This window comes from Streptomyces sp. NPDC030245 (genome assembly GCF_055572995.1).
In genome coordinates, this window is record NZ_JBVICF010000013.1 from 170,888 (window position 1) to 282,085 (window position 111,198).

The window sequence follows — 111,198 nt, forward strand, 5'->3', positions numbered from 1 at the left end:
GTTCGGTCAGCGCGGCGCGGTAGTACCGGTCGCGCACGAAGCTCGCCGTGGCGAGGTCGCCGAGCGCCTGGGCGGGCCCGTGGCCGGGGTCGTCGAACGCTCCGGGACGGAAGCTGAAGAGGCTCAGGGTGACGGTGAGTCCGCCACGCCTGAAAGGCAGCGTGACGCTGGAGCGGACGCCGGAGTCGAGGGCCATCGCGCGGTACTCGGGCCACCGCTCGTCCCGCAGCAGATCGTCGGCGCCGACCGGTGTGCCCCGCTCCTCGGCGGCGGGGATGGGCCCGTCGCCCGAGTTCAGCTGCACCGAGACGAGCCCGGCGAGGTCGGGGTGAGTGACCGCGGTGGGGTGCTCGTCGCCGCCGTCGGAGACCGTCGTGCTCGCACCGCAGCAGGCGGGGGTGCAGCGAACGGCCTGTTCGGCGAGTTCGGAGAGCCTGCGGCCGGGCAGGGACGACTCGGGTCGAAGCAGGTCCGGGTCGGGCATCGGCGCCATGACGTGTACCTCCTCTGTCCTTCGGCTTCCCGTCAAGCCCTCCGGGAAACTGCCGCAGCGGCTAGGTTCGACGCATGTCTCAGATGGAGGAGTTCGGTGAAGAGCTCGCGGATTTTGTGCGCCGCATAGCGGAGTTGAAGTCCGCCCGGTCCGTCCCCGCCGGCGACCTCAGCACCGTGCTCGACGCGGCGATCTTCGAACTCGAGCACGTGGCCGACCGGTTGTGGCCCACCTACCGGCGGCTCGCCGTCAACGGGCGGTGGGACGACACCTCCTCCGACCGGGACGAGCAGCGGCTGCTGCGCTCCCTGTTCCAGCGGCTGCCGCTGCCGGTCGCGCTGGTCGACCGGGAGACCGTGGTCCGCCGCATGAACTTCGCCGCGACGGGCCTGACCGGGGTGCGCGCGGGATACGCGACGGGCCGGCCGCTGACCGGGTTCCTGCTCCACGCGGACCGGGTCGCCTTCCGCTCGCAGACGGCCGCGGTCGCCCGCGGCGAGGGCGACCGCAGCCTCAACGTCCACCTCCAGCAGAGCCCCGGCGCGCCGGTCCGCGCGACCCTCACGGCGCTGCGGCCGGGCACCGAGCCGCGGATGGCGGTCCTCGTCGTGCTCCAGCCCGCGGCCGACCGCGTGCAGCGGGGGCCGAGCGCGCCGGGTCCGGCCCCCGACCTCGGCGAGGCGACGCGGCACGCGGCGCAGCTCGACCTCATGGACGCCATGACGTCGGCGCTGCTGACCGCGCCCGAAGGGGACCGTGCGGCCGTCCTCGAACGGGCGGCGGCGGTCCTGCACGGGCGGTTCGCCGACTGGGTGATCGCCGACGAGGGTGCGGCGCGGCCGCGGCGCACGACGGTGCTCGGGCCGCCGGACGGCCCGGTCGCCGACGTGCTGGCGCAGGACCCCGCCGCGTCCCCCCTCGTCATGGAGGCGGCACGCGGCGGGGCGGCGTCGCTTCAGGTGCGCCCGGAGGACCCGGACGGCTTCGGCAGGGACGCGTCCGGCGCGCACGTCCTGATCCGCGCCGAGGTCACGTCCCTGCTGTGCGTGCCGCTGACCGCACGCCCGCGGGGCCCGGTGGAGGGTGTCCTCACACTGTTCCGCAGCGGTGCGCGGCTGGCCTTCTCGATGGCGGAGGCGCGGGCGGTCGACGTGATGTCGCGGCACGTGGCGCTCGCCATGCGGCGCGGCGCCGCCGACCGCTGAGGCGTCAGGCGGCGTCCCGCATGACCTGGTCGCGGAGCCGGTCGCAGCAGCGGCTGATGAGCCGTGAGACGTGCATCTGGGAGATGCCCATCTCGTCCGCGATGCGGCTCTGCGTCATGTCGCCGAAGAAGCGCATGTAGAGGATCTCCCGCTCGCGCTCGGGCAGCTCCGCGATGCGCGGCTTGACGGCCTCGCGGTCGACGACGACGTCGAGCGCGGGGTCGGGGCCGCCGAGCGCGTCGCTCAGCGAGTAGCCGTCCTCGCTGCCGGGCAGTTCGGCGTCGAGGGAGAGCGCCGTGAAGCTGTCGAGCGCCTCCAGGCCGGCCTTCGCCTCCTCCTCGCTCATCTGCGCGTGCTCGGCGATCTCGGCGACGGTGGGGGCGCGCCCGGAGACCTGGGAGAGGTCCTGGCGGGCGAAACGTACGCGGTTGCGCAGATCCTGGACGCGGCGCGGCACGTGCAGGGTCCACATGTGGTCCCGGAAGTGCCGCTTGATCTCGCCGGTGACGGTCGGCACCGCGTAGCTCTCGAAGGCCGTGCCGCGCTGCGGGTCGTAGCGGTCGACGGCCTTCACGAGGCCGAGGGCGGCGACCTGCCGCAGGTCGTCGAGGGCCTCGCCGCGGTTGCGGAACCGGCCGGCGAGCCGCTGCGCCATGGGCAGCCAGGCCCGGACGAGCTCCTGGCGCAGGGCGTCCCGTTCGGGTCCTGGTTCCATCTCGACGAGGCGGGCGAAGCCTTCCGCCGTGTCCGGGGCGTCGTCGTGCGGGTGCCGCTTGGACCTGGTGGCCACTGCGGTGGTGTCGTGGGATCGCATGGTGCGTCGCAACTCCCTCGTGGGGTGCCTTGGGATGGACGGTCACCGTGGGAGTGCGTGACGGAATCACTGCGGGGCACACCCCGGGTCGGTACGGGGGCACACCCGGGGGGCGAGCGACGCGATCACTCCCACGGACGTGCCTCCTGTCCGAAGCACTCCCTTCCGCCTGCCCCCGGCTTCCGGGAGCAAACACCCGGAGGTTTCTCTCCGGTACGGCCGGACACCCGGACGTGACCCCCGATTCCCGATCCGTCCGGAGGGCTCCGTCATGAGCGTCAAGGTCGCCGATCACATTCTGGAGAGGCTGCGCGCCTGGGGCGTCGAGCAGGTCTTCGGCTATCCGGGTGACGGCATCAACGGTCTGCTCGCCGCGTGGGGCAGGGCCGAGGACCGGCCGCGCTTCGTGCAGGCGCGGCACGAGGAGATGGCCGCCTTCCAGGCCGTCGGGTACGCCAAGTTCGGCAGGCGGCTCGGTGTGTGCGTGGCGACGTCGGGTCCCGGGGCGGTCCATCTCCTCAACGGGCTCTACGACGCGAAGCTCGACCACGTGCCGGTCCTCGCCCTCGTCGGGCAGACGGACCGCAGCGCGATGGGCGGCTCGTACCAGCAGGAGGTCGACCTGCACACGTTGTTCAAGGACGTGGCGGGCGACTTCGTGGAGACGGTGACGGTGCCCGAGCAGCTGCCGAACGTCATCGACCGGGCGATCCGCACCGCGTACGCGCGGCGCTGCCCGACGGCCGTCATCGTCCCCGGTGACGTCCAGGAGCTGGAGTACTTCCCTCCCCCGCACGCCTTCAAGATGGTCCCCTCCAGCCTGGACCGCAGCAGCTGGACGGCGATGCCGTCGCCGACCGCACTGGAGCGCGCCGCGGAGGTCCTCAACTCCGGCGACAAGGCGGCGATCCTCATCGGCCAGGGAGCGGCGGGGGCGCGCGCCGAGGTCGAGGAGATGGCCGAGGTGCTCGGCGCGGGCGTGGCGAAGGCGCTGCTCGGCAAGGACGCGCTGAGCGACGACCTGCCGTACGTCACGGGGTCGATCGGCCTGCTCGGCACCCGCCCCAGCTACGAGCTGATGCGGGACTGCGACACCCTGCTGACGATCGGGTCGAGCTTCCCCTACTCGCAGTTCCTGCCGGAGTTCGGCTCGGCGCGGGGCGTGCAGATCGACATCGACCCGCACATGGTCGGGATGCGTTATCCGTACGAGGTGAATCTCGTCGGCGACGCGCGGGCGACGCTGCGCGAACTGATCCCGCTCATCGACAAGGACCGGCGCGAGGTCTGCCGCGAGTGGTCCGACGAGATCCGGGCGAACGTGACGCGCTGGAAGAGTGTGATGGAGAGCAGGGCGGCGCTCTCCGCCGACCCGGTCAACCCGGAGTACGTGGCGCGCGCCCTCGACCCGCTGCTGCCCGACAACGCGATCATCACCGCCGACTCCGGCTCGGTGGCGAACTGGTACGCGCGCCACCTCACGGTCCGCGGCGACATGCGGGCCTCGCTGTCGGGCACGCTGGCCACGATGGGGTGCGCCGTGCCGTACGCGATCGGGGCGAAGTTCGCGCATCCGGACCGGCCCGCGGTGGCCCTGGTGGGGGACGGCGCGATGCAGATGAACGGCATGGCGGAGCTGGTGACCGCCGCCAAGTACCGGCATCGCTGGGACGATCCGCGGCTGGTCGTCGGCGTGTGGAACAACCAGGACCTGAACCAGGTGACGTGGGAGATGCGGGCGATGGAGGGCGCCCCGTCCTTCCTGCCCTCGCAGTCCCTGCCGGACGTGCCGTACGCCGAGTTCGCCCGCTCGATCGGGCTGACCGGCATCCGGGTGGAGCGCCCCGAGGACGTCGAGGACGCCTGGCGCGCCGGTCTCGCGGCGAACGGCCCCGCGGTGCTGGAGTTCCGCACCGACCCCGCGGTCCCGCCGATCCCGCCGCACGCGACGTGGGACCAGCTGGAGTCCACGGTGACCGCCATGCTGAAGGGCGACGCGGACCGCGGTTCGATGCTCAAGCAGGGGCTGAAGGCGAAGGTGCAGGAATGGGGCCGCCACTAGGGGGCCCGCTGGAGGGCGCCGCGCGCGACAGTGCCGCCCGGCCGTTCTTGAGGGGGCCCGGCGGCACCGTGCTGCCGCGTCACGCGGTGCGGCGCCGTATGACGTCGTCCGGGTTCTTCGCGGGCGGCAGCAGCAACTCCTCGTACCGCCCGAGTGCCAGGACCACGCCCAGCATCACCAGCGGGATGAATACAGCGAGTACCGCCATGACCCCTGCCCTCCCAGTCGGTGTGGGGGGTGTCGCGGGCCGGGTCTCCCCGGCCCGGCGGCGCAAACCTCCCCGAAAGGGCATGGCCGCGGGGCTCAGGGGTACTGCGGCGACAGCACCCGACGAACGTACGAAGGACATCTGCGGGAGGGGCCCAGCCATGGCCGATTACGTGAGGGAGGTCATGACGCCGGGCGTCGTGGCCGTCCGCCCCGACGCTTCCCTCGTGGAAGCGGCACAGCTGATGCGCGCCCAGGACATCGGGGACGTCCTGGTCGCCGTGGACGGCCAGGTGCTCGGCGTGCTCACCGACCGGGACATCGCGCTGCGCGCCGTGGCGGACGGCGCCGATCCGCTGACGGTCAGCGCCCAGGCCGTCTGCACGCCCAACCCGGTGGTGGTGGGCCCCGACGACGCGGTGTCGGCCGCGGTCGGCCTGATGCGCGACCACGCGGTCCGGCGGCTGCCCGTCGTCGAGGACGGCCGGCCGGTGGGGATGGTGAGCCTCGGCGACCTCACGCCGGGCCGTCACGACGAATCCGTGTAAAAGTCCTCAAGGGCGGCAAAAGGGTAAAAGGGTCTTGTTACCACTCGCTTGGTACCACCCTCTTGGGACGACCCGTGCAGAGCATCGGATGGAGAGAAAGGACAACCCGCCATGCCGCAGCGCATCGCGTTTCTCGTGGCGCCCGAGGGCGTCGAGCAGATCGAACTCACCGACCCGTGGCAGGCCGTCAAGGACGCGGGCGACGAGCCCGTCCTGGTGTCGACGGACTCCGGCGAGGTGCAGGGCTTCAACCATCTCGACAAGGCGGACACGTTCCCCGTCCAGGAGGTCGTGGGCGAGACGCGGGCCGACGCGTTCGGCGGGCTCGTGCTGCCCGGCGGCGTCGCCAACCCGGACTTCCTGCGGATGGACGAGAAGGCCGTCGCGTTCGTCCGGGACTTCTTCGAGCAGGGCCGGCCGGTGGCGGCCATCTGCCACGCCCCGTGGACGCTCGTCGAGGCGGACGTGGTGCGCGGCCGGACGCTGACCTCCTGGCCGAGCCTGCGGACCGACATCCGCAACGCGGGCGGCACCTGGGTCGACGAGCAGGTCAAGGTCTGCGACGGCGGCCCCAACACGCTGATCACCAGCCGCAAGCCGGACGACCTCAAGGCGTTCTGCGAGGCGTTCCTCGCAGAATTCGCCAAGGGAGCCAAGGGAAAGTAGCCCGGAAGGGCCGCCGCCCCCGGGCGGTGCGGGCCGCTTCCAGGCGGCTCAGGTCGCGGTGGCCAGGCGCAGGGACGTCGGGTCGCCGTGACCACCGTCGGCGGTGCGCACGGGTTCCCCGGCCGCGGCGTGCACGTGTTCCCCGGCCCACCAGTCGGCGTCGCCGTCCTCGATGTAGCGCAGCAGGATGCCCTCGCGCAGCGCCCACGGGCAGACCGTCACCGTCTCGATCCCGGTCAGCTTCATGGCCGTGTGGGCGACGACCGCGCCGGCCACGCACTGTCCGGCGCGCGCCGCCGAGATGCCCGGCAGCTGTGCGCGCCGCTCGGCGGGCAGCCGGGCCAGTTCCCGGACCGCCCTGCCCAGTTCGGCTCGGCCCAACTGCCGCTCCATGAACGGGCCGTAGCGGCCGGGGGCCGCCCCGCACAACCTGGCCAGCTGCTGGAACGTGCGGGACGTGGCGACGGCCGTGTGCGGCATCTCCCAGCGGATCCGCGCGGCCACGTCACGCAGTTGGTGGCGCACCTGGCGCCGTACCGCCTTGAGGTCCTCCTCGCGGGGCGGGTCCTGGCCGTCGAAGAGCTCCCGTGTCAGCCGTCTCGCCCCCAGTGGCAGCGAGGCCGCGTAGTCCGGCAGGCGGCTGCGCCCGAAGGCGACCTCCAGGGAGCCGCCGCCGATGTCGAAGAGGACCAGCGGCCCCGCGCGCCAGCCCATCCACCGCCGGGCGGCGAGGAACGTCAGCTCCGCCTCGGCCTCACCGGACAGGGTGCGCAGCCGGACCCCGGTCCCCGCCGCCACCGCCTCAAGGACCTCGGACCGGTTCGGGGCGTCGCGCACGATCGACGTGACGAAGGCGAAGGGCTCGGTCACGCCCCACCTCCGCGCCTCCTCCTGCACGTCGCGCACCGCGGCGACCAGCTGCCGCACCGGCTCGTCGCCGAGCCGGCCGTCCTGGTCCAGGTGCTCCCCGAGCCGTAGCCGTCTCTTCACCGTGTGGACCGGCAACGGCACCTGCCCGTCGGCGTCCGCGACGACCAGGCGCACCGTGTTCGATCCCACATCCACCACACCGACTCTCATGGACATCAGGTTCCCTGTGTCGCGAGGGGGTCACACCCCGCGGCCCATGAGGTTCAGCAGCTTCGTCTGCGCGTCGGCGTCGGGCGGCGGCTCCACCGCGGGGGCGAAGAGTCCGCTCTTCGCCAACTCGTCGGCGTACGGGGCGACTTCACGCACCGCGAAGTCGACGAGGTCGTCGGGGAGCGTCTCGTCGGCGCCGATCGCCCGGGACAGGTCCCAGGCGTGCACCACGAGGTCGACGGTCATCTGCCCGCAGTAGAAGGTGCTCGACGCGTCCCCGGAGGAGAGGTGGACGATGCGGTGCAGGGCGCCCGGCTCGTGGAAGGCGGCCCGGGAGGCGGCGGCCGCGGTGTCCCAGGAGGCGATCCGGTCGTGGCCGAGCATGTCCCCTTCGAAGAGGTCGCCGACGGACTCCATGGTGGCGCCGTCGCGGACCAGTGGCGGCACCCACAGCTGTTCGGCCGTGAGGTGGTTCACCAGGTCGTGCACGGTCCAGTCGGTGCAGGGGGTGGGGTCGTCCCACTGGTCGGCGCGGACGGCGTGCACGCGGTCGGTGAAGAGGTCCAGTGCCGCGCCGTGCCGGTCCAGCAGGTGCGGGTCCGTCTCGCTTGCGGAACGGTCCGTCATGAGCCCGTCGTTCCCCTCTCCCGCGCGCCTTCGCGGGTCCGTCCGCCCGCCACCGACCGGTGCGGATGGCGGCGCAGATACTCGCCCTCCAGCTGGGCCATGCGTTCGTTGTGGGCCCGCAGGGCGTCGCTCGAGCCGTGCAGCAGGGTGGTGTGGCGGGTGCGGTGGATCGTCTCCAGCTCCTTGATGAGCTGCTGGTCGTCCAGCCGGCTCGGCTCGACTCCGTTCATGGCGCGCTCCCATCGCTGTGGTCGTCTCGCTCCCTGCCCTCCCGGGTACCCACTGGGCCCGTACTACCCAGGATGCACCGCACACGGTTCGCGCGCGCTCCCGATGTGTGACAGGTGTCCGCGCAAGCGGTGCGAAGGGGCCCGGGAAATGTCCTGAAACAGCGGTTCCCGCAGGGGAGGCAGGGGGCCCTGTTCCGGCGTCCATCCGGTCGGCAGAGCTTCGCCCACCGGAAGGACCACCCCTATGCCCCGCTCCGCTCCACGCCGCCGTCTCTTACCGCTCCTCGCACTCGCTGCGGCCGCCACGCTGCTCCCCGGCCTCACCGCGACACCCGCGTCGGCCGCGCCCCGGCAGGACACCGAAAGCCGCCCGCCGGCCCGGTTCACGCACCAGACCCCGCAGTGGCAGCGGTGCGGCTCCGACACACCCGCCCGGTTCCGGTGCGCCACCATCAAGGTGCCGCTGGACTACCGCGACCCCGGCGGCACCACCATCGACCTCGCGATATCCCGGATCGCGGCGCGGGACGCCGGCAAGCGCCGCGGAGTCCTGCTCTCCAACCCCGGCGGTCCCGGCGGCCCCGGCCTCGACCTGCCGCTCGCCCTGTCCAAGGACATGCCACGGTCGGTGACGGACCGCTACGACCTCATCGGGTTCGACCCCCGGGGCATCGGCAGGAGCGCGCCCGTCAACTGTGGGCTCACCCCGGCGGAGCGCGAGTGGCCGCGCCACTACCGGCCGTTCGGCGAGAGCGTCACCTGGGCGAGAACCGTCGCCGACAAGTGCCGCGCACGGGGCGGCGCCGGACTGGCGCACATGACGACCCGCAACACCGCCCGCGACATGGACGTCCTGCGGGCCGTCCTCGGCGAGCGGAAGATCTCCTACTTCGGCGTCTCGTACGGGACCGCCCTCGGGGCCGTCTACACGCAGCTGTTCCCGCACCGCGCCGACCGGTTCGTCCTCGACAGCGCCGTCGACCCGAAGCTCATGTGGCGGAAGATGTTCCAGGTCTGGGCGCCGGAGGCCGAGCCCGCGTTCGCGCGGTGGGCGCGGTGGACCGCCGAGCACGCGTCGACGTACCACCTGGGCAAGACCCCGGCCGAGGTCGCCGCGGTCTTCTGGGGCCTGGTCGAGCGGGCCGACCGCGACCCGATCGTCGTGGGCGGCGAGAAGCTCACCGGCACGGACATCCGCGCCTTCCTGCGGCGTGAGTTCTTCACCGTCCGCAGCGCCGCCGAACTCGTCGCCCTCCTCAGGGACGCCGCCGCGGGCAAGCCGGTCCCCGACTTCCCGTCCGCACCGGAGAGCCCGGACAACCTGCTGTCGGGGCTCTGGACCGTCGTGTGCGGCGACGCCGAGGCGCCGCGCGACCCGGAGACGTACCGCCGCGACTCGGTCCGTGACGCCGCCCGCTACCCGCTGTTCGGGGACTTCGCGTCCAACATCAATCCGTGCGCCTTCTGGGACCGGCCGGTGGAGCCGGTGACCAGGGTCGACAACCACGTCGGCACGCTGATTCTGCAGAACGAGTGGGACTCGCAGACCCCGCTGTCGACCGCGCGGGGCATGCACCGCGCGCTCAAGGGCTCCCGCCTCGTCACCGTCGACGAGGGCGAGGGGCACGGCGTCGCGTACGGCATGGCGGCGGGACCGGTCAACCGGTGCGCGCAGGACACCGCCACGGCCTACCTGGTCACCGGCGGGCTGCCGGCGAAGGACGTGACGTGCCGGGCCGCACCGGGCGCCGGCCGCACCCAGCAGACGTCGCCGGCCTTCGGCTGACGCCCGGCGCCGCGGCGGGTCTACCGCACCCGGTCGACCCGCCGCTCGTCCCACACCGGCTCCGGCGTCTCACGGACCCGGCCGTCGCTGCCGAAGACCAGATAGCGGTCGAAGGAGCGGGCGAACCAGCGGTCGTGGGTGACGGCGAGAACCGTCCCCCGGAACGCCTCCAGGCCGTCCTGCAACGCCTCCGCGGACTCCAGGTCGAGGTTGTCCGTGGGCTCGTCGAGGAGCAGCGCCGTGCAGCCCTGGAGTTCGAGCAGCAGGATCTGGAAGCGGGCCTGCTGGCCGCCGGAGAGCCGCTCGAACCTCTGCTCCGCCTGGCCCGTCAGCTCGTACCGCCGCAGCCGGGACATGGCGGCACCCCGGTCCTGCGCGTGCTCGCGCCACAGGATGTCCAGGAGCGTGCGGCCCAGCAGCTCGGGGTGCGCGTGGGTCTGCGCGAAGTGGCCGGGCACGACGCGCGCGCCGAGCTTGTAGAACCCGGTGTGCGCGACGGGGTTGTCGGTGTCGCCCGCGAGCAGCCGCAGGAAGTGCGACTTGCCCGAGCCGTTCGAACCGAGGACCGCGACCCGCTCGCCGTAGAAGACCTCCAGGTCGAAGGGTTTCATCAGGCCGGTGAGTTCGAGGTTCTCGCAGGTCACGGCCCGGACGCCGGTGCGCCCGCCGGAGAGCCGCATGGTGATGTCCTGCTCGCGCGGCGGCTCGGGCGGCGGCCCGGCCTCCTCGAACTTGCGGAGCCTGGTCTGCGCCGCGTGGTAGCGCGAGGCCATCTCGTGGCTGACGTCGGCGGCCTGGCGCAGGGTGCGCACCAGCTTCTTCAGCTGCTCGTGCTTCTCGTCCCAGCGGCGGCGCAGCTCCTCGAAGCGCGCGAAGCGCTCCTTGCGGGCCTCGTGGAACGTCTCGAAGCCGCCGCCGTGCACCCACGCGTCGGCGCCCCCGGGGCTCTGCTCGACGCTGACGATCTTCTCGGCGGCGCGGGCGAGCAGCTCCCGGTCGTGGGAGACGAACAGGACGGTCTTGCGGGTCTCCTTGAGCTGCCCCTCCAGCCAGCGCTTGCCCGGTACGTCGAGGTAGTTGTCCGGCTCGTCCAGGAGCAGCACCTCGTCGGTGCCGCGGAGCAGGGCCTCCAGGACGAGGCGCTTCTGCTCGCCGCCGGAGAGGGTGCGGACCTCGCGGAACTGGGCCTTGTCGTAGGGGACGCCGAGCGCGGCGGTGGTGCAGATGTCCCACAGCGTCTCCGCCTCGTACCCCTGCACCTCCGCCCAGTCGGAGAGCGCCTGCGCGTAGCTCATCTGGGCGGCCTCGTCGTCGACCGTCATGATGGCGTGCTCGGCGGCGTCGACGGCCTTGGCGGCCGCCCGGATGCGCGGCTGGGCGACGGAGACGAGCAGGTCGCGCACGGTGGTCTCGTCGCGCACGGAGCCCACGAACTGCGGCATGACGCCGAGTCCGCCGCTGACGGTGACGCTGCCGCCGTGCGGCTGGAGCTCACCGGAGATCAGCCGGAGCAGCGTCGTCTTGCCCGCGCCGTTCGCCCCGACGAGGGCGACGACCGCGCCCTCGCCGACCCGGAAGGAGACATCACCGAGCAGCGCCCGCCCGTCCGGCAAGTAGTACTCGAGGTGTGCGGCTTCCAGATGTCCCATGAGCGGGATTGTCCGTGGCCGACGGGTGCCCGGGCAAACCGATTCCCGCCCGGTCCGCTCCGCCCGTCCGGCCTGAAGGCCGGCGCGCAGGGTACGCGTGCGCCATGTGCGCTGATAACCCGGACGTCTCCGGCATCGACCTGTCCCGCCCCGCCGCCGGGCGCCATCCGTTCAAGGCCCGCATGGTCGCCCTCGACAGCCGGCTGTTCGAGGCGGTCGCCGCGCGGCACTGGCCCGGCGCCGACCCGGTGCTGCCCCGGCTCAGCCGGAGCGCCAACCACGGGGTGCTGTGGTTCGCGACGGCCGCGGGGATCGCCGCGACGCGCACCCCGCGGGCCCGGCGCGCGGCCCTGCGCGGTGTGGCGTCCCTGGCGCTGGCCTCCGCGACGATCAACACGCTGGGCAAGCGCTCGGTGCGCCGGCCGCGGCCGCTGCTCGACCCGGTTCCCTTGATCCGGCAGCTCAAGCGGCAGCCGATCACCACATCGTTCCCGTCGGGCCACTCGGCGTCCGCGGCGGCGTTCGCCACGGGGGTGGCGCTGGAGTCGCGGGCGTGGGGTGCGGCCGTCGCGCCGCTCGCGGCGGCCGTCGCGGTCTCCCGGGTGTACACCGGGGCGCACTTTCCGAGCGATGTCCTGGTGGGCTCGGCGCTGGGCGCGGGCGCGGCGTTCGCGGTGCGGGGTCTGGTGCCGACGCGGGCGCAGCTGGCGCCGCCCGGCCGCCCCCGGGTGACGGCGCCCGCGCTGCCGGGCGGTGCGGGGCTCGTCCTGGTGGCCAACGCGGGGGCCGGCACCCCGCAGCGCGTGAGGACGCTGCGGGACGCGCTGCCGGCGGCGGAGGTCGTCGTCGCCGAACCGGCCGACATAGGCGCCGAGTTGGAGAAGGCGGCGGCCCGCGCCCAGGTGCTCGGCGTGTGCGGCGGGGACGGGACGGTCAACGCGGCGGCCCGCGTCGCGCTGCACCACGGGCTGCCGCTCGCCGTGCTGCCCGGCGGCACGCTCAACCACTTCGCGTACGACCTCGGGGTCGAGGACGCCCGCGATCTGGCCTGCGCGGTGGAGGCGGGCGACGCGGTCGCCGTGGACGTCGGCCGCTTCTCCTCGGAGAACGGGTCCGGGGAGCGGGAAGAGGGCTACTTCCTCAACACGTTCAGCCTGGGCGTGTACCCGGAGCTGGTGCGGCAGCGCGAGCACTGGGCGCACCGCATCGGCGGTCATCCTGCCTCGGTGCTCGCGGCGCTGAAGGTGCTGCGCTCCGACGAGCGGCCGCTGGTCGCCAAGTTCCGGGGCAAGGAGCGGGCCATGTGGATGCTCTTCGCGGGCAACTGCACCTACCACCGGCCGGGCCTCACTCCGGGCCGCAGGCTCGACCTGGCGGACGGGCTGCTCGACGTGCGCGTCGTGCACGGCGGCCGCAGGCCGGGTGCAAGGCTCCTCGCCGCGGCGCTGACGGGACCCGATGTGCGCTCCCCCGCACAGACGGCCGCACGGCTGCCCCGGCTGCGGGTGGACGGCCTCGCGGCGGGCACGGTCGTGGCGTACGACGGTGAAGTGACGCGGGTCCATGGCTCGTTGACGGTCGACAAGCTGCCCGAGGCACTGACCGTCTACCGGCCGCTTCCGGCGGTCCACTGACCGTCCGCCGACGGAACGCGCCGACCACATATTGATACGTGGGTCTCACAATTCGGCACGGCGGCGTACGGTGCCTCGTACATTCGCACCCGAAGGAGTACCGCCATGCCGGAGGAGACCGCCGTCTACACGCACGGGCACCACGAGTCCGTGCTGCGTTCCCACACCTGGCGCACCGCCGCCAACTCGGCCGCCTACCTGGTCGGTTCGCTGAAGCCCCACATGACGGTCCTGGACATCGGCTGCGGTCCGGGGACCATCACCGCGGATCTCGCCGCGCTGGTCCCCGACGGCCGTGTCACCGGTGTGGACCGGGCCCCCGGCATCCTGGACACGGCACGCGCCACCGCGGCCGGGCGAGGCCTGGACAACGTCGAGTTCGCCGTCGCCGACGTGCACGACCTCGACTGTCCCGACGACTCGTTCTGCGTCGTCCACGCCCATCAGGTGCTCCAGCATGTGGGCGACCCGGTGCGGGCGCTGCGCGAGATGCGCCGCGTCTGCAAACCGGGCGGCATCGTGGCGGTCCGCGACGCGGACTACTCGGCGATGGCCTGGTACCCGCAGCTGCCCGCCCTGGACGACTGGCTCGACCTGTACCTGCGGGTGGCCCGCGCCAACGGCGGCGAGCCCGACGCGGGGCGCCGCCTCAAGTCCTGGGCCCTGGAGGCCGGCTTCGCCGAGGCCGGCATCACCGCGACCGCCGCCACCTGGTGCTACGGCTCGGCGGACGAGCGGGCCTGGTGGAGCGGCCTGTGGGCGGACCGCACGCTCGCCTCCACGTACGCCGAGCGCGCGGTGTCGGGCGGCCACGCGGACGCGGCGGGGCTGCGCGCCGTGTCCGCGGCGTGGCGGGAGTGGGGCGACCGGCCGGACGCGTGGTTCGCGGTGCTGCACGGGGAGGTCCTCTGCCGGAAGTGAGAGCCTGTCACGGATCACTCCCTGAGCAGCGGGTCACTCCCTGGGCAGCAGCGGGCCCAGCGGCCCGAGGTCCAGGTTCAGGTCCTCGGGCCGCAGCCCGTAGCGGTTGCGGAGCTCGGCCATCCGGTCCTCCAGGAGCATCAGCGTGAGGCCGATCCGCTCCTCCTGGTCCTCGGTCAGCTCACCGGTGTCGAAGCGGCGCACCGCCTGCCGCTCCATCAGCTGACGGAGGAGTTCGACGACGGTCAGGACCAGTTTCACCAGGTCCCGCTCCACGGTGTCGGGGTCGAGGTCCATGCGCTTGCGGTGGTCGTCGCGGCGCTCCGGCGTCTCGGGTTCCATGGTTCACTCCCTGTCCGGCCACGGCGAGGGCACTTGTTCGTTCACCGAGCTGATCAGCGCGTTCAGGTCGATGCGTACGAGATCGACGTCCGCGATCCGCAGGGTGATGTCGCCCTTGATGACGACACCGCCCGCGAGCAGCCGGTCGAGCAGGTCGACCAGGGCGATCTCGCGGCGCTCGACGACGGTCATTCGGCACGGTCCTTGTCGTCGCCGGTGCGTTCGTGGCCGTTGGCTTCGTCGCCGGTGGCTTCGTCGCCGGTGAAGGAGTACGCGGCCCAGGGCCCCGTCAGCTCCACCCGCAGGCGGCTCGTCCCCTCGTCCTCGTCCTTCGTGCGGTCCACGAGCTCGACGAACTCCTCGGAGTTCTCCCGGCTCACCAGATACGCCGCGTTGAGGACGTTGCGCCCCGGCGTGCGGGACAGCTCGGCGTTCTGCGGCGCGTGCAGCCGGGAGTCCTCGGCGCACCGCGACAGCGTCTCGTGCAGGCGCCGGGCGAAGACCTCGGCCCGCTGCCAGCCCTCCTCCTGCGCCGTGCGCTGACTGCGTCGCCTGCGCAGATAGTCGCGCCCGCTGGTCGGCCCGGTCCGCCGGGCCGGGGCGGCGGCCTGCGGCGCGGTGGACTCCTCGCTCAGCAGGTGGACCTTCACGCCCCACTCGACGCGTCCGTCGATCCTGCCGAGGACGCGGTGGAAGCGCTCCGCCCCGTCCGCCAGCATGGCGCGTACGCCGCTGTCGTCACGGAAGACGGTCGCGAGGCGCAGCGGCAGCGGGCAGGTGACGGAGGTGAGCGCGTCGATCACCCGCTGGTGCGCGCGGGCCGTGTCGGCGAGCCAGTCCAGGTCCTCCAGGTGGGCGCGGAGCGCGTCCTCCGCGAAGTCCCGCTCCGGCACCGGGCCGACCAGGGCGACCAGCCCCTCGTGCTCCAGGCGGCGGGGCGGCACGCCGCCGACCCCGGTGAGGTCGGCGGCGAGCGGTGCGCTGAAGGGGCGGCAGACCGCGTAGACGTACCGCAGGTCGTCGGGGCGCGGGCCGTCGCCGTGCGGCTCATCGTTCACGGCGTTCATGTGCCTCCTTCTCGGCCAGCTCCAGGGACATCCGCTCCTCCAGCTCCGCGAGGCGCTGCCGCAACTCGGCGTTCTCCCGCGAGAGTTCGCTGCGGCGCGCCCCCTGGGAGAGCGCCGGGTCGCCCTCCCACCAGTCGATGCCCATCTCCTTGGCCTTGTCCACGGAGGCGACGATGAGGCGGAGCTTGATGGTGAGCAGTTCGATGTCGAGCAGGTTGATCTTGATGTCACCGGCGATGACGATGCCCTTGTCCAGGACGCGTTCGAGGATGTCGGCGAGGTTGGCCCCGCCGCCGCCCCCGCCGTAGGGGCCGGGCAGTCCGCCGCCAGAGGGGGTCGTCATCGACGGGCCCGTCCGCCGCCGGCCGACTCGGCGTACTCGCGCTGCTTCTCCTCGTCGGCGTCGGCCTCGTCCTCGGCCTCGTCGTCCTCGTCGTACTCGTCCGCGGGCTCTTCCTCGGGCTCGAGCTCGTCCTCTTCGTCCAGGTCGTGCTCGTGCTCGTGCTCGCCCTGCGGTTCCTCGTCCTCCGCCTCTTCGGGCTCGTCCTCGTCCTCGTACTCCTCCGCCGGTTCGTCCTCGCGCTCGTCCTCGTCCTCGTCGTACTCGGACTCCGGCTCGTCCTGCGCGTCGTGCTCGTCCTGCGGCTCGTGCTCGTCCCGGGCCTCGTCCTCGCGCGTGTCCTGCGTGTCCTCGCGCTCGTCCTCCTCCTCGGCCACGGCGTCCTCGTGGCTGCGGACGACCTCGCCGTCGCGGATCTCGCCGCGCCAGCCGTCGCTCGCCTCGCCGCGCAGCGAGATGTGCCGGGCGAAGTGCTTGAGGTCGAGGCGGGCCCTGCGGCCCTGGGCGCGCCAGATGTTGCCCGTCTTCTCGAAGAGGCCCTTCGGGTAGTACTCGATGATCAGCAGCACCCGGGTGAGGTTCTCGGCGAGCGCGTGGAAGGTGACGACACCCTTCGTCGTCCCCTTGCCGCCCTCGGACGTCCAGGTGATGCGCTGGTCCGGCACCTGCTCGGTGGTGTGCGCCTTCCAGCTCCGGTTGGACCAGAAGACCTTCAGCTTCCAGTCGGACTCCGTGTCGTTCGCGACGGTGGCGCCCTTGACGCCCTTGGCGAAGGTGGAGAACTCCTGGTACTGCGTCCACTGGTCGTACGCCTCGCGCAGCGGCACACCGATGTCGACGTACTCCAGGATGACCGTCGGCTTCTGGCCCGCGCCGCCCTTCTTGCGCTTGCCCCCGAGGTTCTGGACGGCCCCCTTGACGGAGTCCTTCAGGTGGCTGCCGCCGAGTTCCAGCGCGCTGCGCACCGGGCCCTTGCCCTCGGCGACCTTCTTGCCGGCCTGCGCGGCCAGCTTGCCGAAGCCGGGGCTCTTGCCCTCCGCTATGTCGTTCAGCTTGACGGTGGCGTCGCCGAGCCGGTGCCCCACGCCGACGAGCATGCGCTCGACCTGGGCCATGAGGTAGGCCTGCGCCTCGTCCTTCAGGCGGTCGGCGGCCGGGCTGCGCGTGATGTTGCTCAGAGGTGACTCAGCCATGGTCGCTGCCTCCCTTCGTCCTGCCGCCGCTGCGGGCCGACGACGCCGACGACGCGGCCCTGCGGGCGGTGCCGCGCGCCGCCGCGGTGGACTTCTTCTGGGCGGTCTTGCGGGCCGGTTTCTGCGGGCTCTTCTTGGCCGGGGTCTTCTTCGCGGCCGTCTTCGGCGCGGACTTGGCGTCCGGCTTCGTGTCCGTCTTGCGCGCGGTCCGCTTCGGTGGCGCCTTCTTGCGCTGTGCCGGCCGTTCGGGCTCCGCGTCCTCGTCCGCGTCGCCGTCCCTGTCCTCGTCCTGCTCCCGGTCCCGGTCGCGGTTCTCGGCGTCCTCGTCCCTGTCGTCGTCCGCCTGTCCCGGCACCACGCCGGCGATGCGGTCCTGGACGCCGAGGGTGCGGTCGTGCAGACGGTCGGCGAGGCCTTCGAGCTGCCGGTTGAGGAGCGAGCCGGTGGCCGCCTTGCCCACGCCCCGCATGTCCTGGCGCAGCTGGTCGCCGATCTCCTTGAACTGCGGGTTGTTCTGCAACTGCTGGTTCACGAACGAGCCCAGCGCCTTGGGGCTCAGGTTGAGCCGCTTGCCGGCCACCATCGTGCCGACGGCGAACGCGAACTTCGCCTTCTTCGTGCGACCGAGGACGTATCCCGCGCCCACGGCGAGGCCCACTGCCATTCGGTTCATTCTCAGAAGTCCTGTCCTGTGCTGTGCTGCAGTCGGTCGAGGAGCTCGTCCTCGTGCCGCTCGAACTCGGCCTCGTCGATCTCTCCCGCCTCGAGGAGCTCCTCCAGGCGGGAGAGTTCACGACGGATCGCCGAGGGGTCGTAGTACTGCCGCTCCGCCTCGTCGACCACCTGCCTGAGCACCCAGAGGGAGCCGCGGGCCGGGGCGAGAGGCAGCAGGAGCAGTTCACCGATCAGCCCCATGCCGTCACACTCACTCCGCGGGCTTGGCGGGCCCCGGGTCGACGAAGCTGTACGGGGGCAGCGGACCGTGCACCCGCAGGTCCAGGTGCGGCTGGGTGGCCCGGAGCTCCTCGACGGCCGCGAGGAAGCCCTCGGCGGACTTGCGGTTCACCAGGAACGAGATGTTCGCAAGCCAGCCGCTGCTCTCGGGGCCGTCGGCGACCGACTCGGCGGCCGGCTCCAGGGCGCGCCGCACCTCGACGGCATCGCTCTGCTCGCGGGCCCGCACGTTCGAGGTCACCATCTCGCCGAGCTTCAGCTTCTGTTCGTGGGTGCCGCCGCCCTGGCGCTGGTTGGCCTCGACCATGGCGCGCAGCTCCGGGTTCTCGGCGAGGACCTGGTGCAGTACGGCCTGTTCGTGGTGGGAGGCCTTCACGTTGTACTCAACCTTGCCGTCGAGGGTGCGCAGCCGCTCCAGGTAGTGGTCGGCCCGCTCGCCGAGCACGGAGGTGACCGTCTCGTCGTCCGGGGCGAGACTGCCGAACCGCATCGGCAGCACGGAGCCGGCCGCGCCGGCCTCCGACAGGACGTTCTGGTGCGCGAGGAGGTCGCGCCGCTTGGGCTTGAGGTCCTCGGGGGAGTCGCTCACGATGGCGGCGAGCTCACCGCTCTTCAGGATGCGCACGGGGCAGGCCGGCCGGCCGATGCCCTCCATGCCCTCGGGCAGCGCCGGGTGGGAGCTGCTCGCGATGCCGTAGACGTAGGTGGTCACTCCTGCTCCTCCTTCCGGCGGGACGTGGTGGAACGGCGCTTCGGCCGGTCCTCGCTCTGACGCTGGCCTTCCTCACGGGACTGCTTGAAGGCGTCCGATATGGTCTCGGCGGCTCCGGAGAGCGCGCCCTTGGACTTGCCCTTGGCGCCGGACTCGGTGATCTCGCCCACCAGGTCGGGCAGTCCGGGGTCCTTCTTCTTGCCGGTCTCCAGGTCGAGGCGGTTGCACGCCTCGGCGAACCGGAGATAGGTGTCGACGCTCGCGACGACGACACGGACGTCGATCTTCAGGATCTCGATACCGACGAGCGAAACGCGTACGAAGGCGTCGATGACGAGTCCTCGGTCGAGGATGAGTTCCACGACGTCGTACAGGCCACTGGTGCCGCCTCCGCCGCCGGACTGTTGTGCCGGGACTACGGTCATGCCGACTGATGCCTCCTCAAGTCTGGTGCCTGATCGGGGTCTTGGCTTCCTGTCCTGGCTGTTGACCTTTCTGGGTCGACTGTTGGTCCTCCTGGCCTGTGGTCCTGGCTTGCCGGCTAGTGGCCGCCGGTGCCGCGAGGTTCGGAACGGCCGCGCTCGTAACGGCGGAGCCTGCGGTAGCCCGTCAGCTCGCCCTGCGGGTCCAGCTGCACCTCGTAACTCGCGAGGAGACTCATCGTGTCGGGGACACGGGAGAGTTCGAGGACCTCGATCTCCAACAGCCAGCCGTCCTCGGTGCGTTCGAAGGACGACACCGATTCGGGTGTCATGCCGGTCAGCTCGGCAAGCTGCTCCCTGGCGTGGCGGAGGACCGCCATGGGGCCGGGCAGCGATTCCTTCTCGTCCTTCTCGCCCGATGTCTTGCTGTCTGCGTTCTCTGTCGTCTTACGTGACGTATTGGCCATGTTCACCTCCTTCATCGGGTTACCCGAAGAGCCTTGGCCAAACGTGATCGCTACGTGTCCGGCCCGGACGCCGGGCGGCTCGTGCGGGTGCGTCAGCCGCGCAGGGCGCGGAGCTTGCGGCGGGCGGGGCCGAGCGCGCGTCCGGAGCGCGGGAGACCGGCCCACGGGTCGGTGCGGGCCTGCTCCACGGCGTTGTCGATGGTCCAGCTCCGGGCGTGCACCGCGGGGTCGTCGAGCTGCTCCCAGGCGATGGGCACGGCCACCGGCGCCCCTGGCTTGGCCCGCACGGAGAACGGCGCCACCGCCGTCTGCGCGTACGCGTTGCGCTGCACGTCGAGGTAGAGCCGGTCGCCACGGTCCTTCTTGCGGGCGGCCGTGGTGAACCGCTCGGGGTGGGCCTCGGCGAGGGTGTCGGCGACATCCTTGGCGAAGGCCCGGGCGTCGTCGAAGTCGTGGTGGCCGTTGAGCGGCACGATGACGTGCAGTCCGCGCGAGCCCGTCGTCATCAGGGCGGACGGCAGGTTCATGTGGTCGAGCAGTTCGCCGAGGAGACGGGCGGCGTCGCGCACCGCGCCGAAGTCGTCCTCGGCGGGGTCGAGGTCGAAGACGATCCGGTCGGGGTGGTCGATCCGGGCCGTGCGCGAGAGCCAGCGGTGCAGGGTGACGCAGGCCTGGTCGGCGAGGAAGAGCAGGGTCGCCGTGTCGTCGCACACGGTGTGGTGGACGGTGCCGCCCTCCTTGGCCACCTCGACGCGTGTGATCCAGTCCGGATAGTGGTCCGGGGTGTCCTTCTGCATGAACTGGGGGCCGTCCACACCGTCGGGGTGGCGCTCCAGCATCAGCGGCCGGTCGCGCAGGTGGGGCAGCATGAACGGGGCGACGGACCGGTAGTAGTCGAAGAGGTCCGCCTTCGTGTGGCCCGTGCCGCCGTGGTCCCCCGCGGTGCCTCCGCCGCCCTTGCCCTTGCCGTCGAGGCCGGGGAAGAGGACTTTCTGCGGTCGGTGCAGCTCCACGGTGCGGCGGCCGGCCCGCACCGTCCGTACGTCGTTCATGGGGGTCCCTTCGGCTCGGTTCGCCAAGTGCGACGTGACCCGGCGAGTACCCAGCGTCAGGCCCGGTAGTCGCCCACCGCCGCACCGACACGGTGGTGTTCACCCTGGTCGGGAGGGTGGCTGGCACCACCTGGGAAACGGGGGACGGCGGGCGTGCCGGACGGCGCCCCGGCCGGAAGGATCGGAGGTACCGACCAGCCGTCCCGCTCCTGTGAGGCCCGCCATGCAGCACAACTCCCCTGCGCACAGCGCCGATGTGACGCACGACTCCCCGACGCGCGGTGCCGATACGGCGTACGACTCCCCGACGCGCGAGGCCGATACGGCGTACGACTCCCCGACCCGCAACGCCGATGTGACGCACGACTCCCCGACCCGCAGGACCGATATGGCGTACGACGCCGATCCCGACCTGCGGCCCTCCGGCGCCCCCGCCCCCCGTCCCGCCCTGCCGCGCGTCCCCCGCCCCCGGCCCCGCTCCCCCGAACCCGGGCTCCTCGCCCGCATCCTGCCCGGCACCGTCGGGCCGCCCGCGCCCGCCGCCGTCACGGCGGCCTTCTCGCTCTGGCTCACCGCGGTCGCCGCGGGCGTCTTCGAGTCGGCGCTCGCGGGCGTCGGGGAGGCGTCCGGGAGCAGTGGTCCCGGCCACCGCATCGGCATGTCCGCCGACGGGCTCACCGGCGGGTTCACCGGTGAGCTCCTGCTCCGTATGGCGTTGCTCTCCGCGGCCGTCCTGGTGGCGGTGCGGATGCGCCGCGGCGCCCGCTGGGCCCGCTGGGCGCTGACCGGCGTGCTCGGGGCGCTGGGGACGCTCACGGCGCTCGGCGCGACCGTCACGGACGCGCGCGCGGTCGACGTCCTGTTCGGCGCGGGGCAGGTACTGCACCTGGCCGCCGCGCTCATGGCGACGGGGCTCATGTTCCGCCCGGCGGCGAACGCCTGGTTCAGGGCAACCCGGCACCGCTGACCGCGTTCTCGCTCAGCGGACCACGCCCTGCTCCACCAGGAGCCGCGCCGCCGCCACGATCGACTCCGCGTCGATGCCCGCGGCGCGCAGCTGCTCCGCCGGCGACGCCGAACCGGGCATCGTCCGCACCGCGAGCCGCACCAGGCGCGGCACCGGCCTGCCGTCGGTGAACGCGTCGAGGACCGCGTCGCCGAGGCCGCCCTGTTCCCGGTGGTCCTCGACGGTCATGAGGCAGCCGGTCCGTTCCGCCGCCTCGCGCAGGGCGCGGCGGTCGACGGGCTTGACGGAGTAGAGGTCGACGACGCGCACGGGGATGCCCTCGCGGTCGAGCGCGTCCGCCGCGGTCAGCGCCTCGTGGACGGTCACCCCGGCCGCCACCACGGTCAGCCGGTCCGCGTCGCCGGCGCGCAGCACCTTGGAGCCGCCGACCGGGAACTTCTCGTCGGGCCCGTAGATGACGGGCGCGTCCCCGCGCGACGTACGCAGGTAGCGGATTCCGTCGAGTGCGGCCATCTCGGCGACGAGCCGCCCGGTCTGGTGGGCGTCGCAGGGGTACAGGACGGTGGAGCCGTGCACCGCACGGAAGAGCGCCAGGTCCTCCAGGCCCATCTGGGACGGGCCGTCCTGGCCGATCGCGACGCCCGCGTGCGAGCCGACGAGGTTGATGTCGGCGCCGCTGACCGCCGCCATCCGCACGAAGTCGTGGGCGCGGGTGAGGAACGCCGCGAACGTCGAGGCGTACGGCACCCAGCCGCGCGCCGCCAACCCGACGGCCGCGGCGACGAGTTGCTGTTCGGCGATGTAGCACTCGAAGAACCGGTCGGGGTGTTCCTTGGCGAAGTACTCCGCCCGTGTCGAGTCGCCGACCTCGCCGTCCAGGGCCACGACGTCGCCGCGCGCGGTGCCGAGCGCGGTGAGCGCCTGGCCGTACGCGGTGCGGGTCGCGACGGCGTCGCCCAGCGCGTGGCGGGGCAGTTCGAGGTGGCCGCTGCGCACGGCGTGCATGGTTCGTGCGGCGGCGGGCCTGCGCACCTCCACGCGTACGTCGCGCACGCCGCCCAGTTCCTCGACGGCCGCCCCGGCGTCGGGCAGCGGCTTGCCGTGCAGGCCCTCGCGGTTCTCCACGGCGGCGACGCCCCTGCCCTTGACGGTGCGGGCGAGGATCACGGTGGGCTGCCCGAGGGTGGAGCCCGCTTCGTGGCAGGCGCGGTCGACGGCGTCGACGTCGTGCCCGTCGGTCTCGACGACGTGCCAGCCGAAGGCCTTGAACCGGTCGGCGTAGGCGCTCAGTTGCCACTCGTGGCGGGTCGGGCCGCGCTGGCCGAGGCGGTTGACGTCGACGATCGCGGTGAGGTTGTCGAGGTGCTCGTACCCGGCGTGCTCGGCGGCCTCCCACACCGAGCCCTCCGCGAGTTCGCTGTCGCCGCACAGCACCCAGACGCGGAAGGGAATCCGGTCGAGCCGCTTGCCGGAGAGGGCCATGCCGACGCCGACGGGCAGCCCCTGCCCCAGCGAGCCGGTGGCGACCTCGACCCAGGGCAGGGCGCGCGGTGTGGGGTGGCCTTCGAGGCGGCTGCCCTGTTCGCGGAAGGTGAGCAGCTCGTCGTCGGTGAGCGCCCCTGCCGCCTTGTACGCGGCGTAGAGGAGCGGTGACGCGTGGCCCTTGGAGAGGATGAAGCGGTCGTTGCCCGGGTGGTCGGGGCGGTCGAAGTCGTAGTGGAGATGGCGGCCGACGAGCACCGCCATCAGGTCGGCGGCGGACATCGACGAGGTGGGGTGTCCGGAGCCGGCGGCGGCCGCGGCCCGGACGGAGTCGACACGCAACTGCCGTGCGAGTGCGTCAAGTTGTTCGGTGCTGTTCGGCATCGGGGGTCTCCTTGGGCGTCGGGGTCGGGTCGTCCTCGGGCGGCGCGTCCCCCTTCGCCCGCTGGTGCGGCACGCGGGCCACCTCCGGCGAGGTGGACTCCAGCGGTACGGACCACGAGCGGACGAGCCCCAACTGCACGGCCTGGCGCGGCAGTACGGAGTCCAGGAGCCAGTCGGCCGCGACCCGCACGCGGTTGCCGGGCATCGCCGCCAGGTGGTAGCCGCGGGTGACGGCTCCGGCGAGCGGTCCGGACAGCGGCACGCCGAGCGGGTTGGCGGCGGCCTGGGCGCCGCCGAGGTCCACGGTGAAGCCGAGGTCGCGGTGGCGGTAGGTGCTGCGGGTGCCGTGGCCGAGCGACGCGGCGACGTTGCGCGCGGCGGTCGCGCCCTGGCGCCAGGCGTGCTGCGCGGTCATCGGGGTGAACCCGCCGGGTTTGGCCAGGTCGGGCACGGCCGCGGCGTCCCCGCAGGCGAACACCTCGGGGTGGCCCGGCACTTGCAGGAAGGTGTCGACGCGCAGCCGCCCCCGCTCCAGTGGCCGGCCGAGTCCGGCGACGAGCGGATCGGGGCGTACGCCGACGCACCAGACGAGGGTGCGTGTGTCGACGCAGTCCCCGTCGTCCAGAAGTACTCCGTCGGACGTGGCCTCTTTGACGGAGGTCCTGGTGCGGACGTCCACGCCGCGCCGCCTCAGCACGCGGTCGGCGGTGGACGACAGCCGGGGGTCGAGTTCGGGCAGGACGCGGTCGGCGATGTCGAGCAGCAGCCAGCGGGGCCGGATGCCCTGCCGCAGCGGCTGCCTGCGGACGAGGGCGTCCGTGAACAGTCGGCCGTGCGCGGCGAGTTCGACGCCGGTGTAACCGGCGCCGACGACCACGAAGGTGCAGCGGGCCCGGCAGGTCCGCGCGTCCGGCGCGGTCGCGGCGAGCTCCAGCTGGCGGGTGATGTGGTCGCGCAGGTACAGCGCCTCGGGCATGCCGCGGAAGCCGTGCGCGTGCTCGGCGACGCCCGGCACGGGGAGCAGCTTGTTGACGCTGCCCACGCTGAGGACGAGCCGGTCGTACGGCAGCTCGCCGCGCTGCCCCTCGGGGTCGGTGTACGTCACCCTGTGCCGCTCCAGGTCGACGCCGTCGGCCTCGCCGAGCGCGAGGCGTACGTGCGGCAGCGTGCCGGAGAGGGAGACGGTGACGCGCCGCGGCTCCAGGACGCCCGTGGCGACGTGCGGCAGCAGCGGCAGATAGAGGAAGTAGTCGGTGGGGTTGAGCAGGGTGATGTCGGCTTTGTGGCGGGCCGGCCGGGACAGGGTGCGGGCGGTGCGGTATCCGGCGAACCCGGCTCCGACGATGACGATGCGGGGTCGGCTCACGTGCGCCTCCGGCAGGTCGAATCCGGCGCGGTCGGACCTGCCGCGTGCCCCTGCGCGGCGGACGCCAAACTCCCGCCCCGAGCCGCGGGACTCCCCACTGCGGCTGCCGGGACCACGTCGGAGCAACGCCGGGCGAGCGCCGTTTGCCGCCCGCGACCGGGGGTTACCCGCAGCCGTATTCATCCAGCTCCGCGCCCACCGGAGGTGCAACCCCCCATGCCCGAGTACGGATATTTCCTGGCGACCGAGGAGTTCGGTCCCGCCGAACTGGTCGAGCAGGCCCGGATGGCCGAACAGGCCGGGTTCCAGGCGCTGTGGATCTCCGACCACTACCACCCGTGGAACGCGGCGCAGGGCCAGAGCCCGTTCGTCTGGTCGGTGCTCGGCGCGCTCACGGAGGCGGTGTCGCTGCCCGTCGAGACCGCGGTGACCTGCCCGACCCTGCGTATGCACCCGGCGGTCGTGGCGCAGGCCGCGGCGACGAGCGCCGTGATGACGGGCGGCCGCTTCCGGCTCGGCGTCGGCACGGGCGAGGCGCTCAACGAGCACATCGTGGGCGGGGCCTGGCCGCCCGCCCACATCCGCCTGGAGATGCTGGAGGAGGCCGTCCAGGTGATGCGGAACCTCTTCACCGGTGAGGAGGTCAACCATCACGGCCCGCACTACACCGTCGAGAACGCCCGCCTGTACACGGTGCCCGACGAGCCCGTGCCCATCGACGTGTCGGGCTTCGGCCCCAAGGCGACGGCGCTCGCCGCCCGGATCGGCGACGGGTTCATCACGATGACGCCCGACGAGACGCTGGTCTCCCGCTACCGCAAGGGCGGTGGCGGCGGCAAGCCGGTCAGCGGCGGCGTCAAGGTCTGCTACGGCTCCGACCGCGAGGCCGCCGTGCGCCGGGCGCGCGAACTGTGGGGCAATCAGCTGCTACCCGGCGAGATGGGCCAGATCCTGCCGACGCCGCGCCACTTCGAACAGCTGGACCAGCTGATCACCGACGAGATGGCCGCCTCGTCCTTCACCTGCGGCGACGACGTCGACGAACACGTCGGCGCGCTCAGGGCCTTCGCCGACGCGGGCTTCGACCGGGTGTACGTGAGCCAGATCGGCCCGGACCAGCGGGGCTTCTTCGACTTCTACCGCACGAAGGTGCTGCCGCAGCTCCAGAGCGCCCCGCCCGCCACCCCGGGGGACGGTGCCGTCCGATGACCCGCACGGCCCGGCACCTCACGGATGCCGGCCAAGGCACCCGGTACCGACGTCACGACCCAGGACAGAACCGATGAACCACGAAGTACCCCTCGAACGACCCGTCGTCTCCGCCTACACCGTGCCCGCCGACGCGCCGGAGGCCGACGGCACCTTCGCCTGGGACACCACGACCATCGTCGTCGCCGAGGTCACGGCGGGCGACGCGACGGGGACCGGCTGGACCTACGCCCCCGCGACCGTGGCCGCCCTGGTCGACGAGCAACTCACCCCGGTCATCAAGGGACTCGACGCCCTCGACATCCCCGCCGCGCACGACGCGATGACCCAGGCCGTCCGCAACACCGGCCGCCCCGGCGCCGCTGGGTGCGCGATCTCGGCGGTCGACATCGCCCTGTGGGACCTCAAGGCCCGCCTCCTGGAGCTCCCTCTCGTACGCCTCCTCGGGACGGCCCGCGACGAGGTCCCCGTCTACGGGAGCGGCGGCTTCACCACGTACCACGACACACATCTGGCGGCCCAGCTGAACGGCTGGGTGCACGGCCAGCACATCCCACGCGTCAAGATCAAGGTCGGTGAGGCCTGGGGCCGGTCGGCCGCCCGCGACGTGTCCCGGGTCCGCACCGCGCGCGACGTCATCGGCCCGCAGGCCGAGCTGTACGTCGACGCGAACGGCGGCTACACGCGCAAACAGGCGGTCCGGGTGGGCCGCGTGCTCGCCGAGCACGGCGTCGGCTGGTTCGAGGAGCCGGTCTCCTCGGACGACCTGCGGGGGCTCTCGCTGGTCAGGGACGCCCTGGTGTGCGATGTGACGGCGGGCGGCTACGGCTACGACCTGCCGTACTTCGCCCGCATGATCCCCTCCGTGGACTGCCTCCAGGTGGACGCGACGCGCTGCGGCGGCATCACGGAGTGGCTGCGCGCGGCGGCCCTGGCCCAGGCGCACGGCCTGGAGGTCTCGGGCCACTGCGCGCCGCACGCCCACGCGGCGGCCGCGGCCTGCGTGCCGAACCTGCGGCACATCGAGTGGTTCCACGACCACGTGCGGATCGAGTCGATGTTCTTCGACGGGGCGCTCGACCCGACCGGGGGCGCGGTCCGCCCCGACGGCGGCGTCGGGCACGGGCTGCAACTGCGCACGGAGGACGTGGAGGAGTTCCGGGTCGCCTGAGAAGTCACCCCTGAGAGGTCACCACTACGAGGTCACCTGGGAACCCTTTCGGGTTCAGGTGTCACGTCGAGTTCAGGTGTCACGGCTGTCACGGCGCGGCGGGGTCGTGGGGGCCGGCGGCGCGGTGGGGGGCATCGGCGGGGCGTCGGGGACGCCGAGTCCGCCGGGCGGGGCCGCGGGGGCGGCGGGTCCGCTGCCGCCCGGCTCGGGCAGCGTACCGGCGCCGGGCGCCCCGGCGTCACGGGCGTCCCGGGACGGCCGCGGCCGCGCCGCGTTGCGCAGCAGGACCGCCGCCGCGCCGAGGAGGGCCGCCACGATGAGGGCCGCAGCCCAGTCGGGCAGGCCGAGGTCGATGACGAGGCCGATGGCCAGGGCCGCCGCCGCGCCCGCGTAGAGGGCGGCGGCGCCGGACGCGGCGTACAGCGTGGCCTTGCGCCGCTGTTTTCTCGTCTGCTCGCGCAGCTCTTCCCGGAGCTCGGCGCGGATCGTCCGGACCAGTTCGTCGGTCAGACCTTTGTCGAGGCCGGTCAGGGGTTTCTCGGAGCCGGTCAGTGTTTTCTCGGGGGCAGTCAGTGGTTTATCGGGGCCAGTCATGGCGGCCGGGTACCCGCTCCGCCGAGAACATGGCCCGGCGGCCGCACGTGACGCGGGACACACCATGACCGGTTTTCCCCTAGGGTAGGCGGGGCGTGATCGTCCGGATTCGCACCCGGGAAGCACCATCGGAACCACGGAGGTACCCATGTCCTCGAAGCGACGCCGCAAGAAGAAGGCCCGCCGCAAGAACGGCGCGAACCACGGCAGCCGTCCCCAGTCCTGAGGACAGCGCACGGCGAACGGAGGGCGGCACCGCACGGTGCCGCCCTCCGACGTGTCCGGCGCGGAACGGAGTCGGGTGCTCTTCTCGCCGGAGGCGGTGGCGGCCGAACGGGCAATCATGAAATCGTTCCGACCATGGAGATCCTGGGAACCACGCTGCGGATCTGCGTCGAGGACCTGGAGTCCTCCGTCGCGTTCTACGAACGGCTCGCGGGCGGCAAGGCCATGCGCTTCGAACGCGGCGGCGTCTCCGTCGCCGCGGTCGGCTGCTTCCTGCTGATGAGCGGCCCGGAGCACGAGCTGGAGGTGCTGCGCAAGGTCGCGGCGACCATCGCGGTCGAGGACGTCGACGAGGCGTACACGATCCTGAACGCCTCCGGGGCGCGGGTCGTCGCGGGCCCGGTCCCCACCCCGGCGGGGCGCAACCTCATCGCGATGCACCCGGACGGCTCCGTCTTCGAGTACGCGGACCGCCGCGTCACCGGCGGCTGACCCGGGCGGCGCCGGAACCCACGCGCCGGCGTGGCCTACGGAGTGTGATCCGGCCGCATCCGGAAGTCGTACCGCGCCGGTACCTCCTCGCCCGTCGCCGCCGTCCACAGGTCGCCCAGCGTCTCCGCCCCCTCCCGCAGGTCCGCCGCCTCGAAGCCGGACTCGAAGACGGCGCGCACGCCCGCCAAGTCGCCCTCCGCATGCAGCAGTTGTGCCTCCAGGAGGCGGAAGCGGCCCTCGGCGCGGGTCGTCGCGTCCAGGCGGTCCCAGATTGCGCGGGCCGCTTCCGTGCGGTGCGCGGCGAGCAGCGCGGTGATCGCCTCCCTGCCGAGCGCCGTGGTGGCCGCGATCCAGGCGGGGCCGTCGTCGGGCCGCTCCCGGCACAGGTCGTCGAAGGCGGCCGCATACCGGTCGGCGGCCCGCTCGGTGTTGCCCCCTGCGTGGTCGGCGACGGCGAGGCAGCGCAGCAACGGCCAGCGGGAGGTGGCAAGTTCGAGACCGCGCTCCCAGCTGCGCACGGCCTGGGCGCGGTCGCCCGCGTGCCACTGCGCGACGCCCAGGTGGTACTCGGCGACCGGCCGCGCGGGCGCGGTCTCCAGCATGTCGCGCCAGTGCCGCGCGACCAGCGTGGCCCCTGGCGGGGCGACCTCGCGCGGCTCGGGGACGGCGCCCGAGCGCAGCAGCTCCAGCCACGGCTCCTGCTCGGGGCCGAGCGTCGACTCCGGGAAGGGCGTGCCGGGCAACTTGTGGTGGGCGCGCAGGACTTCGAGCGCGCCCCAGCCCGAGCCCACGGCGAGCACGTCGCCGGGCTCGGTGTCGGCGGCGGTCAGCCACGCCGCGTGAGCCGCGTCCACGGCTTCCCTCGGCAGCGCGTCGCCGAGCCGCGCGGCGACCTCGGCCCGCGCGCCCGCCCACTCGCCGTGCACGCGGTCGGCGGACGCGGTCAGCGGACCGTACGACTCCAGCCAGCTGAACTCGCTCTCGGCCTCCAGGCGGACGTGTTCCAGCTGGGTGCGGGCGAGGCCCGACTGGATCTCCGCGTAGCCTCCGGTGCCCGGTTCGGTGAGCCATTCCTGCCAGCGGCGCCCTCCGGTGCCCGTGCCCCAGAGGAAGAGCTTGCGGCCGCGCGGCAGGTCCGTGGAGGTCTGGACGAGCCCGTGCCCGGTCTCGTCGACCGCGGCGATCCACCGGCGCTCGCCGTCCGGCAGGTCGTAGTAGTACTCGGCGGCGTGCTCGCTGCGCAGCGGGTACGTCCGGTCGGCGCCGTCGGACTCCGGCACGGGCACGCGTCGGAAGCCGCCGGCCCGGTGGGCGAGGTGCCAGGCCTCGTCGGCGGGGGCGAGGATCCTGCGGTCCTCGGGCACCGCGATGTTCGACCACCAGTAGACGGGCGCGGGCCTCTCGTGCGGATTGCGGATCCGGACGCCGACGTGCAGGAAGTCGGACCCCTCGGGCAGCCACAGGTCCACCTGGAAGGGCAGGTCGCGCAGCCGTTCCCACTCCCACAGGCGCAGCATCTCGCCGCCGTCGGGTGCCAGGACGCGGGCCGCGTGCACGGGGGCGCAGGAGAGGGTGGTGTGGCCGGTGGCGCCGATGTTCCACTCGATGCCGCCGGATGTCCACGCGCCGTTGAGCGCGAACGCGGCGGGCTGCACCACGGGGTTGCGGTACAGCAGTTCGCGCCCGGTCGGCTTGTGCAGGAGCGAGTGGACGCGGCCGCCGTACCCGGGCAGGACGGTGGCGCGCAGCCGGTCGTTCTCGACGACGAGCACGTCGAGCGCCGTGTCGGTGCGCTCGCGGCCGTATCCGTCGAGGATCCGGGTGGGCAGCGGGGAGCTCAGCGGCTCGTATCCGAGCTGCCGTGCCATGTCGCGCGGCAGCCCTTCCTTGGCGCGCTCGTCGAGGGTGTGCGGCTGCCGCAGCGGCAGCAGGGGCGGCAGCGGGTTCTCGGGCCCCGTCCCGGCGGCGGGCAGGGTCAGTACGTCGCGTCGCACGGTGGTCTTCACGATCACCATGGAACACGGTCGGCGGGGCGGCGACCAGAGGCATCCCCGGCCAGGATCGCGGGGCGGCCGCTCAGGACGGGACGAGGGCCGACACGATCACGTCGGTGAGCAGGTCACCCGCCTTGCCGTCCGGGTCGAGGTCCGGGTCGTAGATGGTGACGTTGAGGCCGACGCAGCGCGGGGAGCGCACGAACGGCCGCAGCAGGTCGAGGAGTTCGTCGGCGAACAGGCCGCCCGGGTCGGGGCTGTCGACGGCGGGCATCACCGACGGGTCGAGGATGTCAGCGTCCAAGTGCACCCAGAAACCGTTGAGTTCAGGCACTTCCAGGGTCTGTACGACCGCGCGGGCGACGTTCTCCGCGCCCCACTTCCTGAGCTCGCCGACGGTCGCGTTGGCGATCTTCAGGGTGGTGAACTCGGCGCGGTCCTCGTCGCCGTCACGCAGCCCGAAGAGGCATACGTCCTCGTCGCGCAGGTAGGGCCGCAGCCCCTCCAGGTCGGTGAGGTCCCGCTGGCCGCGGCCCGTCGCGAGGGCGAGCTCCTCGCCGCCCGCGGCGCCGATCCGGTCGGAGTTGCCGGGGTGCCGGAAGTCGGCGGAGCCGTCCAGGGCCGCGAGCCCGTACCGCCCGATGCGGCGCAGCGCCAGCGCGGCACCCAGCTGGATCGAGCAGTCCCCGCCGAGGACGACGACGAAGTCCTCGGCACGTACGTGGTGTTCGATGCGGTCGGCGAGACGGCGGGTGTACGTGGCGATGGCGTCCGCGTGGAAGACGCCGTCGCCCTCCTGCCACTCCCCGCGGTCGTAGCGGGGCGGCACCACGACGCCGCCTTCGAGGGCCGAGAGGCGGCGCAACAGGCCGCGCTCCCGCAGGGCGCCGGCCAGTTTGTAGCAGCCGGGCACGGTGCCGGGGCCGGGCGGGCGCAGGCCCAGGTTGGAGGGGGCGTCGACGACCACGATATTCCGCATGCCGCCCATCCTCCGCGACGTACGCTGACCCTTTCAACACTGTTGTGGGGCGAACGGAAGAGCGGGGCGGAAGTATGGGCACGCAGCACACCTACCGTGTGATCGTGCGGGGCAGGTGGGACGCGTTGAGCGACGCGTCGAGGGCCGCGCTGCTCGCCGAGGCCGACCAACACGGTTTGGCGCAAATGAAGTTCACGCCGGAGGGCACGCTCGCCTACGATCGCGCGCTGCTCCACTTCTCCTGCCGCTTCGTGGTGGTCTCGGACGCCGAGGACGGCGAGGAGATGGCGGCGGCGCTCGCCGAGGAGAAGGCGGAGCTCCTCCTCACCGGTCTGGGGCACGGCTTCCGCGAGCTGAGGTCCACGGTGACGGACATGGACACCATGAAGATCAACCGCAAGCCGTCACGCCGCTGACGGCCCGCCGGGCCGCACCATGCCGGCGGTGATCGCCCAGCGTTCGTGGTCGCACCAGGCCCCGTCGATGTGGAGGAAGTCCGGCGAGAAGCCCTCCAGGCGGAAGCCGGCGCGGCGGACCAGGGCGAGGGACGCGGCGTTGCCCGGCTGGATGTTGGCCTCCAGGCGGTGCAGCCCGAAGTCCCCGAAGGCGTACGCAAGGACGAGTCCGAGTCCCTCGCTCATCAGCCCCCGTCCGGCCGCGTGCGCGAAGGCGCCGTAGCCGAGGGCGCCGCAGCGGAAGGCGCCGCGGACGATGTTGTTGATGTTGATGTACCCGGCGATGTCCCCGCTGTCGCGCTCGCAGACCAGGAGGCCGGCGCGGGCCGGGTCCTCGACGAGCGGCCGGACGTAGTCGCGGTAGGCGTCGTCCGTGCACGGCGGGAAGAGCCAGGGGTGGTGCAGCTCGCGGCTCTCGCGGGCACGCGCGGTGAACTCGGGGCCGTCGGCGGGGGTGATGTGGCGCAGGGCCACGCGGGGGCCTTCGGCGAGCGGGCCTTCGGCGAGGGGAGCGGCATGGGCGGGCATCGCCTCACGCTACCCGCGGCGCCTGCGCATGAAGTACGCCCCGCACAGGGCGCCGATGAGCCCCGTGCCGAGGAGCGCCGTCCACAGGGGCATGGTCACTTCGGGGATGAGCAGGCGGATCTTGGTGCTGCGGGTGTTCTCGAAGATGAAGACGAGGGTGAGGACGACGAGCGCGGCGACGGTCACCCTGCCGGGTGTCAGCAGCCCGCCGTCCCGGCCGCCGCCCCTGGGGCCGCCCGTGGAGGTGTTGGGGCTCATGGTGTGGACCCTTCCGTCGGAGGTACGCCGGCCTCCCCCGCCCCCAGCATGGGCAGCCGGGGAGCGGAGCGCGCGCGGTGGGGTGCCTCCGGGGCGGGGCGGTGGGCCGTACGGGTGACGTCGGCGGCGGAGGGTCGTACCGCTCAGTGGTCGACGACCGGCAGGTCGAGGACGCCGGTGTCGTCGGGGGCGCTGGTGACGGTCACCGGCTTGACGCCCTTGTTGCCGCCGTACGCCCCGTCGCTCGCCGCCACCACGAACTGCAACCGGTGGCCCTTCTCGTAGCGGTGCACGATGCCGGGCAGTGAGACCGTGAACGGCTTCGTGACGTCCGGCACCCGTACGGGCGCGACGAGGCGGTGGACGAGGGTCTTCCTGCCGTCGGGGGCGACGTCGTACAGCTTGGCGAAGAGGACGAGCTTGTCGGCGGCGTCCCCGGAGTGCTGCACGCGCTCGGTCCGCGGCGAGCGGACCTTCAGCGTCGCCCTGGGCGCGCCGACGACGTCCACCGGGCCGGTGAAGGGCTCGGTCGTCCAGTCGAGGTAGGTGCCCCTGGTGTCGTGCGGCTGCGGGTCGGGCAGGCCGATCATCCCGGCGAGCGAGGACTCCGAGTGGCTGGTGGGGATCAGCCAGTTGCGGTACTCGCGGCTGCCGCGGGCCACCTTCTTCCGGTCGTCGACGAGCTTGCCGTCGCCGGAGAGGTAGAACCTGCCGCTGAGGGCGGGCACTTCGGGCGCGGTCGCGTAGGTGTCGCCCGGGTCGGTGATCCAGTCGCGGTAGTAGGCGAAGGCGGGTCCGGTGTCGGTGTTCTTCTTCAGGTGGAGGTAGCGGTCGAACCAGGCGAGGATGCGCTTGCCCACGTACGACGTCTCCAAGTTCCCCTGTTCGAGGTTGAGTTCCCCGGACGCGGGGTCGGTCGTGCCGCCGCTGTGCCCCCAGGACTGCCAGATCATCTTGGCCGTGGTCCCCTGGTTCTTGAGGGTCCGGTACGTCGCCTCGGCCTCGTTGAGGTTGAAGAGGCTGTCGGCCTGGCCCTGGACGAGGAGCGTCGGGGCCTTCACCTTGTGCAGGTAGGAGACCGGGGAGACGCCGCGTGCGAACTCCTGGAGCTCCTTGGTCCGGTCGGCGGGGTAGCGGCCGGAGTTGAGGGTGCGGATCGTCTCGCAGGCCTTGGTGACGAAGTGCAGGCAGTCGAGGCGGTTGATGCGGGACGGGTCCAGGTTGGGGACGAGCAGCGGCTGTCCCTCGCCGATGAGGTAGAAGCCGTTCATCCACTGCCACTTGGCGGCGCCGGGGACGCTGCGGTCGGCCGCGTTGTTGGGGTCGAGGGAGTAGGCGAGGTCGTTCCAGGTGATCATGGGGACGAGTGCGTCGACCCGGTGGTCGACGGCGGCGGTCGCCAGCTGGACGGCCCCGCCGTACGAGCCGCCGATCATGCCGACGCGCGGGTCGCCCTTGCCGTCGGTGGTGACGTAGTCGGCCCTCGTCCCGTCGTCGGCGGCCCGCTTGCCGCCGAGGAAGTCGATGAGCCCGGACGCGGCTCTGCCGTCGATCTCGGGGTCGTCCAGGGATATGAGGCACCCCGACTTGCCGAATCCGAGTCCGGAGTAGACGAGCGAGACGTAGCCGCGCTCGGCGAAGGCCTTCCCGGTGGCGGCGGTCCCGTCGGACTTGTTGCCGCCGAAGCCGTTGGTGGTGAGCACGGCCGGCGCGGGGTGCGCGGCGTCGACACCGGCGGGCCGGTACAGGTCGGCGTCGACCGTGCAGCTCCTGCCGCCCGCCTGGACGGTGAACTTCAGGGCGGTGACGGTGTACTGGCCCGTGGCGCTCGCCGGGGCGGTGAGGGCGAGCGGCGCGGCGAGCACGGCCGCGGTGGCGAGGGTCAGGGCACGGCGACGGGACAAGGGGACCTCCACGCTGAGGGCGGCCGACGACCGGCGACTACCGACCGGTAAGTACCGGCCGGAGTCATGCTGTGACACGTGTCATGTATAGGTCAATGCCTGTGTCGGCGGTTTCTGTACGGAGGTTCCGTGCACCGGCGTCGATCTGCACGGAGATTCCGTGCGCCGGCGCCGGGAGACGCCCTCCGCCCGGCGGCGCCCCTCAGACCAGCGCGGGCTCATCCAGCGTCAACGTCCCCGCCTCCGCGTCCAGCTCCCCCGCCACCCCGAACGGCACCGTCAGCGCCCCCTCGCAGTGCCCGAACCCGAACTCCTCGACCACCGGCACACCCAGCCCGCCGAGCCGGTCCGAGAAGAGCGCCCGCAGCTCGTCCCGCGCCCCGCACCTCTGCCACGAACCCAGCGCGATCCCCGCCACGCCGTCCAGCCAGCGGGCGCGCAGGAGCTGGGTGAGGATCCGGTCGAGGCGGTACGCCTCCTCGCCGGTGTCCTCGATGAAGAGCAGGCCGCCGCGGGCGGAGGCCCGCGCCACGGGTGTGCCGAGGTCGGCGGCGAGCAGCGACACACAGCCGCCGAGCGTGACGCCCCTGGCGCGGCCGCCGGTCAGCGGCGCCGTGTCCGGGGCCGCCGTCCGGACGACCCGGGTCTCCTCCGGCGCGAAGAGCGTCGTGCGCAGGTGTTCCTGGGCCCGCGCGTTCTTGAGGAAGTCGATCGTGGCGGTCATCGGGCCGTGCAGGGTGGCGACGCCGAGCCGCGTGGCGAAGGCCTCGTGCAGGACGGTGATGTCGCTGTAGCCGAGGAACACCTTGGGCCCGGTGGCCCGTGTCGCCGCCCGCAGCGCCGCCCAGTCGACGAGGTCCACCATCCGCTGGGCGCCGTACCCGCCCCGGGCGCAGAACACGGCGGCCACGGACGGGTCGCACCAGGCCCGCTCCAGGTCGCGCGCGCGGTCGGCGTCCGTTCCCGCGAGGTACCAGAACTCCGGGTGGCGCTCGCGCACATGGGGTGCGACCACGGGGTCCAGGTCCCAGCCGCGCAGGATGTCGAGGCCCGCTTCGAGCTGGTCGTCGGGGACGGGTCCGCTCGGCGCGACGACGGCGACCCGCGCGCCGGGGGTGAGGCGGGCGGGCCGCGCGAGAGGTATCACTTGGCGAGCTCCAGGGTGGGCACACGGCCCGCGAGGTCGATCCTGAACACCTGCGCGTACAGGGAGAGTTCGGCCTCCAGCGCGCGGACCATGGTGTCGGCGCGCCGGAACCCGTGCCCCTCGCCCTCGAAGGCGATGTAGGCGTGCGGAACGCCGCGGCCGGCCATCCTGGCGAGGAACCGTTCGGACTGTGCGGGCGGACAGACCACGTCGTCGAGCCCCTGGAGCAGCAGGAACGGGGTGGTGATCAGCTCGGCGTGCAGCACGGGCGAGCGCTCCGCGTACCGCCCCGGGACCTCGTCGAGCCGGCCGACGAGTGACTCCAGATACCGCGATTCGAGGTCGTGGGTCTCCCCCGACGCGAACGCGGCGAGGTCGAGCACGGGATAGATGATGGTCCCGCAGGCGTAGACATCGGTGCTGGTCAGGGAGACGGCGGCGGTCCAGCCGCCCGCGCTGCCGCCGCGGATCGCTAGCCGGGCCCGGTCGGCGGTGCCCTCGTCGGCGAGGCCGAGGGCGACGGCCGCGCAGTCCTCGACGTCGCCGATGCCCCACTGCTCGCGCAGCCGGTCGCGGTAGGCGCGCCCGTACCCGGTGGAGCCGCCGTAGTTGACCTCGGCGACGCCGATGCCGCGCGAGGTGAAGTAGGCGACGGCCAGGTCGAGCACGAGGGGCGAGCGGCCGGTGGGGCCACCGTGCGCCCACACCACGTAGGGCGGCAGCTCGTCGTCCGGCGCGGTGTGGCCGGGGTGGTGCGGCGGGTAGATGTGCGCGTGGATCTCGCGCCCCTCCGGGCCGTAGAAGGTGCGGATCTGCGGTTCCGGATAGTACGTGGGGTCGACCGGGTCGTCGTGGGCGGCGCCGATGACGCGGGCGTGGCCGGTGCAGGTGTCCAGCTCCACGACCTCGTACGCGCTGCGGGGGCTGGCGGCGACGCCGATCACGCGCGTCCCGTGCGCGGCGACGGTGGACGCCCACTCCGTCCAGGGGCCCGCCGAGTCGACGACCTCGCCCGTCTCGGGGTCGAGTATGCCGAGTGCGGTGGCGCCCTTGCCGTGCACGACGGCGATCAGTCCGCTCTCCAGCGGGGCGAACCAGTTCAGGCCGATCTGCCACAGGGGCCCGGCGAACTCCTCCTCGCGGGGGCAGAGCGGCCGTACATCGGCGGTGCCGGGGTCGGCCCGGTACAGGTTCCACCAGCCGGTGCGGTCGCTGGAGAACAACAGCCGTCCGTCGTGGGCCCATTCGACCTGTACGACGGACTCGTCGGGGCCGCCGGCGAGGGTCCGCGGCGCACCGAAGGTGCCGTCGTCGCGCACGTCGGCGAGCGTCAGTTCCGTGCCGTCCCACGGCATGCGGGGGTGGTCCCAGCCGATCCAGGCGACGTGGGCGCCGTCGGGCGACAGGCGGGGCCCGGTGACGAACCGGTTCCTGCCGTCGGACAGTTCGCGCACGGCGGCGCGGTCCTCGGCCGCCGACCCGTCGAGCGGCACGGCGGCGATGACGCGCCGCAGGTCGGTGGGTGCTTCGCCGGTGAACTCCTCCAGGACGCACCAGACTTCGCCGCGGTCGATGTGGAGCACCGGGTCGGCCCAGCGCAGTCCGCCGCCGACGGCCGAGACCGGGGTCAGGGGTCTCGGTTCGGCCTCGGGGGCGTCGGGCTCGTACGCGTACAGGCGCTGGTCGGCGAAGTCGACGAAGACCACCAGGGGTCCCTCGGGGCGCTCGGCGCCGGCCCAGGCGCGGCCGCCGTACTCGACGACGCGGCTGCGCACGTTCCACGGGGCGGGGAGCACCGTGCGCTCCTCGCCGTCGGGCAGCCGCCGCACCAGCGCGCGCCGGCCCGCCTCGGTGGGGCGCGGCTCGGTCCACCAGGTCTCGGCGCCGACGAAGCCCACGTACGCCGGAGCGCCGTCGTGGGTGGCGGCGAGCTCGGCGTCGATCGGCGACGGCCATGATCCGTACGCCCGGGTCTGCGTCATGTCCTTCTCTTCCCCCATTTTTCGCTAGGCCGTCCGCAGGAAGCGGTCGAGGACGCGGACGCCGAAGTGCAGTGCGTCGACGGGCACACACTCGTCGACTCCGTGGAACAACGCCTGGTAGTCGAAGCCCTCCGGTGTCCTCAGCGGCGAGAAGCCGTAGCCGGTGATGCCGAGTCGCGAGAACTGCTTGGCGTCCGTGCCGCCCGACATGCAGTACGGCACGACGTGGCCCTCCGGCGCGAACTCCTCGACGGCCGCCCGCATGCGCGCGTACGTCGGCGAGTCGACCGGCGCCTGGAGCGCCACCTCGCGGTGGTGGAACTCCCAGTCGACGTCAGGGCCGGTGAGCCGGTCAAGCGTGCGGCGGAACTCTTCCTCGCCGCCGGGCAGAAAGCGGCCGTCCACGTACGCCACTGCCTCACCAGGGATCACATTGACCTTGTAACCCGACTGGAGCATCGTCGGGTTGGCGCTGTTGCGGACCGTCGGGGCGACCAGGTCGGCGGTCGGCCCGAGCTTCTCCAGGAAGGCGTCCACGTCGTAGCCCGGCGCGTCCGGGTCGGTCTCCAGGCCATAGAGCGCGGCCAGTTCGACGAGACAGGCGCGCACGGTCGGGGTGAGCCGGACCGGCCAGCGGTGCTCGCCGATGCGGGTGATGGCGCCGGCCAGCCTGCTGACCGCGTTGGAGTGGTTGACCTTGGAGCCGTGGCCGGCCTTGCCCCGCGCGGTGAGCTTGAGCCAGCCGGTGCCGCGCTCCCCCGCCGCGATGGGGTAGATCCGGTTGCCCCGGCCGTCGTGGAAGGTGAACGCGCCCGACTCGCTGATGCCTTCCGTGCAGCCATCGAAGAGCCCGGCGTGCTGTTCGGTGAGGAATCCGGAGCCGTCGGCGGCGCTGGCCTCCTCGTCGGCGGTGAAGGCGATGACGAGGTCGCGGCGCGGTCGCACCCCGGCGCGGGCCCACATCCTGACCACGGACAGGATCATCGCGTCCATGTTCTTCATGTCGATCGCGCCGCGGCCCCAGACGACGCCGTCGCGGATCTCCCCGGAGAACGGGTCGACGCTCCAGTCGGCGGCCTCGGCGGGCACCACGTCCAGGTGGCCGTGGACGAGCAGCGCGTCGGCGCCCGGGTCGGTGCCCTCGATGCGGGCGACGACGTTGGTGCGGCCGGGGGTGCGCTCCAGGAGCACGGGCTCGAGGCCCGCGTCGGCGAGGCGTTCGGCGGCGTACTCGGCGGCGGGCCGCTCGCGGCAGTCGCCGCCGCCGCGGTTGGTGGTGTCGATGCGGATGAGCTCGGAGGTGAACGTCACGACCTCGTCGAGGGCCCGCGCGTCCACGGTGTCGTCGGGCTCCTGCTCCGTCACCTCGGTCTGCTGGCTAGCCATACTGCTCCTCCACGGCGGCAGAGGCGATCGTCGTAACCGCCTTGAAGGTACGGATCCCCTCGTACATGGTCTCGCTGTCGTACGCGACCTTCCGCTCCCCCGTACGGCGCACGCCCGGCACCACGGTCGCCGCCATGGAGAGGTGCTCGGCGTCGAACTCGACCTCCACGGTGAAGGGCCCGGCGGCCACCGGCTCGTGGCGTACGGCGAGCGGGGCGGCCTCCTTCGCGGCGGCGCGGATGTCGGCGGCGGTGCGGGCCGGGGTGCGGCAGACCGCCGCGTACCGCGAGACGTGGTCCTTGACGGCGACCTTGAGCGCGCCCGGCGCGTAGCCGAGGGCGTCCTCGCAGGCCAGGTCGTCGCCGGTGACGAGCACGACGGGGACGCCGTACTCGGCGACGACGTGCGCGTTGAGCAGTCCCTCGCTGGCCCGGACGCCGTTGAGCCACACGCCGGTGATCTGGTTGGCGAGGTAGGTGTGCGCGAGGACGCCCTCCATGCCGGCGCCCGCGTGGTATCCGAGGAACGCGATGCCGTCCACGTCGCCGTGCTGCACGCCCTCCACCATGGAGAGCGACTTGTGGCGCCCGGTGAGCATCTCCACGCGGTCGTCCAGCTCCTCCAGGAGCAGATTGCGCATGGTCCAGTGCGCTTCGTTGATGAGGACCTCGTCGGCGCCGCCGTCGAAGAACCCGAGCACGGCTGCGTTGACGTCCGAGGTGAACAGGGACCGGCAGCGCTCCCACTGCGGGGTCCCGGGCAGCACGTCGGCCGGCCAGGTCACGCCGGTGGCGCCCTCCATGTCGGCGCTGATGAGGATCTTCATAACCCTCTCCCCTCCCCTCGGCTCGGCGCACCAAACAGCTCACAGTGCCATACGGCTCACACTGCCATCAGGTGCGCAGCGCGAGTGTAGACGGGGAGGGGGGCCGATTATCAGGCGCTGTCGGCGGGCGCGTCGTCCCAGGCCAGTGACGCCATGCGCCAGCCCGCCGGGGTCCTGAGGTACTGGGTGGTCTTGTGGCCGGAGCCCTCGAACCGCTCGCCGTGGTGGCGGCCGGACTTGCGGTAGGCGCTGAACCGGTGGGCGACCGAGCCGAAGATCTCGGTGCGCGCGGAGACCTCCCACTCCGAGAACTCCGTCAGCGTCCCGTCGGTGAGCATCTTCTGCCGGGGTTCGATGAACGCGTCCAGGTCGTGGATCACCGGTTCGTCCCCGACGTTCGCGATGATCCTGCCCTCCGGGACGAAGACGTCCCTGATCACGCCGAGGTCCGGCACGCGGCCGCCGGTGTTGGTGAAGGCGCCGATGAACACGCCCATCAGGCGGTCGAGTTCGGCCTGGACGCCGGCGCCGGACGCCTCCCCGGTGGGCGGCCACTCCTCGCGCAGGACCGCCCAGACCTCGCTGTCCTGGCGTACCCCCCGGTGCGGGTAGCGCTGCCGCAGCACGCCCTCGCGGGTCATGCCGAGGCGGCGTGCGGCCTCGGTGCTGCGCGTGTTGCCGGACCCCGCCCACCACTCGACACGGCTCATGCCGCGTTCACCGAACGCCCAGTCGATCAGCTGCCGGCAGGCCCGCGTCACCAGGCCGCGGCCCTCCGCGGCCCGCTCCAGCCAGCAGCCGATCTCGCACACCCCGGTGCCGGCGTCGAAGCGGGTGAACATCACGCCGCCGACCAGGGTGCCGTCCAGCCAGATGCCGTAGAGGCGGCCGGTGTCCGCGGCCAGGCTGTCGGCGTAGCGCTGGAGGGTGGCCGTGGCGGAGTCGAGGTCGGTGCTGAGGGTCGCCCAGGGTATCCACGGGTCGACGGTGGGCCTCGCGCGGTCGATGTGCGCGAGGAATTCCGGTGCGTGCCAGGGCTCCAGCGGGCGGAGCAGGGCACGGTCGCCGAGCGGCACAGTGAACACGGCAGTCTCGCTCTCATGGGTGCGTAACAAGCGTTCGGTACGTAAGGTAGCAGCATGCCGCCCGCACCCGGAGACCGTGAAGCCCGCCGTGAAGACGTATCGGAGGCGGTGTGGCAGGTCCTCGCCGACAAGGGGTTCGGCGGGCTGACCCTGCGCGCGGTCGCCGCCGCGATGGGCGTCTCGACCGGCATGCTGATGCACTATTTCCCGACCAAGCGGGCCCTGCTCACGCACGCCCTGGACGTGCTGGAGAAGCGCACGGCGGAGCGGCCGCGCCGGACGCGGCCCGCCCCCGGCCTCGCCACCGTGCGCGCCATGCTCCTCGACATCCTGCCGCTGACCCCGGGCGACACAGCCCGCAACCGCGTCTGGGTGGGGTCCTGGGACCTCTCCCTCGCCGACGACGAGCTCGCCGCCGGGCAGGCCGGTCGCTACGAACGCCTCCGCGCGACGCTCCGCCCCCACCTCGAAGCCGCCCGCGGCCTCGGCGAACTGCCCGCCACCGCCGACGTGGACGAGCTCGCCGCCACTGCCGTCGCCTTCACCCACGGCCTCGTCGTCCAGGCCCTCTTCGACCCGGACCGGTTCTCCGTGGAGCGGCAGACCGCGCTGCTCGACACCTTCCTGGCCTCGGTGGCGGCGTCGTAGGACTTCGGTGTCCAGGGCGTCCTAGGACTTCGGTGTCCAGACGGACGGGCGGATCACCACCGCTTCCGTCCTGACCGTGCCGCCGTGCCGGAAGGTCAGGACGAACGGAATGCGGTCGCCGAGGCGGAGCGGGCCCCGCGCGCGCACCATGATGTCCACGCCGCGCGGGGACATGGTGAGGCCCTCACCGGCCGGTACGACGGCGGAGCCCACCATGCGCATGCCTGCGGCGCCGCGGCCCGTGGGCGTGTACCGGCTGAGCATCACGTCGTCGAAGGCGGGGGACGTCACCGAGGTCAGCGTGTCGTCGGAGCCGCCGGTGTTGGAGATCCGGAAGAACGCGGCGGTCTCCTCCGTGTTGCCCTGCGGCCGGAAGACCGTCCCGGTGGACACCTCGACGCGGGCCGGGCTGCCCGCGGCGCCGAACCCGACCCAAGTGGTGAGCAGGCCGAGGGCGACGGCGCAGGCCGCGAGGGGTTCGAGCGCGGCGCCGAAGGCCTCGCGGAGCCGGTGGCGGTCGGGCCTCCAGGGGTGCGGTTCGCCGGTCATCGCGCGCCTCCCCGCGTGCCGCGCCGCGGGCCGCCCGGGGACGGGCCGCGGGTGGGCCGCCAGGTGCGCAGCCGCAGGCTGTTGCCGACCACCAGCAGGGAGCTCGCCGACATCGCCGCGGCGGCGACCATGGGGTTGAGCAGGCCGACCGCGGCGAGCGGCACGGTGACGGCGTTGTAGCCGAAGGCCCACAGGAGGTTGACGCGGATCGTGCCGAGGGTGCGCCGGGCGAGCCGGACCGCGTCCGCGACGGCTTCGATGTCGCCGCGCACCAGCGTCACGTCGGCCGCCCCGATGGCCACGTCGGTGCCGGTGCCCATGGCGATCCCGAGGTCGGCGCCGGCCAGCGCCGCCGCGTCGTTCACCCCGTCGCCGATGACGGCGACCCGGTGGCCGCGCGCCTTCGCCTCCCGTACGAGGGCGGCCTTGTCCTCGGGGGTGCAGCGGGCGTGCACGTCCTCGATGCCGAGCTGCGCGGCGACCGCGCGGGCGGTGGCCTCGCGGTCGCCGGTGGCGAGGACCGGGCGCACGCCGAGGCGCCGCAGCCGGTCCACGGCGCGGTAGCTGCCGGGCCGCACCAGGTCGCCGACCGCGACGACCGCTTGGGGCACGCCGTCCACGCGGACCAGGACGGGGGTGTGCGCGGCGGCCTCGGCCGCTGTCAGCGCACGAGCGAGCTCTCCGCTCAACTCGTCGCCGGGAGAGCGGACTTCGACGACGTGCCCGTCCACCTCGCCGCGGACGCCCTGCCCGGCGACCGCGCTGAACTCCCGCACCGGCGGCAGCGTCCGCGCGGGCGGGGACTTCCTCGCGTACGAGGTGATCGCCCGGCCCAGCGGGTGTTCCGAGCCCTGCTCCACGGCCCCGGCGAGCCGCAGCGCCGCCTCCTCCCCGATGCCGTCGGGCGCCGCCGTGACCGCGGTGACGCTCATGCGGCCCGAGGTGAGGGTGCCGGTCTTGTCCAGGACGACGGTGTCGATGTGCCGCAGCGCTTCGAGGGCCTGCGGGCCGCTGACCAGGACGCCGAGCTGGGCACCGCGGCCGGTGGCGGCCAGCAGGGCGGTGGGCGTGGCGAGCCCGAGGGCGCACGGGCAGGCGACGACGAGTACGGCCACACAGGCGGTGACGGCCGCCTGCGGGTCGGCTCCGGCGCCGAGCCAGAAGCCGAGCACCGTGGCGGCGAGCGCGAGCACCATCGGCACGAACGCGCCCGCCACCGCGTCGGCGAGCCGCTGCGCGCCCGCCTTGCCGGCCTGAGCCTCAGTCACCATGCGGGTGATACGCGCCAGTTGCGTGTCGGCGCCGATGGCCGTGGCGCGGACGAGGAGCAGGCCGCCCGCGTTGACGGCGCCGCCGGTGACCTGGGAGCCCGGCCCGACCTCGACGGGGTCGCTCTCCCCGGTGACCAGGGACAGGTCCACGGCGGAGCTGCCCTCCACGACGGTGCCGTCGGCGGCGACCCGCTCGCCGGGCCGCACCACGAAGACCTGCCCGACGCCCAACTGCGCGAGCGGTACGAGGCGTTCGGTGGCGCCGTCCCGTACGGCGACGTCCTTGACGGTGAGCCCGGCGAGGGAGCGCAGGGCGGCGCCGGTGCCGTGCCGGGCCCGTGCCTCCAGGAAGCGCCCGGTGAGCACGAACAGCGGGACGCCGACGGCCGCCTCCAGGTAGACGTGCGCGGTGCCGTCACCGGCGGCGGGCAGCAGGGTGAACGGCATGGTCATGCCGGGGACGCCCGCGCCGCCGAGGAAGAGCGCGTACGCCGACCAGCCGAAGGACGCGGCGACGCCGAGGGAGACCAGCGTGTCCATGGTCGCCGCCGAGTGCCGCAGGTTGCGCAGCGCACGCAGGTGGAACGGCCACGTGCTCCAGGTGGCGACCGGCGCGGCGAGCGCGAAGCAGAGCCACTGCCAGTTGCGGAACTGAAGGGCGGGCACCATGGAGAGGACGAGTACGGGCGCCGCGAGGAGAGCGGTGACGAGCAGGTGCTGCCGTTGCCGCTGCCGGGCGGCCCCCACTTCCGTCGGCTCGGCCGTGTCCGGTGGGGTCTGCGGTGGCCGTGCTCCGGCGGTCGGCTCGGGCGGCGGGGGCAGCTCCGCCGTGTACCCGGCCCGCTCCACGGAGGCGACGAGTTCGTCGGGGGTGATGTGCGGCGGGTGGCTGATCCGGGCGCGGCCGGTCGCGAGGTTGACCGTCGCGCTCACGCCGTCCAGCCTGCCGAGCCGCTTCTCCACCCGGTTCACGCAGGCGGCGCAGGTCATGCCGCCGATGGTCAGATCGGTGGTGACGGCGGCGTCCGCCGCTCCGGTGGTCATCAGTGGCCTCCGCCGTGCGTGCCGCCCGCGCCGCCGTCGCCGCTGCCGCCGCCCGGCCCGGAGTCAGTGGTCGACTCGTGCATGCCGGGCGCGACCGGTCCGGCCGCCCTCCCCACGGCGTACGACGCGGCGAAGACCAGCACCAGCAGCAGGAGGAAGCCGCAGAGCGCGGGGGGCGGTACGAATCTCCGTGGTCGGTGCTCAGCCATCTCCGCTCCCGGTCGCGCGAAGGCACGGACCGGGCGGCCCGCACCGCTTCAGGAGTCGGACGCGGTCGCCGTCGAGTTCCCCGGTGATCAGGACTGGCCAGATCCTTGCGGGCCCTGGCCATCCGGCCAGTCGTGGTGGGCGGGGGCGGCGGCACAGGATCGGAGGCATGAAGATTCTCTGGGTATTCGCACATCCGGAACGCCGCTCGCTGGGCGGCTCCCTGCTGACCGAAGGGCTGCGCACGCTGGACTCGCTCGGCCACGTGCACCGCACGTCGGACCTGTACCGCATGGGCTGGAAGGCCGTGGTGGACGCCGACGACTTCGGCGGCTCCGGCGACCGGTCGCGCGAGCGGCTCCTCGTCGGCGCCGAGCAGGAACGCGCTTACGCGGAGCGGTCGTTGAGCGAGGACATCCGCCGCGAGCAGGAGAAGATCACGTGGGCGGACACGCTGGTCTTCCAATTTCCCCTCTGGTGGTTCGGGCCGCCCGCGATCCTCAAGGGCTGGTTCGACCGCGTGCTCGTCCAGGGCTTCGGCTTCGGCCTCAAGGGGCCCGACGGGCGCACCCTGCGGTACGGAGAGGGCGGTCTGGCCGGGAAGCGCGCGCTCGTCGTCACCTCGGTCGGCGCCCGGGAGTCCGGCTTCGGGCCGCGCGGCATCCACGGCCAGCTCGACCAGGTGCTGTTCCCGCTGCTGCACGGCACGTTCTGGTACACGGGCATGGCCGCGCTGCCGCCGTTCGTCGTGTACGGCGCCGACCGGCTCACGGCGGCGGGGTACGCCCGCGGCGCGGCGGGGCTGAGGGAGCGCCTGCGCACCCTGCACACCACGGATCCGCTGCCCTTCCGTCACGAGAACGGCGGTGCCTACGACGAGGAGCTGGTGCTGCGTCCTGAGCTCGCGCCGGGCATGTCCGGTGTGGGCGTGCACCGTTGAGCCCGGTCATGCGCACTCGCCGTCGCGGCTGAGGGCGAGGAAGGTGGACGGGCACGCCTCATCCGCCCCCTCTTCGAAGGACACGACACGTATGGCGGACCATCTTCCCCCCGTCGGTGTCGAGGAGGAGTACTTCCTCGTCGACGCCTCGCACCGTGCCGTCGTCGCAGCAGCCTCCCGGGTCCTGCCCCGCCTGGAACCGGTGACCGGGGACCTCGTCACCGGCGAGGTGTCCCAGTATCAAGTGGAGGGCAAGACACCGCCCTGCGGGACGCTGGGCGAACTCCTGCACCAGCTGCGGCGCGTCCGCCGGGCCGTCGCCCGCGCCGCGGCCGACGAGGGCCTGCGCCTCGTCGCCTCCGCCACACCCGTGCTCGGCATGCGCGCGCCGGTGCCGCTCAGCACCGACCCGCACTACCTCGCCCAGGTCGAGACGTTCCGGTCGCTGTACGACACCTTCGCCTTCTGCGCCCTCCACGTGCACGTGGAGGTGCCCGACCGCGACCACGCCGTCCTCGTCAGCAACCACCTGCGGCCGTGGCTGCCCACTCTCGTGGCGCTGGCGGCGAACTCGCCCTTCTGGGAGGAGCGGGACAGCGGCTACTGCAGCTGGCGGACCCTGGGCGCCACCCGCTGGCCCGTGGCCGGTCCCCCGCCCTACTTCTCCTCGGCGGCCCACTACGACGCGCTCGCGGCCTCGCTTCAGGTGGCAGGCGCGACCCACGGGGAACGCTCGCTCTACTGGGACGTACGCCCGTGCGCGCACCTGCCCACCGTGGAGATCAGGGCGATGGACGTCACCACGAGCGTCGAGGAGGGCGCGGCGCTTGCCGTCCTGGTGCGGGCGCTGGTCGTCCAGGCCCTTGAGCGGGTGCGCCGCGGCGACCCGGGCCCCGCCGTGGACGACGCCCTGCTGCGCGCCGCGTACTGGCGCTGCGCCCGGGACGGCCTGACCGGACACAGCCTCGACCCGCGGACGCGCCGGCTCGTACCGACGGCACATCTGGTCCGGCAACTCCTCGACCACGCCCGCCCCGCCCTGTCCGCACACGGGGAGCTTCAGCAGGTGGCCACGGTCCTGCGGCGGCTCGTCACGTACGGCGGCGGGGCCGAACGCCAGCGCTCCGCCCACGCGCGGGCGCGCAGCCTTCCCGACGTCGTCGACGATGTGGCCGACCGTACTGTGGTGGGGCTGGAGTCGGGGGCGGGGGCAGGGGCGGGATCGGGGTCGAGTGCGGGGGCGGGGTCGAGTGCGGGGGCGGGTGCGGGCCGCGTCCGTCGCGCGGCGGGTCGGCACCGGCCCGATCCGGAGTTGGGCGTGCTGGACTGACGCCTACGGCCGGTGTTCGTCCTTCAGCGTGCGTCGCCGCGCGCCGGCGCGTCCCGGGCGCCGAGGCGCAGGTGCTCGATGTGGTAGACGGCCTCGTCCAGGAGCTGGGCCACGTGGTTGTCGTACAGGCTGTAGACGATGCGGCGGCCCTCGCGCGCGCCCGTGACCAGGCCCAGGGCGCGGAGCAGGCGCAACTGGTGGGAGACCGCCGACTGTTCCATGCCCACCGCCTCGGCGAGCGCGCCGACACCGCACGGGCCCTGGCGCAGCTTGCTGAGGATCATCAGCCGGGACGGCGTGGCCAGCGCCTGGAGCGTGGCGGCGATCGTGGCGGCGGAGTCCGCGTCGAGGTGTGTGGCGGGGCTGATCTCGCTGTCGACTCCGTGTCCCATGCGGCAATCCTACTCGTCATACACCTGAAGACGTCTTCATGTGTTCCGCTATGGTGAGGACCGTCCGCCAGGCCGTCAGCTCGGCCGTCACAGCCTGCGCCGCCGCGTGGCCGCTCCGCTCGCCGCCCGGCCCCTTCGGCCTGCCCCGTCCGCTGCCCCGTCCACGAAGAGGTGTGCTCCGATGCCCCCCTCCGCGCCTTCCTCGTCCACCGCGCCCTCCGCCCTGGTGGGCGACGGCCGGTCGACCCCGGCCCCGGCCCCTCCCCCACCCGCACCACCGCGTCGCACCCGTTTCCTCGCCCTGCCCGAGGCCCGCTGGGCGGCGCTGGCTACGGCCGCCTTCCTGCTCGCGTGCCCGCTCGAACTCGCCGGTGCGCCCGGCCTGCTGTGGGGCCCGCTCTACGTCCTCTGTTACGTCGCCGGCGGCTGGGAGCCGACCGTGGCGGGGCTCCGGGCACTGCGGGAGCGGAGCCTCGACGTCGACCTGCTGATGGTCGTCGCGGCCCTCGGCGCTGCGGCCATCGGGCAGTTCCTCGACGGCGGTCTGCTCATCGTCATCTTCGCGGTGTCCGGGGCGCTGGAGGCCCTCGCCACCCGGCGCACCACGGACTCCGTGCGCGGGCTGCTCGACCTGGCGCCCGCCATGGCGGTGCGGGTGACGGAGACGGACGGTGCGGCCGGGGAGGAGCGGGTGGGGGTGGACTCCCTGCGGGTCGGCGACACCGTCCTCGTACGGCCCGGTGAGCGGCTGCCCGCCGACGGCACCGTGCTCGACGGCAGCAGCGAGGTCGACCAGGCCACGATCACCGGTGAACCGCTGCCGGTGGCGAGGGAGGCGGGCGACACGGTGTTCGCGGGCACCCTCAACGGCACGGGGGCGCTGCGCGTGCGCGTCGACCGCGACCCCGCGGACTCCGTCATCGCCCGCATCGTCGCCATGGTCGAGGAGGCCGGTGCGACGAAGGCGCCGACGCAGCTGTTCATCGAGAAGGTCGAGCAGCGGTACTCGGTGGGCGTGGTGGTCGCCACCCTCGCGCTCTTCGCCGTCCCGCTCGCGCTCGGTGCGGACTTCACCGAGACGCTGCTGCGGGCCATGACCTTCATGATCGTGGCGTCGCCGTGCGCGGTGGTCCTCGCGACGATGCCGCCGCTGCTCTCGGCCATCGCCAACGCCGGGCGGCACGGGGTGCTCGTCAAGTCCGCCGTGGTGATGGAGCGGTTGGGCGCGGTCACCAAGGTCGCCCTGGACAAGACGGGGACGCTCACGGAGGGGACGCCCCGGCTGACGGAGATCCGGCCGCTGCCCGGCACGGAGCTCACCAAGGACGAGGTTCTCGAGGTTCTCGCGCTCGCCGCGGCGGCCGAGCACCCCAGCGAGCACCCGTTGGCCCACGCCGTGGTCGCCGCGGCGCGTGAGCGCGGCCTGCCTCTTGAGGCGGCGCAGGACTTCGCCGCGCAACCCGGGCGCGGCGTGCGGGCGCTCGTCGCGGACCGCGTCGTCGAGGTGGGGAGCCCGGATCGGCTCCTGCCTGCGACGGCACGGGAACTGCTCGTCGACACGGCCACGCCGGGCCGGCTCGGCGCCGCGACCACACCGGACCTGCCCGAGGACGAAGCCCGCACCGTGGCCGTGGTGCTGGTCGACGGTGTCCCCGCCGCCACCCTGCACCTCACCGACCTGCCCCGGCCCCGAGCCGCCGAGGCGGTCGCCGCGCTGCGTCGGCTCACCGGCTCCGCACCGGCGCTGCTGACCGGCGACAGTGCACGGGCCGCCGAGCCGACCGCCCGCCAGACCGGGATCGAGGATGTACGGGCCGGGCTGCTCCCGCAGGACAAGGTCGCCGCCGTACGGCAGTGGGAGGAGCGGGGGGAGCGGGTCCTGGTCGTCGGCGACGGCGTCAACGACGCGCCCGCGCTCGCCGCCGCGCACGTCGGTGTCGCCATGGGCGGCACCGGCTCCGACCTGACCCTGGAGACCGCCGACGCGGTCGTCGTACGCGACGACCTCACCGCGGTCCCGGCGGTCGTGGCCCTCTCCCGGCGGGCCCGGCGGGTCGTGGTGCAGAACCTCGTCATCGCCTCCGTCTGCATCGGCGCGCTGGTCGTCTGGGACCTGGTGGGCCACCTGCCGCTGCCCCTCGGCGTGGCGGGCCACGAGGGCTCCACGATCCTGGTCGGCCTCAACGGCCTCCGCCTCCTGCGGACTTCGGCCTGGCACCCCCGCTCCGGCACTCCCCGCACACCCCGCTGAGCTCAAGAGTGTGCTCTAGGTCGGCGAAACCCGTCGTTTCCGCCAGATGTTCCGCCCAGGTCTCCACGGCACCCGCGTCCACCGGTCTGCTGCGGCCGCAGCGGCGGCAGATGAGGTAGTGCCGGTGTTCTTCGGTGGGGCGCCGCAGGTAGAGCCGTTCGCCGGTCTCGTCGCGTACGACGTCGACGAGGCCGGCGCGGTCCAGTTCGCGCAGGGCGCGGTAGACGGTGGTGAGGCCGACGGCCCGGTCGGAGCCGGCGAGCAGCGCGTGCAGTTCCTGCGCGGAGACGAACTCCCCACAGTGACCTAGCGTTTCGAGCACGGCGACACGCTGCCGGGTCCGGCGCACACCCGCCTCGGACCCCGCGCCGGGCCCCGCCTCGGGGCGGTGGCGCTCCTTCCCGCACCCGAGGCGGGATCTCGTCGTCATGGCATGTCCTGTCCGGTTCGGGGGAGGGCGGGGGCGGGTACGGCGGGCACGCCGGGGGCGGTGCCGGGGGCGGTGGGTCCGGCAGGCACGGCGGGCCCAGCAAGTGCGGCTGGCCCGGGAGACCCGGCAGATGCGGCAGGCAGGGAGGACCTAGCAGGTCCGGCAGGTCCGGCAGGTCCGGCAGGTCCGGCAGGTCCGGCGGGCCCAGCAGGTCCGGCGAGCCCGGCAGGCATGGCAGGCCCGGCAGATGCGGCGAGCCCGGGAGACCCGGCAGATGCGGCAGGCACGGAGGACCTAGCAGGTCCGGCAAGCACGGCAGATCCGGCAGGTCCAGCAGGTCCAGCAGGTCCGGCAGGTCCAGCAGGTCCAGCAGGTCCGGCAGGTCCAGCAGGTCCAGCAGGTCCGGCAGGTCCGGCAGAGGCGGAGGCCGTGGCAGGCGCCGCAAGGGCGGAGGCAACTGCGCGGGCAGCGGGGGCGGCAGGGCCGGAGGCCATGGTGTGGGGGCCGCCGAAGGTGAGGGTGCGGTACACCGCCACCCCACCGCCTGCCGCACCGCTGCCCGCCACCCCACCGCCTGCCGCGCCGCCGCCCCCCGCCACCCCGCCACCCGTCAGCTCCCCGCACGCCTCCGCCGCCGCCGTGACGCGCCGCGTGTACGCGGGATCCGTGGCGTCGAGCAGTACCCCCAGCGTCGTACCGCTGTGGCCGACCGCCACGCCGAGGCCGCCGACCTCTCGGCAGATCTCCCGCATGGGATCGAGCGACCTCTTGTGGCGCAGGGTCTGGTTCATGAGGGCGCTGCGCGTGGCGATGCGGCCGACCTCCGCCAGGTCGTGGCGGCGCACGGCGGCGGTGAGGCGTTCGAGCAGGTCGGCGTAGGTGCGCCGGTCGGCCGCCGTGAACGGCTTGGGGATGCGGTTGAAGTCCACGGTGTCCACGGAGCCGCCCTCGTCGATGCCGACCACCGCCATCGGGGGCAGTGAGCCGAGGACCGCGCGGAGCCGGACGCTGCGGTGGTGGAAGGCGACGATCGCGGGGTAGAGCACGCCGTCGGTGGGTTCGATGCGGGACAGGAGCCGCTCGATCCTGGCGGGCGGCATGGGGACGTCGAGGGCGCGGCCCACCGCCCGCGCGGTGGCGACGAGGTCGGCGGACGAGCTGGCGAGCCCCTTGCCCTCGGGGATGACGCTGCTGACGGTGAGCACTCCGCCGGGCGGCGCGCAGCCCGGCGCGCGGGGCGCCAAGTCGACGATCATGCGGGCGAGTCGGAGCGCCTTCGTCTTGTGCGCCGGCCGGACCTCCAGCTCGCCCGACGCGGAGCCCTCCCGGAAGGTGGCCATCGTCCACCGGGCGACGGGCAGCGTGACGAGGAAGTCCCCGTCGCCCTCGCCGCCGCACCCCTGAGCCCCATACCCCTCCGGCAGGACCCCTTGGAGCAGTTCGCCGAAGGTGCCGAACGCGGTACCGACCCCGGTCCTCGGCGGCGGCCCGTGTCGCGGCGGTCGGGACGGGCGGGGCCGGGGCGCGGCCCCCTGGAACAGCTTCACGCGACTCCTCTCGAACATCGCGGCGCACCCGGCACGGCACCCCGCGCGGACCAGTGTGCCGAAGTTATCCGCTCTTGACAATCATTTTCATCTAGTGTGATGCTCTCGGCGTTCCGGGGCCGCTCCGGGGGCTGCCCGCACTCCCCCGGCGCCCCTCCCTGCCCGCTCATCCCTACGGGGGGATCCCAGTCATGCACGCACACATCGCAGAAGCGGTGAAGAAACCCGATCTCATATCCGTGGCACCCGACTTGGCCTGCCTCCGCTTCGAGACCATGAAGATCTACTCCGCCCTCGGCGCCGTCCGGCACCTGCTCGACTCCGGCGCCGTCCGGCCGGGCGACACCCTCATCGACAGCTCCAGCGGCATCTACGCCCAGGCCCTCGCGCTCGCCTGCCACCGCTACGGAATGAAGTGCCACATCGTGGGCTCCACCACGGTGGACCGCTCGACCCGCGTGCAGCTGGAGATACTCGGCGCCACGCTGGAGCAGGTCGCGCCCTCCAAGGACCTCCGCCTCGACCAGGAGCTGAGGGTGCGGCGGATCGCCGAGATCCTCGCGGACAACCCCTCGTACCACTGGATGCGGCAGTACCACGACGACATCCACTACTACGGCTACCGCGAGGTGGCCGACGAGATCGGCAAGGATCTGCCCGACGGCCCCCTCGCGCTGGTGGGCGGCGTGGGGTCGGGCGCCTCGACGGGCGCCCTCGCCACCTATCTGCGCGAGGCCGGACGCGACGTGTCGCTCATCGGCGTGCAGCCCTTCGGCAGCGTCACCTTCGGCTCCGAGCACGTCGCGGACCCGGACATGATCATCGCCGGGATCGGCAGCGCCATCGAGTTCCGCAACGTCCGGCACGAGCTGTACGACCGCGTGCACTGGGTGAACTTCGACAGCGCCGTGTCCGGGGCGGTCTCCCTGCTGCGCACCAGCGGCATCTTCGCCGGGCTCTCGGCGGGCGCCGCCTATCTGAGCGCGCTGTGGGAGCGGCGCGGGGACGACACGCGTACGTACGTCTTCATCGCGGCCGACACCGGCCACCGCTATGTCGAGAGCGCCTACGCCCGGCACGAACAGGCCCTGGACATCGAGACGTTGAAGCCGCACGAGATCACCTCGCTCGGCGACCTCAGACACCCCTGGTCCACGACGGCCTGGCCGCCCGCCGCCGCCTGAGCCCGCCCGCCACCTCCTGAACCCGCGCACCACCTCCTGAACCCGCCGGCCACCCGGAAAGAACACACATGTCACACCCCACCCCGCACACCGTCGCCGAGCTCACCGACGCCGTCCTGTCGGGCGCCCACGGCCCCGACCCCGCCGAGCTCACCGTCACCAGCGCGTTCTGGCTGTACAACACCACCCGGCTCGCGGGCGGCGACGTCACGTACCACAACCACTATCTGCTGCTCCGCGTCGGCGACTCGTTCGGCGCCTGCTCCTTCGAGGCGGGTGAACTCGCCCCGGGTTTCTGCGAGAACGCCTCCGGTCACTCCCTCGACAAGCTGCTGCGCGACGAGTCCGCGCCCGTGCGGACCGCCGCCCTCGACGCCTACCTCGCCCGGGTGCGCCCGCACCGCGACGCCGACGACGCCGAGCGCGTCATGCTGCCCGCCGGTACCCCCGAGGTCCGTGCCGAGGCCCGCGACGCCGCCATCGCCGGGCTGCTCGACATCGAGCCCGGCGCGAAGGTCGCCCTGATCGGCGTGGTCAATCCGCTCGTCGCGGCGATACGGGAGCGGGGCGGCGTCTGCCTGCCCTGCGACCTGAACCTGCGGACGACCGCGTGGGGCGAGCCCGTCTCCGACGACATGACCGAGGTCCTCGCGCGGGCCGACGCGGTCGTCGCCACCGGCATGACGCTCAGCAACGGCACCTTCGACCTGATCCTGCGCCACTGCGTCGAGCACGGCGTGCCGCTGGTCGTCTACGCCCAGAGCGGCAGCGCCGTCGCCCGCGCCTTCCTCGGCGCAGGCGTCACCGGGCTCAACGCGGAGCCGTTCACGTTCTCCCAGTTCAGCGCCGACCCCACGCCGATGTTCCGCTACCGTGCCGCCCTCGCGCCGAACGGAGCGGCAGCGTGAGCGTCGACGCCACCAAGGACACCAAGGAAACCGCGCCCGCCGCGCAGGCGGAGGAACCGATCCCCGGCGATCTGCGGATGGCCCGCGCCCTGTGGCCGGTGCTGCTCGCCTCCGCGGTCGGCCTGCTGCCCTTCACCGTCTTCAGCACGTACCTCGTGCCCATCGCCGACGAGGCGGGCAGCAGCGTCGCCGCGATGGGCGGGCTGCGCGGACTCGGCGGCCTCGCCGCCCTCCTTGTCGGCACCGCGCTGGCGCCGCTGATCGACCGGGTGCCCAAGGAGTGGGCCGCCGCGGGCGCGCTCGTCGCGCTCGGCGGTTCGGCCGCGCTCGGCGCCGCCGGGGACTTCGCGCTGCTCGCCGTCTTCTGTCTGCTGATCGGCGCCAGTACATCCGTGCTGAACCCGGCGCTCACCGCCGCGGCCGCCGACCGCTTCGGCACCGGCAAGGCGGCGGGGCGCGCCGCCACCCTCGTCACGGCCACCCAGTCGATGACGGCCATGCTCGCCGCCCCCGTCATCGCGCTGCCCGCGCTGTTCTGGGGCTGGCAGGGCGACCTGATCGGTGTGACCGTGGTGTCGCTGCTGCTCGCGGTGGTCTTCGTGGCCCGGCGCAGGCAGTTGCGGGAGACGGATGCCGCCGAGACCGCCGAGGAAACCCCGCGCCTCGGCTACCTCGCCTCGTTCAAGGCGCTCGCGGCCGTGCGCGGCGCGGTGCCGCTGCTGCTGATCGGGTTCCTGCGCACCGCCGTCTTCATGGGCTACCTGTCGTACCTCGCGGCCTTCTACGAGGAGCGGTTCGACCTCGACGCCGGGCTCTTCGCGTTCGTGTGGACGCTCAGCGGCGCCGCGTTCTTCGTCAGTAACCTCCTCACCGGACGCCTCACCAACTCCGCGGAGCCGCGCGTCGGCACGGAACGCCTGCTCGCCATCGGCCTGGTCGCCGCCCTCGTCTCCGTCGTGGGCTTCTACTTCACGCACTGGCTGCCGCTGGCCCTCGCCATGACCGCGCTGCACGCGGCGAGCCACGCGGTCGTCGCCGCGTGCGTGGTCAGCCTCATCGTGCGCCGCTGCGGGACCACGCTGCGCGGCTCGGCGCTGAGCCTCAACGCGGCGGGCCAGAGCCTCGGCGTCTTCGTCGGCGCGGCGCTCGGCGGCGCCGGTCTCGGCCTGGCCGGCTACCCCGGCACCGCCGCCGCCTTCGGCACCCTCGTGCTCGTCGCGCTCGGCGCCGCCGCCCTGGTGCTGCGCGGCACAGCGAAGGCGGGCGCCGCGTGAGCACCCTCGCGCAGGCGCCGCCGGGCGCGGCCCCGCAGCGCCGGGCCGCCGTGCGGGAGCGGCTCGCCTCCCCCAGGGCCCTGGTGCTGACCTGTGCCGCGCTCTTCGTCGCGCTGGTCGTGTCGGTCGTCGTGGCGATCGGCCTCGGCGCGGCGTACGTCTCGCCCGCCGACACCACCCGCTATCTGTGGGCGGCGCTCAGCGGTGGCCGGATCGGCGCCGACGAGACGACGACGTACCAGATCATCTGGCAGATCCGGACCCCGCGCGTGCTGCTCGCCGCGCTGGTGGGCGCGGGGCTGAGCGCGGTCGGCGTGGCCATCCAGGCGATGGTGCGCAACGCGCTCGCCGACCCGTTCGTCCTCGGCGTCTCCTCGGGGGCGTCGGTGGGCGCGGTCGGCGTGACGGTGACCGGCGGCCTGGCCGCGCTCGGTGTGTACGCGGTCTCCGCGGGCGCGTTCGTCGGCGCGCTCGTCGCGTCCTTCCTCGTGTACGCCGCGTCGAGCGAGCGGGGCTCCCTCTCCCCGCTGCGCCTGGTCCTGACGGGCGTGGCCATGTCGCTCGGCTTCCAGGCCGTGATGAGCGTGATCATCTACTTCGCCCCGGACAACGAGGCGACGTCGATGGTCCTGTACTGGACCATGGGCAGCTTCGGGGCCGCCGCCTGGGGCACGCTGCCCGTCGTCTCCGCGGTCGTGCTGCTCGGCGTCGCCGCGCTGTACCGGTACGGCAGGGCGCTCGACGTCCTCGCGCTCGGCGACGAGACCGCCGCGAGCCTGGGCGTCAGCCCGGACCGGCACCGCAGGTCCCTGCTCGTCCTCGTCTCCCTGATCACCGGGGTGATGGTCGCCGTCAGCGGCGCGATCAGCTTCGTGGGGCTCGTGATGCCGCACCTGGTGCGGATGGTCGTCGGCGCCACGCACACCCGGGTCCTCGCCGTGGCGCCGCTGGTCGGCGCGGTCTTCATGGTCTGGGTCGACCTGCTGTCCCGGACGGTGGTCGCGCCGCGCGAACTGCCGCTGGGTGTCATCACGGCGCTCGTCGGCGTGCCGGTGTTCATCGGCCTGATGCGCCGCAAGGGCTATGTCTTCGGGGGGCGTTGAGATGCACGACGAAGCAGCCGGGAGAGCCGCGGTGGACCTGCGCATCGACGGGCTCGGCGTCGTCATCGACGGCAAGAGCCTGGTGCGCGACCTCTCGCTCGATGTCGGCGAGGGCCAGGTCGTCGGCCTGGTCGGCCCGAACGGCAGCGGCAAGTCGACCGCGCTGCGCTGCGTGTACCGGGCGCTGCGGCCCGACACGGGCACCGTCCGGGTCGGCGGGGACGACATCACGGCGCTCTCGATGCGCCGCGGCGCCCAGCTCGTCGCCGCCATGACGCAGGACGGCGCCGTCGACCTCGACTTCACGGTCGAGGAGGTCGTCGCGCTCGGCCGGACCCCGCACCAGCGCGGCAACCAGGCCCTCACCGCCCGCGAACGCGAACTGTGCGCGCGGGCGATGGAGCGGCTCGACATCCACCACCTCGCCGGGCGCGGCGTCCTCACCCTGTCCGGCGGGGAGCGGCAGCGCGTGCTGCTCGCCCGCGCCCTCGTCCAGGAACCGCGGGTCCTCGTCCTCGACGAGCCGACCAACCACCTCGACGTACGCCACCAGATAGAGGTCCTCTCGCATCTGCGCGGCGCCGGGCTCACCGTCCTCGTCGTCCTGCACGACCTGAACCTGGCGGCGGCGGCCTGCGACCGGCTCGGCGTGCTGTCGCAGGGGCGGCTCGTGGCGTCCGGGACGCCCGAGGACGTCCTCACCGAAGAGCTCGTGGCCGATGTGTTCGGCGTGAAGGCCAGCGTCGTCAAACATCCGCTGACGGGCGATCCGCAGCTTCTGTACGCGCTCCACCCGTCCCTCTGAGACGTCCCCCTGAAACGTCCCTCTGAAAGGCACCGACTTCCCATGTCCCACACCCGGTCCATCGCGGCAGGATCCGCGCTCGCGCTGACGCTCCTCGTCGGCTGCGGCGCCGAGGTCGACTCGGACAGCGCCGCCGAGGCGTCCGAGAGGACCACCGTCAAGCGCTGCGGCGAGCCCGTCTCCTACAAGGTCCCGCAGCGGGCGGTCGCGTACGAGGGCGGCAGCGCCGACAAGCTGTTCAGCCTCGGCCTGACCGACCACGTGCACGGCTATGTGATGCCGCCCGCCAACCCGCCGGTGAGCGAGTCGCCCTGGGCGTCGGAGTACGCCAAGGTGAAGATGCTCAGCGACGACCTGCTCAACAAGGAGGTCGTCGTCGAGGCCAAGTCCGACTTCGTCGTCGCGGGCTGGAACTCCGGCTTCAGCGACCAGCGCGGCATCACGCCGAAGACGCTGGACAAGCTCGGCATCCAGAGCTTCATGCACACGGAGAGCTGCTTCAACTACCCCGGCCACCCGGAGAAGGTCACTCCGTTCAAGGCGCTCTACAGCGACCTGGAGCGGCTCGGCAGGATCTTCCGGGTCGAGGAGAAGGCGGACCGGGTCGTCGCCGGCCTGAAGAAGCGCGTCGCGGCCGTGGAGAAGCAGGCGCCCCGGGGCGGCGAGCGGGTGCCGGTGTTCCTCTACGACTCCGGTACCGACCAGCCCTTCACGGCCGGCAGCCAGGTCCCGCCCAACGACATCATCAAGAGCGCGGGCGGCAGGAACATCTTCGACGGCCTCGACGAGCGCTGGACGCAGGTCAACTGGGAGGCCGTGACGAAGGCCGAGCCCGAGGTCGTCATCATCTTCGACTACGGCGACCAGCCCGCGAAGAAGAAGATCGAGTTCCTGAAGAAGTCCCCGCACACCAAGGAGCTGCCCGCCGTCAAGAAGAACAACTTCTTCGTCCTCGACTACAACGAGGGCATCAGCGGGCCGCGCAACATCGACGGCCTGGAGAAGTTCGGGAAGTACCTCAGGGAGCTGGACCGCAAGGGCTGACCTCACCCCGCGAAGGGCACCCCCGGCAGGCCGCGGCCCGCGTCCGGCACGACCAGGAGCGACCCCGACAGGGGGTGCGGCCGGTCGAGGCCGGTGCGGGCCGTGGTGATGTACAGGTCGCGCAGGTCCGGGCCGCCGAAGGCGCAGGCGGTGGGGCGGCGCACGGGGAGCTCGACGGTCCTGTCGAGGCGGCCGTCCGGTGTGTAGCGGCGGACCTGCGCGCCGTCCCAGAGCGCGACCCACACGCAGCCGTCGGCGTCGACGGTGAGCCCGTCGGGGAAGCCCACGCCCTCTTCGACATGTGCGAACGGCCGTCTGTTCAGCGCGCCTTGCCCGTCATGGTCGAGTACGTCGATACGTCGCGTCGGGCTGTCGACGTAGTAGACGAGGCGTCCGTCGGGGCTCCAGCCGGTGCCGTTGCTGACGGCGACGTCGCCGAGGAGTTCGGTGGCCGTGCCGTCGGGGGCGACGCGGGTGAGGCTGCCGCCGCCGGGCGCCTCGTCGTAGCGCATGGTGCCCGCCCAGAGGGAGCCGTCGGGCGCGACGGCGGCGTCGTTGCCCCGCCGGCCGGGCACCGGGTCGCGCAGCAGCCAGCTGAAGGGCGCGCCGCCCGGCCCGTACAGGCCGACGCCGTCACGGAGGTTGACCACCAGGCCGCCGCCCGTGCGGGGCTTGGCGGCGCCGACGTGCTGCTCGGTCGCCATGACCGTGCGCCGGCCGTCCGCGGGGGCGTACGTGTGGACGCGCGAGCCGAGGATGTCGACCCAGATGAGGCGGCCGGTGGCGGCGTCCCAGGTGGGGCCCTCGCCGAGCGCGGCCGTCGCGCGCACCGCCACGTCGTACGCTCGCTTCACCGTGTTCATCGTGCGCCCCGGTGGCCGAGGCGGACCGACAGGTCGCCCGCGCCCTTGGCGGCGAGCTCGGCCAGTTCACGCTCGCGCTCCTCGCTCCAGCGGATCATCGGCACGGAGATGGAGAGCGCCGCGACGACCTGTCCCGCGCCGTCCCGCACCGGCGCCGCCACACAGCTGACATCCGGGTTGGACTCCCGGTGCTCGACGGCGTGACCCTGCTCGCGCACCTCGGCGAGGGCGGCGAGGAGCTCGTCGGGGTCGGTGATGCTGTCGGCGGTCATGGCGGTGAACTCCCGCCCCCGCACGCGGGATTCGAGCTCCTCCGGGGGCAGTGAGGCGAGGAGCATCTTGCCGACCGAGGTGCAGTGGGCGGGCAGGCGGCGGCCCGCCGCGGAGACCATGCGCACGGCGTGCGTGGAGTCGACCTTGGCGATGTAGATGACGTCGGTGTCCTCCAGGATCGCGACGTGGACGGTCTCGTCACAGGTCTCGGCGACCTCGCGGGCGACCTGCTGCCCCTCGGCGGCGAGGTCCAGCTGCTCGGCATACCGGCTGCCGAGCTGGTAGGTGCGCACGCCGAGGCGGTAGCGGCCCGGCTGGTCCGGGATCTGGACGAGATACGAGCGGGCCGCCAGGGTGGTGAGCAGCTCGTGCACGGTGGTGCGCGGCAGCTGGAGTCTGCGGGTGACCTCGGGCGCGGAGAACGTACCGTCCCCTTCCAGGAACAGTTCGAGTATGTCCAGCGACCTGGTCACCGCGGGCACCAGTCGTCCCATGAGTTCGGCCTCCCACCCTGCGCGTCCGAAACTGTCCGAAACTTCGGTCGCCGATCGATATGACGAACACAGGTTAGGCACGGCGCCGTTCGCGGCGCAATGGCCGCCTCTCCCCCGGCCCGGCAGTTGTGCGCGACCCATTGACACCTTCAGGCCACCGTGAATAACGTCACGCCAGCATTTCGAACGTGTGACGAAATACCGAACAAGTCAAGGGGCAACTGCCTTGCGCATTACGGGAATCAGCACGCATGTGGTCGGGACGCCGTGGCGTAATCTCACCTATGTCCAGGTCCACACCGACGAGGGTCTGACCGGTGTCGGCGAGACCCGCATGCTCGGCCACACCGACGCGCTCATCGGCTACCTCCGCGAGGCGGAGGCCAACCACATCAAGGGCTCCGACCCGTTCGCGGTCGAGGACCTCGTGCGCCGGATGAAGTACGGCGACTACGGCCGGGCCGGCGAGATCGTGATGTCCGGCATCGCCGTCATCGAGACGGCCTGCTGGGACATCAAGGGCAAGGCACTCGGCGTCCCCGTCTGGCAGCTGCTCGGCGGAAAGGTCACCGACCGCGTCAAGGCGTACGCGAACGGCTGGTACACCACGGAGCGCACCCCGGAGGCGTACCACAAGGCCGCCCAGGGCGTCATGGAGCGCGGCTACCGCGCGCTGAAGATCGACCCGTTCGGGACCGGTCACTACGAACTGGACCACGAACAGAGCCTGTACGCCGTCTCGTTGATCGAGGCCGTGCGCGACGCCATCGGGCCCGACGCCGAGCTGATGCTGGAGATGCACGGCCGGTTCTCGCCCTCCACCGCCGTCCGGCTGGCGCGCGACCTCGCGCCGTTCCGGCCCGCCTGGCTGGAGGAGCCGGTCCCGCCGGAGAACCTGAAGGCGCTGGAGAAGGTCGCCGCCAAGGTCGACATGCCGGTGGCGACCGGCGAGCGCATCCACGACCGGATCGAGTTCCGCGAGCTCTTCGAGAGCCAGGCCGTGGACATCATCCAGCCCGACGTCGGCCACATCGGCGGCATCTGGGAGACCCGCAAGCTCGCGGCCACCGCCGAGACGCACTACATGCTGGTCGCCCCGCACAACGTCGGCGGCCCGGTGCTGACCGCCGCCTCGCTCCAGGTCGGCTTCACCACCCCGAACTTCAAGATCCTGGAGCACTTCAACGACTTCGCGGACGCGGAGATCAAGAAGGTCGTGAAGGGCGCCCCGCAGGTCGACCCGGAGACCGGCTGCTTCGAGCTGTCGCACGCGCCGGGTCTCGGCGTCGAGCTGGACACCGACGCCGCGGCGGAGTTCCCGCAGCAGCGGGCGCGGTTCGACCTGTGGGCCGAGGGCTGGGAGAAGCGGACGCCCGGCGGGGCCGGCGCATGACCTCGCGCGCCGTCGTCGTCGACCGCCCCGGCAGCCACCGCCTCGTCACCGGGCCGCGCCCGCAACCCGGCCCGGGTGAGGTCCTCGTCGAGGTGGCGGCCGCCGGGATCTGCATGAGCGACCGCGAGGTGTACGACGGACACCGCGACGCCGCGTACGTCCGTTACCCGGTGATTCCCGGCCACGAGTGGTCGGGGACCGTGGTGGCCGTCGGGGATGGGGGCGACCCCGGACTGATCGGGCGGAAGACCGTCGCCGAGGGCTTCCGCGCGTGCGGCGCCTGCGAGCGGTGCCGGTACGGGGAGACGAGCCTGTGCGGGGGCGGCTACGCGGAGACCGGGTTCACCGAACCCGGCGCCTTCGCCGACCACGTCGTCGTGCCCGCGCGGCTGCTGCACCCGCTGCGTGACGACGCCGATCTGCGGGCCGCGGCCCTGCTCGAACCGTCCGCCGTCATCGCGGCGGCGGTGCGGGCGGGCGGGCCGCGGCCCGGCGAGCGGGTCGCGGTGGTCGGGGCGGGGACGCTCGGGCTGCTCGCGGTGCAGTGGCTCGCGGCGGGCAGCCCGGCCGAGCTGGCCGTCGTCGATCCGCGCGAAGCGCGTGGGCGGCTGGCCCTGGGGTTCGGGGCGACCTCGGCGCTCACTCCCGCGGAGGCGGGGGACGTGAACGGGTCCTTCGACCTCGTGGTCGAGACGGCGGGGGCGCCGACCACGGCCGCTTCGTCGTGCCTGCTCGCCCGCAGGGGCGGGCGGGTCGTGCTCACCGGGATGTTCACGGAGGGGGCCGTGGGGATCGATCCCGTGCATCTGTCCTTGAGCCAGTTGGAGGTGCGGTCCGTCTTTGGGGCGTCGTCCAGTGCCTGGGCGGATGCGGTGCGGGCGTTCGGTCTCGGCCTGCTTGATCCTGCCTCGCTCATCACGCATGAGTTTCCGCTGGAGCGGTTCGGGGAGGCGGTTGCCCTTGTCGGGGGTGGTGATCCCAAGACCGGGAAGGTCTTGTTGCTGCCCTGAGCTCTTCGGGTGCGGGTTGGGTGTGGCTGGTCGCGCAGTTCCCCGCGCCCCTGGCTGCACCACCGCAGCGCCCCACGCAAACCCTAGGAACCGAACCTCGTTCGAGATGTCGAACGAGGTGACCTAATGCAAAGGACAACCGTGACCGACCCCTCCACCTCCCTCCCCCGACAGCCGGGGGAACCCGCCCTCACCGCCCTCGGGCTTGCCGCCCCCTCCCCCGATCCCGCCGACGCCTCGCCCCACACGTTTCCCGACGGTGGCACCTGGCGTGTCGAGATTCCCTCCGTCGAGGGGCCCGAGGCGCTCGGTGTCGTGCTCAAGGAAGCCGCGCGGCTCGACGTGCCGATCCACCGCATCAGCCAGGGCAGCGGCGTGTGGATGCTCTCCGACGCCGAGATCACGGAGATGGTGGAGAAGGCCGCCGAGCGCGACATCGAGCTCTGCCTGTTCACCGGGCCGCGCGGCACCTGGGACACCGGCGCCTCCGTGCGCACCGACTCGCACGGCGCGGGGCTGCGCGCCCGCGGCCACGACGCGGTCGCCGGGTGCGTCGAAGACGCCCTGCGCGCTGCGGAGTTGGGCGTGAAGTGTCTGCTCGTCGCCGACGAGGGCGTGCTGTGGACGCTGCACCGCGCGCGGACCGCGGGGATCATCCCGGCCGACACGACGCTGAAGGTGTCGGCGCTCATAGGTCCGGTCAACCCGGCCGCCTACGCCGTGTACGAGCGGCTCGGCGCGGACTCGCTCAACGTGCCGAGCGACCTGACGCTCGCTCACCTCACCGAGATAAGGCGGGTGTCGGGCGCGCCGATGGACATGTACGTGGAGGCCCCGGACGACCTCGGCGGCTACGTCCGCATGTACGAGATCGCCGAGCTGATCCGGCGCGGCGCACCTCTGTACCTGAAGTTCGGGCTGGCGAAGGCGCCCGCCATCTACCCGTACGGAGCGCAGCTGCGCGACGTCACCCTCGACACCGCCCGCGAGCGGGTGCGCCGCGGCCGGCTCGCCCTGGATCTGCTGGCCCGGCACGGCGCCGGTGCCGGGATGTCGCCGCTGGGCTCGCGTCTGCCCGGTGACCTGAACCGCTTCTCGGAAAGGAGCTGACCCATGCGCAACCGCACGCGCCTGACCGCGGCGGTGGCCACCGCCGTCCTGCTCGGCTCGCTCACCGCCTGCGGCCAGGAGGCCAAGGGCGGCAGCCGGTACAAGCCGGACGCCGGAAAGGGCGCCACCATCGGTCTGGCGATGCCCACCAAGGCCTCCGAGCGGTGGATAGCCGACGGCAGGAACATGGCCGAGCAGTTCCGGAAGGCCGGGTACAAGACGGATCTCCAGTACGGCGACGACAAGGTCGAGAACCAGATCGCCCAGCTGGAGAACATGATCACCAAGGGGCGCAGCCTGCTGGTGGTCGCCGCCATCGACGGCTCCGCCCTCACCGACGTCCTGCGGCGCGCGCACGACGCCGGCATCCCTGTGATCTCGTACGACCGCCTGATCCTCGGCACGGAGAACGTCGACTACTACGCGTCGTTCGACAACGAGCGCGTCGGCCGCCTGGAGGGGCAGTACATCGTCGACAAGCTGAAGCTGGGCAAGCCCGAGAAGGGCGGCGACTCGTACAACATCGAGCTGTTCGCGGGCTCGCCGGACGACAACAACACCAAGTACTTCTGGAACGGCGCCATGAAGGTGCTGCGGCCGTACTTCAAGACCGGTCAGCTCACCGTCCGCAGCAAGCAGACGCGGATGAACCAGGCCACCACGCTGCGCTGGGACGGCGGCACCGCGCAGAAGCGCATGGATGACCTGATCAGCAAGAACTACGGCTCGGAGCGGGTCGACGCGGTCCTGTCGCCGTACGACGGGATCTCACTCGGCATCATCTCCGCGCTCAAGAGCGCGGGTTACGGCTCCAAGAGCCAGCCGCTGCCGGTGATCACCGGGCAGGACGCGGAGCTCGCGTCGGTGAAGTCCATCATCCGCGGCGAGCAGACGCAGACGGTGTTCAAGGACACCCGGAAGCTGGCCGCGCAGACGGTGGCGATGGGCGACGCGGTCCTGAACGACAAGAAGCCCAAGGTCAACGACACGACGAACTACCACAACGGAAAGAAGACCGTGCCGTCTTACCTCCTCGACCCGGTCAGCATCGACAAGTCGAACACGCGACTCCTCGTCGACGAGGGGTACTTCACGGCGGGACAGCTGAAGTGAGCAGGCCGGTCCTGGAGATGCGCGGCATCACCAAGACGTTCCCCGGCGTCAAGGCGCTCTCCGATGTGAACCTGACCGTACGGGCCGGGGAGATCCACGCGATCTGCGGCGAGAACGGCGCGGGCAAGTCGACGCTGATGAAGGTCCTCAGCGGCGTCCACGAGCACGGCAGTTACGACGGCGAGATCCACTTCGAGGGCGAGCGGATGGCCTTCAAGGACATCCGCGCCAGCGAGCGGCACGGCATCGTGATCATCCACCAGGAGCTGGCGCTCGTCCCGTACCTGTCCATCGCCGAGAACATCTTCCTCGGCAACGAACAGGCCCGGCGCGGCTTCATCGACTGGCACGACACGCTGCGCAGGGCGAGCGCGCTGCTCAAGCGGGTGGGCCTGGACGAGAAGCCGCAGACGCCGGTCGCCGACATCGGCGTGGGCAAGCAGCAGCTGGTGGAGATCGCGAAGGCGCTGTCCAAGGAGGTGAAGCTGCTCATCCTGGACGAGCCGACGGCCGCGCTCAACGACGAGGACAGCGCGAAGCTCCTCGACCTCATCGTGGGACTGCGCGAGCAGGGCATCGCCAGCATCATCATCTCCCACAAGCTGAACGAGATCCGGGCCATCACCGACTCGGTGACGATCCTGCGCGACGGGCGGACCATCGAGACGCTGACGGTCCGTGAGACGCCTGACGCCGAGCCGCAGTTGTCGGAGGACCGGATCATCCGCGGCATGGTCGGCCGCGACCTCGACCACCGCTTCCCCGACCGCACCCCCTACGAGGGCGAGGACGCGGGCTCGCCCGCGCTCGCCGTCGAGGGCTGGACGGTGCGGCATCCGGTCGACCACCAGCGCAAGGTCGTCGACGACGTGTCGCTGACCGTGCGGCGCGGTGAGATCGTCGGCATCGCCGGTCTGATGGGCGCGGGCCGCACGGAGCTCGCGATGTCCGTCTTCGGGCGTTCGTACGGTCAGTACGTGGCCGGGAAGGTGTCGGTGGGCGGGCGCGAGGTCGTCACGAAGACGGTGCCCGCCGCGGTCGACGCGGGCATCGCGTACGTCACCGAGGACCGCAAGCAGTACGGCCTGAACCTCATCGACAACATCAACCGCAACATCTCCCTGGCCTCGCTGCCGGGCATGCGGCGTGGGGCCGGCTTCGTCGACGAGCACCACGAGCGGTCCGTCGCCGAGCGGTACCGCAAGTCGATGAACATCAAGGCTCCCACGGTGTTCGAGCAGGTGGGGCGGCTCTCCGGCGGCAACCAGCAGAAGGTCGTGCTGAGCAAGTGGATCCACGCCGACCCCGAGGTGCTGATCCTCGACGAGCCGACGCGCGGCATCGACGTCGGCGCCAAGTACGAGATCTACACCGTCATCGACCGGCTCGCGGCCCAGGGCAAGGCGGTCCTCTTCATCTCCTCCGAACTGCCCGAGCTGCTCGGGATGTGCGACCGGATCTACACGATGGCCGAGGGCCGGCTGACCGGTGAGGTCGACCGCGCGGACGCCACCCAGGAACTCCTGATGCGCCACATGACCAAGAACAGAAGCTGAGGCATCCGCCATGACCACCACGACCACGCCCCCGCGCGACACCGCGGCCACACCACCGGCCAAGGCCTCCGTCGGCGAACTGCTGCTGCACAGCGTGCGCTCCAACATGCGCCAGTACGGCATGCTCATCGCCCTGGCCTTCATCGTCATCCTCTTCCAGATCTGGTCGGACGGCGTCCTGTTGCTGCCGAGCAACGTCTCCAACCTGATCCAGCAGAACGGCTACATCCTCATCCTGGCCATCGGCATGATGATCGTCATCATCGCCGGCCACATCGACCTGTCCGTCGGTTCACTGGTGGCCTTCGTCGGCGCCATGTCGGCGGTGATGATGGTCAAACACGACATGCCGTGGGTGCTCGCGCTCGTCCTCTCGCTGCTCATCGGCGCGGTCGCGGGGGCGTGGCAGGGCTTCTTCATCGCGTACGTGGGCATCCCGTCGTTCATCGTGACGCTGGCCGGCATGCTGCTCTTCCGCGGTCTCACGCAGATCGTCCTGGAGGGCCAGTCCCTCTCGCCGTTCCCCGACGGCTTCCAGAACATCGCCAAGGGCTTCATCCCGGAGATGGGCCCGTACACGCAGTACCACAACCCGACGCTGGTGATCGGCTTCGCGACGGTCGCTTTCCTGGTCTTTCGTGAATGGCGCAGCCGCAAGCAGCAGTTGGCGTACGACCTCGACGTCACGCCGACGAGCCTGTGGGTGGCGAAGCTGGTCGCGATCAGCGCCGCCGTCATCGCCTTCACGCTGACGCTGGCGAGCTTCCGCGGCGTGCCCGTCGTGCTGCTCATCATGTGCGGCCTGCTGATCGGGCTCGGCTATGTGATGCGCAACGCGGTCATCGGGCGGCATGTGTACGCGCTGGGCGGCAACAAGGCGGCGGCGAAGCTGTCCGGCGTCAAGGACAAGCGGGTCACCTTCCTGATCTTCGTCAACATGGGTGTGCTCGCGGCGCTCGCGGGCTGTGTGTACGCGGCGCGGCTGAACGCGGGCACCCCGCAGGCGGGTCTGAACTTCGAACTGGAGGCGATCGCCGCGTCGTTCATCGGCGGCGCGTCGATGAGCGGCGGCGTGGGCACGGTGATGGGCGCCGTGATCGGCGGCCTGGTGCTCGGCGTCCTCAACCAGGGCATGTCCCTGGTCAACATCGGCACCGACTACCAGCAGGTCATCAAGGGCCTGGTGCTGCTCGCCGCGGTCGGGTTCGACGTCTGGAACAAGCGCAAGGTCGGCCGGTAGCAGTCAGTCCAACTCACCCCCTTTGGAGCGGCACATGGATACGAGCAGACGCACCGTACTGGCGGCGGCCGCCGCCACGGGCATCACCGCGGCCGTCGCCGGCACGTCGCACGCGGCGGACGGCGCGCGGCCCACGAAGGAGCTTTTCGGCAGGCTCGCCGACGGGACGAAGGTGTACCGCTGGTCGCTGGCGAACGGCGGCACGCGGATGAAGGTCCTGTCGTACGGCGGCATCGTGCAGTCCCTGGAACTGCCCGACCGGCGCGGCCGGTACACCAACGTCTCCCTCGGCTACGACACCGTCGAGGCGTACACCGCGGGGACCACGTTCTTCGGCGCGCTCATCGGCCGCTACGGCAACCGCATCGCCCGCGGCCGCTTCACCCTGGACGGCACGACGCACCAACTGTCCGTCAACGACGGGGAGAACAGCCTGCACGGCGGCGCGAAGGGCTTCGACACGCGGGTGTGGGACGTGGAGCCGTTCACCGGCCCGTCGGGGGTCGGTCTCGTCCTGCGGTACGTGAGTGTCGACGGCGAGATGGGCTATCCGGGGACGCTGCGGGTGAAGGTGACGTACACCCTCACCGGTCGCGGCGACTGGCGGATCGACTACACGGCGACCACCGACAAGGCGACCGTCGTGAACCTCACCAACCACACGTACTACAACCTGGCGGGCGAGGGCAGCGGCGACATCTACGGTCACGAACTCACCCTGGCAGCAGGGCGGTTCACGCCCACCGACGCGGGGCTGATCCCGACGGGCGAGCTGGCGAAGGTGGCGGGCACGCCCTTCGACTTCCGGCGCGCGAAGCGCGTGGGCGAGGACATCCGGGCCGCCCATCCGCAGCTGGTGACCGCCAAGGGGTACGACCACAACTGGGTCCTCGACAAGGGCATCACCCGCCGGCCCGAGCACTTCGCGACCCTGCGGGACCCGGAGTCCGGCCGCACGATGAAGATCGCCACGACCGAGCCCGGCGTCCAGTTCTACTCCGGCAACTTCCTCGACGGCACCCTGACGGGCCCCTCGGGCCGTACGTACCGCCAGGGCGACGGCCTCTGCCTGGAGACCCAGCACTTCCCGGACTCCCCGAACCAGCCGTCGTTCCCTTCGACGGTGCTGCGGCCCGGGGAGACCTACAGGTCGAGCACGGTGCATACCTTCTCGGCGCGCTGATTCTCGGCGCGCTGATTCTCGGCGCGCTGGTTGTCGGCGCGCCGAGCGGAGTCAGCCCCCGACGACCTTTCCGTCCGCGACCGGGAGGCCGAAGTCCGGCGTCCCGTCCGGCTTCCAGCCGAGGCGCTGGACGCGGGTGTGCCGGTTGGGGTCGTTCAGGGGGTCGCCGGTGATGTCCTTGTACTGGCGGGCGTGGTAGACGAGGACGTCGGTGCGGCCGTCCTCGGCGACGGTGAACGAGTTGTGGCCGGGGCCGTACTGCCCGGTCCGCTCGTTGCTGGTGAAGACCGGCCGCGGGGACTTCGTCCACGACGCGGGGTCGAGGAGGTCGCTGCGGGCGTCGGCGGTGAGCAGGCCCAGACAGTAGTTGGCGTCGGTGGCGCTCGCGGAGTACGTCATGAAGACGCGCCCGTTGCGCACGATCACCGAGGCGCCTTCGTTCACCTTGAACCCGACGCACTCCCAGTCGTACTCCGGTGTGGTCAGCCGCACTTGAGGCCCCGTCACCGTCCAGGGATTGGCCATGCGGGACAGGAACACGGCCGTGTTGTTGTCCATGCCGGGCTCGTACTGCGCCCAGGCGAGGTAACGGGAGCCGCGGTGCGTGAAGGTGGTCGCGTCCAGCGAGAAGGTGTCCCAGGCGGTGACGATCCGCCCCTTCTCCGTCCAAGTCCCCTTGAACGGATCGCGGTGGGTGTTCTCCAGCACCCACATGCGTATCCTCCACACGTCGTCGGCGGGCGCGGCGGCGAAGTACAGATACCACTTGCCGTCGATGTGGTGGATCTCCGGCGCCCAGATGTGCGCGCCCATGTCGCCGCTCGCGTGCTTGCGCCAGACGACGGACTCCTCGGCGGTCGCGAGGCCGCGCAGGGTGCGGGAGCGGCGCAGGATGATGCGGTCGTACTCGGGCGAGGTGGCGGTGAAGTAGTAGCGGCCGTCGGTGTGGCGGTGGATGTGCGGGTCGGCGCGCTGCCGGACGAGGGGGTTGGTGAAGGGGGCGGCGTGGAGCGGCCCGGCCGCGGTGTCGCGGGCCGCGGCGCGGGCGACGGCCGGGGCGGCGACGACGGAGCCCGCGGCGAGAGCGGCGCCCTTCAACACGAGTCTGCGGTGCGGCCGTTGCTGGTAGTTCGTCGTGGCTTCGCTGGGGTTCATACGCTGGCGCGCCTTTCCGGAGCGAGAGGACGTCCGTAATCTCGAACAACATCTGTGATGTCGAACGCCGAAACGGTAAGCGGCGTACTCCGGGAAGGTCAACGGGTGGGACCGGACAGGCTCTACGCTTGTGGGTGGCCGGAGCCAGCTGCAATGGCTCCGGCCACCCGCTTCCCCCGCGGAGGAGTCAGCTGCTGCCACCTCCGCTGCCGGAGCCGCCCAGGTCGGTGTCGGTGGGGTCCTTCCGCGGCTTGTCGGGCGGCAGGACGAATTCGTGCGAGCAGTTGATGTTGGAGTCGTCCCCGAAGTGCGGCGCGGGGCGGTCGCAGCCGGGGCCCGGACGGTTGTCCATCGGCTGGATGCAGTGGTCGGGGTACTTGACCGGCACCAGGGAGTACCCGCCGCAGCACATGGGGAGCACGAAGAAGCGCTGCCGGTCGGCGATCGGGTTGTTCTTCGCGCCCGCCGGCTGCTGATCGGTGTACGACATCTCGCCGCGCGGGTTGTCGGGGTGGACCGAGAGCATCTTGCCGCTGCTCTTGTTCTGGATGGTGAAGACCGTGTTGTTCTTCACGTAGCCGTCCAGGCGGATGACCCACAGGTGCTTGTTGTCCTTGATGTTCTGCAACGGCTCGGTGGCGATCTGCAAATCACCGCTCTGGGCCAGATATCCACCGGAGACCCGGTGGATGATCATGATCTCCTTCTCGTGGACCACGGACCTCACGAACGTGTCCAGGGTGTTCGAGTACATGCTGTTCTCCGTTCCTTGCGGACAACACCCGGCGCAGCACGGCGCGTTCAGGCGTACTGGCGCCCGGCTGGAACCCTTACCGTCCAGCGAACGGTCACTGCCGTTTCAGCAGCTCGGCTCTTGATGTGGACATTCCCGACCGCTATCGGTGCGAACCGGGCCTATGCCGCCCGGAGGGTGCATCTGGCACACGCCAAGGTGCCAAAGCCTTCCATCCTATTTACGCCTCCACGGGACGGCGTCCGCCCCCCGGCGCCCTCAGACCGGACGAGGGTCCGTCAACTGCCGCTCTGGCCCGATGAGTTCGTGCCCCGGCGCCGGGAACGCGGCGCGGAGCAGGAAGGTGCCGTCCGGCGTCGGGCCCGCGGTGAGGGCGCCGCCCAGCAGGCGGGCGCGTTCACGCAGGCCGGCCAGGCCGTGACCGCCGCTCTCCCGCGGGCCGGCTCCCCGCACGGGTTCCCGGGCCGGCGCGCTGCCGACCTCGACGACCAGGCAGGTGTCGCCGTCCACGGACTCCACGCGCAGAGCGACCGGGGCGCCGATGTCGCCGTGCTTCAGTACGTTGGTCAGCGCCTCCTGCACCGTGCGGTAGGCGGCGAGCTCCACGGTGGCGGGCCAGTGCGCCCCCTCACCGGGGGCGATGATCAGGGGCCGCACCGTGAGTCCGCTGCGCTCGACGAGGACGGGGATGTCGGCGAGACGGGAGCCGAGCGGCACGCTCGACTCCTCGGGGTGCTGTCCGCGCAACGCCCTGACCAGGTGCCGTACTTCGGCCAGGGCGCGCAGGCTCACCTCGCGGATCACTTCGGCCTCCCGGCGGGTGTCCGCGTCCGGGGCCCGCCGGGCCAGCGCCGCCGCTCTGACCGAGATCAGACTCATCTCGTGGCCCACCACGTCGTGCATCTCGCGGGCGAGCCCGGCCCGCGCGGCCTCCTCGGCGGCGGCGCGCTCACCGCGGAGGGCACGCTCCTGGCTCCGGCGCAGGGCCAGCACCTGTTCGGCGACGCGGGCCCGGGAGCGGAGCAACTGCCCGAGCGCCGCCGGTGCCGCCCCGAACACCGCGCAGGACACGAGCGCCTGGAGCACGTCACCGGGCGCGTGCGGCGAACCGCCCCGCCACAGCGCATGGTCGAGGAGTTCGACGCCGGACACCACGACCGCGCACAGCGAGGCCGTCGCGAGCGGGAGCACGCGCGCCGCCGCCACCAGGGCCACCAAGGCGGCCAGTTGCATGCCCGCCGGAAGCGCGGGCAGCGTCAGGGCGAGCACGAGCACCGGCCGGCGCCGCCGCCACGGCAGCACGGCCAGCGCGAGCACCGTCAGCACGAGACCGTACGGGCCCGGCCGCTCCTTCTCGCCTTCGAGGAGTTCCACCAGCAGGTCGGTGCCCGCGAAGAGCAGTACGGCGGCCTCTGTCGCGCAGCGGCGCGCGAGGGGCGGCAGCCGCGGGATGGACGGAAAGCGGCGCGTGGCGAGCCTCATCGGGCCTGTTCCGGGGGCGTTCCGCCGTCCCGTCCCCGAGCGGGCCGGTCCCCGCCGACGAGACCGGCCTGGTGGGCGATGACCGCGGCGCGTACGCGATTGTCGGTGCCCAGCTTGGCGAGCGCGGCACTGACGTGCTCCTTGGCCGTGCCGGGAGTGATGGCGAGCCGTTCGGCGATCTCCGGGTTGGACAGGCCGGTGCCGAGCAGCACGAGCACCTCGTGCTCCCGTGCGGTGAGCCGGGCCAGCCGCTCCCGCAGTTCGCGCGGTGCGGCCCGGCGCGCGGCTCCCGCCGTCGGCGGGCCCGGGACTTCCCTGTCCGGTACGTCCGGTCCCGGAGGTGTCCGGGGGCCGAGCGAGGCGGCGTACCCCTCCACGACCGCCGTGGCGACGGAGGGGGAGAGCAGCCCGCCGCCCACCGCCGCCGCGCGCACGGCGCGGATCAGGTCGTCCGGGTCGCTGTCCTTGAGCAGGAAGCCGTCCGCCCCGGCGCGCAGCGCGCGCACCACGTACGCGTCGGCGCTGAAGGAGGTGAGCATGACCACGGCCGGTGTCGGGATGCGTCCCTTGAGGTCCTCCAGGACCGCGAGGCCGTCGCGCCGAGGCATCCGGATGTCGAGGAGCACCACGTCGGGAGAGTGCGCGGCCACGGCCTTGAGCACGCCATCGGCGTCGCACGCCTCGACCACGCGAATGTCGCCGGCCGTCTCCAGGACCATCCGCAATCCCGTACGGAACAGCTCCTCGTCATCGACGATCACGACATCGACGACGCCGCCGCCGTCGCCAGGCCGGCCCACCCGTCTGTCCGCCACTGTCCCCCCGCAGCCCCCGTTGTCGCTCATGCTGTCCCGGTGGTCCCCCGGTGCTCCCCGGTTGATCAAGTACCCATCATGGGATTCCGGTCCGGACTTGCGCAAACCGGGCACGGGCGAGCCGGGTCCGGGCGCGTCGGCGGCCAAGGACCCCGCCCCTGTGCCAGGACCTACTCCAGGATGCGCTCCGCCCGGAACACCAGCGGCATCAGCACGAGCAGCACCGCCGTCAGCACCAGCGTGCCGCTCACGTACCAGCCGGTCACCGTCGTGTACGCGTCGGGCGCCAGGCTGCCTGCCGTCGTCGCTCCCAGGGCCGGGAGCAGGGCGACCGCCCGCGCGAGGCCGCCGCCGAGCCCCGCGGTCGGCCGCAGCCCGGCAGGCCAGCGAAAGCCGACGAACACGGTCGCGGAGGCGGCCCACAGCACGGAGGCGGCCGGGACCAGCAGCCCCAGGAGCAGGTATCCGGTGCTGAGGCGGACACTGCTGCCACCCACCGCCAGCGCCGCCCAGGCGAGTCCGGTGAAACCGAGGACGAGCACGAGCCAGGACAGCGCCCCGGTGATCAGCGCGCACGCCGTGTAGGCCAGGTACACCGAGCGCAGGCGGACCGGCGCGGCGAGCAGCGCCTCCATGGAGCCGCCCGTCAGATCCCCGGAGACGACGGCACGGCTCACCGCCCCCGTGATGAGAGCGGCGGCCACCCCGAGCAGCGTGGGCGCGGCGAGCAGCGCGGTGCTCAGCGCACGGGCGGTGGCGGAGTGCAGACCGGCCACGGCGACCAGGCCGTTGTCTGCGGCGGCGAGCTCTCCGTGGACCGCGTCGGGGAAGACGTGCGGCAGCACGAGCAGCAGGGCGACGAGGCCCGTCCCGGCGGCCGCGGGGACGAGCAGGGCCTGGCGGCCCTGGTGGCGCCAGGTGCGGACGAGCAGGGCGCCGAGGAGTCCGCCGGTGGTCATGAGGGTTCGTCCAGGAGTCGGTGGATGGTGGTTTCCATGGCGGCGGGGCGCGTTTCGGAGCCGGTCGTGGTGACGGCGGCGGGGCGTACATCGGTGACCTGGACGCCTTCGGCGACGAGCCCGGCGATGTGTTCACCGATCGTCATGTCCGGCCCGAGCACGACCCGTTCCCGGCGACCGTCACCGCCGCGCGAAGTGCGCAGGTCATACGCGGACGGCGACACGGTCCGCTCCGGGGCTCCGGTCACCGGCAGCGCGGTGAGCGTCCCGCCCTTGAGGACCAGCAGTTGTGAGGCGAGCGTCATCGCCTCGGGCACGCTGTGCGTGGAGTAGAGGACGGTCTTGTCGGCGCCCCAGGCACGTACCAACGCGCGCGTGTGCTCGGCACTGACCGGATCGAGCCCCGTCATCGGCTCGTCGAGCAGGAGGACGTGCGGGTCGGTCAGGGTGAGCCTGGCCAGGTCGGCCCGCTGGAGCTGGCCCCTGCTGAGCCGGGCGGTACGCCGGTCGAGCAGCCGCTCGATGTCGAACCGCCCGGCCGCCTCCCGTATCCGCGCGGCGCGCCCCGCCTTGCCGAGCCCTTGTACCCGGGCCCAGAACTCCAGGTTGTCCCGCACGCTCAACTGCGGGCTGAGTGCCGCACGGTGGGTCAGCACGCCGATCGCGCGCTTCGCCTGGCGGTGGGTGGCGAGGTCGGCGCCGCCGAGGAGGACCCGTCCGGCGAGCGGCGGCAGAATACCGGCCAGGACCCGCATGAGGGTGGTCTTCCCCGCGCCGTTGCGCCCGAGCAGGACATGCACCCCGGGGGTGAGTTCCGTGTCGATCGGGCCGAGGACCGGGCGTTCACGGTATCCGGCGACGACCCCGTCCAGCCGTACTCCCGTCACGGCGCGGCCCGTCACGGTGCGTCGAAGAGCGTGGCGCGCTGCTCGGCCGTCAGCTCGCTCTCGTCGACGCGACGCAGCAGTGACAGGTGCCGGCCCGCCTTGCACATGCCCAGCCGGCGCGGACCGAGCCGGATGGTGGTCACGGAGGCGCCGGGCACCCACGTCCCCCAGAAGACGTGGCCCTTGCCGCACGCGATGATGGTGTCCGCGGTCATGTGTTTCTCCTTCAGCCGAGGTGGGGGGTGGGGGTCGGTTCGCTGTCCGTGGGCTTCACGGGCTCCGCGGTGTCCATGGGCTCGACGGGGTCCATGAGCTCCACGCGGTCCGGTGTCGCGGCGACCGCGGCGGAACCGATCATGATCAGGGAGAAGCTCCACAGGCCGATGGTCGCGATGATGGCGCCGTGCAGCAGCACATCGAGACGGAAGGCCAGCTTCCGCCAGCGCTCCGGGCCGATCAGCAACGCGGCGATCACCAGCTCGACGATGATCGCACCCCAGGTCATCGCGCTGACCAGCAGCCCGTTTCCGGACATTTTCAGCAGCGGTGCCGCGAAGGGCTCGGCGACCCCGAAGACCGGGTCGCGCAGCACGTAGTACTCGGCCGAACCGTTCAGCCAGTCCGGGACGCCGAACTTGCTAATGCCGGATTGCAAGTAGAGGATCACCAGCTGCACGCGCAGGGCCCAGAAGGCGGCGAACGCCACTCCGCGGCGCCGCGGGCCGAGCGCGGTGGTCGGCCGTTGCCAGTGCCAACGCCGATCGTCGGCCAGGCCCATGAGGACCAGCAGCAGACAGACGATCCGCGCGATGGCCTCGCCGCCGTCGGGCAGCGCCGTACTGACGCCGATCGAGTACGCGATCCAGGCGTGTATCCACACCGTCCAGCGGGGCCGGTATCCGCTGGCGACCAGGGCGAGCAGCGCGACCATGAGCCAGCGGCGCCACTCCTGGGAGACGGCGTCGCCGCCCACGCAGTACGTGGAGATGGCCTGCACGCCCGCGCAGTGCGGGTAGGGCCGCTCGCCGAGGAGGGGGTGGAGCAGCGCGGCGGACGGGGTGAGCGCCAGCGTGATCAGATGCGCCAGGGCGAGGACCGTACGGCCGCAGCCGAACCACACCGACCGTGGGTCGAAGCGCCGCAATGCACGGTCCACGGCGTCGGGGAGGCCCCTGGGCGGGGGTGCCGTCGCTCGCGTGGCTGTCTTCCGGCTCCTGTCGGCCACCGGCCCGCCGGTCGCCTCCTGCCGGGTCTTCGCCGCCTCAGCCATCACACCGGATCCGCAGGTGCGCCGCGCGGGTCACGCGCGAGGACTCGGACAGCAGCTCGCGGTAGGCCCAGGGCACGGGCCGCTGACTGGTCACGACGACGTCTCCGCAGAGCGAGGGAAGGGGTGAGGGGTTGGCCACCGCGGCGGCGGGCCGGGCGGCGGCCGCGCGCAGGCAGGCGTCGTTGGAGCCCTGGCAGGTCTCCCAGTGGCGCACCTTGGAGGCGAGCAGCGCCTCCTCGGGGCCTTGGGCGCGCTGGCGCCGCGAGAGGCCGAAGAGGTTGTCCGCCCTGCCCTGCGGGGTCAGCGAAAGGTTTTCGGGCGGTGCTGCGCCGCGCGGCCGGTAGGCGCCGAACTGCTCGCTCTGCGGATCCTTGGTGAAGAAGGCCCAGCCCTGCGGTACGAACGCGGAGAAGGCGGTCTTCACCGGGGGCATCCATGCCTGCGTGGTCACGTTGCGCGGCATGGCGAAGTAGACGGAGGCGGCCAGGACGGCGAACAGCGCGGCGGCGGCCGTGACGAAGGCCCGGCGCTCTCGCCGTACGGCCTGGGACGTGTCGCTCATGTGTGTTTCCTCGGACGTGTGGGGTGCCGCCCACCGGGGGACGGCACGCCGCACACGGTGTGCACGGGGCCACGGCGCTCGGCGCGCCAGGGCCCCGCGACGTTTACAGAGCCTTGGCCACCGCGACGTTCAGCGCCTCGCGGGTGAACTGCGAAGTGTCGTCGGCGGGCCGGTAGGCGACCACCACGACCACGCCGACCTCGGCGACGGCCGCCACCGTGGTGGCGACGGTGCCGGTCTGGAGGACGACGTTGTTCGTCTTGACCCAGAAGGAGCCGCGCGCGACGCCGTCGGGCAGCGACTTCTTGTCGGTCACCTTGTCCACGTCGGCCGCGAGGCGGGAGAGCGCGGCGTCGACCTTGTACGGGTCGCCGCTCTGCACGTTCTCGGTGACGGCCTCGTGGAAGTGCGGGTCGGCCTTGCGCAGCGCTCCCGTGAAGGCGGCGGTCTTCGCCGCGTCCACCTTCTGGTGCGGGATGCCGAACTTGTCGAGCACGTCCGGGTGTTCCCGCGCGGCGCGGCCGCTGCCCAGCGCGAAGAGTCCGACGATCTCGTGGTCGTCGTACACGACACCGTCGCCGGCGCCGCTGTTGCCGCCGTCGCGGCCCACGGGCTGTGCCGCGAGCGCCGTGGGGGCGAGCGTGGTCAGCACAGTGGCCGCGGCGACCACGCCGACAGCGGCGGTCCGGGCGCGTCGGGACGCCTTCATCTGCACGTTGTCTCCTCGTCGAAGTTCCGGCCCCGGCGACTGCCCGGACCGGAACTTGATCTTGGTCGCGGCAGGACGGCGCCTCAAGAAAGAGACCGCAAAGAGGCGGCTACGAGACCGTGTCGGCCCGCCCGCCCTGCCCCGCGGATCGGGGGGGTTACCCCCCTCCTGGGGGGTGTGCTGGTCTGCCAGGACGAGCGGGCCGCGGGTGCGGGCGTCAGCGGGTGACCGGCCAGCCCGTGCTCCAGTCGAGGAGGTTGACCCCGAGCTTCGGGGTGCCGTTGTCCTGGCCGTCGTAGTAGTGGTAGACGAGCAGGTCGCCGTCGACGTCCTTCAGTACGGACTGGCCGCCCGGGCCGATGTAGCGGCCGTGGGACTCCAGGACGGTGGTCCCTCCGTTCTGCGTCAGCGCGACGCCGTTCCTGTCGCGGTACGGGCCGGTCGGCGAGGTCGCGCGCCCGACCTTGATCTTGTACGTCGAGGCGGTGCCCGCACAGCAGGTGTCGTACGACGCGAAGAGGTAGTAGTAGCCGTTCCTCTTGACGACGTACGGCGCCTCGACCGCCTTCGTCCCGGTCGGCCGGGAGGCGAGCGAGTGGCGGGTCGTGTCGCCCGCGTACGGTTTGCCCGTCGCGGGGTCGACGCGGATCATCTTGATCCCCGTCCACCAACTGCCGTACGAAAGCCACCACTTGCCGTCGTCGTCGACGAAGAGGTTCGGGTCGATGGCGTTGTGGTCGCTGTCCGGGCCGGAGGTGACGACCGTTCCGTAGTCGGTCCAGGTGCCCGGCTCGCCCGTGGTGGAGCCCGCGAGCCCGATCGCGGACGTGTTCGAGCCGAAGCTGGAGACGGAGTAGTACATCAGGTACTTACCGCCGTGGTACGAGATGTCCGGGGCCCAGGCCTCCGGCACGGTGGAGTACCGCGACCACCAGGCCGGCCGGCTGCCGAAGGCGTCCGCGCCGGCGCGGAAGGCTATCCGGTCGGTGGAGGAGCGGTGGCCGATGCCGCCCCCGGTGGCGTACAGGAGGTACTTGCCGGCCTCGGTGCGGACCATCGTCGGATCGTGCACGACGGTGCTGCCGGTGACGGTTCCGGGGTGGGGATAGGCCGACGCGGTGCCCGGCACGAGGGCGAGCAGCACGGCGGCGGGCAGGACGAGGAGCGCTCTTCGGCTGCGGCTGCGGCTGCGGCTCATGCGGGTCTCCTTGCTGGCGTCAGAGTTTTCCGGCGCCCGCGCCCTGTGTGACAGACGTGACGACGGACGAGGCGGGCTCGGCGGTGTAGCCGTAGGGAGGCTTCGTGAAGGAGCCGACCTGGGAGATTTCCGTGGCGGCGCCCCCGAGGTCGTTGCCCCGCAGCACCGCGTAGCCGTCGATGTCGCTGCTGCGGCTGGTGGTCACGGCGATCTTGGTGGAGCGGAAGACGTTGTTCTCGACGAGCATCTGGGCGCCCATGCGGGAGTGCGCCGCCGTGTCGGCGCCCTGGACGTAGTTGTCGTAGAAGTGGCCGGTGCCGAAGCGGAGGCTCGGGATGCGCGAGTGGACGTTGCTGAAGTGGTTGTGGTGGTAGGTCACCTTCAAGTGGCCCTTGTCCTCGGCGCCGTTGCTGTCGCTGTGTCCGACGAGGGAACCCTTGAAGTGGTCCTTGAAGGTGTTCCACGACACGGTGACGTCGTCCGAGCCGTGGTTGATGTCGAGGAGACCGTCGTAGTAGTCCTTGTCGTGCTCGCGGTCCGCCGAGAAGGAGTTGTGGTCGATCCACACCTTCGTCGACTCCTGCACGGTGATGCCGTCGGCGGGCGCCACCGGCTTGCTGATGTTCAGATTGCGCACGACGACGTTGGTGGCCTCCTTCACGCGCAGGCCGCCACCGGTGAAGCCGGAGGCCGAACCGGTGCCGAGCACCGTGGTGTTGGAGCCGATGTCGACCTGGCCGGTGAGCGGGATCAGGCCGTTGACCCTGACGACCTTGGCGGTGTCGCCCGCGACGGCGGACTTGAAGGCGGCGAGCGTGGTGACGGTGACGGGAGCGGCGCTGCCGCCGCCGGTGGTCCCCGCGCCGAAGCCGACCGGGGCGTTCTCGGCCTGCGCGGACCGCGCCTCCGCCGCCCGCGCCGGTTCCGCGGCGGCGAGGTGCGGCAGCGCGGCGCCGAGCGCGAGTGCGGCGGCGCCTGCCCCGGCGAACAGGACCAGGTGACGGCGGCGGTCATGGCCCCTGCGGTGCGTGCTCATACGGATGTCCCTTCAGAGCGGCTCATGGGAGGGGTACGCCGTGTAGTCGCCGCCACCAGTCGGCAGGTTGCCGGTCACCCGAGCCGGATCACGTTCCAGGACAGCGGCTCCAGCGTGGCGGTGAGCGTGCCGTCCCGCAGCTCCGTGCCCGTGACGTCGTGCGGGGCGACCCGCTCCGGCTCGGCCAGGGTGTTGCGGGCCTCCGGATCGGCGTCCGCGAGGGCGCTGTGCTCGACGAGGGACGTCAAGTCGAGCTCGCTGAGCGTGACTTCGAGCGGCAGCGGTGCGGACTGGTGGCGGTTGACGGTGAAGACGGTGACGGTGCCGTCGTCGGCGCGCACCGCCGTCGCGTGCAGCAGCGGCACCTCGCCGAACTTCGCCGTCTCGTACGTCGGTGAGTCCACCCGCACGTCCAGGACCCGCCCGCGTCCGTACCGCGACGCCTGCGCGAAGGGGAAGAACGTGGTCTGCCGCCACGCGGGGCCGCCCGGCTCCGTCAGGATCGGCGCGATCACGTTCACCAGCTGGGCGAGGCAGGCGACGGCCACCCGGTCCGCGTGCCGGAGCAGCGCGATGAGCAGGGAGCCGAAGACGACGGCGTCCGTGACGGAGTAGTTGTCCTCCAGGAGGCGGGGGGCCTCGGGCCAGTCCGGCGTCCCGTCGCGGCGGGCGGCCGCCGCCTCCTCCTGGCTCCTGGTCAGGTACCAGACGTTCCATTCGTCGAAGGAGAGGCTGATCTTCTTCTTCGACTTGAGGCGCGCCCCCACGTGGTCGCAGGTGGCGACGACGTTCTCGATGAAGGACTCCATGTCGACGGCGGAGGCGAGGAACGAGTCGCGGTCGCCGTCGGTCTCCTCGTAGTAGGCGTGCAGGGATATGTGGTCGACGAGTTCGTACGTCTCGGCGAGGACGGTGGCCTCCCACGCGCCGAACGTGTCCATGGCCTGGCTCGACGAGCCGCAGGCGACGAGTTCCACGGCGGGGTCGAGCTGCCGCATCGCGCGGGCGGTCTCGGCGGCGAGCCGCCCGTATTCCTCGGCCGTCTTGTGGCCGGTCTGCCAGGGCCCGTCCATCTCGTTGCCGAGGCACCAGAGCCGGATGCCGAAGGGGTCCTTGTCGCCGTGTGCGGCACGCAGCTCCGAAAGGGCGGTCCCGGCGGGGTGGTTGGCGTACTCCTGGAGCTCCAGCGCTTCGGCGACTCCCCTGGTGCCGAGGTTGACCGCCATCATCGGCTCGGCCTGCGGGCCGATCCGCTTGAGGAAGGCGATGTACTCGGAGAGTCCGAAGCGGTTGGACTCCGTGGAGCGCCATGCCAGATCGAGGCGGCGGGGCCGCTCCTCGACCGGGCCGACGGAGTCCTCCCACTTGTAGCCGGAGACGAAGTTGCCGCCGGGGTAGCGGACGGTGGTCACACCGAGTTCGCGGATCAGGTCGAGGACGTCCCCGCGCAGGCCCGTCCCGTCCGCCGTGGGGTGGCCGGGCTCGTGGATGCCGGTGTAGACGCACCGGCCGAGGTGTTCGACGAAGGAGCCGAAGAGGCGGGGGTTGACGTCGCCGACGGCGAAGTCCGGGTGCAGCGTAAAGCGGGCGGAACGGTTCATGACTCCCTCGACCTGGTGCGTTGGGGCGGCTGTTGGGCGGCGGCCGTCCGAGGGGGACGGCGGCTCGGGTTACTCGGTCCTGATCCGCAGGAACGTCACCGAGTTCGCGGGGAACGTGTACGAGAACCGGTCGTCCACCCCGTCGAAGGTGGACGTCCTGGGCGCGACGGGCCTGGCGTCCTTGGTGTTCTCGGCGGCCGGGTCCGCGGTCAGTGTGGTCACCCGAGCCTTCGGGGCGGCCTTCGCGCCGTCGCCGAGGTCGACGCGGGTGCGGGCCGGTGCGCCCTGGGCGTTGACGACCTTGACGATGAGTTCGCCGGTGGCCTTGTCGCGGGTGACGACCTGGCGGAAGGGTTCGGCGGGCTTGTCGTCGGTGAAGGAGCCCCACTTCTCGCCGTCGAGGTAGAGCGTCACCTGGCGGCCGCGGACCTCGACGCGCAGGTCGTAGCTGCGGCCCGTCTCGACGGTGGTGCCGTCCTGCACCATCGTCTGCTTGGCGCCGTCGGTGGTCTTCTCCACGGCGGACTGGGTGTTGTTCCAGCCTCCGACGTTCCACCAGTAGTGGTTGCCGGTGTCCTTGACGCCGAAGGCGACCATGAAGCCTTCCTTGCCCGCCTTCTTGGTGGCCTTCACGTTCAGGTCGTAGTTCTGCCAGCCCTTGTCGCCGGCCGTGACCAGGGTGTTCTCGGCGGCCTCGTCGGACTGGACGTACGCGCCGTCGCGGACCGCCCAACTGCCCTTCTCCGTCGTCTGCTTCCACTGGTTGTCACCGGCCGAGAAGTCGTCGGTCAGCAGGGTCCTGCCGTCGGCGGCCGTGACCTTCACGTCGTCGTACGCGGCGCTGGTCGCCCAGGTGGAGAGGCCGACGGCGCCGGTGATCGGGCCCGATGCGGCCGGGGTGCCGGAGGCGGTGGAGGGCACGACCTCGTCGCCGACGTTGCGCATGAAGAGCTTCTGCGTCTCGTAGTTGGCCGAGCCCCACGACTGGTCGTTGTCGAACCAGATCATGTTCGGCTTCCACTGGACGTAGTCCTCGTTGGCGAGCAGCGGCGCGTACGAGGCGAGCTTCACGATGTCGGCGTTGCGCTCCAGGCCGGTCATGAACGCGGCCTCGGTGAGGGCGTTGGAGAACTTGTTGCCCTGGGAGGCGTACTCGCCGAGGAAGACCTCCGGGCCCTCGCGGTCGTAGGAGTCGTAGCGGTCGTTGTTCTCCAGGAACCACTGGGGGCTGTTGTAGTAGTGCTCGTCGACCATGTCGACGTCCGCTTCGCGGTTGAGCTTCCAGGCGGTGTCGAATATCGCGCCGCTGTCGTCGGGGCCGGAGTTGGAGACGACGCTGATGTCGGGGTACTCGGCCTCGATGGCCGCGCGGAACTGCTTGAAGCGGGCGAAGTATTCGTGGGGCAGGTTCTCCTCGTTGCCGACCGCCAGGTGGGTGAGGCGGAAGGGCTTCGGGTGGCCCAGCTGTGCGCGCTTCTTACCCCACTCGCTCGTCACGGGTCCGTTGGCGAACTCGACGAGGTCCAGGGTGTCCTGGATGTGCCGCTTCAGGAGCGCGTCGTCGTCGGTGGCCCTGTTCTGGCCGCAGCCGGTGACCAGGGCGGGCACGACGGGCAGTGGCATGGCGCCGATGTCCTCGGCGAACTGGAAGTACTCGTAGTAGCCGAGGCCGTAACTCTGGTTGTATCCCCAGAAGTTGCTGTTGGTGGCGCGCTGCTCGACCGGGCCGATGGTGTCTTTCCACTGGTAGGAGCGCTTGCGCTGCCACCCCGACTTCTCGTCGTACGCCTCGTGGCTCCCGGTGTTGACCAGGCAGCCGCCGGGGAAGCGCAGGAAGCCGGGGTGCAGGTCGGCGATCTTCTCGGCGAGGTCCTTGCGCAGACCGTTCTCGCGGCCCTTGTACGTGTCGCGCGGGAAGAGGGAGATCTCGTCGAGGGCGACGGGAGCGCCCGCGGTGACGGTGAGCCGGCCGGACACGGAGGTGCGGGCGGCGGTGAAGGACACCTCGTGCTTGGCCCAGCCGCCGCGTGCGGTGACGCGGCGGGCGGTGACCAGTTCACCGGCGGAGTCCCGGACGTCGATGGTCAGCGGGGCGCGCGCCGCCCCGTCGGTGCGGGCCCAGACCGAGAAGTCGTACCGCTTGCCCTTGGTGAGTGCGATGCCGGTGTTGTAGCCGGAGTTCGTCACGGCCGAACCGGCCTCCAGCGCCAGGTAGTTGCGGTTGCGGGCGTTGAGGCGGCCGTCGTCGTTGCGGACGCGGGCGGTGCCCGTGGTGTCCCACGAAGTGAGCGGCGTGTAGGCCTTGTTGTCGTCGGTGCTGTACTCGAAGGACCTGTTCTGCACGAGCTCCGCGTAGAGCCCGCCGTCGGCCGCCCGGTTGATGTCCTCGTAGAAGACGCCGTACATGGAGTCGTCGATCTTCGCTCCGGTGCGGGTCGTGTCGACGTCGAGGGTGTAGTCGGCCGGCTCGTCGGCCGCGGCGGGTCCGGCCGCCGCGCCAGGGCTCGCGGCGAGCATCCCCGTGAGCAGGGACCCCAACGCCCCCACGGTGAGCCCGAGTTTCCATCTCCTGCGCGCCATGTCCACCTCTGCCGTTCTCGGTCTTTGCCGTTCTCGGTCCCTGCCGTACCCGATGGTTGCGTTCGATATTTCGGACGCTGATCAGGATTACGAACGGCAACTTAGGCAGCGGAGGTGAGCACGTCAACGCATCGCACAGAACACCTCGCATTTCACGGGGGCTTCGTCCGAACCGTTGACGCGCACAAGCTGCGACCTTACGGTCCGTTCGAAGTTGCGATCACCATTCGGTATACCGAACAACCGGACAGCCATGAGAGAAGAGAGGCGTCATGTCACCCTCTCTCCCGAGCCGCCGCGGTGTGCTCGGCGGGCTCGGAGCACTCGCCGTCGCGGGCAGCTTCGGTCTCGCCGCCGCGAACCGCAGCGCCTCCGCGCTGGCCTCCGGCGCGGACGCGCGGCTGCGCTACTGGAACCTGTTCAGCGGCGGCGACGGCGTGAACATGATCGCGATGCTGGACGCCTTCCGACGGGCGAACCCCGGCGTCGACGTACTGGACTCGACGCTGCTCTGGGGCGCTCCGTACTACACGAAGCTCGCCATGGCCGCCTCCGGCGACCGCGCCCCCGAGCTCGGCGTGCTCCACCTGGGACGGCTCGCGGGCTTCACGCCCGAGCGGCTGCTCGACCCCTTCGACGTGGAGCTCCTCGCCCGGTACGGCGTACGCCAGGAGGACTTCAGCCCCGCCCTGTGGAAAAGGGCCGTCGTCGACGGAAAGCTCTACGCCGTCCCCCTCGACATCCACCCGCAGCTCACCTTCTACCGCAAGGACGTCTGCGAGAAGGCGGGGCTCATCGGGGACGACGGGCGCCTCGTCCCGTTCGCCTCCGCCGACGAGTGGTTCGACGGGCTCAGGGCCGCCAGGAAAGCGGTGGCACCGGGCATGCAGACCCTCGGCCTGCACGCGTCGAACCAGAACCACAGCTGGTGGTTCTTCATGTCGTTCTACGCGCAGACCGGCGGCACCTACTACACCCCTGGCCTCACCGACGTCACGTTCGACGAGGACAAGGCCGTGGAGATCCTGGAGTTCCTGCGCCGCCACATCGTCGACGGCCACGCCACCACGGGCGCCCCCGACGCCGAGCACTTCATCAACGGCGGCGCCTTCGTCTGGGAGGGCTGCTGGTCCGTGCCGGTCTACTCGGGCGCGGCGCTGAAGTACGGGGCCATGCCCATGCCGGCGCTCTTCGGGCGGCCCGCCACCCAGGCCGAGTCGCACTGCTTCGTGCTGCCCCGCCGGGCCGACCGGGGCGGCCCCGCCAACGACGCCGCGCACCGCCTGGCCGCGTACATCGTGCGGCACGGCGCGGACTGGGCGCGCGGCGGCCACATCCCCTCCCACCTGCCGACCCTGAAGACCGCCGCGTACCGCGAGCTGCGCCCGCAGTCCGAGTACGTCCCGGTGATGGAGCAGCCGGCCCTCGAACCGGAGGCCTGGTTCGCGGGCTCCACCGGAACGCTCGCGCAGCGCGTCGGCCCGGTCGTCGTCTCCTCCAACCTCGGCTCGGCGAGACCCGCGGCGGCGGCCCGCCGGATGCGGGGCGTCCTGGAGAAGCTCCTGGAGACGAAGAACCCCATGGAGGGCAGCACCGCGGCCGAAGGAGGCGCGGCATGACCACGACCAGTGCCGAGGCCACCGCCCCGGCCCCCATCCGGCCGCCGGCCGTCCGCACCATCCCCGAACGCCACAGACGGCCCCGCGCCGGCGGCCGCTTCCAGCACGGCGGCTGGTTCGTCGCGCCGTTCCTGCTGCTCTTCCTGCTCTTCGTGATCGTGCCCGTCCTGCGCGGCGTGTGGCTGAGCCTCACCGACGCCAACATCTCCGGCGACGGCGCACGCTTCGTGGGCCTCGACAACTACTCCGAGGCGCTCCAGGACCCCCTGGTGTGGGACTCGCTCGGCCACAGCGCGTACTTCACACTGCTCGTGGTGCCCTGCATCGTGCTCACCGCCCTGCTCCTCGCCCTGCTCGCGCACCACATCGAGCACGCCCCATGGCTGTGGCGGCTCTGCTTCTTCGCGCCGTTCCTGCTGCCCTCGACCGTCGTCGGCAACATGTGGCGCTGGATGTTCAACCCGGACACCGGGCTGCTCGACCACGTCTTCGGCATGGAGTCGGCCTGGCTCACCCAGAAGGACACGGCGATGACGGCCGTCGTCGTCGCCACCCTCTGGTGGACCGTCGGCTTCAGCTTCCTGCTCTACCTCGCCGCCCTCCAGAACATCCCGCGGCATCTGTACGAGGCCGCCGCGCTGGACGGCGCGAACGCCTGGCACAGGACCGTGCACATCACCCTGCCCATGCTGCGCTCCATCACGGGCCTGGTCGTGGCACTCCAGATCCTCGCCTCGCTCCAGGTCTTCGACCAGGTCGTGGTGATGTACGAATTCGGCCCCGGACCGGAGGACTCGACCCGGACCCTGGTCCAGTACACCCTCGAACAGGGCTTCACCAGCTACCGCGTGGGCTACGCCTCCGCGATCTCGATCCTGTTCTTCCTGATGATCGCGGTCATCGCGCTGGGCCGCATGTGGCTGCTGCGCAAGCGTGAGGAGGGCGTCCGGTGAGTACCGCCACGAGAGCCGTCACCGGCGCGCGCCGAGGGTGGCGGCCGAGTCAGATCGTCCTGACCGCCCTCGGCCTGCTGGTCTCCGCGGTGATGACCGCGCCGCTCGTGTGGACCCTGTTCACGTCGTTCAAATCGGAGGCCGAGGCCGTCGCCGTACCCGTCAAGTGGCTGCCCGAGGAGTGGACCACCCAGGCCTGGCGGAGCATCTTCGAGACCGGCAACATCACGAACTGGTTCGTGAACTCGGTCGTCGTCTCGGTCTGCGTCACCTTCGTCGTCGTGCTGACCGGCGCCCTCGCGGGATACGGCTTCGCGCGCACCGAGTTCCGCGGCAAGGGCGCGCTGCTCGGCCTCGTCATGGCGGGCCTGATGATCTCCCCCGCGGTCCTCGGCGTCCCGCTGTTCACCACGGTCCAGTCCCTGGGGATGGTCGACACGTACTGGGGCATGATCCTCCCGCAGTGCGCGCCCGCCGCGATGGTCTACATCCTCTACAAGTTCTTCCAGGGCATCCCGAAGGAGCTGGAGGAGGCCGCGTTCTGCGACGGCGCGGGGCGGTGGCGGATCTTCTTCACCATCGTCCTGCCGCTGGCCCGCCCCTCGCTGTCGGCGGTCGGCATCTTCACCTTCATCGGCTCCTGGAACAACTTCCTGTGGCCGTACATGGTGACCAACAACCCCGAGCTGATGACGATGCCGAACGGCATCGCGACCGTCATGAACTCCTACGGCATCCAGTGGGCGCAGCTGATGGCGGGCGGTCTGATGGCCGGCCTGCCGCTGATCGTCGTGTTCGTCTTCTTCCAGCGGCAGATCGTGGCGGGGGTCGCCCACACGGGCCTCGCCGGGCAGTGACAGGGAGCACGCACGCAGGTGAGCGCCTCCCTTCGCGGGGAGGCGCTCACCTGGTACTTACTGGTAGCTGATGTCCGCGGCCGTGAACTTACAGTACGTGCCGTCGGGGCCGGAGCCGGTCTTCGTCGGCTCCGCACCGGTGTTGTTGCCGGTGAACCGGTCGCACGTGGAGATCTTCTTGTTGCTGTCGCCGTGGATGCGGATGTTGCGCAGCGCGGCCGTGTCGCCGTAGTTGGTGTTGATGCCGACGATCGACTTGCCGGGCGCGGTGACGTCCACGTCGTTGATGATGATCGACCGCTTGTACTGCTTGGAGCAGTTGCCGCAGGAGCGCACCAGCTTGCCGAAGTCGGAGACCTGGAACTTGGTCACGACGAGTTTGCCCGCGCCGTTGAACTGGAGGACCTTGTCGTCGGCCTTCCGCGCGCCACCGCCGTGGACGGTGTACGTCGAGCTCGCCGAGGTCCCCTTGAAGGTGGCCGCGTCCTCGCCGACGTCCTCCCACCACACGTTCTGGAGGGTGCAGCTGCCCTGGCAGTGGATGCCGTCCGCGGCGGGCGAGCCGATGATGACGTTCTTGAGGACCGCGCCGTCCTTCAGCTTGAAGATCGGGTCCTGGCCCTCGTTCTGGCCGTCGCCGCCGAGGTCGCCGGTGCCGTAGTAGCGCTTGAGGCCGCCGTCACGGGTGCCGGAGACCTCGATGGTCTTGGCCGTGGGGGCCTGGCCCCTGGCCTCCGGCCAGGCCGCCGCCTCGGCCGAGGTGGGGGCCGCGCCCGCGGGCGACAGCATGCTGTTCGTCGCGACCCCGGCGCCCGTGAGGGCGAGCGCGGCGGTGACCGCGCCGATGGCCCGGCGCTTGGTCAGGCGCCGCTTGCGGCCCTTGCGCAGTTCAGCTCGTGGTGTCATGGGTCCCATTCCTCGTGCGTGGGGGGAGAGCTTCTTCGCTGTGTGGTCTCCGCCGACCGGGAATGGGTTGCCGCCGTGCCGGAAATTCCTGTGGATTCAGTAGAAGTCGCCCCGCCAGAGGGTCCGTTCGTCCGGTGTGCCCGCATGGACCGTATACGCGTCCTCGCCCGCGTCCCGCTTGCCCGCCGGGTGGTTGAACTGCCCGGCGAAGACATGTTCCCCGACGGGCACGGTCTTCCCCGGCCTGAGCGTCCAGCGGTAGACGAGGAAACCGTCCCGCTCCGCGACCGAGACGGCGAAGTCGTCCTCGGGCAGGGAGCGCCAGTTGCCGGTGTCGGCGACCTCGCCGCTCCCGGCGACGCGCACCTCGACGGTGAGCGCGGTCAGCGGTTTCTTCGCCTTGAGGGTGATGTCGCTCTGCGACCAGTACGTGCTGGAGCCGGGGTCGATCGAACCGTCGGCCCACAGGAGGCGCTCCACGGGCACGTTCTTCGGTTCCTCGGGGGGCGTCGGCGGTGTGCCGCTGGGGTGGCGGGTCGGGGCGTCGGGGGTGCGGTCCCGGTCCGGTGTCGCCGTCGGCGGCACGGGCGTGGCACTCGGCGGCACGGGCGTCGCACTCGTCGCGACGGACTGGGGGGCCGCCTCGTCGCCCCGCAGGGCCGCGGCCACCCCGTATCCGACGACCGCGCAGACGCCCGCCACGGCGGCGGTCGCGCTCACCACGCGCAGCCAGGACGCACCGGCCGCCCGGCGGGTGGCCTTCGAGCGCCGCCGCGGCCGCTCGCCCTCGGCCATGCCGCGCTCGATACGGGCCCGCATCCGCTCCCGGTCGGGCCGGTGCGCCTGCGCCGCGCCGCGCAGCTTCCCGCGCACGCCGTCGTCGTGTCCGTCGTGTCCGTCGTCCCTCATGGGCTTCCCCCCGTGTCCGCCGTGACCGCGCGCACCCGTGCGAGGGCGGGGTGCGGGCCGAGGCGTCGTTGCAGCTCAGCCATTCCCTTCGACGTCTGGCTCTTCACCGTACCCACCGAGACCCCGAGGGCCAGCGCGGTGTCCTTCTCCGAGAGGTCGAAGGCGTGCCGCAGGACGACGCAGGCCCGCTTGCGGAAGGGCAGCGCGCGCAGCGCGTCCCGCACGTCGACGACCGCCGGTATGTCGGGGTCCGCGACGTCCTCGTCGCGGCCCGACCAGAAGAGCGTGATGCGGCGCCGCTCGCGCATGGCGCTGCGGATGCGGCTGCGCGCCATGTTCGCGACGACGCCCCTGGCGTACGCGGCCGGATGGTCCGCGGCCCGTACCCGGTCCCAGCGGTGCCAGAGGGCGAGGAGCGCGTCGGCCGCCAGGTCGTCAGCGCCGTCGGCCTCGCCCGTCAGCAGGTGGGCGAGGCGCGCGAGTTCGGCGTAGTGCCGCTCGAAGAAGGCGTGGAACTCGGCGGCCGCGTCGTCCGCGACCGGCGTCATGGGTGGCCTCTCTTCCGCCTGCGCCGCGAGATCTTCCGTCGTCGCGGTGGAGGCGGGCACTCTAGCGGGTCTCTCCGTCCGCGCGGGCATCGGGCAGGACCACCTCCCCCACGCCGGCCGCCGTGGCGCGCCCGTCGGCCGTCCGCACCCGGAAGGGTTTGCGGGAGCCGGAGGCGAGGACGCGGACCCCGGTGCCGTGCCGCGTCGCGCGGAAGACGGCCGCGGGCCGCCCTTCGTGGTCGGGGACGGTGATCTCGGTGTGGGGTGCCGCTCCCGGGGTGACCAGGAGGGTCAGGTCGTCGAGCCAGTCGCCGTCGGGCCGCCGGTCGTCGGCGCCGAGCGCCAGCAGGGCGCCGGGCCGCAGGTACAGCGGCAGGCTGTCGAAGCCGTGGGTCTCGCGCCGCCAGCCGGGTCCCCGCACGGTCTCGCCGGTCAGGAGGTGTGTCCAGGTGCCTTCGGGGACGTAGAACTCGACGTCGCCCGCCACGCTGAAGACGGGGGCGACCAGCAGGTCGGGGCCGAGCATGTACTGCCGGTCGAGGGTGCGGCAGGCCGGGTCGTCGGGGAACTCCAGGAGCATCGGGCGCATCACGGGCACACCGTCGTGGTGGGCCTCGGCGGCCGCGGCGTACAGGTAGGGCATCAGGCGGTGCTTGAGGCGGGTGAACTTCCGTGCCACGTCGACGGCTTCCGCGCCGAACGCCCACGGCACCCGGTAGGAAACGTTGCCGTGCAGGCGGCTGTGCGAGGAGAGCAGCCCGAAGGCGAGCCAGCGTTTGAAGACCGCCGGGTCCGGGGTGCCCTCGAAGCCGCCGATGTCGTGGCTCCAGAACCCGAAGCCGCTCAGCGAGAGGGAGAGGCCGCCGCGCAGCGACTCGGCCATGGCGCCGAGCGAGGCGAAGCAGTCGCCGCCCCAGTGCACGGGGAACTGCTGGCCGCCGGCGGTCGCGGACCGCGCGAAGAGGACCGCTTCGCCGGTGCCGCGCTCCTTCTCCAGGAGTTCGAAGACGGTGCTGTTGTAGAGCTGGGTGTAGTAGTTGTGCATGCGGTGCGGGTCCGAGCCGTCGTGCCAGATCACGTCCGTGGGCACGCGCTCGCCGAAGTCGGTCTTGAAGCAGTCGACGCCCTGGTCGAGGAGGGTGCGCAGCTTGGCCGCGTACCAGGCGCGGGCGCCCGGGTGGGTGAAGTCGACGAGCGCCATGCCGGGCTGCCACAGGTCCCACTGCCAGATGTCGCCGTTCGGGCGCCGCACGAGGAAGCCCTCGGCGGCGGCCTCGGCGAAGAGCGGGGACTTCTGGGCGATGTAGGGGTTGATCCAGACGCTGACCTTGAGTCCGCGCTCGCGGAGCCTGTGCAGCATGCCTTCCGGGTCGGGGAAGACGTCGGGGTCCCACTGGAAGTCGGTCCACTGGTGCTCGCGCATCCAGAAGCAGTCGAAGTGGAAGACGCTGAGCGGGATGTCGCGCTCCGCCATGCCGTCGACGAAGCCGGTGACGGTCTCCTCGTCGTAGGGCGTGCAGAAGGAGGTGGTGAGCCAGAGGCCGAAGGACCAGGCGGGCGGCAGGGCGGGCCGGCCGGCGAGCGCGGTGTAGCGGCGCAGGACGTCCTTGGGGGTGGGGCCCGCGATGACGTAGTACTCCAGGGACTGGTCCTCGACGCTGAACTGGAGCTGGCCGACGGACTCGGAGCCGATCTCGTACGACACCTTGCCGGGGTGGTTGACGAAGACGCCGTAGCCGCGGGAGGAGAGGTGGAAGGGGATGTTCTTGTAGGCCTGCTCGCTGCTGGTGCCGCCGTCGGCCTGCCAGATGTCGACGCTCTGGCCGTTCTTCACGTACGGGGTGAAGCGCTCGCCCAGTCCGTAAATGCACTCCCCCACACTCAAGGCCAGTTGACCGATCATGTGGTGGGCGCCGTCGGGGGTGGTGGCGAAGGCGGTGCCGCGGCGCTCGACGGCGGTGAGGGGCTGCCCTTCGCCGTCCAGGAACTCCAGGCCCCAGGGCGCCGCGCTGTCGAGGCGGAGGGTGAGGGGGCCGCTGGTCAGTTCGGTGACGGTGCCGCCGCGACGGATGCGGGGCACCTCCTCCGAGGCCGCCGCTCCCTCGCTGGCGAAGAGGGTGAAGTCGGGACCGTGGTGCGCCTTTCCCGCGTGGTGGGTCGTCCGGACGCCGATCACCCCTTCGGCGGGTGAGAAGCACTCGACCGTGAGCAGGGGCGAGTTGAGGGTGTCACCGCGCTCGCGCACCGGTTTGACGGCGGCGTACGCGGTGAAGCCGCCGCTGTTCTCCCGCACTTCGCGCACGTCGGTCGCGTACGAGGCGCGCACCCCGTCCCGCATCAGCCAGAAACCGTCGGTGAACCTCATGCCGTGCCCTCGCCCTCGTCGCCTGCCGTGAAGGTGATGCGCGCGAGCCGGACGGCGCCCCGCAGCCGCACGCGCAGGTCACGCACCCCGGAGGCGGCGAAGACCGCGCCGTGGCGGGTGTAGTCGTACCTGCCGCCCGTCGGCGGGACCGTGACGGTGGTCGCGGTGCTGCCCGCGAGGAGGTCGACGGCGCCCTCGCCCGCGGCCTCGACCGAGACGCCGCGCACACCGCCCTCGAAGTCGCAGGCGCAGAAGAGCAGTTCTCCGGTGCCGTCGGCGGCCGTGGCGCGCACCGCGTCACCCGACGTCCTCGTACGGTCGACGATCTCGGTGCCGGACTGTGTGTCGTAGCCGGTCGCCGCCAGGCCGTCCCTCCGCGCCGGCCTGGCGGCGATCGGGGTGCCGCCGGGATCGACGGGCGCGGTGAGCCGGATGTCCTGGCTTGAGGCCCCGGCGAGCAGGTCGTACGTGCCGGGCGCCAGGGCCCAGCGGTCGTGCCGCACGTCCCAGAACTCGATGCTGCTCAGCGGCAGTTCGAACTCGATCCGGCACGACGCCCCGGCGGCGAGGTGCACGCGGCGGTGGGCGGCCAGTTGCCTGTCCGGCAGGGTGAGGCCCGCCGCGGCGTTCCTGGGCGGGCGTACGTAGAGCTGCGCCACCTCGTCCGCGGCGGAGGGCCCGGTGTTGGTCACGGTGAACGCGGCCCGCAGCACCTCGCCTTCGCATGCGGCGGTGAGGTCCTCGTACGCGAAGGAGGAGTAGCCCAGACCGTGCCCGAAGGGGTACAGCGGGCGGTGATCCGCCGCGTGCGGGTCCGCGTACAGGTACGTCTGGCGTGAGCCGATGATGTCGTAGTCGAGCAGGTCCGGCAGGTCGGCGTCGGCGGCGTACCAGGTCTGCGGGAGGCGTCCGGCCGGGGAGACGTCGCCTGCGAGGACGCGGGCGAGCGCGGTGCCCGCGGCCTGTCCGCCGTGCGCGGTCCACAGCAGCGCGGGCAGTGCGGCGTGCGCGTCGGCGACCGCGTACGGGTAGGAGGAGGTCAGCACGAGCGCGGTGCGCGGGTTGGCGGCGCGGGCGGCGCGCCACAGCCGCTCCTGGTGGGGCGGCAGGGCGAGGGTCGTGCGGTCCTGGGTCTCGCGGCCGTTGATGTGCGGGTCGTTCCCGGCGACGACGACCACGGCGTCCGCGTCGGCGGCGACCCGGGCCACGGCGTCCTCGCCGCGCTCAAGGACCTCGACGGAGAAAAGTTCCCCCTCCGCGGCAACCTTCACGGCACCGGCGGCGACAGAGACGTACCCACCCGTGCCCGCATGTGTGATGAGGCAGCCCTTCCCGTGCCCGACAAGACCGAACGTCTCCTGCACGACCCAGCCGCCCGGCCGGTCCGCCGAGGCGCGCACGAATCCGTCGTCGGCGACCGAGAGGTAGCGCCCGTCCGCCGCCCGCAGGGTGCACGCCCCGCCGCCCCAGTCGACGAGGGCGAACTCGGCGGCGTCGGCCGGGTCGCCGCAGACGGTCAGCGGCGGCAGGTCGGTGCGGCCCGCGAGCAGTGCGGGGTCGAGGGCGCCCGTGGTACCCGGCGCCCGGCCGGCCGGGCCCGAAGGGGCGGGCACCCGCAGCCACCCCGCCGCACACTTCAGGCGCACGCGGTCCGCGCCCTCGGCGAAGGTGACGCGGTCGGCGCCGAAGCGGTCGCGGATCCCGTCGAGCGGGGTGCTGCGGTGGATGAGGGTGCCGCTGTACCAGTCGGTTTTGCACGCGTCGGCGAGCGGTCCGACGACCGCGATCCGGGTGCCTTCGGCGAGCGGGAGCAGGCCGTCGTTCTTGAGCAGGACGACGGCCTGTTCGGCTGCCTCCAGGGCGAGTTCGCGGTGGGCGGGGGTGTCGATGTCGTCCGGCGATGCGGTCGCGTACGGGCCGCCGTCCGGGTCGAACTCGCCGAGCCGCAGCCGCACGGACAGCTGCCTGCGCACCGCCGTGTCGATGTCGGTCTCCGTCAACAGCCCGCTCCGCACAGCGCGTTGCAGGCGTTCCACGGTCACCGTCGAGTCGGTGCCGTGGTCGGTGAAGCTGTCCACGCCCGCGACGAGCGCGGCGGCGACGGCCTCTTCGTGGGTGTCGAAGTATTTCTCGGAGTCGACGAGGTTGCTGGGCGCGCCCGCGTCGGAGCAGACGAGCAGTTCCTCGTCGGTCCAGCGGCGCAACTGCTCGCGCAGGTACGGCGATACGTGGTTGGGGCGGCCGTTGACCAGGTTGTAGGCGGGCATCACGCCGGCGACCGCGCCCGCCTCGACGGCGGCACGGAAGGCCCGCAGGTCGTACTCGCGCAGGACGCGCGGGCGCACGGAGGAGTTCGACGTGTCGCGGTGCGTCTCGTTGTTGTGGGCGAGCCAGTGCTTGAGGACGGGGGCGGTGCGCCAGCGCGTGGGGTGGTCGCCGCGCAGGCCGCGCGTGTAGGCGACGGCGAGGGCCGAGGTGAGGTGGGGGTCCTCGGCGTAACCCTCCTCGTTCCTGCCCCACAGCGGGTGGCGCAGGAGGTTGACGGTGGGCGCCCAGAGGTTGAGGCCGACGCGGTCGTCCCGGGTGCGCATGGCCCGCGCCTCGGCGCCGACGGCCTCGCCGACGCGCCGCAGCAGGTCGTCGTTCCAGGTCGCGCCGAGCCCGACGGCCTGCGGGAAGACGGTCGCGGGGCCCATCCAGGCGACGCCGTGCAGGGCTTCCTGTCCGGTGCGGAACGCGGCGATGCCGAGCCGCTCGACCGCGGACGCGAACTGGTGCAGGAGCGCGACGCGTTCGTCGAGCGTCAGCCGCACCAGGAGGTCGTCCACCCGCGCGTCCGGCGGCAGGCCGGGATCGCGGAACGGCGGCGGGTTCTCGGTCACGTCAGGGTCCTCCGGGCGGGCGACGGGCTCCTTCGAAGCGCTTCGATGCTCTGCGCTCGATGGCGTTCATGTCAAGGGAGACCTTGGGGTTCCTCCCTCGAAGTGGCCGCTGCCCCTTGCAGCGACTGTGCTCGCCAACTCACGTGCGGCGGCGACGAATTCGGTGCCGAAGCCTTGTCCCGACCCGGCCCGTCACCTAATCTCGCTCCGAAATCGAAGCGCTTCGACATGGGTTCCGAGTGTCCGTGCCACGAAGGGTTGACGCCATGACGCCGAACTCCCCCTCCCGCAGGGGCTTCCTCGCCTCCTCCGGGCTCGCCGCGCTCGCCCTCGCGGGCGGTGCCCCGCTGCTCACGGCGTGCGGCGGCAGCGGTTCGAGGAACGAGGGCACCACGACGGGGAAGAGGCTCAAGGGTCTGCTGCCCGCGTACGTCGCCCCGGACGTCGCCACGCCGGACATCCCGGCCAAGAACGGCTCGGCCGCGGGTTACACCAAGGCCCTGCCCGCGGCCGAGCTCAAGGTGTCGGTGCCCGAACGGCTCGGCAAGGGAAGCCGGTTCACCGTCATGGCCCCCATCTGGGGCAACGTCCCCCAGCAGGGCAACCCCTACTGGACGGCGATGGACAGGGCCGCGGGCGTCCGCGTCACCTGGCAGAACCAGCAGGGCGACACGTACGGCCAGAAGCTGGGCGCGGTCCTCGCCTCCAGCCGCGTGCCGGACGCCGTGGTCGTGCCCGGCTGGGAGCTGACCGGCAAGATACCGAGCGCCGTCGCCAACAAGTTCGCCGACCTCGGGCCCTATCTGAGCGGCGAGAAGATCAAGGCGTACCCGAACCTCGCGGCGATCCCGACCGGCGCCTGGCAGCGCTCGGTCTTCGGCGGCAGGCTCCGCGGCCTGCCGATGCCCTCGGCGACCACGCCGAACATCGCGCCCTTCTACCGCACCGACCTCTTCGCGAAGGAGGGCATCGAGGCGCCGGCCAGCGCGCGGGAGTTCCACGACCTGTGCAAGCAGCTCAACGCCCCGCGGAGCAAGGTGTGGGCGTGCGGCGACATGACGTGGGCGGCCTGGCACATCTTCGGCGTCCTGCCCGAGAAGCCGTACTACTGGAAGCTCGTCGACGGCAAGCTGGTCAACCGCTACGAGACCGACGAGTACCTGGAAGCCCTGGAGTGGTCGCGCACGCTCTACTCGGCGGGCTTCGTGCACCCCGACGCGAAGGCCGAGACCGGCAGCATCGGCGACCTGTGCGCCGCCGGCAAGGTCTGGATGTACTGCCAGGACCTGTCCGACTGGTACGGCAAGGCTGCCGTGCAGCGCGTCGATGACAAGAAGTTCGGCATGGAGGCGTTCGACTACTTCGCCCCCGACGGCGGAGCACCCACCCTCTACCAGCGCCCGCCCGCCGACATCTGGACGTTCATCAGCGAGAAGGCCGACGAGAAGACCGTCCGCGACATCCTCGCCCTCGCCAACTTCACCGCCGCACCCTACGGCTCCAAGGAGCAGCGGCTGCGGATGTACGGCGTCGAGGGCGTCCACCACACGTTCGAGGACGGTGTCCTCACCAAGAACGGCAAGGGCAACAACGAGGTCTTCTCGACGTACGAGTACCTGGCGTCGCCCGCGCCCTTCGTCGCCTACCCCGACCTGCCCGACGTCACCGAGGGCATGGTCGGCTGGCAGCAGCGCCAGGGAGCGCACGCGAAGAAGCCGCTCTTCCACGGCATGACGATCATCGAGCCGACCCGGTACACCGAGCTGAACGCCGAGTTCGAGGACCTGGAGAAGGACATCGTGCGCGGCCGCAAGAAGGTCTCCGACATGCGGCGGGCGGCGTCGGACTGGAAGTCGGGCGGCGGCGACAAGCTGCGCGACTGGTACAAGAAGCTGCTTGACGAGTCCGGCGGATCGGCGTCCTGACATGGCGCACGGTACGACGGACGCGCGCCCCGCCGCCCCCGGCAGGGCGGCCGCTCCCCCGCCGAAGAAGCCCCCGTCCCGGCCGCCCGGGGCGCCCCCGGCGCGCGTCCCGCTCCGGCACCGGCTGCGCCGCGACCGCGTCCTGCTCCTGATGGTGCTGCCCGCCCTGCTGCTGCTCCTCGTCTTCACCTACGTCCCGCTGCTCGGCAACGTCGTCGCGTTCCAGGACTACGACCCGTACATCGCGGACAACGCGTTCCAGGCGATGTCGCAGAGCCCGTGGATCGGCTTCGAGCACTTCCGGCACATGGTGGACGACCGGCTGTTCTGGCAGGCGGTCAGGAACACCCTCGCCATCTTCGCGATCCAGCTGACGCTGTTCTTCCCCGTGCCGATCGCGCTCGCCCTGTTCATCAACAGCTTCGTGCGCCCGCGCGTACGGGCGGTGGCCCAGGCCATCCTGTACCTGCCGCACTTCTTCTCCTGGGTGCTCGTCATCACGGTCTTCCAGCAGATGTTCGGCGGGGCGGGCCTGGTCGCGCAGGTCCTGCGGGACCACGGCCACGACGGGTTCGACCTGATGACCGACCCCGGCCTGTTCAAGTTCCTGCTGACCTTCGAGATGATCTGGAAGGACGCGGGCTGGGGCGTCATCGTCTTCCTCGCCGCGCTCGCCGCCGTCAGCCCCGACCTGTACGAGGCCGCGGCGATGGACGGCGCGAACCGCTGGCGCCGCATGTGGCACATCCAGCTCCCCGCACTGCGTCCCGTCGTCGCCCTGCTCCTGGTCCTCCAGGTCGGCAACGCGCTCACGGTCGGCTTCGAGCAGATCCTGCTGCAACGCGCGGCGGTCGGGGCCGCGGCCTCCGAGGTCCTGGACACGTACGTGTGGAACACCGGCCTGGACAACGGCAACTTCGGCTACGGCGCCGCGATCGGCATCGTGAAGGGCGTCTTCGGGCTGCTGCTTGTGCTCGGGGCCAACAAGGCCGCCCACCTCATGGGCGAGCAGGGGGTGTACAAGCGGTGAGTTCCCTCGGCGTACCGAACTTCGGCATCAAGCCGGGCAGCAGGTCCGGTCTGCGCCCGGTGTGGGAAGAGCCGCCGACCCGGGCCGGGCTCGCCACCAAGGGCGTGACCCTGACGCTGGTCTGCCTGGCCGTGCTCTTCCCGCTGTGGGTGGTGGTCGTCACCAGCCTCTCCTCGGTGCGGACGATCACCGAGACGGGCGGCCTCGTGGTGGTCCCGCGGGGCGTCACGCTCATCCACTACCAGGAGCTGCTCAGCGGCGGCCAGGTGTCGCGGGCCGCGCTGGTCAGCGTGGGCGTCACCGTCGTCGGCACGCTGTTCAGCATGGTCGTGTCGGTGCTGTGCGCATACGGCCTGTCGCGGCCCGGGTCCGTGCTGCACCGGCCGATCCTGCTGGTCATCATCGCGACGATGTTCTTCGGCGCCGGACTGATCCCCACCTACCTGGTGGTGCAGGGCCTCGGCCTCACCGACACCTATCTCTCCCTGATCCTGCCGAGCGCCGTGAACGTGTTCAACATCCTCGTGCTGCGCGCGTTCTTCATGGGCACGGCGCAGGAGCTGGTGGAGAGCGCCCGCATCGACGGGGCCGGGGACCTGCGCATCCTGTGGCGGATCGTCATGCCCCTGTCGCGCGCGGTGCTCGCGGTGATCACCCTCTTCTACGCGGTGGGCTACTGGAGCGCGTGGTTCAACGCGTCGATCTACCTCAGCGACCCGGACATGCTGCCGTTGCAGAACGTCATGCAGCAGCTGGTCCTCAAGCAGCAGAAGCCGACCGGCCTGAGCCAGGCCATCAACACGGGCCACCTGTCGCCGCTCGCCATCCAGATGGCCGTGATGGTGCTCGCGCTGATCCCGGTGGCCGTCCTCTCGCCGTTCGTGCAGCGGCACTTCAAGCAGGGCATGCTCACCGGCGCCGTGAAGGGGTGACCACACCGATGCCTTCCCTCCAGGACGTCACGCGCGGCCGGCTCCTCTTCGGCGGCGACTACAACCCCGAACAGTGGCCCGAGGGCGTCTGGCACGACGACGTCCGGCTGATGAAGGAGGCCGGCGTCACCACCGTCACCCTCGGCGTCTTCTCCTGGGCGAAGCTCGAACCCCGCCCCGGCGCGCGTGAGTTCGGCTGGCTGGACCGGCTGATGGACCTCATGCACGAGCACGGCATCGGTGTCGTCCTCGCCACCCCGACCTCCGCTCCCCCGCCCTGGCTCGGCCGGCTGCACCCCGAGACACTGCCGCGCGACGAGGACGGCACCATCGAGTGGTGGGGCTCGCGCCAGCACTTCGCGCACTCCAGCGCCGCCTACCGCCGCCACGCGGCCGCCATCACCGAGGACCTGGCCGCCCGGTACGCGCACCACCCCGCGCTCACCATGTGGCACATCAACAACGAATACTGCACGTATGACTGGGGCGACGAGGCGGCGGCCGCGTTCCGCCGCTGGCTCCGGGAGCGGTACGGCAGCCTGACCGCTCTCAACTCCGCCTGGGGTACTGCCTTCTGGGGGCAGAGCTACGACGCCTGGGAAGAGGTCCTGCCGCCCCGCCGCGCCCACTACATGAAGAACCCGACGCAGGTGCTCGACTTCAAGCGCTTCACCTCCGACGCCCTCCTCGACTGCTGCGCCGCCGAACGCGACATCGTCCGCGCGCACACCCCGCACCTGCCGGTCACCACCAACTTCATGCCGCTCTGGCAGGGCCAGGACGGCTGGAAGTGGGCGGCGGAGGAGGACGTCGTGTCGGTGGACCTGTACCCCGACCCGAAGGACCCGCTGGGCGGCCAGTACGGGGCACTCGTCCAGGACCTGACGCGCTCGCAGGCGGGCGGCGGGCCGTGGATGCTGATGGAGCAGGCCGCGGGCCCCGTCAACTGGCGGGGCGTCAACCACCCCAAGCCCGCCGGGCTCAACCGGCTCTGGACCTGGCAGGCCGTGGCGCGCGGCGCCGACGCCGTCTGCTACTTCCAGTGGCGGCAGTCCCGGCAGGGCGCGGAGAAGTTCCACTCGGGGATGCTGAGCCACGCGGGCGAGGAGGGCCGCACCTTCCAGGAGGTCAGCCGGATCGGCGCCGAACTGCGCGCCCTGGGGCCTGATGTCTCGGGCTCACGCGTGACCGCAGAGGTGGCGATCCTGCACGACTGGGAGGCGTGGTGGGCGGGCCGGCAGGACGGCCGCCCCTCCGCCCTGCTCGACCACGCGGACCTCCTCCGCGCCTGGCACCGCGCCCTGTGGGAGGCGAACCTCCCGGCCGACTTCGCCCACCCGGAACACGACCTGTCGGCGTACCGCCTGGTCGTCGTGCCGCACCTCTACCTCCTCACCGACACCGCGATCGACGGCCTCATCGCCTACGTCCGCGCAGGAGGCACGCTCGTCTGCGGCTTCTTCACAGGGGTGGCCGACGGGGACGACCGGGTGCGGACCGGCGGGATGGACGCGCGGCTGCGCGCCCTGCTCGGCATCCGCACCCTCCACGAGTGGTGGCCACTGGACGCGGGCGAGAGCGTGGACTGCGGGGAGTTCACCGGCACCCTCTGGTCCGAGGAGCTGACGGCCGACGACGCGGCCGAGACAGTCGCCGCATACCGGGGCGGCGAGCTCGACGGGCTGCCCGCGGTGCTGCGCAACGGCCGCGCCTGGTACGTGTCCACGCTGCCCGCCCCCGACGCCCTGCGCGGCCTCCTCGTCCGCGCGGCCACCGAAGCGGGCGTACGGCCTCCGCTCCCCGGCCTCCCCCACGGAGTCGAGGCCGTACGCCGCGGTGACCTGCTCTTCCTCCTGCACCACGGCCGCACGGAGGTGACCGTGCCCGTGCCCGGCCGCCACCGCGACCTGCTCACCGGCGAACCGGTCGACGGCACGGTCATGCTCGGCCGGTACGGCGTGGCCGTCCTGCGCGAGGCGCCGCTCGCCGTGTGACTACCTCGGTGCGAAGTGCGGGACGGGGCCCGTGCTCGCCCTGACCGTGAGTGCGGGGGCGAGGAGTTCCACGCCGTCCGTGCCGCGGGCCTCCAGCTTGGCGACGGTCCGCTCCACCGCCCGGCGCCCCATCTCCTGCGCGGGGATCGAGACCGAGGTGAGCCGCACGGACGCCCCGACCGCGACCTGGTCGGGGCAGATCGCCACCACCGAGACGTCCTCGGGGACCGCGCGGCCCTGCTGGCGCAGGAGCGCGAGCAGGGGTTCCACGGCCGACTCGTTCTGGACGACGAAGCCGGTGGTGCCGGGGCGCTCGTCGAAGATGCGGGCCAGCGTCGTCGCCAGCGCGTCGTAGCCGCCGTCGCTGGGGCGGTGCAGCAGCCGCACGTCCAGCTCGCGGGCGCGGGCGCGCAGTCCGTCGAGGGTGCGCTCGGCGAAGCCGGTGTGGCGTTCGTACACGGCGGGCGCCTCGCCGATGACGGCGATGTCGCGGTGGCCGAGCCCGCCCAGGTGCTCGACGCACAGCGCGCCCGTCGCCGCGAAGTCGAGGTCCACACAGGCGAGTCCGTCGGGGTCGGCGGGCAGCCCGATGAGGACGGCCGGCCGGTCGCTCGCGCGCAGCAACGGCAGCCGCTCGTCGTCGAGTTCGACGTCCATCAGGATCATGGCGTCGGCGATGCCGCTGCCGGTGACGCGGCGGACCGCGGCAGGGCCCTCCGCGCCGGTGAGGAGCAGGACGTCGTAGCCGTAGGTCCGGGCCGTCGTGGTGACCGCGAGGGCGATCTCCATCATCACCGGCACGTACATGTCGGTGCGCAGCGGCATCATCAGCGCGATGACGTTCGACTTGGCGCTGGCCAGGGCGCGGGCGCCCGCGTTCGGGTGGTAGCCGAGCTGCTCGATGCTGCGCTCCACGCGTTCGCGGGTGCCCCGGGAGATCGAGCGCTTGCCGCTGAGCACGTAGCTGACCGTGCTGGCCGAGACCCCGGCGTGCTTGGCTACCTCGGCTAGGGTGACCATGGAGTGCTCCTCCGACTGGGGCTGCCTGAGCTGCCCGAGCTGCCTGGGCGGCTGGGCGGTGAACCGCTTCGATACGGATCGCCCACCGACCCTATGGGGGCGGGCATGACCTGTCCAGAGGCCTGTCGAAGCGCTTCGACAGGCCTCTGGATGGTTCACCCGGTGCCGGCCGCGCGCCCTACAGCTTCGGGTGCGCGTTCCTCATGAGCTCCTGGAACTGTGCCGAGAACCAGTGCCCGGAGACCGGGGCGTCGGGCAGCGCGCCGGACTTGTTGTAGCCGTTGCGCGCGTTCCCGTTGTACGTGGGGTCGCACATCCGGTCGAAGCCCTTGCCCTCGTCGTTCGGGATCTCCTTGCTGGAGCCGTCGGACTCGCCCGGCGGCTTCATCCACACGTAGGCGTCGATGCCGGCGGCGGGTGCGGTCGTCGGGCGTTCGCCGAGGCCCGCGCCCGACTGGTTGCACCAGTTGCCGATGTGGACGCGGCGGTCGTAGCGGCCGCCGTTGACGTAGGAGTCCACGTCGGTGGCCGGGCCCGGCTGTGTGGGCCGTGCCGTGCCGCCCCAGCCGTTGCGGGAGGTGTCGATCAGCATGCCGATGTCGGACCGGAAGCCGGTGGACACCAGCTGGTTGCGGAAGGCCTGGGCGAAGGAGAGCTCGTCGGTGTAGCGGTTCCAGTCGACCCACTTGGACTCGCGGACCGACCTGCCGTTGACCGAGTCGCCTATCCTGAAGTTCTCCTCCTTCAGCGCGCTGTAGTTGGCGGTGTTGGTGATGAAGCCGTGCACCTTGTCGAGCGTGCTGCCCTCGGCGGTGGCGGCCTCGCGGAAGATCTGCGCGGAGGGGCCGAAGTTGTCGTCCCAGCCGATCCAGCCGTGGTGGCCCGCGTCGACGTAGTTGTAGACGTTCGGGACGGCGCCGAGCTTGTTCAGGGCGTAGCCGACGCCCTTCACGTAGTTGCCGTTGGCCTTCATCACGTCGCACTGGGGGGTCGCGGTCGGGCGGCCGCCGGTGTTGGTGACGAGGTTGGGCAGGGAGTCGATCTCGACGGTCGTGACGATGCGGAGGTTCGCGTACTTCGGGTCGGCGAGGATCCGCGCGATCGGGTCGATGTAGGCCGTCTTGTACTTGTCGATCTCGGTGGGGCCGAGCTCGCCGTTGGAGGCGAGTGCCGAGCAGTCCCGGCCCGGCAGGTTGTAGATGACCAGCTGGATGACGCCGGCGCCCTGCCGGACGGCCGTGTCGAGGTGGGCGCGCAGGCCCATCTTGCCGTTGGCGCCCTCGATCGCGGCGATCCGGTCGAGCCAGACGCCGGTGGGCTGGTTGGAGATCCGGCTGCCGCCCGGCTCGGCGTCGGCCTTCGCCTTCCACTCGGGGTTCACATAGCCCTTGACACCCGCGTAGGGGTTGTCGACGCGGGCGGCGGCAGCGGTGGCGCCGGCCGTCGTCTCGCCGGTGAGCGCGACGGCGGTGCCGCCGCTCACGGCGAGCACCGTGGCGAGCGCGAGGAGGAGCGTGCGTGATCTGCGGTGTGTGCGGCTCATGATGAGTTCGGTGCCTCTCGGTGTGGGGTGGGGTCGGGTGTCGAGGGCGCGCGGACGGTCGCGCGGCCCGACGCCGGACGGGGTGGGGGTGCCGTCGCGGGAGCCGGTCAGGGCCGGACCCGATGAGCGGCCCCGGGCGTGCCAGGGCCGGCCGAGGTACGAGAGCCCGCGGTCGTCGAACCACTCCATGAGGTTCTTGGCGCCCGTGGCGCGGACGGCGGTCTGCCGCGGTCCGCGTGTCGGCACGGGTCAACTCGGCGTCGGCACGGCCGATTTCGAGGTCAACTGAACGGAATCGCTCCCACTGTTGAACGCGGAAGCTAGCAGGGAGTTGCCGCCGGGGCCAGATGGATTGGCGCATTCTTCGGAGATTTACTTGTCGAATTCATTCGACAGGCCGGGCATCGAATGAATTCGACGGTCCGATACACGCGCACTCCCTTGACATGTTCTTGCAACACGTTGACTTTGGGAGCGCTCCCACTGGTTCTCCGATCCCACCTCTTGGAACTCACCCCCGACGCACCGACAGGAGGGACCAGCGCATGCGCGCCTTCCCCGGATCACCAGGACCCGACGAGTCCAGACCCCCGCTCAGCCGACGCCGCCTGCTCGCGATCGGCGCCGCCGCCGTCGCCGTCCCCGCCACGACCTCCCTGACGTCCGCAGGTCAGACGGCCCACGCGGGCGAGGCCGGGGCCGCCGCCAACGAGTACGAGCAGCGTTTCCTCGACCTCTACGCGAAGATCACCGATCCGGCGAACGGCTATTTCTCGCCGGAGGGCATTCCCTACCACTCCGTCGAGACACTCATCGTCGAGGCCCCCGACCACGGCCACGAGGCGACGTCCGAGGCATACAGCTATCTGATCTGGTTGCAGGCCATGTACGGCAAGGTCACGGGCGATTGGAGCCGTTTCAACGCGGCGTGGGAAACCATGGAGAAATTCATGATCCCGACCCGCGCGGATCAGCCGACGAACAGTTTCTACAATCCCTCGAAACCGGCCACCTATGCTCCCGAATGGGATCAGCCCTCCCAGTACCCGGCCCGGCTCGATTCGTCCGTGGCCACCGGTTCCGACCCGCTCGCGGCCGAGCTGAGGAGCGCGTACGGCACCGACGACGTCTACGGCATGCACTGGCTCCAGGACGTCGACAACACCTACGGCCTGGGCGGCTCCGGCACCGCGCCGACGTACATCAACACCTTCCAGCGCGGCGCGCAGGAGTCGGTGTGGGAGACGGTCACGCAGCCCTGCCGCGACGCCTTCACCTACGGCGGCAGGAACGGCTATCTGGACCTCTTCACCGGTGACTCCTCCTATGCGAAGCAGTGGAAGTTCACCAACGCGCCCGACGCCGACGCGCGCGCCGTCCAGGCCGCCTACTGGGCCCACAAGTGGGCCTCGGCGCAGGGCAGGGCCGGCCAGGTGGCGGCGACCGTCGCCAAGGCCGCGAAGATGGGCGACTACCTCCGGTACGCCCTGTTCGACAAGTACTTCAAGAAGGTAGGCGACTGCACGAGCCCGTCGGGCTGCGCCCCCGGCAGCGGCAAGAACAGCTCGCACTACCTGCTGTCCTGGTACTACGCGTGGGGCGGCGCGCTGGACACCTCGGCGGGGTGGGCCTGGCGCATCGGTTGCAGCCACAGCCACGGCGGCTACCAGAACCCCCTGGCCGCGTACGCCCTGAGCTCGTACGCGGCGCTCGCGCCCAGGTCGGCCACCGGCAGGGCGGACTGGCGCCAGAGCCTCACCCGGCAGCTGGAGTTCTACCGCTGGCTCCAGTCCGCCGAGGGCGCCATCGCGGGCGGCGCGACCAACAGCTGGCAGGGCAGGTACGCGCAGCCGCCCGCGGGCACGCCCACCTTCTACGGCATGTTCTACGACGAGAAGCCCGTCTACCACGACCCGCCGTCCAACCAGTGGTTCGGCTTCCAGGCGTGGTCGATGGAGCGAGTCGCCGAGTACTACCACCAGACGGGCGCGGCCGACGCCAAGGCCGTCCTCGACAAGTGGGTGGCCTGGGCGCTGGCCGAGACGAGGATCGCCGCCGACGGCACGTACTCGTTCCCCTCGACCCTGCGGTGGAGCGGCGCACCCGACACCTGGAACCCGTCGAACCCCGGGCGCAACAGCGGACTGCACGTGACGGTCGTGGACCGCACCAACGACGTCGGCGTCGCCGGGGCCTACGCGCGCACCCTCGTGTACTACGCCGCCAAGTCCGGCCACGCGGCGGCGAAGCGGACCGCCAAGGCGCTCCTGGACGGCATGTGGACGCACCACCGGGACACGCGGGGCATCGCGGTGCCGGAGCAGCGGGCCGACTTCAGCCGCTTCAAGGACGCCGTGTACGTGCCGAACGGCTGGAGCGGCACGATGCCGAACGGCGACCCGGTCAACGCGTCGTCGACGTTCCTCTCCATCCGCTCCTTCTACAAGAAGGACCCCGACTGGCCGAAGGTCGAGGCGTACCTGGCGGGCGGCGCGGTGCCCACCTTCACGTACCACCGGTTCTGGGCGCAGGCGGACATCGCCCTGGCGCTCGGGGCGTACGCGGAGCTACTCGTCTAGCCCTGCCGCTCCGTGTACGGGCCGGCCGGAGTTCTCCCGCCGGGAGTTCCGGCCGGCCCTTCGTCCCGTCCTCCTCGTGAAGGGAACCCCCATGCCCCTTGCTCCCCGCAGGTCCCCTGTCGTCCGTGGTCGGAGAGCGCGTACGCTCCCGGCCCTCCTCGGTCTCCTGGTCGGCTTCCTGGCCGGCGGTCCCGTGACGGCCGCGGACGCGGACGTGCCCGGCGCCACGGCGTCCGCCCCCGCCGCCGTGCCGTACGACTGGAAGAACGTCCGCGTCGACGGGGGCGGCTTCGTCCCCGGCATCGTCTTCAACCGCTCCGAACCCGGCCTCGCCTACGCCCGCACCGACATCGGCGGCGCCTACCGCTGGCAGGAGTCCAACCGGTCCTGGAAGCCGCTGCTCGACTCGGTCGGCTGGGACGACTGGGGGCACACCGGCGTCGCGAGCCTCGCCTCCGACTCCGTCGACCCCGACAAGGTGTACGCGGCCGTCGGGACGTACACGAACGACTGGGACCCCGGCAACGGCGCCGTGCTGCGCTCCGCGGACCGGGGCGAGACCTGGCGCAAGGCCGGCCTGCCCTTCAAGCTGGGCGGCAACATGCCGGGGCGCGGCATGGGCGAGCGCCTCGCCGTCGACCCGCACGACAACAGGGTGCTGTACCTGGGCGCGCCGAGCGGCAAGGGCCTGTGGCGCTCGACGGACTCGGGCGCCACCTGGCGGCAGGTCACGAGCTTCCCCAACCCGGGCAACTACGCGGAGAACCCGGCCGACCCCAGTGGCTACGCCTCGGACAACCAGGGTGTCGTCTGGGTGACCTTCGACGAGTCGACGGGCAAGGGCAGCGGCAGGACGCGGACCATCTACGTCGGGGTCGCCGACAAGCAGAACTCCGTCTACAGGACGACGGACGCGGGCGTCAGTTGGGCCCGGGTCGGCGGTCAGCCGACCGGCTATCTGCCGCACAAGGGTGTCCTCGATGCCGAGAACGGCTACCTGTATCTCGCGTACAGCGACAAGGGCGGCCCGTACGACGGGGGCAAGGGCCAGGTGTGGCGGTACGCGACGAAGAGCGGGGAGTGGAAGAACATCAGCCCGGCCGCCGAGGCCGACACCTCCTACGGCTACAGCGGACTGACCGTCGACCGGCAGCGCCCCGGCACGGTGATGGTCACCGGCTACAGCTCCTGGTGGCCGGACACGCAGATCTTCCGCTCCACGGACAGCGGCGCCAACTGGACGTCGGCATGGGGATATACGTCGTACCCGAACCGCGAGAACCGCTACACGATGGACATCTCGTCCGTGCCGTGGCTCTCCTGGGGCGCGCACCCCGCTCCGCCCGAGCAGACGCCCAAGCTCGGCTGGATGACGGAGGCCCTGGAGATCGACCCGTTCGACTCGGACCGGATGATGTACGGCACGGGAGCCACCGTCTACGGCACGGACGACCTCACCCAATGGGACGCGAACGGCGGCAAGTTCACCGTCAGGCCGATGGTGAAGGGTCTGGAGGAGACAGCGGTCAACGACCTCGCCGCTCCCCCGTCCGGGGCGCCGCTGTTCAGCGCGCTCGGCGACATCGGCGGCTTCCGCCACACGGACGTGTCCAAGGTGCCGTCCCTGATGTACACCCAGCCGAACCTCTCCACCACGACCAGCCTCGACTACGCCGCGTCGGACCCGGACACGGTGGTGCGGGTCGGCAACGCCGACGCGGCGCCGCGCATCGGCTTCTCCACGGACAACGGCGCCCACTGGTCCGCCGGGCGGGAGCCCGCCGGTGTCACGGGCGGCGGCACGGTCGCCGCGGCGGCCGACGGCAGCCGCTTCGTGTGGAGCCCGGACGGCGCGGGCGTGCACACGGCGGCCGGGCCCGGCTCGTCGTGGACGGCGTCGAAGGGCATCCCGCAGGGAGCCGTCGTCGAGGCGGACCGCTCCGACCCGAGGACGTTCTACGGCTTCAAGTCGGGCACCTTCTATGCGAGTTCGGACGGTGGGGCGACCTTCACCGCGAAGGCGGCGGCCGGACTGCCCGCCGAAGGTCCCGTGAAGTTCCAGGCCGTGCCCGGCAGGAAGGGCGACATCTGGCTGGCGGGCGGCAAGGCCGGTGCCACGTACGGGCTTTGGCACTCCACCGACGCCGGCGCCACGTTCAAGAAGGTCGAGGGAGTCCAGGAGGCCGACACCATCGGCTTCGGCAAGGCGGCGCCCGGCGCCTCGTACCAGACGCTCTACACCAGCGCGAAGATCGGCGGGGTACGCGGCATCTTCCGCTCCACGGACACGGGAGCGACCTGGGTGCGGGTCAACGACGACCGCCACCAGTGGGGTTGGACCGGCGCGGCGATCACCGGTGACCCCAACGTCTTCGGCCGGGTCTACGTGGCGACGAACGGCCGGGGCGTCATCTACGGCGACATGGCGTAGGGACGACGCGCAAGGGGCGCCGGGAGCAGCCGAGTTCGATTCGGTTACTCTCGGCGCCTCTGACGTCCACTCCGCGATCCGGGGCCGCTCCGCGATCGTGTCGGCCCCCGGGAGCGCCCCACATGAGTACGCCGCCACCGCCGCCCGCAGCGGGGCGGACCGACGCGTCGGCCGTCCGGATCGGCGCTCTCGCGCCGCTGACGCGGCCCGGCTGGACCCCGGCGGGCCGGCATCTGCTGGCCGGACTCGAACTGGCCGTCCGCGACGTCAACGACACCGGCGGGATCACCGGCAGGCCGCTCGAACTGGTGGTCCGGGACACCGCCGCCGATCCGCGGCGGGCCGAGGCGGCCGTGGCGGAGCTGGCCGGTATGGGCGCGGCCGCCCTGGCCGGGGAGTACCACAGCGTCGTCGCTCGCGCCGCCGCCACCGCCGCCGACGCGCTCGGCCTGCCGTACCTCTGCTCGTCCGCGGTGCTCGACGCGCTCACCGACCGGCCGACGGAGTGGGTCGCGCGGCTGCCCCCGCCGCAGTCCCGCGGCTGGCAGGTCTACGCCGACTTCCTCCTCGGCGCGGGCCACCGCCGTATCGCCGTGGCGGCCCAGCCGAGCCTGTACTGGGCCGCAGGCACCCGCATCCTGCGCGACCGCCTCGCGCCGCACGGCGGCTCCGTCGCCGAACTCGACATGAGCGCGCTCACCCCCGCCGACGTGTGCGACACGCTCGCCGCCGGGCAGGCGACAGCCCTCCTCCTGCTCCTCGGCCACCCGGAACCGGCCATGTCGGTCGTCCGCGCCGTCCGCCGCGACCAGCGGCTCACCGGACTCACGCTCGGCGCCCCCGCCGGGCAGCCGGAGTTCGCCGAGTGGGCGGCCGAGCTGGGCGCCGACGGCGCCGCCGTGCCGTTCCTGCGCTACCTGCCCGAGCACCTCACACCGCTCGGCGCGCGCGTCGGGACGGCCCTCCGCGAGCAACTGGGCGAAGCGCCCTCCTTCGTCGCCTTCGAGGGCTACGACACGGTCGCCGTCCTCGCGGACGTGCTGCGCTCCCACGGCGTGGACCGGGCCCGCACCCCCGCGGCCTGGCCCCGCGTCACGGTCGAGGGCACCCGCGGGACGATCCGCTTCTCCCGCACGCCGGGCAGCCCCGTCCCGCAGTGGGACCGGCCGCCGGTCCAGGTCGTCGACCGGGACCCGGCACGGCCCGAGCGCTTCCGGATCCTGCACACCGGCTGAGAGAGGACGGACGAGACATGGCGATCGTGAGGGAGGCACCGGGAGCCGACGGGCTGCGCGAAGCCGTGGACGTACTGCGCAAGTGGCAGTACGACGGGGCTCCGATGCAGCTGCACCCCGGCGACCTGGGCTGGTTCTGGCGGTTCGGCGCGGCGGCGACGGCCGCGGCGCTGCGGGTGTGGCGCGGGGACGGCCGGATCCTCGCCGTCGGACTGCTGGACGGACCCCGGCTGCTGCGCCTGACGGTCGCGCCGGACGCCGTGCGCGACGAGGAACTGGCGCGGCGGCTGGCCGAGGACGCGACCCGGCCCGCGTGCGGTGTGCTGGTCGAGGAGAAGGCGTACGTCGAGGCGCCACGAGGCACCCTCGTCCTGGAACTGCTCGGCGAGTACGGCTGGCACCTCGACGAGCCGTGGACCCCGCTGCGCCGCGACCTCACGGGGCCGGTGCCGGACCCTGGCGTGCGGATCGAGGTGATCGGAGCGGAACGGGCGCACGTGCGGGCCGCCGTGCACCGGGCGTCGTTCGACAGTGCGTCGTTCACGGACGAGCGCTGGCGGACGATGGCCGCCGGAGTGCCGTACGCCGACGCCCGGTGTCTGGTCGCGTACGACGGCCGGGGCGACGCGGTGGCGGCGGTGACGGTGTGGTCGGCGGGTCCGGGCAGGCCGGGACTGCTGGAGCCGATGGGCGTGCACCCGGAGCACCGGGGGCACGGCCACGGGCGGGCGATCACGCTCGCCGCGGCGGCCGCGCTCCGGGACCTGGGCGCGACGAGCGCGGTCGTCGGCACCCCGAGCGACAACACGGGCGCCGTCGCCACCTACCGGTCGGCGGGTTTCGAGGCGCTCCCGGAGACCCGGGACCGGCGCAGGCCCGCCCGCGAACAGGCCCCCGGCTCCGGGTGATCTCCGTACACTGACGCGCATGGCATGCCGCATCAGTGAGATCGTCCTCGACGTCGCCGACCCCGAACGGCTCGCCGCGTTCTGGAGCGAGGTCCTCGGGTACGTCGAGATCGGCAGGGAGGACGACGGAAGCATCGAGATCGGGCCGCCCGGCACCGGGTTCGGCGGCCCGCAGCCCACCCTGATCCTCAGCCCCGGCGGCGCCCCGCGGCCCGGGAAGCTCCCGCTGCACATCGACGTCAACGCCACCGACCGCGATCAGGACGCGGAGTTGGAGCGGCTGCTCGCGCTCGGTGCGAAGCCCGCCGACGTGGGTCAGACAGGCGACGAGGACTGGCACGTCCTGACCGACCCGGAGGGCAACGAATTCTGCCTGCTGCGCGCCCGGATCCAGCCCGTCTGACCGGGGCCGGGCGTCAGCGGAGCCGGCCCGCGCCCGCGTGCCGGCCGACGACGTGCGGCACGCGCCGCGCGTCGTCGACGCCGGTCCGCAGGGTGGGGGTCCAGCCCGCACCGGACCGCAGGGGATCCGCCGGGAACCGTGCGTTGTGGGCGGCGATCAGGTCGACGGTCCTGCCGTTGACGCGGTTGCCGACGGCGGTGACCGGTGCCTCCTTCCACTTCTTGAGCACGCGTCCCGCGCCGACCCCGGCGGGCAGGGTGAAGGCGTTGGCCTCGGCCACGAGCCGGGACTCGGCGCCGATGCCGAAGCTGTACTGGTAGCCGCTCGCCGGGGCCACGAAGTGGTTGTTGTAGACGTCGACCTTGCCGAAGCGGACGCGCGGGGCCCGCTCGACGACGTTCCGGAAGACGTTGTGGTGCAGGGTGACGCGGAGCTTGCCGCGGTCGGTGTCGCCCGCGCCGTCACTGTTGCCGATCATGAGGGTCTTGTCGTGGTCGGCGAAGACGTTCCAGGAGACGGTGACGAGGTCCGCGCCGCGCACGATGTCGAGTTCGCCGTCGTGCCGCTGGTACAGCTCTCCGAAGTAGGACGGCAGCGTGCTGTCGGGGTGGGCGCCGTCGGTGAACGTGTTGTGGTCCAGCCACACGTGCGTCGAATGGTGCACGACCGCGCTGTCGTACTCGGAGTTCCACGCCCCGGTGGCGCCGTCCGTGGGGTCCCACTGCGGGAAGCAGTCCAGCGGGCTCTCCAGGGTGAGGTTGCGGACGACGACGTCGTCGGCGTCCTCGATCCGGAGGCTGCCGCCGGTGATCCCCGCCTTCCGGCCCACGCCGACGACGGTCGTGCCGGAGGGGATGTACGCCGTGACGGCCGCGGCCTGCCGGGCGGCCGACGCGGCGCGCAGCTCCTCCTGTTCGCCGCTGACCGGCCGGTCCCTGCCCCACACGGCGGGGTCGTAGGCGGCGAGGTACCGCGCGAAGTCGTACCCCTCGGCCTCGAACGTCCCGCAGTCCGCCGCGTCGGCGCGCAGGACGCCCTTGACCTTGATGATCCTGGGGGCGTCGCCGCCCGCGGCCAGCGCCGC

General features: G+C 72.1%; 101 protein-coding genes and 2 pseudogenes (2 of these 103 only partly in view). 42 read left to right on the forward strand and 61 right to left on the reverse strand.

Annotated features, from left to right (window positions below; all coding sequences use genetic code 11):
• On the reverse strand, positions 1–484 hold the 5' portion of the coding sequence (locus tag ACZ4Z4_RS31060; protein WP_468334946.1) for an ANTAR domain-containing response regulator. 215 nt of this gene lie to the left of the window's left edge; the window shows 484 of its 699 coding nt (coding positions 1–484); its start codon is at positions 482–484; its stop codon lies beyond the left edge, outside the window.
• 83 nt (positions 485–567) lie between these two features.
• On the opposite strand from ACZ4Z4_RS31060, the gene ACZ4Z4_RS31065 reads away from it, so the two are divergent.
• Positions 568–1,698 carry a PAS domain-containing protein gene (locus tag ACZ4Z4_RS31065; RefSeq protein WP_468334628.1) on the forward strand — a complete coding sequence of 377 codons (1,131 nt, stop codon included), beginning with the start codon at positions 568–570 and terminating at the stop codon, positions 1,696–1,698.
• A 4-nt stretch (positions 1,699–1,702) separates the two neighbouring features.
• Here ACZ4Z4_RS31065 and ACZ4Z4_RS31070 read toward each other — a convergent pair whose 3' ends face one another.
• Positions 1,703–2,512 (reverse strand): RNA polymerase sigma factor SigF, encoded by an 810-nt coding sequence (locus tag ACZ4Z4_RS31070; RefSeq protein ID WP_468334631.1) that lies wholly within the window; start codon positions 2,510–2,512, stop codon positions 1,703–1,705.
• Between the two features lie 271 nt (positions 2,513–2,783).
• Between ACZ4Z4_RS31070 and ACZ4Z4_RS31075 the strand changes: the two genes are divergently transcribed.
• Positions 2,784–4,574, forward strand: coding sequence for a thiamine pyrophosphate-requiring protein (locus tag ACZ4Z4_RS31075; protein WP_468334634.1), 1,791 nt, complete (start codon positions 2,784–2,786; stop codon positions 4,572–4,574).
• Between the two features lie 79 nt (positions 4,575–4,653).
• Here ACZ4Z4_RS31075 and ACZ4Z4_RS31080 read toward each other — a convergent pair whose 3' ends face one another.
• Positions 4,654–4,782, reverse strand: coding sequence for a hypothetical protein (locus ACZ4Z4_RS31080; protein ID WP_468334637.1), 129 nt, complete (start codon positions 4,780–4,782; stop codon positions 4,654–4,656).
• Positions 4,783–4,942: 160 nt separating this feature from the next.
• Between ACZ4Z4_RS31080 and ACZ4Z4_RS31085 the strand changes: the two genes are divergently transcribed.
• Together ACZ4Z4_RS31085 and ACZ4Z4_RS31090 are read left to right on the forward strand one after the other, a co-directional pair.
• Positions 4,943–5,329, forward strand: a complete 387-nt coding sequence (locus ACZ4Z4_RS31085) for a CBS domain-containing protein (protein ID WP_468334640.1) — start codon at positions 4,943–4,945, stop codon at positions 5,327–5,329.
• Between the two features lie 111 nt (positions 5,330–5,440).
• On the forward strand, positions 5,441–5,995 hold the full coding sequence (locus ACZ4Z4_RS31090) for a type 1 glutamine amidotransferase domain-containing protein (protein WP_468334643.1): 555 nt from the start codon (positions 5,441–5,443) through the stop codon (positions 5,993–5,995).
• Between the two features lie 48 nt (positions 5,996–6,043).
• Here the strand turns inward: ACZ4Z4_RS31090 and ACZ4Z4_RS31095 are convergent, their stop codons facing one another.
• Genes ACZ4Z4_RS31095 through ACZ4Z4_RS31105 form a run of 3 tightly spaced genes read right to left on the reverse strand, consistent with a single transcriptional unit; the run spans position 6,044 to position 7,932 of the window.
• Positions 6,044–7,075: a Ppx/GppA family phosphatase gene (locus ACZ4Z4_RS31095; RefSeq protein ID WP_468334949.1), complete on the reverse strand. Its 1,032-nt coding sequence runs from the start codon at positions 7,073–7,075 to the stop codon at positions 6,044–6,046.
• Between the two features lie 30 nt (positions 7,076–7,105).
• The gene (locus ACZ4Z4_RS31100; RefSeq protein WP_468334645.1) at positions 7,106–7,702 is read right to left on the reverse strand and encodes a TIGR03086 family metal-binding protein; all 597 of its coding nucleotides are present in this window, start codon (positions 7,700–7,702) and stop codon (positions 7,106–7,108) included.
• Positions 7,699–7,932, reverse strand: a complete 234-nt coding sequence (locus ACZ4Z4_RS31105; protein ID WP_362992962.1) for a DUF6158 family protein — start codon at positions 7,930–7,932, stop codon at positions 7,699–7,701. The genes ACZ4Z4_RS31100 and ACZ4Z4_RS31105 overlap by 4 nt, the downstream gene beginning before the upstream one ends.
• Before the next feature lie 244 nt (positions 7,933–8,176).
• Here ACZ4Z4_RS31105 and ACZ4Z4_RS31110 point away from each other — a divergent pair, with 244 nt between their 5' ends.
• Positions 8,177–9,718: an alpha/beta hydrolase gene (locus ACZ4Z4_RS31110; RefSeq protein WP_468334648.1), complete on the forward strand. Its 1,542-nt coding sequence runs from the start codon at positions 8,177–8,179 to the stop codon at positions 9,716–9,718.
• Between the two features lie 20 nt (positions 9,719–9,738).
• Here the strand turns inward: ACZ4Z4_RS31110 and ACZ4Z4_RS31115 are convergent, their stop codons facing one another.
• On the reverse strand, positions 9,739–11,367 hold the full coding sequence (locus tag ACZ4Z4_RS31115) for an ABC-F family ATP-binding cassette domain-containing protein (RefSeq protein WP_468334651.1): 1,629 nt from the start codon (positions 11,365–11,367) through the stop codon (positions 9,739–9,741).
• A 104-nt stretch (positions 11,368–11,471) separates the two neighbouring features.
• Here ACZ4Z4_RS31115 and ACZ4Z4_RS31120 point away from each other — a divergent pair, with 104 nt between their 5' ends.
• The gene (locus tag ACZ4Z4_RS31120) at positions 11,472–13,001 is read left to right on the forward strand and encodes a phosphatase PAP2 family protein (RefSeq protein ID WP_468334654.1); all 1,530 of its coding nucleotides are present in this window, start codon (positions 11,472–11,474) and stop codon (positions 12,999–13,001) included.
• Positions 13,002–13,106: 105 nt separating this feature from the next.
• The gene (locus tag ACZ4Z4_RS31125) at positions 13,107–13,922 is read left to right on the forward strand and encodes a class I SAM-dependent methyltransferase (protein WP_468334657.1); all 816 of its coding nucleotides are present in this window, start codon (positions 13,107–13,109) and stop codon (positions 13,920–13,922) included.
• Between the two features lie 33 nt (positions 13,923–13,955).
• Here the strand turns inward: ACZ4Z4_RS31125 and ACZ4Z4_RS31130 are convergent, their stop codons facing one another.
• From ACZ4Z4_RS31130 to ligD, 11 genes are all read right to left on the reverse strand, one after another.
• Positions 13,956–14,264, reverse strand: coding sequence for a gas vesicle protein K (locus ACZ4Z4_RS31130; protein ID WP_468334660.1), 309 nt, complete (start codon positions 14,262–14,264; stop codon positions 13,956–13,958).
• Positions 14,265–14,267: 3 nt separating this feature from the next.
• The gene (locus tag ACZ4Z4_RS31135; protein WP_362992974.1) at positions 14,268–14,456 is read right to left on the reverse strand and encodes a gas vesicle protein; all 189 of its coding nucleotides are present in this window, start codon (positions 14,454–14,456) and stop codon (positions 14,268–14,270) included.
• Positions 14,453–15,331: a GvpL/GvpF family gas vesicle protein gene (locus ACZ4Z4_RS31140; RefSeq protein ID WP_468334663.1), complete on the reverse strand. Its 879-nt coding sequence runs from the start codon at positions 15,329–15,331 to the stop codon at positions 14,453–14,455. The genes ACZ4Z4_RS31135 and ACZ4Z4_RS31140 overlap by 4 nt, the downstream gene beginning before the upstream one ends.
• Entirely contained in the window at positions 15,312–15,674 is a 363-nt protein-coding gene (locus tag ACZ4Z4_RS31145) for a gas vesicle protein (protein WP_468334666.1), read from the reverse strand. The genes ACZ4Z4_RS31140 and ACZ4Z4_RS31145 overlap by 20 nt, the downstream gene beginning before the upstream one ends.
• Entirely contained in the window at positions 15,671–16,864 is a 1,194-nt protein-coding gene (locus ACZ4Z4_RS31150; RefSeq protein ID WP_468334668.1) for an SRPBCC family protein, read from the reverse strand. Before ACZ4Z4_RS31150 ends, ACZ4Z4_RS31145 begins: the two co-directional genes overlap by 4 nt.
• Positions 16,857–17,537 (reverse strand): DNA primase, encoded by a 681-nt coding sequence (locus tag ACZ4Z4_RS31155; RefSeq protein WP_468334671.1) that lies wholly within the window; start codon positions 17,535–17,537, stop codon positions 16,857–16,859. The genes ACZ4Z4_RS31150 and ACZ4Z4_RS31155 overlap by 8 nt, the downstream gene beginning before the upstream one ends.
• Positions 17,538–17,539: 2 nt before the next feature.
• Positions 17,540–17,779, reverse strand: a complete 240-nt coding sequence (locus ACZ4Z4_RS31160; RefSeq protein WP_468334674.1) for a gas vesicle protein GvpG — start codon at positions 17,777–17,779, stop codon at positions 17,540–17,542.
• A gap of 10 nt (positions 17,780–17,789) precedes the next feature.
• On the reverse strand, positions 17,790–18,530 hold the full coding sequence (locus tag ACZ4Z4_RS31165) for a GvpL/GvpF family gas vesicle protein (protein WP_468334677.1): 741 nt from the start codon (positions 18,528–18,530) through the stop codon (positions 17,790–17,792).
• Positions 18,527–18,955, reverse strand: coding sequence for a gas vesicle structural protein GvpA (locus tag ACZ4Z4_RS31170; RefSeq protein WP_468334680.1), 429 nt, complete (start codon positions 18,953–18,955; stop codon positions 18,527–18,529). The genes ACZ4Z4_RS31165 and ACZ4Z4_RS31170 overlap by 4 nt, the downstream gene beginning before the upstream one ends.
• Positions 18,956–19,071: 116 nt before the next feature.
• Entirely contained in the window at positions 19,072–19,419 is a 348-nt protein-coding gene (locus ACZ4Z4_RS31175; RefSeq protein WP_468334683.1) for a gas vesicle protein GvpO, read from the reverse strand.
• A 92-nt stretch (positions 19,420–19,511) separates the two neighbouring features.
• Positions 19,512–20,471: a non-homologous end-joining DNA ligase gene (gene ligD, locus ACZ4Z4_RS31180; protein ID WP_468334686.1), complete on the reverse strand. Its 960-nt coding sequence runs from the start codon at positions 20,469–20,471 to the stop codon at positions 19,512–19,514.
• A gap of 223 nt (positions 20,472–20,694) precedes the next feature.
• Here ligD and ACZ4Z4_RS31185 point away from each other — a divergent pair, with 223 nt between their 5' ends.
• Positions 20,695–21,438 carry a hypothetical protein gene (locus ACZ4Z4_RS31185; RefSeq protein ID WP_468334689.1) on the forward strand — a complete coding sequence of 248 codons (744 nt, stop codon included), beginning with the start codon at positions 20,695–20,697 and terminating at the stop codon, positions 21,436–21,438.
• 12 nt (positions 21,439–21,450) lie between these two features.
• Here the strand turns inward: ACZ4Z4_RS31185 and ACZ4Z4_RS31190 are convergent, their stop codons facing one another.
• Both ACZ4Z4_RS31190 and ACZ4Z4_RS31195 read right to left on the reverse strand, forming a co-directional pair.
• Positions 21,451–23,304 carry a transketolase gene (locus ACZ4Z4_RS31190; RefSeq protein WP_468334692.1) on the reverse strand — a complete coding sequence of 618 codons (1,854 nt, stop codon included), beginning with the start codon at positions 23,302–23,304 and terminating at the stop codon, positions 21,451–21,453.
• The gene (locus ACZ4Z4_RS31195) at positions 23,279–24,670 is read right to left on the reverse strand and encodes an NAD(P)/FAD-dependent oxidoreductase (protein ID WP_468334695.1); all 1,392 of its coding nucleotides are present in this window, start codon (positions 24,668–24,670) and stop codon (positions 23,279–23,281) included. The genes ACZ4Z4_RS31190 and ACZ4Z4_RS31195 overlap by 26 nt, the downstream gene beginning before the upstream one ends.
• A 216-nt stretch (positions 24,671–24,886) precedes the next feature.
• Here ACZ4Z4_RS31195 and ACZ4Z4_RS31200 point away from each other — a divergent pair, with 216 nt between their 5' ends.
• Entirely contained in the window at positions 24,887–25,879 is a 993-nt protein-coding gene (locus ACZ4Z4_RS31200) for a TIGR03557 family F420-dependent LLM class oxidoreductase (protein ID WP_468334698.1), read from the forward strand.
• Between the two features lie 73 nt (positions 25,880–25,952).
• Complete coding sequence (locus tag ACZ4Z4_RS31205) at positions 25,953–27,050, forward strand: enolase C-terminal domain-like protein (protein ID WP_468334701.1); 1,098 nt, start codon at positions 25,953–25,955, stop codon at positions 27,048–27,050.
• Between the two features lie 72 nt (positions 27,051–27,122).
• Here ACZ4Z4_RS31205 and ACZ4Z4_RS31210 read toward each other — a convergent pair whose 3' ends face one another.
• On the reverse strand, positions 27,123–27,644 hold the full coding sequence (locus ACZ4Z4_RS31210) for a phage holin family protein (RefSeq protein ID WP_468334703.1): 522 nt from the start codon (positions 27,642–27,644) through the stop codon (positions 27,123–27,125).
• Positions 27,645–27,792: 148 nt separating this feature from the next.
• Here ACZ4Z4_RS31210 and ACZ4Z4_RS31215 point away from each other — a divergent pair, with 148 nt between their 5' ends.
• A complete protein-coding gene (locus ACZ4Z4_RS31215; RefSeq protein ID WP_370443954.1) occupies positions 27,793–27,870 on the forward strand; it encodes a 50S ribosomal protein bL37 in 78 nt (25 codons plus the stop codon).
• A 134-nt stretch (positions 27,871–28,004) separates the two neighbouring features.
• The gene (locus ACZ4Z4_RS31220) at positions 28,005–28,361 is read left to right on the forward strand and encodes a VOC family protein (protein ID WP_468334706.1); all 357 of its coding nucleotides are present in this window, start codon (positions 28,005–28,007) and stop codon (positions 28,359–28,361) included.
• 35 nt (positions 28,362–28,396) lie between these two features.
• On the opposite strand, the gene ACZ4Z4_RS31225 is transcribed toward ACZ4Z4_RS31220, so the two are convergent.
• On the reverse strand, positions 28,397–30,376 hold the full coding sequence (locus ACZ4Z4_RS31225) for a DUF5107 domain-containing protein (RefSeq protein ID WP_468334709.1): 1,980 nt from the start codon (positions 30,374–30,376) through the stop codon (positions 28,397–28,399).
• 61 nt (positions 30,377–30,437) lie between these two features.
• Positions 30,438–31,334, reverse strand: coding sequence for an arginase family protein (locus tag ACZ4Z4_RS31230; protein WP_468334712.1), 897 nt, complete (start codon positions 31,332–31,334; stop codon positions 30,438–30,440).
• Positions 31,335–31,408: 74 nt separating this feature from the next.
• Between ACZ4Z4_RS31230 and ACZ4Z4_RS31235 the strand changes: the two genes are divergently transcribed.
• Complete coding sequence (locus ACZ4Z4_RS31235) at positions 31,409–31,750, forward strand: DUF6204 family protein (protein ID WP_468334715.1); 342 nt, start codon at positions 31,409–31,411, stop codon at positions 31,748–31,750.
• Here the strand turns inward: ACZ4Z4_RS31235 and ACZ4Z4_RS31240 are convergent.
• From ACZ4Z4_RS31240 to ACZ4Z4_RS31275, 8 genes are all read right to left on the reverse strand, one after another.
• Positions 31,739–32,317 carry a GNAT family N-acetyltransferase gene (locus tag ACZ4Z4_RS31240; RefSeq protein ID WP_468334718.1) on the reverse strand — a complete coding sequence of 193 codons (579 nt, stop codon included), beginning with the start codon at positions 32,315–32,317 and terminating at the stop codon, positions 31,739–31,741. The two genes, ACZ4Z4_RS31235 and ACZ4Z4_RS31240, sit on opposite strands and share 12 nt — an antisense overlap.
• Before the next feature lie 9 nt (positions 32,318–32,326).
• Complete coding sequence (locus ACZ4Z4_RS31245) at positions 32,327–32,575, reverse strand: LapA family protein (protein WP_468334721.1); 249 nt, start codon at positions 32,573–32,575, stop codon at positions 32,327–32,329.
• A gap of 143 nt (positions 32,576–32,718) precedes the next feature.
• A complete protein-coding gene (locus ACZ4Z4_RS31250; RefSeq protein ID WP_468334724.1) occupies positions 32,719–34,479 on the reverse strand; it encodes a CocE/NonD family hydrolase in 1,761 nt (586 codons plus the stop codon).
• Between the two features lie 202 nt (positions 34,480–34,681).
• On the reverse strand, positions 34,682–35,626 hold the full coding sequence (locus ACZ4Z4_RS31255) for a S66 peptidase family protein (protein WP_468334727.1): 945 nt from the start codon (positions 35,624–35,626) through the stop codon (positions 34,682–34,684).
• Positions 35,623–37,608 carry a S9 family peptidase gene (locus ACZ4Z4_RS31260; RefSeq protein WP_468334730.1) on the reverse strand — a complete coding sequence of 662 codons (1,986 nt, stop codon included), beginning with the start codon at positions 37,606–37,608 and terminating at the stop codon, positions 35,623–35,625. The genes ACZ4Z4_RS31255 and ACZ4Z4_RS31260 overlap by 4 nt, the downstream gene beginning before the upstream one ends.
• 24 nt (positions 37,609–37,632) lie before the next feature.
• A complete protein-coding gene (locus ACZ4Z4_RS31265) occupies positions 37,633–38,994 on the reverse strand; it encodes a M20/M25/M40 family metallo-hydrolase (protein ID WP_468334733.1) in 1,362 nt (453 codons plus the stop codon).
• Entirely contained in the window at positions 38,987–39,820 is an 834-nt protein-coding gene (locus ACZ4Z4_RS31270; RefSeq protein ID WP_468334736.1) for a M55 family metallopeptidase, read from the reverse strand. Before ACZ4Z4_RS31270 ends, ACZ4Z4_RS31265 begins: the two co-directional genes overlap by 8 nt.
• A 110-nt stretch (positions 39,821–39,930) precedes the next feature.
• The gene (locus ACZ4Z4_RS31275) at positions 39,931–40,905 is read right to left on the reverse strand and encodes a GNAT family N-acetyltransferase (RefSeq protein WP_468334738.1); all 975 of its coding nucleotides are present in this window, start codon (positions 40,903–40,905) and stop codon (positions 39,931–39,933) included.
• Positions 40,906–40,959: 54 nt separating this feature from the next.
• On the opposite strand from ACZ4Z4_RS31275, the gene ACZ4Z4_RS31280 reads away from it, so the two are divergent.
• Positions 40,960–41,553, forward strand: coding sequence for a TetR/AcrR family transcriptional regulator (locus ACZ4Z4_RS31280; protein WP_468334741.1), 594 nt, complete (start codon positions 40,960–40,962; stop codon positions 41,551–41,553).
• 21 nt (positions 41,554–41,574) lie between these two features.
• On the opposite strand, the gene ACZ4Z4_RS31285 is transcribed toward ACZ4Z4_RS31280, so the two are convergent.
• The 3 genes from ACZ4Z4_RS31285 to ACZ4Z4_RS31295 are packed head-to-tail and all read right to left on the reverse strand — an operon-like array spanning position 41,575 to position 44,626.
• Positions 41,575–42,102 (reverse strand): copper chaperone PCu(A)C, encoded by a 528-nt coding sequence (locus ACZ4Z4_RS31285; RefSeq protein WP_468334743.1) that lies wholly within the window; start codon positions 42,100–42,102, stop codon positions 41,575–41,577.
• Positions 42,099–44,417 carry a heavy metal translocating P-type ATPase gene (locus tag ACZ4Z4_RS31290; RefSeq protein ID WP_468334746.1) on the reverse strand — a complete coding sequence of 773 codons (2,319 nt, stop codon included), beginning with the start codon at positions 44,415–44,417 and terminating at the stop codon, positions 42,099–42,101. The genes ACZ4Z4_RS31285 and ACZ4Z4_RS31290 overlap by 4 nt, the downstream gene beginning before the upstream one ends.
• Complete coding sequence (locus ACZ4Z4_RS31295) at positions 44,417–44,626, reverse strand: hypothetical protein (protein ID WP_468334749.1); 210 nt, start codon at positions 44,624–44,626, stop codon at positions 44,417–44,419. The genes ACZ4Z4_RS31290 and ACZ4Z4_RS31295 overlap by 1 nt, the downstream gene beginning before the upstream one ends.
• Positions 44,627–44,793: 167 nt before the next feature.
• On the opposite strand from ACZ4Z4_RS31295, the gene ACZ4Z4_RS31300 reads away from it, so the two are divergent.
• The gene (locus ACZ4Z4_RS31300) at positions 44,794–45,564 is read left to right on the forward strand and encodes an NAD(P)H-dependent oxidoreductase (protein WP_468334752.1); all 771 of its coding nucleotides are present in this window, start codon (positions 44,794–44,796) and stop codon (positions 45,562–45,564) included.
• Between the two features lie 91 nt (positions 45,565–45,655).
• Positions 45,656–46,894, forward strand: a complete 1,239-nt coding sequence (locus ACZ4Z4_RS31305) for a carboxylate-amine ligase (RefSeq protein WP_468334755.1) — start codon at positions 45,656–45,658, stop codon at positions 46,892–46,894.
• A gap of 23 nt (positions 46,895–46,917) precedes the next feature.
• On the opposite strand, the gene ACZ4Z4_RS31310 is transcribed toward ACZ4Z4_RS31305, so the two are convergent.
• The gene (locus ACZ4Z4_RS31310; protein ID WP_468334758.1) at positions 46,918–47,286 is read right to left on the reverse strand and encodes an ArsR/SmtB family transcription factor; all 369 of its coding nucleotides are present in this window, start codon (positions 47,284–47,286) and stop codon (positions 46,918–46,920) included.
• Positions 47,287–47,467: 181 nt separating this feature from the next.
• Here ACZ4Z4_RS31310 and ACZ4Z4_RS31315 point away from each other — a divergent pair, with 181 nt between their 5' ends.
• On the forward strand, positions 47,468–49,537 hold the full coding sequence (locus ACZ4Z4_RS31315; protein WP_468334761.1) for a heavy metal translocating P-type ATPase: 2,070 nt from the start codon (positions 47,468–47,470) through the stop codon (positions 49,535–49,537).
• Here ACZ4Z4_RS31315 and ACZ4Z4_RS31320 read toward each other — a convergent pair.
• On the reverse strand, positions 49,467–49,967 hold the full coding sequence (locus tag ACZ4Z4_RS31320; protein ID WP_468334764.1) for a Fur family transcriptional regulator: 501 nt from the start codon (positions 49,965–49,967) through the stop codon (positions 49,467–49,469). The genes ACZ4Z4_RS31315 and ACZ4Z4_RS31320 overlap by 71 nt on opposite strands.
• A 611-nt stretch (positions 49,968–50,578) precedes the next feature.
• Positions 50,579–51,406, reverse strand: a pseudogene (locus tag ACZ4Z4_RS31325) (GHMP family kinase ATP-binding protein); the annotation flags it as partial.
• A gap of 299 nt (positions 51,407–51,705) precedes the next feature.
• Between ACZ4Z4_RS31325 and ACZ4Z4_RS31330 the strand changes: the two are divergent.
• The 6 genes from ACZ4Z4_RS31330 to ACZ4Z4_RS31355 all read left to right on the forward strand — a co-directional run bounded on the left by ACZ4Z4_RS31330 (position 51,706) and on the right by ACZ4Z4_RS31355 (position 57,832).
• Positions 51,706–52,698: a pyridoxal-phosphate dependent enzyme gene (locus tag ACZ4Z4_RS31330; RefSeq protein WP_468334767.1), complete on the forward strand. Its 993-nt coding sequence runs from the start codon at positions 51,706–51,708 to the stop codon at positions 52,696–52,698.
• 68 nt (positions 52,699–52,766) lie between these two features.
• Positions 52,767–53,606, forward strand: a complete 840-nt coding sequence (locus ACZ4Z4_RS31335; RefSeq protein WP_468334769.1) for a Rossmann-like domain-containing protein — start codon at positions 52,767–52,769, stop codon at positions 53,604–53,606.
• A complete protein-coding gene (locus ACZ4Z4_RS31340; protein ID WP_468334771.1) occupies positions 53,603–54,880 on the forward strand; it encodes an MFS transporter in 1,278 nt (425 codons plus the stop codon). The genes ACZ4Z4_RS31335 and ACZ4Z4_RS31340 overlap by 4 nt, the downstream gene beginning before the upstream one ends.
• A complete protein-coding gene (locus ACZ4Z4_RS31345; RefSeq protein ID WP_468334773.1) occupies positions 54,877–55,983 on the forward strand; it encodes a FecCD family ABC transporter permease in 1,107 nt (368 codons plus the stop codon). Before ACZ4Z4_RS31340 ends, ACZ4Z4_RS31345 begins: the two co-directional genes overlap by 4 nt.
• 31 nt (positions 55,984–56,014) lie before the next feature.
• Positions 56,015–56,788, forward strand: coding sequence for an ABC transporter ATP-binding protein (locus ACZ4Z4_RS31350; RefSeq protein WP_468334952.1), 774 nt, complete (start codon positions 56,015–56,017; stop codon positions 56,786–56,788).
• Between the two features lie 42 nt (positions 56,789–56,830).
• Positions 56,831–57,832: an ABC transporter substrate-binding protein gene (locus ACZ4Z4_RS31355; RefSeq protein ID WP_468334775.1), complete on the forward strand. Its 1,002-nt coding sequence runs from the start codon at positions 56,831–56,833 to the stop codon at positions 57,830–57,832.
• Between the two features lie 2 nt (positions 57,833–57,834).
• Here the strand turns inward: ACZ4Z4_RS31355 and ACZ4Z4_RS31360 are convergent, their stop codons facing one another.
• Positions 57,835–58,686 carry an SMP-30/gluconolactonase/LRE family protein gene (locus tag ACZ4Z4_RS31360; RefSeq protein ID WP_468334777.1) on the reverse strand — a complete coding sequence of 284 codons (852 nt, stop codon included), beginning with the start codon at positions 58,684–58,686 and terminating at the stop codon, positions 57,835–57,837.
• Between the two features lie 5 nt (positions 58,687–58,691).
• Positions 58,692–59,462 (reverse strand): IclR family transcriptional regulator, encoded by a 771-nt coding sequence (locus ACZ4Z4_RS31365; protein WP_468334779.1) that lies wholly within the window; start codon positions 59,460–59,462, stop codon positions 58,692–58,694.
• Between the two features lie 226 nt (positions 59,463–59,688).
• On the opposite strand from ACZ4Z4_RS31365, the gene ACZ4Z4_RS31370 reads away from it, so the two are divergent.
• The 7 genes from ACZ4Z4_RS31370 to ACZ4Z4_RS31400 all read left to right on the forward strand — a co-directional run bounded on the left by ACZ4Z4_RS31370 (position 59,689) and on the right by ACZ4Z4_RS31400 (position 68,067).
• The gene (locus ACZ4Z4_RS31370) at positions 59,689–60,855 is read left to right on the forward strand and encodes a mandelate racemase/muconate lactonizing enzyme family protein (protein WP_468334781.1); all 1,167 of its coding nucleotides are present in this window, start codon (positions 59,689–59,691) and stop codon (positions 60,853–60,855) included.
• Positions 60,852–61,865, forward strand: coding sequence for a zinc-dependent alcohol dehydrogenase (locus ACZ4Z4_RS31375; RefSeq protein ID WP_468334783.1), 1,014 nt, complete (start codon positions 60,852–60,854; stop codon positions 61,863–61,865). Before ACZ4Z4_RS31370 ends, ACZ4Z4_RS31375 begins: the two co-directional genes overlap by 4 nt.
• A gap of 141 nt (positions 61,866–62,006) precedes the next feature.
• Positions 62,007–62,975 carry a hypothetical protein gene (locus tag ACZ4Z4_RS31380; RefSeq protein WP_468334786.1) on the forward strand — a complete coding sequence of 323 codons (969 nt, stop codon included), beginning with the start codon at positions 62,007–62,009 and terminating at the stop codon, positions 62,973–62,975.
• Between the two features lie 3 nt (positions 62,976–62,978).
• A complete protein-coding gene (chvE, locus tag ACZ4Z4_RS31385) occupies positions 62,979–64,088 on the forward strand; it encodes a multiple monosaccharide ABC transporter substrate-binding protein (protein WP_468334789.1) in 1,110 nt (369 codons plus the stop codon).
• Positions 64,085–65,644, forward strand: coding sequence for a multiple monosaccharide ABC transporter ATP-binding protein (gene mmsA / locus ACZ4Z4_RS31390; protein ID WP_468334791.1), 1,560 nt, complete (start codon positions 64,085–64,087; stop codon positions 65,642–65,644). The genes chvE and mmsA overlap by 4 nt, the downstream gene beginning before the upstream one ends.
• A 10-nt stretch (positions 65,645–65,654) precedes the next feature.
• Positions 65,655–66,884 (forward strand): multiple monosaccharide ABC transporter permease, encoded by a 1,230-nt coding sequence (gene mmsB, locus ACZ4Z4_RS31395; protein WP_468334794.1) that lies wholly within the window; start codon positions 65,655–65,657, stop codon positions 66,882–66,884.
• Positions 66,885–66,918: 34 nt separating this feature from the next.
• On the forward strand, positions 66,919–68,067 hold the full coding sequence (locus ACZ4Z4_RS31400) for an aldose epimerase family protein (protein WP_468334797.1): 1,149 nt from the start codon (positions 66,919–66,921) through the stop codon (positions 68,065–68,067).
• Between the two features lie 51 nt (positions 68,068–68,118).
• On the opposite strand, the gene ACZ4Z4_RS31405 is transcribed toward ACZ4Z4_RS31400, so the two are convergent.
• From ACZ4Z4_RS31405 to ACZ4Z4_RS31470, 14 genes are all read right to left on the reverse strand, one after another.
• Positions 68,119–69,222, reverse strand: coding sequence for a glycoside hydrolase family 43 protein (locus tag ACZ4Z4_RS31405; RefSeq protein ID WP_468334800.1), 1,104 nt, complete (start codon positions 69,220–69,222; stop codon positions 68,119–68,121).
• Between the two features lie 187 nt (positions 69,223–69,409).
• Positions 69,410–69,976, reverse strand: coding sequence for a hypothetical protein (locus ACZ4Z4_RS31410; RefSeq protein ID WP_468334803.1), 567 nt, complete (start codon positions 69,974–69,976; stop codon positions 69,410–69,412).
• A gap of 258 nt (positions 69,977–70,234) precedes the next feature.
• Complete coding sequence (locus ACZ4Z4_RS31415) at positions 70,235–71,458, reverse strand: sensor histidine kinase (protein ID WP_468334806.1); 1,224 nt, start codon at positions 71,456–71,458, stop codon at positions 70,235–70,237.
• A complete protein-coding gene (locus ACZ4Z4_RS31420) occupies positions 71,455–72,303 on the reverse strand; it encodes a response regulator (protein ID WP_468334809.1) in 849 nt (282 codons plus the stop codon). The genes ACZ4Z4_RS31415 and ACZ4Z4_RS31420 overlap by 4 nt, the downstream gene beginning before the upstream one ends.
• 140 nt (positions 72,304–72,443) lie before the next feature.
• The gene (locus tag ACZ4Z4_RS31425) at positions 72,444–73,232 is read right to left on the reverse strand and encodes a hypothetical protein (RefSeq protein WP_468334812.1); all 789 of its coding nucleotides are present in this window, start codon (positions 73,230–73,232) and stop codon (positions 72,444–72,446) included.
• Entirely contained in the window at positions 73,229–74,119 is an 891-nt protein-coding gene (locus tag ACZ4Z4_RS31430) for an ABC transporter ATP-binding protein (protein ID WP_468334815.1), read from the reverse strand. Before ACZ4Z4_RS31430 ends, ACZ4Z4_RS31425 begins: the two co-directional genes overlap by 4 nt.
• Before the next feature lie 11 nt (positions 74,120–74,130).
• Positions 74,131–74,334 carry a hypothetical protein gene (locus tag ACZ4Z4_RS31435; protein ID WP_404753743.1) on the reverse strand — a complete coding sequence of 68 codons (204 nt, stop codon included), beginning with the start codon at positions 74,332–74,334 and terminating at the stop codon, positions 74,131–74,133.
• A gap of 11 nt (positions 74,335–74,345) precedes the next feature.
• Positions 74,346–75,389 (reverse strand): sporulation-delaying protein SdpB family protein, encoded by a 1,044-nt coding sequence (locus tag ACZ4Z4_RS31440; protein WP_468334818.1) that lies wholly within the window; start codon positions 75,387–75,389, stop codon positions 74,346–74,348.
• Positions 75,382–75,951, reverse strand: a complete 570-nt coding sequence (locus ACZ4Z4_RS31445; RefSeq protein ID WP_468334821.1) for an SdpA family antimicrobial peptide system protein — start codon at positions 75,949–75,951, stop codon at positions 75,382–75,384. The genes ACZ4Z4_RS31440 and ACZ4Z4_RS31445 overlap by 8 nt, the downstream gene beginning before the upstream one ends.
• A 103-nt stretch (positions 75,952–76,054) precedes the next feature.
• A complete protein-coding gene (locus ACZ4Z4_RS31450) occupies positions 76,055–76,660 on the reverse strand; it encodes a hypothetical protein (protein WP_468334824.1) in 606 nt (201 codons plus the stop codon).
• A 217-nt stretch (positions 76,661–76,877) separates the two neighbouring features.
• Complete coding sequence (locus ACZ4Z4_RS31455) at positions 76,878–77,858, reverse strand: arabinan endo-1,5-alpha-L-arabinosidase (RefSeq protein ID WP_468334827.1); 981 nt, start codon at positions 77,856–77,858, stop codon at positions 76,878–76,880.
• A gap of 19 nt (positions 77,859–77,877) precedes the next feature.
• A complete protein-coding gene (locus ACZ4Z4_RS31460) occupies positions 77,878–78,894 on the reverse strand; it encodes a pectate lyase family protein (protein ID WP_468334830.1) in 1,017 nt (338 codons plus the stop codon).
• A 74-nt stretch (positions 78,895–78,968) separates the two neighbouring features.
• On the reverse strand, positions 78,969–80,495 hold the full coding sequence (gene arfA, locus ACZ4Z4_RS31465) for an arabinosylfuranosidase ArfA (protein WP_468334833.1): 1,527 nt from the start codon (positions 80,493–80,495) through the stop codon (positions 78,969–78,971).
• A 69-nt stretch (positions 80,496–80,564) separates the two neighbouring features.
• Positions 80,565–83,075, reverse strand: coding sequence for an alpha-L-arabinofuranosidase C-terminal domain-containing protein (locus tag ACZ4Z4_RS31470; protein WP_468334836.1), 2,511 nt, complete (start codon positions 83,073–83,075; stop codon positions 80,565–80,567).
• 272 nt (positions 83,076–83,347) lie between these two features.
• On the opposite strand from ACZ4Z4_RS31470, the gene ACZ4Z4_RS31475 reads away from it, so the two are divergent.
• The 3 genes from ACZ4Z4_RS31475 to ACZ4Z4_RS31485 are packed head-to-tail and all read left to right on the forward strand — an operon-like array spanning position 83,348 to position 86,504.
• Positions 83,348–84,694 (forward strand): extracellular solute-binding protein, encoded by a 1,347-nt coding sequence (locus ACZ4Z4_RS31475; protein ID WP_468334839.1) that lies wholly within the window; start codon positions 83,348–83,350, stop codon positions 84,692–84,694.
• Entirely contained in the window at positions 84,691–85,647 is a 957-nt protein-coding gene (locus ACZ4Z4_RS31480) for a carbohydrate ABC transporter permease (RefSeq protein WP_468334842.1), read from the forward strand. Before ACZ4Z4_RS31475 ends, ACZ4Z4_RS31480 begins: the two co-directional genes overlap by 4 nt.
• The gene (locus ACZ4Z4_RS31485) at positions 85,644–86,504 is read left to right on the forward strand and encodes a carbohydrate ABC transporter permease (RefSeq protein WP_468334845.1); all 861 of its coding nucleotides are present in this window, start codon (positions 85,644–85,646) and stop codon (positions 86,502–86,504) included. The genes ACZ4Z4_RS31480 and ACZ4Z4_RS31485 overlap by 4 nt, the downstream gene beginning before the upstream one ends.
• A 57-nt stretch (positions 86,505–86,561) precedes the next feature.
• Here the strand turns inward: ACZ4Z4_RS31485 and ACZ4Z4_RS31490 are convergent, their stop codons facing one another.
• The 5 genes from ACZ4Z4_RS31490 to ACZ4Z4_RS31510 all read right to left on the reverse strand — a co-directional run bounded on the left by ACZ4Z4_RS31490 (position 86,562) and on the right by ACZ4Z4_RS31510 (position 94,114).
• A complete protein-coding gene (locus ACZ4Z4_RS31490; protein ID WP_468334848.1) occupies positions 86,562–87,410 on the reverse strand; it encodes a pectate lyase in 849 nt (282 codons plus the stop codon).
• Between the two features lie 96 nt (positions 87,411–87,506).
• Complete coding sequence (locus ACZ4Z4_RS31495) at positions 87,507–88,319, reverse strand: hypothetical protein (RefSeq protein WP_468334851.1); 813 nt, start codon at positions 88,317–88,319, stop codon at positions 87,507–87,509.
• The gene (locus ACZ4Z4_RS31500) at positions 88,316–88,867 is read right to left on the reverse strand and encodes a SigE family RNA polymerase sigma factor (protein WP_468334854.1); all 552 of its coding nucleotides are present in this window, start codon (positions 88,865–88,867) and stop codon (positions 88,316–88,318) included. The genes ACZ4Z4_RS31495 and ACZ4Z4_RS31500 overlap by 4 nt, the downstream gene beginning before the upstream one ends.
• Positions 88,868–88,928: 61 nt before the next feature.
• A complete protein-coding gene (gene yicI, locus ACZ4Z4_RS31505; RefSeq protein WP_468334857.1) occupies positions 88,929–91,232 on the reverse strand; it encodes an alpha-xylosidase in 2,304 nt (767 codons plus the stop codon).
• The gene (locus ACZ4Z4_RS31510; RefSeq protein ID WP_468334860.1) at positions 91,229–94,114 is read right to left on the reverse strand and encodes a glycoside hydrolase family 3 C-terminal domain-containing protein; all 2,886 of its coding nucleotides are present in this window, start codon (positions 94,112–94,114) and stop codon (positions 91,229–91,231) included. The genes yicI and ACZ4Z4_RS31510 overlap by 4 nt, the downstream gene beginning before the upstream one ends.
• A 266-nt stretch (positions 94,115–94,380) precedes the next feature.
• On the opposite strand from ACZ4Z4_RS31510, the gene ACZ4Z4_RS31515 reads away from it, so the two are divergent.
• The 4 genes from ACZ4Z4_RS31515 to ACZ4Z4_RS31530 are packed head-to-tail and all read left to right on the forward strand — an operon-like array spanning position 94,381 to position 99,995.
• On the forward strand, positions 94,381–96,039 hold the full coding sequence (locus ACZ4Z4_RS31515; protein ID WP_468334863.1) for an extracellular solute-binding protein: 1,659 nt from the start codon (positions 94,381–94,383) through the stop codon (positions 96,037–96,039).
• Between the two features lies 1 nt (position 96,040).
• Positions 96,041–97,069, forward strand: coding sequence for an ABC transporter permease (locus ACZ4Z4_RS31520; protein WP_468334866.1), 1,029 nt, complete (start codon positions 96,041–96,043; stop codon positions 97,067–97,069).
• Positions 97,066–98,001, forward strand: a complete 936-nt coding sequence (locus ACZ4Z4_RS31525; protein WP_468334869.1) for a carbohydrate ABC transporter permease — start codon at positions 97,066–97,068, stop codon at positions 97,999–98,001. Before ACZ4Z4_RS31520 ends, ACZ4Z4_RS31525 begins: the two co-directional genes overlap by 4 nt.
• 8 nt (positions 98,002–98,009) lie before the next feature.
• Entirely contained in the window at positions 98,010–99,995 is a 1,986-nt protein-coding gene (locus ACZ4Z4_RS31530; RefSeq protein ID WP_468334871.1) for a beta-galactosidase, read from the forward strand.
• Here ACZ4Z4_RS31530 and ACZ4Z4_RS31535 read toward each other — a convergent pair whose 3' ends face one another.
• Both ACZ4Z4_RS31535 and ACZ4Z4_RS31540 read right to left on the reverse strand, forming a co-directional pair.
• A complete protein-coding gene (locus ACZ4Z4_RS31535) occupies positions 99,996–101,015 on the reverse strand; it encodes a LacI family DNA-binding transcriptional regulator (protein ID WP_468334873.1) in 1,020 nt (339 codons plus the stop codon).
• A gap of 178 nt (positions 101,016–101,193) precedes the next feature.
• A complete protein-coding gene (locus ACZ4Z4_RS31540) occupies positions 101,194–102,558 on the reverse strand; it encodes a glycoside hydrolase family 6 protein (RefSeq protein ID WP_468334955.1) in 1,365 nt (454 codons plus the stop codon).
• Positions 102,559–103,256: 698 nt separating this feature from the next.
• Between ACZ4Z4_RS31540 and ACZ4Z4_RS31545 the strand changes: the two are divergent.
• From ACZ4Z4_RS31545 to ACZ4Z4_RS31565, 5 genes and pseudogenes are all read left to right on the forward strand, one after another.
• Positions 103,257–105,137 (forward strand): annotated as a pseudogene (locus tag ACZ4Z4_RS31545) (glycoside hydrolase family 48 protein); the annotation flags it as partial.
• 91 nt (positions 105,138–105,228) lie between these two features.
• Positions 105,229–107,568 carry a WD40/YVTN/BNR-like repeat-containing protein gene (locus ACZ4Z4_RS31550; protein WP_468334876.1) on the forward strand — a complete coding sequence of 780 codons (2,340 nt, stop codon included), beginning with the start codon at positions 105,229–105,231 and terminating at the stop codon, positions 107,566–107,568.
• Between the two features lie 122 nt (positions 107,569–107,690).
• Positions 107,691–108,803 (forward strand): ABC transporter substrate-binding protein, encoded by a 1,113-nt coding sequence (locus tag ACZ4Z4_RS31555; protein ID WP_468334878.1) that lies wholly within the window; start codon positions 107,691–107,693, stop codon positions 108,801–108,803.
• Positions 108,804–108,820: 17 nt separating this feature from the next.
• Positions 108,821–109,711, forward strand: a complete 891-nt coding sequence (locus ACZ4Z4_RS31560; RefSeq protein WP_468334881.1) for a GNAT family N-acetyltransferase — start codon at positions 108,821–108,823, stop codon at positions 109,709–109,711.
• Between the two features lie 19 nt (positions 109,712–109,730).
• Complete coding sequence (locus tag ACZ4Z4_RS31565; RefSeq protein ID WP_468334884.1) at positions 109,731–110,114, forward strand: VOC family protein; 384 nt, start codon at positions 109,731–109,733, stop codon at positions 110,112–110,114.
• 13 nt (positions 110,115–110,127) lie between these two features.
• On the opposite strand, the gene ACZ4Z4_RS31570 is transcribed toward ACZ4Z4_RS31565, so the two are convergent.
• Positions 110,128–111,198, reverse strand: partial view of a pectate lyase family protein gene (locus ACZ4Z4_RS31570; RefSeq protein WP_468334887.1) — the 3' portion only. The gene runs 234 nt beyond the window's last position; the window shows 1,071 of its 1,305 coding nt (coding positions 235–1,305); its start codon lies off the right edge, out of view — the gene reads right to left on this strand; the stop codon is at positions 110,128–110,130.

Coding starts and splice junctions, on each gene's coding strand:
- ACZ4Z4_RS31405 (WP_468334800.1), bottom strand. CDS start 69,222: ATGAACCCCAGCGAAGCCACGACGAACTACCAGCAACGGCCGCACCGC.
- ACZ4Z4_RS31140 (WP_468334663.1), bottom strand. CDS start 15,331: ATGAACGCCGTGAACGATGAGCCGCACGGCGACGGCCCGCGCCCCGAC.
- ACZ4Z4_RS31280 (WP_468334741.1), top strand. CDS start 40,960: ATGCCGCCCGCACCCGGAGACCGTGAAGCCCGCCGTGAAGACGTATCG.
- ACZ4Z4_RS31240 (WP_468334718.1), bottom strand. CDS start 32,317: ATGCCCGCCCATGCCGCTCCCCTCGCCGAAGGCCCGCTCGCCGAAGGC.
- ACZ4Z4_RS31495 (WP_468334851.1), bottom strand. CDS start 88,319: ATGAGGGACGACGGACACGACGGACACGACGACGGCGTGCGCGGGAAG.
- ACZ4Z4_RS31520 (WP_468334866.1), top strand. CDS start 96,041: ATGGCGCACGGTACGACGGACGCGCGCCCCGCCGCCCCCGGCAGGGCG.
- ACZ4Z4_RS31490 (WP_468334848.1), bottom strand. CDS start 87,410: ATGACACCACGAGCTGAACTGCGCAAGGGCCGCAAGCGGCGCCTGACC.
- ACZ4Z4_RS31400 (WP_468334797.1), top strand. CDS start 66,919: ATGGATACGAGCAGACGCACCGTACTGGCGGCGGCCGCCGCCACGGGC.
- ACZ4Z4_RS31365 (WP_468334779.1), bottom strand. CDS start 59,462: ATGGGACGACTGGTGCCCGCGGTGACCAGGTCGCTGGACATACTCGAA.
- ACZ4Z4_RS31470 (WP_468334836.1), bottom strand. CDS start 83,075: ATGGCGCGCAGGAGATGGAAACTCGGGCTCACCGTGGGGGCGTTGGGG.
- mmsB (WP_468334794.1), top strand. CDS start 65,655: ATGACCACCACGACCACGCCCCCGCGCGACACCGCGGCCACACCACCG.
- ACZ4Z4_RS31515 (WP_468334863.1), top strand. CDS start 94,381: ATGACGCCGAACTCCCCCTCCCGCAGGGGCTTCCTCGCCTCCTCCGGG.
- ligD (WP_468334686.1), bottom strand. CDS start 20,471: ATGAACGACGTACGGACGGTGCGGGCCGGCCGCCGCACCGTGGAGCTG.
- ACZ4Z4_RS31550 (WP_468334876.1), top strand. CDS start 105,229: ATGCCCCTTGCTCCCCGCAGGTCCCCTGTCGTCCGTGGTCGGAGAGCG.
- ACZ4Z4_RS31475 (WP_468334839.1), top strand. CDS start 83,348: ATGTCACCCTCTCTCCCGAGCCGCCGCGGTGTGCTCGGCGGGCTCGGA.
- ACZ4Z4_RS31205 (WP_468334701.1), top strand. CDS start 25,953: ATGAACCACGAAGTACCCCTCGAACGACCCGTCGTCTCCGCCTACACC.
- ACZ4Z4_RS31285 (WP_468334743.1), bottom strand. CDS start 42,102: ATGACCGGCGAACCGCACCCCTGGAGGCCCGACCGCCACCGGCTCCGC.
- ACZ4Z4_RS31160 (WP_468334674.1), bottom strand. CDS start 17,779: ATGGGGCTGATCGGTGAACTGCTCCTGCTGCCTCTCGCCCCGGCCCGC.
- chvE (WP_468334789.1), top strand. CDS start 62,979: ATGCGCAACCGCACGCGCCTGACCGCGGCGGTGGCCACCGCCGTCCTG.
- ACZ4Z4_RS31120 (WP_468334654.1), top strand. CDS start 11,472: ATGTGCGCTGATAACCCGGACGTCTCCGGCATCGACCTGTCCCGCCCC.
- ACZ4Z4_RS31460 (WP_468334830.1), bottom strand. CDS start 78,894: ATGAGCACGCACCGCAGGGGCCATGACCGCCGCCGTCACCTGGTCCTG.
- ACZ4Z4_RS31230 (WP_468334712.1), bottom strand. CDS start 31,334: ATGCGGAATATCGTGGTCGTCGACGCCCCCTCCAACCTGGGCCTGCGC.
- ACZ4Z4_RS31315 (WP_468334761.1), top strand. CDS start 47,468: ATGCCCCCCTCCGCGCCTTCCTCGTCCACCGCGCCCTCCGCCCTGGTG.
- ACZ4Z4_RS31220 (WP_468334706.1), top strand. CDS start 28,005: ATGGAGATCCTGGGAACCACGCTGCGGATCTGCGTCGAGGACCTGGAG.
- ACZ4Z4_RS31085 (WP_468334640.1), top strand. CDS start 4,943: ATGGCCGATTACGTGAGGGAGGTCATGACGCCGGGCGTCGTGGCCGTC.
- ACZ4Z4_RS31450 (WP_468334824.1), bottom strand. CDS start 76,660: ATGAAGGCGTCCCGACGCGCCCGGACCGCCGCTGTCGGCGTGGTCGCC.
- ACZ4Z4_RS31110 (WP_468334648.1), top strand. CDS start 8,177: ATGCCCCGCTCCGCTCCACGCCGCCGTCTCTTACCGCTCCTCGCACTC.
- ACZ4Z4_RS31435 (WP_404753743.1), bottom strand. CDS start 74,334: ATGACCGCGGACACCATCATCGCGTGCGGCAAGGGCCACGTCTTCTGG.
- ACZ4Z4_RS31415 (WP_468334806.1), bottom strand. CDS start 71,458: ATGAGGCTCGCCACGCGCCGCTTTCCGTCCATCCCGCGGCTGCCGCCC.
- ACZ4Z4_RS31090 (WP_468334643.1), top strand. CDS start 5,441: ATGCCGCAGCGCATCGCGTTTCTCGTGGCGCCCGAGGGCGTCGAGCAG.
- ACZ4Z4_RS31075 (WP_468334634.1), top strand. CDS start 2,784: ATGAGCGTCAAGGTCGCCGATCACATTCTGGAGAGGCTGCGCGCCTGG.
- ACZ4Z4_RS31200 (WP_468334698.1), top strand. CDS start 24,887: ATGCCCGAGTACGGATATTTCCTGGCGACCGAGGAGTTCGGTCCCGCC.
- ACZ4Z4_RS31455 (WP_468334827.1), bottom strand. CDS start 77,858: ATGAGCCGCAGCCGCAGCCGCAGCCGAAGAGCGCTCCTCGTCCTGCCC.
- ACZ4Z4_RS31210 (WP_468334703.1), bottom strand. CDS start 27,644: ATGACTGGCCCCGATAAACCACTGACTGCCCCCGAGAAAACACTGACC.
- ACZ4Z4_RS31500 (WP_468334854.1), bottom strand. CDS start 88,867: ATGACGCCGGTCGCGGACGACGCGGCCGCCGAGTTCCACGCCTTCTTC.
- ACZ4Z4_RS31100 (WP_468334645.1), bottom strand. CDS start 7,702: ATGACGGACCGTTCCGCAAGCGAGACGGACCCGCACCTGCTGGACCGG.
- ACZ4Z4_RS31410 (WP_468334803.1), bottom strand. CDS start 69,976: ATGTACTCGAACACCCTGGACACGTTCGTGAGGTCCGTGGTCCACGAG.
- ACZ4Z4_RS31330 (WP_468334767.1), top strand. CDS start 51,706: ATGCACGCACACATCGCAGAAGCGGTGAAGAAACCCGATCTCATATCC.
- ACZ4Z4_RS31265 (WP_468334733.1), bottom strand. CDS start 38,994: ATGGCTAGCCAGCAGACCGAGGTGACGGAGCAGGAGCCCGACGACACC.
- arfA (WP_468334833.1), bottom strand. CDS start 80,495: ATGAACCGTTCCGCCCGCTTTACGCTGCACCCGGACTTCGCCGTCGGC.
- ACZ4Z4_RS31125 (WP_468334657.1), top strand. CDS start 13,107: ATGCCGGAGGAGACCGCCGTCTACACGCACGGGCACCACGAGTCCGTG.
- ACZ4Z4_RS31560 (WP_468334881.1), top strand. CDS start 108,821: ATGGCGATCGTGAGGGAGGCACCGGGAGCCGACGGGCTGCGCGAAGCC.
- ACZ4Z4_RS31150 (WP_468334668.1), bottom strand. CDS start 16,864: ATGGCTGAGTCACCTCTGAGCAACATCACGCGCAGCCCGGCCGCCGAC.
- ACZ4Z4_RS31290 (WP_468334746.1), bottom strand. CDS start 44,417: ATGACCACCGGAGCGGCGGACGCCGCCGTCACCACCGATCTGACCATC.
- ACZ4Z4_RS31105 (WP_362992962.1), bottom strand. CDS start 7,932: ATGAACGGAGTCGAGCCGAGCCGGCTGGACGACCAGCAGCTCATCAAG.
- ACZ4Z4_RS31170 (WP_468334680.1), bottom strand. CDS start 18,955: ATGACCGTAGTCCCGGCACAACAGTCCGGCGGCGGAGGCGGCACCAGT.
- ACZ4Z4_RS31565 (WP_468334884.1), top strand. CDS start 109,731: ATGGCATGCCGCATCAGTGAGATCGTCCTCGACGTCGCCGACCCCGAA.
- ACZ4Z4_RS31305 (WP_468334755.1), top strand. CDS start 45,656: ATGGCGGACCATCTTCCCCCCGTCGGTGTCGAGGAGGAGTACTTCCTC.
- ACZ4Z4_RS31480 (WP_468334842.1), top strand. CDS start 84,691: ATGACCACGACCAGTGCCGAGGCCACCGCCCCGGCCCCCATCCGGCCG.
- ACZ4Z4_RS31155 (WP_468334671.1), bottom strand. CDS start 17,537: ATGAACCGAATGGCAGTGGGCCTCGCCGTGGGCGCGGGATACGTCCTC.
- ACZ4Z4_RS31235 (WP_468334715.1), top strand. CDS start 31,409: ATGGGCACGCAGCACACCTACCGTGTGATCGTGCGGGGCAGGTGGGAC.
- ACZ4Z4_RS31530 (WP_468334871.1), top strand. CDS start 98,010: ATGCCTTCCCTCCAGGACGTCACGCGCGGCCGGCTCCTCTTCGGCGGC.
- ACZ4Z4_RS31270 (WP_468334736.1), bottom strand. CDS start 39,820: ATGAAGATCCTCATCAGCGCCGACATGGAGGGCGCCACCGGCGTGACC.
- ACZ4Z4_RS31145 (WP_468334666.1), bottom strand. CDS start 15,674: ATGACGACCCCCTCTGGCGGCGGACTGCCCGGCCCCTACGGCGGGGGC.
- ACZ4Z4_RS31310 (WP_468334758.1), bottom strand. CDS start 47,286: ATGGGACACGGAGTCGACAGCGAGATCAGCCCCGCCACACACCTCGAC.
- ACZ4Z4_RS31440 (WP_468334818.1), bottom strand. CDS start 75,389: ATGGCTGAGGCGGCGAAGACCCGGCAGGAGGCGACCGGCGGGCCGGTG.
- ACZ4Z4_RS31215 (WP_370443954.1), top strand. CDS start 27,793: ATGTCCTCGAAGCGACGCCGCAAGAAGAAGGCCCGCCGCAAGAACGGC.
- ACZ4Z4_RS31095 (WP_468334949.1), bottom strand. CDS start 7,075: ATGAGAGTCGGTGTGGTGGATGTGGGATCGAACACGGTGCGCCTGGTC.
- ACZ4Z4_RS31135 (WP_362992974.1), bottom strand. CDS start 14,456: ATGACCGTCGTCGAGCGCCGCGAGATCGCCCTGGTCGACCTGCTCGAC.
- ACZ4Z4_RS31260 (WP_468334730.1), bottom strand. CDS start 37,608: ATGACGCAGACCCGGGCGTACGGATCATGGCCGTCGCCGATCGACGCC.
- yicI (WP_468334857.1), bottom strand. CDS start 91,232: ATGAGGTTCACCGACGGTTTCTGGCTGATGCGGGACGGGGTGCGCGCC.
- ACZ4Z4_RS31420 (WP_468334809.1), bottom strand. CDS start 72,303: ATGAGCGACAACGGGGGCTGCGGGGGGACAGTGGCGGACAGACGGGTG.
- ACZ4Z4_RS31190 (WP_468334692.1), bottom strand. CDS start 23,304: ATGCCGAACAGCACCGAACAACTTGACGCACTCGCACGGCAGTTGCGT.
- ACZ4Z4_RS31070 (WP_468334631.1), bottom strand. CDS start 2,512: ATGCGATCCCACGACACCACCGCAGTGGCCACCAGGTCCAAGCGGCAC.
- ACZ4Z4_RS31425 (WP_468334812.1), bottom strand. CDS start 73,232: ATGACCACCGGCGGACTCCTCGGCGCCCTGCTCGTCCGCACCTGGCGC.
- ACZ4Z4_RS31080 (WP_468334637.1), bottom strand. CDS start 4,782: ATGGCGGTACTCGCTGTATTCATCCCGCTGGTGATGCTGGGCGTGGTC.
- ACZ4Z4_RS31535 (WP_468334873.1), bottom strand. CDS start 101,015: ATGGTCACCCTAGCCGAGGTAGCCAAGCACGCCGGGGTCTCGGCCAGC.
- ACZ4Z4_RS31225 (WP_468334709.1), bottom strand. CDS start 30,376: ATGGTGATCGTGAAGACCACCGTGCGACGCGACGTACTGACCCTGCCC.
- ACZ4Z4_RS31355 (WP_468334775.1), top strand. CDS start 56,831: ATGTCCCACACCCGGTCCATCGCGGCAGGATCCGCGCTCGCGCTGACG.
- ACZ4Z4_RS31335 (WP_468334769.1), top strand. CDS start 52,767: ATGTCACACCCCACCCCGCACACCGTCGCCGAGCTCACCGACGCCGTC.
- ACZ4Z4_RS31115 (WP_468334651.1), bottom strand. CDS start 11,367: ATGGGACATCTGGAAGCCGCACACCTCGAGTACTACTTGCCGGACGGG.
- ACZ4Z4_RS31175 (WP_468334683.1), bottom strand. CDS start 19,419: ATGGCCAATACGTCACGTAAGACGACAGAGAACGCAGACAGCAAGACA.
- ACZ4Z4_RS31300 (WP_468334752.1), top strand. CDS start 44,794: ATGAAGATTCTCTGGGTATTCGCACATCCGGAACGCCGCTCGCTGGGC.
- ACZ4Z4_RS31555 (WP_468334878.1), top strand. CDS start 107,691: ATGAGTACGCCGCCACCGCCGCCCGCAGCGGGGCGGACCGACGCGTCG.
- ACZ4Z4_RS31130 (WP_468334660.1), bottom strand. CDS start 14,264: ATGGAACCCGAGACGCCGGAGCGCCGCGACGACCACCGCAAGCGCATG.
- ACZ4Z4_RS31375 (WP_468334783.1), top strand. CDS start 60,852: ATGACCTCGCGCGCCGTCGTCGTCGACCGCCCCGGCAGCCACCGCCTC.
- ACZ4Z4_RS31540 (WP_468334955.1), bottom strand. CDS start 102,558: ATGAGCCGCACACACCGCAGATCACGCACGCTCCTCCTCGCGCTCGCC.
- ACZ4Z4_RS31445 (WP_468334821.1), bottom strand. CDS start 75,951: ATGAGCGACACGTCCCAGGCCGTACGGCGAGAGCGCCGGGCCTTCGTC.
- ACZ4Z4_RS31320 (WP_468334764.1), bottom strand. CDS start 49,967: ATGACGACGAGATCCCGCCTCGGGTGCGGGAAGGAGCGCCACCGCCCC.
- ACZ4Z4_RS31185 (WP_468334689.1), top strand. CDS start 20,695: ATGCAGCACAACTCCCCTGCGCACAGCGCCGATGTGACGCACGACTCC.
- ACZ4Z4_RS31245 (WP_468334721.1), bottom strand. CDS start 32,575: ATGAGCCCCAACACCTCCACGGGCGGCCCCAGGGGCGGCGGCCGGGAC.
- ACZ4Z4_RS31295 (WP_468334749.1), bottom strand. CDS start 44,626: ATGGCTGAGCACCGACCACGGAGATTCGTACCGCCCCCCGCGCTCTGC.
- ACZ4Z4_RS31065 (WP_468334628.1), top strand. CDS start 568: ATGTCTCAGATGGAGGAGTTCGGTGAAGAGCTCGCGGATTTTGTGCGC.